106 protein-coding genes, 1 tRNA gene and 1 pseudogene (2 of these 108 running past the window's edge) are annotated in these 112,929 nt (G+C 64.5%); 49 read left to right on the forward strand and 59 right to left on the reverse strand.

Annotated features, from left to right (window positions below; all coding sequences use genetic code 11):
* From ACPFMA_RS16015 to ACPFMA_RS16050, 8 genes are all read right to left on the reverse strand, one after another.
* On the reverse strand, window positions 1–904 hold the 5' portion of the coding sequence (locus tag ACPFMA_RS16015) for a methionine ABC transporter ATP-binding protein (RefSeq protein ID WP_425928199.1). 89 nt of this gene lie to the left of the window's left edge; only the first 904 of its 993 coding nucleotides appear in the window; it begins with the start codon at window positions 902–904; its stop codon lies off the left edge, out of view.
* A gap of 140 nt (window positions 905–1,044) precedes the next feature.
* Window positions 1,045–1,821: a MetQ/NlpA family ABC transporter substrate-binding protein gene (locus tag ACPFMA_RS16020; protein ID WP_009400915.1), complete on the reverse strand. Its 777-nt coding sequence runs from the start codon at window positions 1,819–1,821 to the stop codon at window positions 1,045–1,047.
* A gap of 35 nt (window positions 1,822–1,856) precedes the next feature.
* Window positions 1,857–2,522 carry a methionine ABC transporter permease gene (locus tag ACPFMA_RS16025; protein WP_064304203.1) on the reverse strand — a complete coding sequence of 222 codons (666 nt, stop codon included), beginning with the start codon at window positions 2,520–2,522 and terminating at the stop codon, window positions 1,857–1,859.
* The gene (locus ACPFMA_RS16030) at window positions 2,519–3,892 is read right to left on the reverse strand and encodes an LLM class flavin-dependent oxidoreductase (RefSeq protein WP_425928200.1); all 1,374 of its coding nucleotides are present in this window, start codon (window positions 3,890–3,892) and stop codon (window positions 2,519–2,521) included. Before ACPFMA_RS16030 ends, ACPFMA_RS16025 begins: the two co-directional genes overlap by 4 nt.
* Window positions 3,893–3,901: 9 nt before the next feature.
* Complete coding sequence (locus ACPFMA_RS16035; protein WP_425928201.1) at window positions 3,902–5,125, reverse strand: SfnB family sulfur acquisition oxidoreductase; 1,224 nt, start codon at window positions 5,123–5,125, stop codon at window positions 3,902–3,904.
* A 185-nt stretch (window positions 5,126–5,310) separates the two neighbouring features.
* A complete protein-coding gene (locus ACPFMA_RS16040; protein WP_009400910.1) occupies window positions 5,311–5,544 on the reverse strand; it encodes a PLD nuclease N-terminal domain-containing protein in 234 nt (77 codons plus the stop codon).
* Between the two features lie 117 nt (window positions 5,545–5,661).
* Complete coding sequence (locus ACPFMA_RS16045; RefSeq protein ID WP_081263243.1) at window positions 5,662–5,955, reverse strand: hypothetical protein; 294 nt, start codon at window positions 5,953–5,955, stop codon at window positions 5,662–5,664.
* 196 nt (window positions 5,956–6,151) lie between these two features.
* Window positions 6,152–6,322: a hypothetical protein gene (locus ACPFMA_RS16050; protein WP_420058060.1), complete on the reverse strand. Its 171-nt coding sequence runs from the start codon at window positions 6,320–6,322 to the stop codon at window positions 6,152–6,154.
* A gap of 173 nt (window positions 6,323–6,495) precedes the next feature.
* On the opposite strand from ACPFMA_RS16050, the gene ACPFMA_RS16055 reads away from it, so the two are divergent.
* A complete protein-coding gene (locus ACPFMA_RS16055) occupies window positions 6,496–7,110 on the forward strand; it encodes a Yip1 family protein (protein ID WP_425928202.1) in 615 nt (204 codons plus the stop codon).
* A gap of 91 nt (window positions 7,111–7,201) precedes the next feature.
* Here ACPFMA_RS16055 and ACPFMA_RS16060 read toward each other — a convergent pair whose 3' ends face one another.
* From ACPFMA_RS16060 to ACPFMA_RS16080, 5 genes are all read right to left on the reverse strand, one after another.
* Window positions 7,202–8,056 (reverse strand): energy transducer TonB, encoded by an 855-nt coding sequence (locus ACPFMA_RS16060; protein WP_425928203.1) that lies wholly within the window; start codon window positions 8,054–8,056, stop codon window positions 7,202–7,204.
* Between the two features lies 1 nt (window position 8,057).
* On the reverse strand, window positions 8,058–8,501 hold the full coding sequence (locus tag ACPFMA_RS16065; protein WP_064304198.1) for an ExbD/TolR family protein: 444 nt from the start codon (window positions 8,499–8,501) through the stop codon (window positions 8,058–8,060).
* Window positions 8,502–8,515: 14 nt separating this feature from the next.
* Window positions 8,516–9,229 carry a protein TolQ gene (tolQ, locus tag ACPFMA_RS16070; protein ID WP_425928204.1) on the reverse strand — a complete coding sequence of 238 codons (714 nt, stop codon included), beginning with the start codon at window positions 9,227–9,229 and terminating at the stop codon, window positions 8,516–8,518.
* Window positions 9,230–9,308: 79 nt separating this feature from the next.
* Window positions 9,309–11,213 carry a phytase gene (locus tag ACPFMA_RS16075; protein WP_425928205.1) on the reverse strand — a complete coding sequence of 635 codons (1,905 nt, stop codon included), beginning with the start codon at window positions 11,211–11,213 and terminating at the stop codon, window positions 9,309–9,311.
* A gap of 20 nt (window positions 11,214–11,233) precedes the next feature.
* On the reverse strand, window positions 11,234–13,663 hold the full coding sequence (locus ACPFMA_RS16080) for a TonB-dependent receptor (protein WP_425930601.1): 2,430 nt from the start codon (window positions 13,661–13,663) through the stop codon (window positions 11,234–11,236).
* 420 nt (window positions 13,664–14,083) lie between these two features.
* Here ACPFMA_RS16080 and ACPFMA_RS16085 point away from each other — a divergent pair, with 420 nt between their 5' ends.
* The 3 genes from ACPFMA_RS16085 to ACPFMA_RS16095 are packed head-to-tail and all read left to right on the forward strand — an operon-like array spanning window position 14,084 to window position 17,475.
* Window positions 14,084–15,484: a metallophosphoesterase gene (locus ACPFMA_RS16085; protein ID WP_425928206.1), complete on the forward strand. Its 1,401-nt coding sequence runs from the start codon at window positions 14,084–14,086 to the stop codon at window positions 15,482–15,484.
* Between the two features lie 54 nt (window positions 15,485–15,538).
* A complete protein-coding gene (locus ACPFMA_RS16090; RefSeq protein ID WP_420058050.1) occupies window positions 15,539–16,459 on the forward strand; it encodes a GGDEF domain-containing protein in 921 nt (306 codons plus the stop codon).
* A complete protein-coding gene (locus ACPFMA_RS16095; RefSeq protein ID WP_425928207.1) occupies window positions 16,456–17,475 on the forward strand; it encodes an AraC family transcriptional regulator ligand-binding domain-containing protein in 1,020 nt (339 codons plus the stop codon). The genes ACPFMA_RS16090 and ACPFMA_RS16095 overlap by 4 nt, the downstream gene beginning before the upstream one ends.
* A 109-nt stretch (window positions 17,476–17,584) precedes the next feature.
* Here the strand turns inward: ACPFMA_RS16095 and ACPFMA_RS16100 are convergent, their stop codons facing one another.
* The 7 genes from ACPFMA_RS16100 to ACPFMA_RS16130 form a co-directional block, all read right to left on the reverse strand.
* Window positions 17,585–19,813: a TonB-dependent receptor gene (locus ACPFMA_RS16100; protein WP_420058047.1), complete on the reverse strand. Its 2,229-nt coding sequence runs from the start codon at window positions 19,811–19,813 to the stop codon at window positions 17,585–17,587.
* 271 nt (window positions 19,814–20,084) lie between these two features.
* The gene (locus ACPFMA_RS16105; RefSeq protein WP_064304192.1) at window positions 20,085–20,831 is read right to left on the reverse strand and encodes an outer membrane beta-barrel protein; all 747 of its coding nucleotides are present in this window, start codon (window positions 20,829–20,831) and stop codon (window positions 20,085–20,087) included.
* Between the two features lie 240 nt (window positions 20,832–21,071).
* Window positions 21,072–22,805: an acyl-CoA dehydrogenase family protein gene (locus ACPFMA_RS16110; protein WP_425928208.1), complete on the reverse strand. Its 1,734-nt coding sequence runs from the start codon at window positions 22,803–22,805 to the stop codon at window positions 21,072–21,074.
* 12 nt (window positions 22,806–22,817) lie between these two features.
* The gene (locus ACPFMA_RS16115) at window positions 22,818–24,050 is read right to left on the reverse strand and encodes a thiolase family protein (RefSeq protein WP_425928209.1); all 1,233 of its coding nucleotides are present in this window, start codon (window positions 24,048–24,050) and stop codon (window positions 22,818–22,820) included.
* Window positions 24,047–25,930: a feruloyl-CoA synthase gene (locus tag ACPFMA_RS16120; RefSeq protein ID WP_425928210.1), complete on the reverse strand. Its 1,884-nt coding sequence runs from the start codon at window positions 25,928–25,930 to the stop codon at window positions 24,047–24,049. The genes ACPFMA_RS16115 and ACPFMA_RS16120 overlap by 4 nt, the downstream gene beginning before the upstream one ends.
* Window positions 25,931–26,005: 75 nt before the next feature.
* A complete protein-coding gene (locus tag ACPFMA_RS16125; protein WP_420058041.1) occupies window positions 26,006–27,454 on the reverse strand; it encodes an aldehyde dehydrogenase in 1,449 nt (482 codons plus the stop codon).
* A 71-nt stretch (window positions 27,455–27,525) separates the two neighbouring features.
* Window positions 27,526–28,356: a p-hydroxycinnamoyl CoA hydratase/lyase gene (locus ACPFMA_RS16130; RefSeq protein WP_009400868.1), complete on the reverse strand. Its 831-nt coding sequence runs from the start codon at window positions 28,354–28,356 to the stop codon at window positions 27,526–27,528.
* A gap of 198 nt (window positions 28,357–28,554) precedes the next feature.
* Here ACPFMA_RS16130 and ACPFMA_RS16135 point away from each other — a divergent pair, with 198 nt between their 5' ends.
* A complete protein-coding gene (locus ACPFMA_RS16135) occupies window positions 28,555–29,025 on the forward strand; it encodes a MarR family winged helix-turn-helix transcriptional regulator (RefSeq protein WP_064304187.1) in 471 nt (156 codons plus the stop codon).
* 135 nt (window positions 29,026–29,160) lie between these two features.
* Here ACPFMA_RS16135 and ACPFMA_RS16140 read toward each other — a convergent pair whose 3' ends face one another.
* Window positions 29,161–30,438 (reverse strand): OprD family porin, encoded by a 1,278-nt coding sequence (locus ACPFMA_RS16140; RefSeq protein ID WP_425928211.1) that lies wholly within the window; start codon window positions 30,436–30,438, stop codon window positions 29,161–29,163.
* A 315-nt stretch (window positions 30,439–30,753) separates the two neighbouring features.
* On the opposite strand from ACPFMA_RS16140, the gene mhpT reads away from it, so the two are divergent.
* Window positions 30,754–31,977, forward strand: coding sequence for a 3-(3-hydroxy-phenyl)propionate transporter MhpT (gene mhpT, locus ACPFMA_RS16145; protein WP_425928212.1), 1,224 nt, complete (start codon window positions 30,754–30,756; stop codon window positions 31,975–31,977).
* A gap of 37 nt (window positions 31,978–32,014) precedes the next feature.
* On the opposite strand, the gene ACPFMA_RS16150 is transcribed toward mhpT, so the two are convergent.
* Window positions 32,015–32,929 carry a site-specific integrase gene (locus ACPFMA_RS16150; protein WP_064304184.1) on the reverse strand — a complete coding sequence of 305 codons (915 nt, stop codon included), beginning with the start codon at window positions 32,927–32,929 and terminating at the stop codon, window positions 32,015–32,017.
* Window positions 32,930–33,016: 87 nt separating this feature from the next.
* On the reverse strand, window positions 33,017–33,616 hold the full coding sequence (locus ACPFMA_RS16155; RefSeq protein WP_425928213.1) for a LuxR C-terminal-related transcriptional regulator: 600 nt from the start codon (window positions 33,614–33,616) through the stop codon (window positions 33,017–33,019).
* Between the two features lie 161 nt (window positions 33,617–33,777).
* Between ACPFMA_RS16155 and ACPFMA_RS16160 the strand changes: the two genes are divergently transcribed.
* From ACPFMA_RS16160 to ACPFMA_RS16205, 10 genes and pseudogenes are all read left to right on the forward strand, one after another.
* Complete coding sequence (locus tag ACPFMA_RS16160) at window positions 33,778–34,278, forward strand: dimethylamine monooxygenase subunit DmmA family protein (protein ID WP_420058035.1); 501 nt, start codon at window positions 33,778–33,780, stop codon at window positions 34,276–34,278.
* A complete protein-coding gene (locus ACPFMA_RS16165; protein ID WP_425928214.1) occupies window positions 34,275–35,195 on the forward strand; it encodes a PDR/VanB family oxidoreductase in 921 nt (306 codons plus the stop codon). Before ACPFMA_RS16160 ends, ACPFMA_RS16165 begins: the two co-directional genes overlap by 4 nt.
* A 16-nt stretch (window positions 35,196–35,211) precedes the next feature.
* On the forward strand, window positions 35,212–36,228 hold the full coding sequence (locus ACPFMA_RS16170) for a heme-dependent oxidative N-demethylase family protein (RefSeq protein ID WP_064304180.1): 1,017 nt from the start codon (window positions 35,212–35,214) through the stop codon (window positions 36,226–36,228).
* Between the two features lie 32 nt (window positions 36,229–36,260).
* Entirely contained in the window at window positions 36,261–37,391 is a 1,131-nt protein-coding gene (locus ACPFMA_RS16175) for an aminomethyltransferase family protein (protein WP_425928215.1), read from the forward strand.
* A gap of 13 nt (window positions 37,392–37,404) precedes the next feature.
* Complete coding sequence (gene purU, locus ACPFMA_RS16180; RefSeq protein WP_420058030.1) at window positions 37,405–38,259, forward strand: formyltetrahydrofolate deformylase; 855 nt, start codon at window positions 37,405–37,407, stop codon at window positions 38,257–38,259.
* 146 nt (window positions 38,260–38,405) lie between these two features.
* Window positions 38,406–39,776, forward strand: a complete 1,371-nt coding sequence (locus tag ACPFMA_RS16185) for an NAD(P)-binding domain-containing protein (protein WP_425928216.1) — start codon at window positions 38,406–38,408, stop codon at window positions 39,774–39,776.
* A 10-nt stretch (window positions 39,777–39,786) separates the two neighbouring features.
* Window positions 39,787–42,114: a DUF1989 domain-containing protein gene (locus ACPFMA_RS16190; protein ID WP_425928217.1), complete on the forward strand. Its 2,328-nt coding sequence runs from the start codon at window positions 39,787–39,789 to the stop codon at window positions 42,112–42,114.
* A 460-nt stretch (window positions 42,115–42,574) separates the two neighbouring features.
* A pseudogene (locus ACPFMA_RS16195) lies at window positions 42,575–43,150 on the forward strand (methyl-accepting chemotaxis protein); the annotation flags it as partial.
* 210 nt (window positions 43,151–43,360) lie between these two features.
* Window positions 43,361–44,719: an ammonium transporter gene (locus ACPFMA_RS16200; protein ID WP_425928218.1), complete on the forward strand. Its 1,359-nt coding sequence runs from the start codon at window positions 43,361–43,363 to the stop codon at window positions 44,717–44,719.
* Between the two features lie 11 nt (window positions 44,720–44,730).
* Entirely contained in the window at window positions 44,731–44,910 is a 180-nt protein-coding gene (locus ACPFMA_RS16205; RefSeq protein WP_009397873.1) for a hypothetical protein, read from the forward strand.
* 173 nt (window positions 44,911–45,083) lie between these two features.
* Here ACPFMA_RS16205 and ACPFMA_RS16210 read toward each other — a convergent pair whose 3' ends face one another.
* The 3 genes from ACPFMA_RS16210 to ACPFMA_RS16220 all read right to left on the reverse strand — a co-directional run bounded on the left by ACPFMA_RS16210 (window position 45,084) and on the right by ACPFMA_RS16220 (window position 47,264).
* Window positions 45,084–45,425 (reverse strand): DMT family transporter, encoded by a 342-nt coding sequence (locus ACPFMA_RS16210; protein ID WP_009404044.1) that lies wholly within the window; start codon window positions 45,423–45,425, stop codon window positions 45,084–45,086.
* A gap of 67 nt (window positions 45,426–45,492) precedes the next feature.
* Entirely contained in the window at window positions 45,493–46,812 is a 1,320-nt protein-coding gene (locus ACPFMA_RS16215; RefSeq protein ID WP_064304174.1) for an ammonium transporter, read from the reverse strand.
* Between the two features lie 143 nt (window positions 46,813–46,955).
* The gene (locus tag ACPFMA_RS16220) at window positions 46,956–47,264 is read right to left on the reverse strand and encodes a hypothetical protein (RefSeq protein ID WP_425928219.1); all 309 of its coding nucleotides are present in this window, start codon (window positions 47,262–47,264) and stop codon (window positions 46,956–46,958) included.
* On the opposite strand from ACPFMA_RS16220, the gene ACPFMA_RS16225 reads away from it, so the two are divergent.
* Window positions 47,251–49,362: a TonB-dependent siderophore receptor gene (locus ACPFMA_RS16225; protein WP_064304173.1), complete on the forward strand. Its 2,112-nt coding sequence runs from the start codon at window positions 47,251–47,253 to the stop codon at window positions 49,360–49,362. The two genes, ACPFMA_RS16220 and ACPFMA_RS16225, sit on opposite strands and share 14 nt — an antisense overlap.
* 151 nt (window positions 49,363–49,513) lie before the next feature.
* On the opposite strand, the gene ACPFMA_RS16230 is transcribed toward ACPFMA_RS16225, so the two are convergent.
* The 10 genes from ACPFMA_RS16230 to ACPFMA_RS16275 form a co-directional block, all read right to left on the reverse strand.
* Complete coding sequence (locus ACPFMA_RS16230; protein ID WP_425928220.1) at window positions 49,514–50,668, reverse strand: iron-containing alcohol dehydrogenase; 1,155 nt, start codon at window positions 50,666–50,668, stop codon at window positions 49,514–49,516.
* A gap of 12 nt (window positions 50,669–50,680) precedes the next feature.
* Window positions 50,681–51,835 carry an iron-containing alcohol dehydrogenase gene (locus tag ACPFMA_RS16235; protein WP_425928221.1) on the reverse strand — a complete coding sequence of 385 codons (1,155 nt, stop codon included), beginning with the start codon at window positions 51,833–51,835 and terminating at the stop codon, window positions 50,681–50,683.
* A 6-nt stretch (window positions 51,836–51,841) separates the two neighbouring features.
* Window positions 51,842–52,489, reverse strand: coding sequence for an ABC transporter ATP-binding protein (locus ACPFMA_RS16240; RefSeq protein WP_009407037.1), 648 nt, complete (start codon window positions 52,487–52,489; stop codon window positions 51,842–51,844).
* Window positions 52,486–53,256, reverse strand: a complete 771-nt coding sequence (locus tag ACPFMA_RS16245) for an ABC transporter ATP-binding protein (RefSeq protein ID WP_420058022.1) — start codon at window positions 53,254–53,256, stop codon at window positions 52,486–52,488. Before ACPFMA_RS16245 ends, ACPFMA_RS16240 begins: the two co-directional genes overlap by 4 nt.
* Window positions 53,253–54,212: a branched-chain amino acid ABC transporter permease gene (locus ACPFMA_RS16250; protein WP_425928222.1), complete on the reverse strand. Its 960-nt coding sequence runs from the start codon at window positions 54,210–54,212 to the stop codon at window positions 53,253–53,255. Before ACPFMA_RS16250 ends, ACPFMA_RS16245 begins: the two co-directional genes overlap by 4 nt.
* Window positions 54,212–55,108 carry a branched-chain amino acid ABC transporter permease gene (locus tag ACPFMA_RS16255; protein ID WP_425928223.1) on the reverse strand — a complete coding sequence of 299 codons (897 nt, stop codon included), beginning with the start codon at window positions 55,106–55,108 and terminating at the stop codon, window positions 54,212–54,214. The genes ACPFMA_RS16250 and ACPFMA_RS16255 overlap by 1 nt, the downstream gene beginning before the upstream one ends.
* Window positions 55,109–55,179: 71 nt before the next feature.
* Complete coding sequence (locus tag ACPFMA_RS16260) at window positions 55,180–56,502, reverse strand: ABC transporter substrate-binding protein (protein ID WP_064304168.1); 1,323 nt, start codon at window positions 56,500–56,502, stop codon at window positions 55,180–55,182.
* Between the two features lie 38 nt (window positions 56,503–56,540).
* The gene (locus ACPFMA_RS16265) at window positions 56,541–57,863 is read right to left on the reverse strand and encodes an ABC transporter substrate-binding protein (protein ID WP_425928224.1); all 1,323 of its coding nucleotides are present in this window, start codon (window positions 57,861–57,863) and stop codon (window positions 56,541–56,543) included.
* Window positions 57,864–58,092: 229 nt separating this feature from the next.
* Window positions 58,093–59,436, reverse strand: a complete 1,344-nt coding sequence (locus ACPFMA_RS16270; RefSeq protein WP_425928225.1) for a sigma-54-dependent transcriptional regulator — start codon at window positions 59,434–59,436, stop codon at window positions 58,093–58,095.
* Window positions 59,437–59,443: 7 nt separating this feature from the next.
* Window positions 59,444–61,171, reverse strand: a complete 1,728-nt coding sequence (locus ACPFMA_RS16275) for a sensor histidine kinase (RefSeq protein WP_425928226.1) — start codon at window positions 61,169–61,171, stop codon at window positions 59,444–59,446.
* 338 nt (window positions 61,172–61,509) lie between these two features.
* Here ACPFMA_RS16275 and ACPFMA_RS16280 point away from each other — a divergent pair, with 338 nt between their 5' ends.
* Entirely contained in the window at window positions 61,510–63,081 is a 1,572-nt protein-coding gene (locus tag ACPFMA_RS16280) for an ABC transporter substrate-binding protein (protein WP_425928227.1), read from the forward strand.
* A gap of 67 nt (window positions 63,082–63,148) precedes the next feature.
* Here the strand turns inward: ACPFMA_RS16280 and ACPFMA_RS16285 are convergent, their stop codons facing one another.
* The 3 genes from ACPFMA_RS16285 to ACPFMA_RS16295 form a co-directional block, all read right to left on the reverse strand.
* Window positions 63,149–64,834: an MFS transporter gene (locus tag ACPFMA_RS16285; RefSeq protein WP_420059557.1), complete on the reverse strand. Its 1,686-nt coding sequence runs from the start codon at window positions 64,832–64,834 to the stop codon at window positions 63,149–63,151.
* A 205-nt stretch (window positions 64,835–65,039) separates the two neighbouring features.
* Window positions 65,040–65,348: an AzlD family protein gene (locus tag ACPFMA_RS16290; RefSeq protein WP_420059556.1), complete on the reverse strand. Its 309-nt coding sequence runs from the start codon at window positions 65,346–65,348 to the stop codon at window positions 65,040–65,042.
* Complete coding sequence (locus tag ACPFMA_RS16295) at window positions 65,345–66,055, reverse strand: AzlC family ABC transporter permease (RefSeq protein WP_064304161.1); 711 nt, start codon at window positions 66,053–66,055, stop codon at window positions 65,345–65,347. Before ACPFMA_RS16295 ends, ACPFMA_RS16290 begins: the two co-directional genes overlap by 4 nt.
* 122 nt (window positions 66,056–66,177) lie before the next feature.
* Here ACPFMA_RS16295 and ACPFMA_RS16300 point away from each other — a divergent pair, with 122 nt between their 5' ends.
* Window positions 66,178–67,044 (forward strand): LysR family transcriptional regulator, encoded by an 867-nt coding sequence (locus ACPFMA_RS16300; protein ID WP_279900212.1) that lies wholly within the window; start codon window positions 66,178–66,180, stop codon window positions 67,042–67,044.
* A gap of 132 nt (window positions 67,045–67,176) precedes the next feature.
* Here ACPFMA_RS16300 and ACPFMA_RS16305 read toward each other — a convergent pair whose 3' ends face one another.
* Genes ACPFMA_RS16305 through ACPFMA_RS16315 form a run of 3 tightly spaced genes read right to left on the reverse strand, consistent with a single transcriptional unit; the run spans window position 67,177 to window position 70,932 of the window.
* Window positions 67,177–68,589, reverse strand: a complete 1,413-nt coding sequence (locus tag ACPFMA_RS16305) for an aspartate ammonia-lyase (protein WP_425928228.1) — start codon at window positions 68,587–68,589, stop codon at window positions 67,177–67,179.
* On the reverse strand, window positions 68,576–69,565 hold the full coding sequence (locus tag ACPFMA_RS16310) for a LysR family transcriptional regulator (RefSeq protein WP_425928229.1): 990 nt from the start codon (window positions 69,563–69,565) through the stop codon (window positions 68,576–68,578). Before ACPFMA_RS16310 ends, ACPFMA_RS16305 begins: the two co-directional genes overlap by 14 nt.
* Window positions 69,566–69,582: 17 nt before the next feature.
* The gene (locus ACPFMA_RS16315) at window positions 69,583–70,932 is read right to left on the reverse strand and encodes an MFS transporter (protein WP_420059552.1); all 1,350 of its coding nucleotides are present in this window, start codon (window positions 70,930–70,932) and stop codon (window positions 69,583–69,585) included.
* 304 nt (window positions 70,933–71,236) lie between these two features.
* Here ACPFMA_RS16315 and ACPFMA_RS16320 point away from each other — a divergent pair, with 304 nt between their 5' ends.
* Window positions 71,237–71,983: a sulfite exporter TauE/SafE family protein gene (locus tag ACPFMA_RS16320; protein WP_425928230.1), complete on the forward strand. Its 747-nt coding sequence runs from the start codon at window positions 71,237–71,239 to the stop codon at window positions 71,981–71,983.
* 190 nt (window positions 71,984–72,173) lie between these two features.
* Here the strand turns inward: ACPFMA_RS16320 and ACPFMA_RS16325 are convergent, their stop codons facing one another.
* From ACPFMA_RS16325 to ACPFMA_RS16340, 4 genes are all read right to left on the reverse strand, one after another.
* Window positions 72,174–72,875: a helix-turn-helix transcriptional regulator gene (locus tag ACPFMA_RS16325; RefSeq protein WP_425928231.1), complete on the reverse strand. Its 702-nt coding sequence runs from the start codon at window positions 72,873–72,875 to the stop codon at window positions 72,174–72,176.
* Between the two features lie 151 nt (window positions 72,876–73,026).
* Window positions 73,027–73,863 (reverse strand): TIGR03915 family putative DNA repair protein, encoded by an 837-nt coding sequence (locus tag ACPFMA_RS16330; protein ID WP_420059548.1) that lies wholly within the window; start codon window positions 73,861–73,863, stop codon window positions 73,027–73,029.
* Complete coding sequence (locus ACPFMA_RS16335) at window positions 73,860–75,080, reverse strand: putative DNA modification/repair radical SAM protein (protein WP_009407089.1); 1,221 nt, start codon at window positions 75,078–75,080, stop codon at window positions 73,860–73,862. The genes ACPFMA_RS16330 and ACPFMA_RS16335 overlap by 4 nt, the downstream gene beginning before the upstream one ends.
* Window positions 75,081–75,216: 136 nt before the next feature.
* Window positions 75,217–75,660: a CopD family copper resistance protein gene (locus tag ACPFMA_RS16340; RefSeq protein WP_425928232.1), complete on the reverse strand. Its 444-nt coding sequence runs from the start codon at window positions 75,658–75,660 to the stop codon at window positions 75,217–75,219.
* 136 nt (window positions 75,661–75,796) lie between these two features.
* Here ACPFMA_RS16340 and ACPFMA_RS16345 point away from each other — a divergent pair, with 136 nt between their 5' ends.
* The 5 genes from ACPFMA_RS16345 to ACPFMA_RS16365 all read left to right on the forward strand — a co-directional run bounded on the left by ACPFMA_RS16345 (window position 75,797) and on the right by ACPFMA_RS16365 (window position 80,486).
* On the forward strand, window positions 75,797–76,414 hold the full coding sequence (locus tag ACPFMA_RS16345) for an NAD(P)H-binding protein (protein WP_420059546.1): 618 nt from the start codon (window positions 75,797–75,799) through the stop codon (window positions 76,412–76,414).
* Window positions 76,414–76,776 (forward strand): hypothetical protein, encoded by a 363-nt coding sequence (locus ACPFMA_RS16350; RefSeq protein ID WP_009407097.1) that lies wholly within the window; start codon window positions 76,414–76,416, stop codon window positions 76,774–76,776. The genes ACPFMA_RS16345 and ACPFMA_RS16350 overlap by 1 nt, the downstream gene beginning before the upstream one ends.
* Window positions 76,777–76,865: 89 nt before the next feature.
* Complete coding sequence (locus tag ACPFMA_RS16355) at window positions 76,866–77,867, forward strand: hypothetical protein (protein ID WP_420059542.1); 1,002 nt, start codon at window positions 76,866–76,868, stop codon at window positions 77,865–77,867.
* A gap of 259 nt (window positions 77,868–78,126) precedes the next feature.
* Window positions 78,127–79,224: a carboxynorspermidine decarboxylase gene (locus ACPFMA_RS16360; RefSeq protein ID WP_420059541.1), complete on the forward strand. Its 1,098-nt coding sequence runs from the start codon at window positions 78,127–78,129 to the stop codon at window positions 79,222–79,224.
* A 26-nt stretch (window positions 79,225–79,250) separates the two neighbouring features.
* Window positions 79,251–80,486, forward strand: coding sequence for a saccharopine dehydrogenase family protein (locus tag ACPFMA_RS16365; RefSeq protein ID WP_420059540.1), 1,236 nt, complete (start codon window positions 79,251–79,253; stop codon window positions 80,484–80,486).
* A 159-nt stretch (window positions 80,487–80,645) separates the two neighbouring features.
* On the opposite strand, the gene ACPFMA_RS16370 is transcribed toward ACPFMA_RS16365, so the two are convergent.
* Window positions 80,646–81,596, reverse strand: a complete 951-nt coding sequence (locus tag ACPFMA_RS16370; protein ID WP_420058881.1) for a GlxA family transcriptional regulator — start codon at window positions 81,594–81,596, stop codon at window positions 80,646–80,648.
* 207 nt (window positions 81,597–81,803) lie between these two features.
* Here ACPFMA_RS16370 and ACPFMA_RS16375 point away from each other — a divergent pair, with 207 nt between their 5' ends.
* Window positions 81,804–82,526 (forward strand): pirin family protein, encoded by a 723-nt coding sequence (locus ACPFMA_RS16375; RefSeq protein ID WP_064304147.1) that lies wholly within the window; start codon window positions 81,804–81,806, stop codon window positions 82,524–82,526.
* 26 nt (window positions 82,527–82,552) lie between these two features.
* Here ACPFMA_RS16375 and ACPFMA_RS16380 read toward each other — a convergent pair whose 3' ends face one another.
* Window positions 82,553–82,846, reverse strand: a complete 294-nt coding sequence (locus tag ACPFMA_RS16380) for a DUF1330 domain-containing protein (protein ID WP_064304146.1) — start codon at window positions 82,844–82,846, stop codon at window positions 82,553–82,555.
* Window positions 82,847–82,925: 79 nt separating this feature from the next.
* Between ACPFMA_RS16380 and ribBA the strand changes: the two genes are divergently transcribed.
* The 5 genes from ribBA to ACPFMA_RS16405 all read left to right on the forward strand — a co-directional run bounded on the left by ribBA (window position 82,926) and on the right by ACPFMA_RS16405 (window position 88,233).
* Complete coding sequence (ribBA, locus tag ACPFMA_RS16385; RefSeq protein ID WP_425928233.1) at window positions 82,926–84,047, forward strand: bifunctional 3,4-dihydroxy-2-butanone-4-phosphate synthase/GTP cyclohydrolase II; 1,122 nt, start codon at window positions 82,926–82,928, stop codon at window positions 84,045–84,047.
* A gap of 264 nt (window positions 84,048–84,311) precedes the next feature.
* A complete protein-coding gene (locus ACPFMA_RS16390; protein WP_425928234.1) occupies window positions 84,312–85,337 on the forward strand; it encodes a polyamine ABC transporter substrate-binding protein in 1,026 nt (341 codons plus the stop codon).
* Window positions 85,334–86,251 (forward strand): ABC transporter permease, encoded by a 918-nt coding sequence (locus tag ACPFMA_RS16395; protein WP_420058879.1) that lies wholly within the window; start codon window positions 85,334–85,336, stop codon window positions 86,249–86,251. The genes ACPFMA_RS16390 and ACPFMA_RS16395 overlap by 4 nt, the downstream gene beginning before the upstream one ends.
* A gap of 6 nt (window positions 86,252–86,257) precedes the next feature.
* A complete protein-coding gene (locus ACPFMA_RS16400) occupies window positions 86,258–87,067 on the forward strand; it encodes an ABC transporter permease (protein WP_279900193.1) in 810 nt (269 codons plus the stop codon).
* Window positions 87,068–87,084: 17 nt separating this feature from the next.
* Complete coding sequence (locus ACPFMA_RS16405) at window positions 87,085–88,233, forward strand: ABC transporter ATP-binding protein (protein ID WP_064304142.1); 1,149 nt, start codon at window positions 87,085–87,087, stop codon at window positions 88,231–88,233.
* Window positions 88,234–88,359: 126 nt separating this feature from the next.
* Here ACPFMA_RS16405 and ahpF read toward each other — a convergent pair whose 3' ends face one another.
* From ahpF to gorA, 3 genes are all read right to left on the reverse strand, one after another.
* On the reverse strand, window positions 88,360–89,922 hold the full coding sequence (ahpF, locus tag ACPFMA_RS16410) for an alkyl hydroperoxide reductase subunit F (protein ID WP_425928235.1): 1,563 nt from the start codon (window positions 89,920–89,922) through the stop codon (window positions 88,360–88,362).
* A 124-nt stretch (window positions 89,923–90,046) separates the two neighbouring features.
* Complete coding sequence (gene ahpC / locus ACPFMA_RS16415) at window positions 90,047–90,610, reverse strand: alkyl hydroperoxide reductase subunit C (RefSeq protein ID WP_009407126.1); 564 nt, start codon at window positions 90,608–90,610, stop codon at window positions 90,047–90,049.
* A 245-nt stretch (window positions 90,611–90,855) separates the two neighbouring features.
* Complete coding sequence (gene gorA / locus ACPFMA_RS16420; protein WP_425928236.1) at window positions 90,856–92,211, reverse strand: glutathione-disulfide reductase; 1,356 nt, start codon at window positions 92,209–92,211, stop codon at window positions 90,856–90,858.
* Between the two features lie 165 nt (window positions 92,212–92,376).
* On the opposite strand from gorA, the gene ACPFMA_RS16425 reads away from it, so the two are divergent.
* Window positions 92,377–92,544, forward strand: coding sequence for a hypothetical protein (locus ACPFMA_RS16425; RefSeq protein ID WP_425928237.1), 168 nt, complete (start codon window positions 92,377–92,379; stop codon window positions 92,542–92,544).
* Between the two features lie 58 nt (window positions 92,545–92,602).
* Here ACPFMA_RS16425 and galU read toward each other — a convergent pair whose 3' ends face one another.
* The 4 genes from galU to ACPFMA_RS16445 all read right to left on the reverse strand — a co-directional run bounded on the left by galU (window position 92,603) and on the right by ACPFMA_RS16445 (window position 95,928).
* Window positions 92,603–93,442 (reverse strand): UTP--glucose-1-phosphate uridylyltransferase GalU, encoded by an 840-nt coding sequence (gene galU / locus ACPFMA_RS16430; protein WP_009407129.1) that lies wholly within the window; start codon window positions 93,440–93,442, stop codon window positions 92,603–92,605.
* A 231-nt stretch (window positions 93,443–93,673) separates the two neighbouring features.
* A complete protein-coding gene (locus tag ACPFMA_RS16435) occupies window positions 93,674–94,588 on the reverse strand; it encodes a c-type cytochrome (RefSeq protein ID WP_425928238.1) in 915 nt (304 codons plus the stop codon).
* On the reverse strand, window positions 94,585–95,229 hold the full coding sequence (locus tag ACPFMA_RS16440; RefSeq protein WP_425928239.1) for a c-type cytochrome: 645 nt from the start codon (window positions 95,227–95,229) through the stop codon (window positions 94,585–94,587). The genes ACPFMA_RS16435 and ACPFMA_RS16440 overlap by 4 nt, the downstream gene beginning before the upstream one ends.
* A gap of 345 nt (window positions 95,230–95,574) precedes the next feature.
* Window positions 95,575–95,928: a hypothetical protein gene (locus ACPFMA_RS16445; RefSeq protein WP_064304137.1), complete on the reverse strand. Its 354-nt coding sequence runs from the start codon at window positions 95,926–95,928 to the stop codon at window positions 95,575–95,577.
* Window positions 95,929–96,089: 161 nt separating this feature from the next.
* On the opposite strand from ACPFMA_RS16445, the gene ACPFMA_RS16450 reads away from it, so the two are divergent.
* The 7 genes from ACPFMA_RS16450 to csrA all read left to right on the forward strand — a co-directional run bounded on the left by ACPFMA_RS16450 (window position 96,090) and on the right by csrA (window position 100,850).
* Window positions 96,090–96,392 (forward strand): DUF1883 domain-containing protein, encoded by a 303-nt coding sequence (locus tag ACPFMA_RS16450; protein WP_009402597.1) that lies wholly within the window; start codon window positions 96,090–96,092, stop codon window positions 96,390–96,392.
* 7 nt (window positions 96,393–96,399) lie between these two features.
* On the forward strand, window positions 96,400–96,570 hold the full coding sequence (locus ACPFMA_RS16455; RefSeq protein WP_425928240.1) for a hypothetical protein: 171 nt from the start codon (window positions 96,400–96,402) through the stop codon (window positions 96,568–96,570).
* 33 nt (window positions 96,571–96,603) lie between these two features.
* On the forward strand, window positions 96,604–97,677 hold the full coding sequence (locus ACPFMA_RS16460; RefSeq protein ID WP_425928241.1) for an NAD(P)H-dependent flavin oxidoreductase: 1,074 nt from the start codon (window positions 96,604–96,606) through the stop codon (window positions 97,675–97,677).
* 82 nt (window positions 97,678–97,759) lie between these two features.
* Complete coding sequence (gene modA, locus ACPFMA_RS16465) at window positions 97,760–98,518, forward strand: molybdate ABC transporter substrate-binding protein (RefSeq protein ID WP_425928242.1); 759 nt, start codon at window positions 97,760–97,762, stop codon at window positions 98,516–98,518.
* Complete coding sequence (gene modB, locus ACPFMA_RS16470) at window positions 98,518–99,204, forward strand: molybdate ABC transporter permease subunit (protein ID WP_425928243.1); 687 nt, start codon at window positions 98,518–98,520, stop codon at window positions 99,202–99,204. The genes modA and modB overlap by 1 nt, the downstream gene beginning before the upstream one ends.
* Window positions 99,201–100,292: a molybdenum ABC transporter ATP-binding protein gene (gene modC, locus ACPFMA_RS16475; protein WP_420058872.1), complete on the forward strand. Its 1,092-nt coding sequence runs from the start codon at window positions 99,201–99,203 to the stop codon at window positions 100,290–100,292. The genes modB and modC overlap by 4 nt, the downstream gene beginning before the upstream one ends.
* 360 nt (window positions 100,293–100,652) lie before the next feature.
* On the forward strand, window positions 100,653–100,850 hold the full coding sequence (gene csrA / locus ACPFMA_RS16480; protein WP_064304133.1) for a carbon storage regulator CsrA: 198 nt from the start codon (window positions 100,653–100,655) through the stop codon (window positions 100,848–100,850).
* 67 nt (window positions 100,851–100,917) lie between these two features.
* On the opposite strand, the gene ACPFMA_RS16485 is transcribed toward csrA, so the two are convergent.
* Genes ACPFMA_RS16485 through ACPFMA_RS16495 form a run of 3 tightly spaced genes read right to left on the reverse strand, consistent with a single transcriptional unit; the run spans window position 100,918 to window position 103,934 of the window.
* Window positions 100,918–101,322: a response regulator gene (locus ACPFMA_RS16485; protein ID WP_009402610.1), complete on the reverse strand. Its 405-nt coding sequence runs from the start codon at window positions 101,320–101,322 to the stop codon at window positions 100,918–100,920.
* Between the two features lie 18 nt (window positions 101,323–101,340).
* Window positions 101,341–102,783, reverse strand: a complete 1,443-nt coding sequence (locus ACPFMA_RS16490; protein WP_064304132.1) for an ATPase domain-containing protein — start codon at window positions 102,781–102,783, stop codon at window positions 101,341–101,343.
* Window positions 102,762–103,934 (reverse strand): two-component system sensor histidine kinase NtrB, encoded by a 1,173-nt coding sequence (locus ACPFMA_RS16495; protein ID WP_420058870.1) that lies wholly within the window; start codon window positions 103,932–103,934, stop codon window positions 102,762–102,764. Before ACPFMA_RS16495 ends, ACPFMA_RS16490 begins: the two co-directional genes overlap by 22 nt.
* Before the next feature lie 254 nt (window positions 103,935–104,188).
* Between ACPFMA_RS16495 and ACPFMA_RS16500 the strand changes: the two genes are divergently transcribed.
* The 10 genes from ACPFMA_RS16500 (at window position 104,189) to ACPFMA_RS16545 (ending at window position 111,613) form a co-directional block, all read left to right on the forward strand.
* Window positions 104,189–104,404: a hypothetical protein gene (locus ACPFMA_RS16500; protein WP_205884614.1), complete on the forward strand. Its 216-nt coding sequence runs from the start codon at window positions 104,189–104,191 to the stop codon at window positions 104,402–104,404.
* 9 nt (window positions 104,405–104,413) lie between these two features.
* The gene (locus tag ACPFMA_RS16505; protein ID WP_425928244.1) at window positions 104,414–105,118 is read left to right on the forward strand and encodes a YoaK family protein; all 705 of its coding nucleotides are present in this window, start codon (window positions 104,414–104,416) and stop codon (window positions 105,116–105,118) included.
* A gap of 83 nt (window positions 105,119–105,201) precedes the next feature.
* Window positions 105,202–105,286, forward strand: a tRNA-Leu gene (locus ACPFMA_RS16510).
* A 136-nt stretch (window positions 105,287–105,422) separates the two neighbouring features.
* The gene (locus ACPFMA_RS16515) at window positions 105,423–105,626 is read left to right on the forward strand and encodes a hypothetical protein (protein ID WP_100228124.1); all 204 of its coding nucleotides are present in this window, start codon (window positions 105,423–105,425) and stop codon (window positions 105,624–105,626) included.
* Between the two features lie 44 nt (window positions 105,627–105,670).
* Entirely contained in the window at window positions 105,671–106,078 is a 408-nt protein-coding gene (locus ACPFMA_RS16520) for a glycine zipper domain-containing protein (RefSeq protein WP_009402621.1), read from the forward strand.
* Window positions 106,079–106,225: 147 nt separating this feature from the next.
* Window positions 106,226–107,281 (forward strand): tetratricopeptide repeat protein, encoded by a 1,056-nt coding sequence (locus tag ACPFMA_RS16525; RefSeq protein WP_425928245.1) that lies wholly within the window; start codon window positions 106,226–106,228, stop codon window positions 107,279–107,281.
* Window positions 107,282–107,398: 117 nt separating this feature from the next.
* Window positions 107,399–108,661, forward strand: coding sequence for an ATP-binding protein (locus tag ACPFMA_RS16530; RefSeq protein WP_425928246.1), 1,263 nt, complete (start codon window positions 107,399–107,401; stop codon window positions 108,659–108,661).
* Window positions 108,658–109,440 carry an endonuclease/exonuclease/phosphatase family protein gene (locus ACPFMA_RS16535; protein WP_064304127.1) on the forward strand — a complete coding sequence of 261 codons (783 nt, stop codon included), beginning with the start codon at window positions 108,658–108,660 and terminating at the stop codon, window positions 109,438–109,440. The genes ACPFMA_RS16530 and ACPFMA_RS16535 overlap by 4 nt, the downstream gene beginning before the upstream one ends.
* A complete protein-coding gene (clsB, locus tag ACPFMA_RS16540; RefSeq protein WP_420058865.1) occupies window positions 109,437–110,651 on the forward strand; it encodes a cardiolipin synthase ClsB in 1,215 nt (404 codons plus the stop codon). The genes ACPFMA_RS16535 and clsB overlap by 4 nt, the downstream gene beginning before the upstream one ends.
* On the forward strand, window positions 110,648–111,613 hold the full coding sequence (locus ACPFMA_RS16545; RefSeq protein ID WP_425928247.1) for a lysylphosphatidylglycerol synthase domain-containing protein: 966 nt from the start codon (window positions 110,648–110,650) through the stop codon (window positions 111,611–111,613). The genes clsB and ACPFMA_RS16545 overlap by 4 nt, the downstream gene beginning before the upstream one ends.
* Here ACPFMA_RS16545 and ACPFMA_RS16550 read toward each other — a convergent pair.
* Window positions 111,565–112,929 carry the 3' portion of a response regulator gene (locus ACPFMA_RS16550; RefSeq protein WP_425928248.1) on the reverse strand. Its footprint extends 714 nt past the window's final position, so only the last 1,365 of its 2,079 coding nucleotides appear in the window; its start codon lies off the right edge, out of view; the stop codon is at window positions 111,565–111,567. The two genes, ACPFMA_RS16545 and ACPFMA_RS16550, sit on opposite strands and share 49 nt — an antisense overlap.

The following is a 112,929-nucleotide window of genomic DNA, read 5'->3' on the forward strand; positions in this document are numbered from 1 at the left end:
TGCCCTGGATCCGCTCCACACCCCCGTGCAACAAGCGCAGCCCTGGCAGTGCCTCGCTTAACGCCGCCAGGTCCGGCTCCAGGCCGTGTTCGCCGGTGTAATGCAGCTCCAGCACCCGCTCCCCGGCAACCTCGACCTGCTCCTGATGTGCCGATGGCGCCAGCAACAGGCGGCTGACTTCGTGCCGGGGATCGCCGAACACCCGCCAGACCTCGCCCTGCTCTACCACCCGCCCGCGCTCGAGCACCGCTACACGGTGGCAGAGGTCGCGGATCACCTCCATTTCATGGGTGATCAGGACGATGGTCAGGCCCAGGCGGCGATTGATATCGCGCAGCAACTGCAGAATCGCCTGGGTACTTTCCGGGTCCAGGGCCGAGGTGGCTTCGTCGCAGAGCAGGATCTGCGGTTCCAGCACCAGCGCCCGGGCGATGCCGACGCGTTGTTTCTGCCCGCCGGACAGTTGCGCGGGCCAGGCATCGCGGCGTTCCTGGAGGCCGACCAGGGTCAGCAGTTCATCCACTCGCCGCGCCCGCTGCGCAGCGGACACGCCGGCCATCTGCAACGGCAGCTCGATGTTCCCGGCCACGGTCCGGGTGGACAGCAGGTTGAAGTGCTGGAAGATCATCGCGACCTGGCGGCGCAGCGGACGCAGTTCGGCGCTGCCCAGCCGGGAGATATCCTGGCCGTTGATCAGGACCTGGCCGGCACTGGGGGTTTCCAGGCGGTTGATCAGGCGCAGCAACGAGGATTTGCCGGCGCCGCTGCGGCCAATGATGCCGAAGATCTCGCCACGCTGGATATGCAGGTCGATCTCGGCCAGGGCGGTAAGGTTGCCGTAGCGCTTGCCGATGCCCTGGAGGTGCAGATGGGTGGTGAGGGTTTCCGGTGGGAAGCTGGTCATGAATAGCACCTGAAATATCGGCTGATCACCGCCCCTGTGGGAGCGGGTTCACCCGCGATTACGGCGGTGAAGCCACTAGCGTAATCGCGGGTGAACCCGCTCCCACACGGGCCAACGCGCTCTAGAAAAATAGGACTGGCTCAGAACCCCGGCGCGATCTGCCCCTTGTAGCGGGTCAGGATGAACTGCCTGACCTCGGGCGTATTCAACGCCTTGGCCAGCTTCTGGATGCCCGGGTCCTGGATATTGTCCGGCCGCGCGACCAGGTACTCGACGTACAGGTCCTTGCCCTTCTCGACGATCAGCGCACTGCTGGTGTCGATTCCGGCCTCCAGCGCGTAGTTGGCGAACACGAAGGCCAGGTCCACCTGGTTCACCGCTCGCGCCAGCAGCGCGCCTTCCAGTTCACGGATCTTCAGTTTCTTCGGGTTCTCGACAATATCGCGCTGGGTGGCCAGGGTGTTGCTCGGGTCCTTGAGCTTGATCAACCCGGCCTCGTGCAGCAGCACCAGGGCCCGACCGGTATTCACCGGGTCGTTGGGAATGGCGACGCTGGCGCCGTCGGGCAGGTCCTTGAGATCCTTGATTCTGGTCGAGTAGGCACCGAAGGGCTCGATATGCACGCCCACCACCGGCACCAGGTCGGTGTGGCGGGTCTTGTTGAAATCATCGAGGAACGGCCGGTACTGGTAGTAGTTGGCGTCGAGGTTCTTCTGCGCCAGTTGCAGGTTGGGCTGGATAAAGTCGGTGAACACCTTGATATCCAGGTCAACGCCTTCCTTGGCCAGCACCGGCTTGACGAATTCGAGAATCTCCGCATGCGGCACCGGGGTGGCGCCGACGGTGAGCCTTTCATTGGCATGCGCCGAGAAACTGATGAGTGCGGCGGCCAGGACCGCCAGGGACTGCTTGAACATGGTTCTGACTCCAATGGACTGTAAATAAACGGGTTTCAACGTCGGGTAAAGTGCCGCACCAGGCGGTCGCCGCTCATCTGCAGGGCCTGCACCAGCAGGATCAGCAGCAGCACGGTGACCACCATCACATCGGTCTGGAACCGCTGGTAGCCGAAGCGGATCGCCAGGTCGCCCAGCCCGCCGCCACCGATCACCCCGGCCATGGCGGTGTAATCGACCAGGACAATGGCCGTCACCGTGACCGCCGCGATCAGTCCGGTGCGTGACTCCGGCAACAGGGTGTAGCGGATGATTTGCCAGGTGCTGCCGCCCATGGCCTGGCTGGCTTCCACCAGGCCGCGATCGACCTCGCGCAGGGCGGTTTCCACCAGCCGCGCGAAAAACGGCGTGCAGCCCACCACCAGCGGCGGAATGGTGCCGCGCACGCCCAGCGAGGTGCCGGTCAACAAGGTGGTGACCGGGATCAGCACGATCAGCAGGATGATGAAGGGCAGCGAGCGCAGCACATTGACCACCAGCGACATCACCCGGTACAGGCCGGGGCTGGCGAGCAACTGGCGCTGCCCGGTGAGGTACAGCAGCACACCCAGGGGCAGGCCCAGCAGCACGGTAAAACCCAGGGCAGCGGCCAGCATGCTCAGGGTTTCCAGGCTGGCCTGGCCGACTTCGCCCCAGTTCAGGTTGACCAGCAGCTCGTTCATTGCCCGCGCTCCCGGCGCAACGCCGCTACGGGATGCGGCGCGCGCAGGCGGTCACCCTGGCCGAACAGCTTGTGGCGCAGGGTGCCCTCGCTGTACTCACGCTTGAACAGGCCACGGGCCTGCAGCTCCGGCACCAGCAGATCGACCACGGCGACGAAGGTTTCCGGGGCGACCACGCTGGCCAGGTTGAAGCCGTCCACGCCGGTTTCCTCGACCCATTCCTGCAACTGGTCGGCCACCGTCCGGGCCGAACCGACCAGCACCGGACCGTCGCCACCGATGGCGCAGTAGTCGGCGATCTCGGCGGTGGTCCAGGTGCGCGTCGGGTCGGCCCGGGTAAAGGCTTCGACCGCCGACTGGATGGCGTCGCTGGGGACTTCCTTGAGAATCTGCTCCGGTGCGTATCGGGAGAAATCGATCCCGGTCCAGCCCGACATCAGGGTCAGCGCCCCGGTCGCGCTGGCGTACTCGCGGTACTCGCACAAGCGCGCCAGGGCCGCCTCATCGGTCTCGGCGACGATCACCGTCAGTTGTTCAAGAATGACGATATCCTCGGCCGCGCGTCCGGCAGCCACGGCTGCGGAACGGAAGTCGGCCACCTGCTTCTTCAGCACCGCCTTGCTCGGTGCTGCAACGAACACGCATTCGGCGTTGGCTGCGGCGAAGGCCCGGCCCCGACTTGAGGCGCCGGCCTGGTAGAGCACCGGGGTACGCTGCGGCGACGGCTCGCTGAGGTGGAAACCGGGCACCTTGAAGTACTCGCCCTCATGTTCGATGCCGTGCACTTTCGCCGGATCGGCATACACCCCGCTGTCGCGGTCGGCGCGGACCGCGTCTTCCTCCCAACTGTTTTCCCACAGCTTGTAGCACACCTGCAGGTACTCCTCGGCCAGGGCATAGCGCTGGTCATGGGACAGTTGTTCGCGCTGGCCAAGGTTGCGTGCACCGCTGCTCAGGTAGGAGGTGACAATGTTCCAGCCTGCGCGGCCCTTGGTCAGGTGATCGAGGGTGGACATGCGCCGGGCAAAGGGAAACGGATGCTCGAAGGACACCGAGGCGGTCACTCCGAAGCCCAGGTGCTCGGTAGCCGCCGCCATGGCCGGCACCAGTTGCAGCGGATCGTTGACCGGGACCTGGGCGCCGCTGCTCAGGGCCGCGTCGGCATTGCCGCCGTAAACGTCATAGACCCCCAGTACATCGGCGATGAACAGGCCATCGATGCATCCACGCTCCAGGGTCCTGGCCAGTTCCACCCAATAATGAATGTCGGTGTAGCGCCGCGACTGGTCGCGGGGATGGCGCCACAGGCCCGGGGACAGATGGCCGACGGTATTCATGGCGAAGGCATTGAGACGGATCTGCTTGCTCATGGCCGGCCCCTAGTTCCAGTCATGCCGCGCCGGCTTGATGCCGTTCAGCGCCCAGTTGCCGACCAGGTGATATTTCCAGCGCACCGGGTCGTGCAGGGTGTGCACCCGGGCATTGCGCCAGTGCCGGTCGAAGTTGTGCCGGGCCAGGGAGGATCGGGTGCCGCCCAGTTCGAACAGGCGGTTGGTCGCCTCGATGGCGGCTTCGGTGGTCAACACCTTGGCCTTGGCCACGGCCACCGAGGCGGCGGCCACGTTGTCTTCGTCCGGAGCCGGCTTGGCCGCGTCGAGCACCCAGCCGGCGCGCTCGAGCAGGGCCTCGGCGGCTTCCTGGCGGATTTCCAGCGAGCCGACCTGGATGATGGTCAGCGGATCATCGCCGGCCTTTTCGACCCCGGCGTCCACCCAGGGCCGCGCATGCTCGCGAACGAAGGCGATGGTGTCGTCCAGTGCGGCGCGGCCGATACCTGCGTCGATGGCGGCGGTGGTCAGTTGGGCGAAAGGTCCGGCCAGGGTCGGCACTTCATAGGAGCGGTAGCTGGGAAACAGATTGAAGGCCGGCACGCGCAGGCCATCGGCGATGACGGTGCCGCTGGAGGTGGTGCGCTGGCCGATGCTGTCCCAGTCATCGACCACCACCAGGCCCGGCGTGCCGCGCTCGACGAAGGCCAGTTGCGCGCGGTCCTGTTCGTCCAGGGCCAGGACGCCGATCCAATGGGCGTAGAGCGAGCCGGTGCAGTAACCCTTGCGCCCGTCGATGCGATAGCCCTCGCCCTCCGCGACCAGGCGGGTGCGGATGTCGGTCACGGTCTTGCCGCCGGTCTCCGACAAGGCGTTGGCAAAGCGATGCCCCTTGAGCACCAGGTCGAAGAAGAAGCGCTTCTGCTCCTCGGTGCCTTGCAGGCGGATGTCCTCCAGCAGGCAGTAGTGGTTCTGCGGGATCTGCCCCAGGGACGGGTCGGCGGCGGAAACGATGGCGATCACCCGGGCCAGCGTGGCGAAGGACACCTCGGCGCCCCCGTAGGCACGGGGCACGGTGATGCCCCACAGGCCGCTATTGGAAAAGGCATCGACCACATCGGCCGGCACCCGGCGCTGGCGGTCGCGCTCGGCGGCACCTTCGCGCAGCAACGCGGCGATACGGTGGGCAACAACGATCGCTTCGGCATCGTCGCGGATGATATGGGCGTCCGGTTGACGGATGTCGTAGTGGGCGGAAACGGCAGGTGTGGACATGGGAGGTTGAATCCTGGAATGCGATGACCAAGGGGCTATCGCACATCCCATGCCAACAGATAAAAACCTTTATTTTCAATGGCTTGAATTAGAAGCCCAACACTTCTACCGGCTGGTCGGCCAGCAAAATGTTGGGCTGCTGTTGCTGGGTGGACAGTTGGATGCAGATCAGTCGCTCACCCCGTTCAACCCTTGCTGTGCTCCGGCGAACTTGGCCCGGTACCGGCCTTGATCCCGCGTGGCCCCCAGATGCCCCAGACAATCAACCCGAGCACCGGGAACAACACGATACCGACGAACCAGGCCACCTTGACCCCGTCCGGCTTGTCGCTTCGGAAGATACTGACGATGGCCCAGAGGTCCACCAGGATGATGATGACCGCAACAGCGATCCAGAAATAGCTGACCGGATCCGACATGATGATTCTCCTGAAACAGGGCTGTTTCAAAGTTGGGTCATCACCGGCGGATCCGGGTTCAAATTTTATTGCGCAGCAGTAAGTCAATTAACTGTTGCGCTAACTAATGACGCCCCTTCAAACAGCCGCGGCCATCCCCATGCCGACCGAAACACCGGCCAGGTGCCGCGCGCGTGCCGCGCCCCAATTCATCGCCCGGGTCATGGTTTCACCCGGGCGGGAATCGTAGATTTCCTCGACCAGCAGTGCGCCGGCCGCAGAATAGACGCCTATGAACAGCTGGGTTGCGCCTACCCGGGACAGGCGCACCTGCACATCGACGGTCTCGCCGCCTTCCAGCACTTCTTCATGGGATCGGCTCATCAAAGGTGCTTCGGCCCAGGCCCAATAATGCTTTCCGCGATATTTCATGACCACACTCCTGTGCCCGTTTTTAATTTAAGTACCCTGCTGAGCCTAACGCCCAGGATTGTTTCCGCCAACAAGCCCGGTCATTATTCGTGAATAACTGACGACCGGTTAACAGTTACTGCCACAGCGAACAATTCAGCAACTCCTTTGAACTTTCGTGGCATATCGAAATAACCATTTCAATCAATAAAACCTTTTAACCCGAGGATTTTCCAGGGGCACCGCTGTGGCTTTTCGCATGTTCCTGCGCGGTGGAATCGCGCTTGCCATGTCCGGGTTCGTCTGGCCGGCGGGCGTCGTTATCCCGTTCCACTTCGCCGGGCATCTGCTGGTCGGGTGCAGCGCCGGTGTGCTTGCTGTTGGCCATGGTTGTTCTCCATCGATGAGCGATGCAGGAACCGACCGCTGCGCTTGGCGAAAAGATCCCCGGACACGACCACCGGCACGCTGACGACCATTCGGCGCCCGAAGCGGACAAAAAAGGAACACGGCAAACCTGCGTCGTTTCCAGATGTTCATCGCGTACAGGAGATCGCTCCGATGAAAGCTCACCTGGTCAAACTCCTCACCCACCCGGACTATGCCTGGGTCGACATCCGCAGCGAAGAAGAACGGCAACCGCGTCAGTACCTCCCGCACCTGCTGCTCTGGGCCCTGCTTCCGGCGATCTGCCTGTTCATCGGGGTCACCTGGACCGGCTGGAGCCTGGCCGAAGGCGACCGGGTACGGGTGAGTGTCGCCAGCGGACTGCAACTCGGGGTGCTGCTGTACCTCACCATGCTCGTCGGCACCCTGATCATGGGCGGCTTCATCCGCTGGATGTCGCGAACCTTCGAAGCGCGGCCAACCCTGAACCAATGCATCGGCTTCGTCGCGTACACCACCACGCCCTACTTCCTGGCCGGTATTACCGGGCTCTATCCCAGCCGCTGGCTGGCGGTGGCCGCGCTGATCGTGGCCGGAGCCTATGCCACCTACCTGCTGTTCGTGGGCCTGCCGAAGTTCATGCGATTGAACCAGGACAAGGGGTTCCTCTATGCGGCTTCAGTGTGGGGGGTCGGCTTGCTGGTGCTGGTGACCATCCTGGTGAGCATGATCCTGTTCTGGTTCAACACCTTGCAGCCTGAGTACCTGCGACCTGCGACGTTGCCTTGAGGCCCTCATCGCTGGCAAGCCAGCTCCCACACTGTGGGAGCTGCGGTTCGGCGCCCCGACTTGCCAGCGATGAGGCCATCAGCAACACCCTCTACCGTGAGCCTTGTTCGATGCTGTAGTGGAAGGTGTTCTTGATCCCGGGCACTTCCACCGCCTTGCCATCCACGATCCTCGGCTGGTACCGAAAGCTGCGCGCCGCCTGCAACGACGGCTGGGCAAACCACGGATGACAACCCTCCACTACCTGCGGATCGCGCACCCGCCCTTGGGTATCGACGGTGTAGCTCACCGTGCAATCCCCCTGGATGCCCTTGTCCAGCGCCCGTTGCGGATAGTCCGGAGCCTTCTTGGTGATCGGCAGGTACTGCTGGCTCGCCGCCGCTGCGGCACGGGCACGCTCATCCGCCGCCCGGCGCTCGGCAGCCAGGCGCTGCTCAGCCAGCCGCGCCTCGGCTGTATCCCGCGCCAATTGTTCCTGTCGCTGCTGCTCCTGCCGTTGGCGACTCTCTTCCCGTTGACGACTCTCTTCCCGTTGACGGCTCTCCTCACGTTGACGACTCTCTTCACGCTGGCGCTTCTGCTCCGCCGCCCGCTCCTGCTTCTCGCGCTGCTGCTCGCGCTTGAACGCCAGCTCCGCCTCGCTCGGCACCACCGGCGCCGCGGCTTTCAGCATTTCCGGCGGTGCAGGCTCGACCGCCGCCGGCGCAGGCGGCTCTGGTGCAACCATAGGCTCGACCGGCTCAGGCACCGGCGCGCTGACCAACTGCGTGGTGATCACCGGTACCACCGGAGCCGGCAAGCGCGGGGTGTAGCCATGCCCGAGCAAAGCCACCGCCAACGCCACATGCAGAGCCACCGCCATCCCGGCGGCCCCGGCATTGACGCGCCATTGCGGCAGCGTGACGAAAGGCCCCGCAGCGGGCAGCGGCAGACTCATCGCATTCATCTCAAGGCTCCTCGGTAATCAGGCCCAGGTTGCTCACCCCGCCGCGCTGCAACTCGGCGATCCCGGCAACCACCCGCCCGTAGTCGGCGCCCTGGTCGGCACGCACATAGACCTGGGTGTCACCGCGCTCGGCAATGATCCGCCCGACCTTGTCGCGCATCTCTTCGAGGCTGACCGCGCTGTCGCTCTGCCCGTCGAGCTTGAGGTCCGGCCCGACATTCCAGTAGAAGCCGCCATCGACCTTCACCGACAGGGTCAGCACCTGCCGCTCGCTGTCGGCGGGCATGGCCCGTGCGGCAACCTTGGGCAGTTCGAGCTTGACGCCCTGCACCAGCATCGGCGCGGTGACCATGAAGATCACCAGCAGCACCAGCATCACGTCGATATAGGGCACCACGTTCATTTCCGCCTTCACGGCGTGCTTGCGCTGGGGTTTGAGCAACATCGGAAAACTCCTTCTCAGGCCACCGCGGCCATGCTCGGGGTGCAGTGCAGACGCTTGTGCAGGCGTGCCAGCAGTTCATTGGCGAAAGCGTACTGGCGGGCACTGAGCATCTGCCCGCGGGCGCTGAAGCGGTTGTAGGCCATGACCGCCGGGATCGCCGCGAAAAGGCCGATGGCGGTGGCGATCAGCGCTTCGGCGATGCCCGGGGCCACGGTGTTGAGGGTCGCCTGCTGGACCTGGGACAGGCCCAAAAAGGCATTCATGATGCCCCACACGGTGCCGAACAGGCCGATATAAGGGCTGACCGAGCCCACGGTGGCGAGAAAGGCCAGGCCCTTGTCGAGGCGCTCGTCCTGCTCGGCGAGGGATACCTGGAGGCTGCGCTCGACGCCTTCGAGCACGGCGCCGTGTTCGATCTGCGGCTGGCGCTGCAACTGGGCGAAGGCCTGGTAACCGTCGACGAACAGGCGTTGCAGCGGCGTCTGGTCATCGCCTTCGGCAGTGTGCGCCTGGCTCTCGCGGTACAACTGGGCCAGGTCGCCGCTGACGCGGAATCGCTGGAGGAAACCGTCCGAGGCCTTTTCGCTGCGGCCCAGGCTCCAGCCACGCTGGACGATCAGGTACCAGCTCAGCAGCGAGGCCAATACCAGACAGGCCATTACTGCCTGCACCACCAGGCTGGCGTCGCTGACCAGGCCCCAGATGCTCATGGGTTCGCTTGCGTGCATGTTCTTGCTCCTTGGCCCCGCGCCAGGCGGGGCGTCGTGTAATTGGATGACACCGGTATTGCCGGCTGATGACAGCGGCTCAATCGAGCTGCAGCGCTTCCACTACCTGGCTCCAGGCAATCGCCTTGAAGTTCTGCCGCCCTTCGGGCATGCGCTTGCGGCCGTCCTGCACCACCAGCAGGCCCTGGCTCCACGGCCCACCGAGGTTGGCCGAGGTCACTTCCAGGCCGTCGGTCTGCGAAGCACCGTCGATACCGCGCTCGGCATTCAGGCCGATGGCGAAGGCACCACGCAGGCGATACGGCGGCGCAGCCTCGACCACCACGTAGCGGTCGTTGCCCTGGCTGGAGATCACCAGGTAGTCGCGCTTCTGGCCCTGGTAGAAGGCCAGGCCTTCGATATCCGCCTTGATCGCGCCGCCCACGGTGATGACGTTTTCAAGCGTGGTGGGGGCGTCGGCGCGGGCATCCAGGGTCCAGACCGCCTTGTCTTCCTCGCCGATGAACAGGCGCTGGCCACGGTCGTCGGCCACGCAGCCTTCCGGCTGGGTCGCCGTGGCGAAGCGGCGCACCAGCTCGCCCTGGACCTGGCCTTGCGCCGCACCGAGGCGGTATTGCAGAAAGCTGCCGTCCTTGTCGTTGACGATGGCGTGGATCGCTCCGCCGGCGTCCTTGAACAGGCACAGGCCGTAGATGTCCTTGAGCGGGGTGGCGACCTCGCCCAGGGGGCTGACTTCGCCGGTCCGCGGCTCGATGGCGAACAGCTGCAGGCTGTTGTGATCGCGGTTGCTGGCCACCGCCAGGTCCACCGTGCGCTCGCCGAGCCTGAAGCCGTTGCGCACATCGACGTTGTTGAGCCGGCCGGCGCGCAGGTCCTGCAACTGCTTGCCGGCAAGGTCGTAGACCAGCAGCCCGCCCTTCTTGTCGGTGCCGAGGATCCGGCTCTGCTGCGGGTGGGCGGCATTGACCCAGATCGCCGGATCGTCCGCCGCATCGCCGAAGCTCGGCACCGGCTCGGTCTGCATGCGGGCCGGCAATACCGCGACCGGCGCGGCGACCTTGGCCAGCGGCAGGTCCCAATCGAGCCGGGCGCGACGCTGGCCTTGGTCATCGACGATCAGCAGGTCCAGGCCCTTGGCGTCGCGGCGCACGCTGAGTTGCTCGGGCTCCTTGAGACCGGCCAGCGGCAGGCTCGCCTCGGCTTTCCAACCGGCGCCGGTCTGGCGGTACAGGTGCAGGTTCCCGGCCAGCGGGTCGAGGGCCAGCAGGCCGCCGGGCACCACGGCCATGCCGGCGGCACGTTTGGCGATGGCACCGAACGGCGCGCGCAGGTCCACCGGGCGCCGTTGCAGCGGCGCCTCGGCCGCCGCGCCATAGCGCCACCAACCCACGTTCTGTTCATTGACGAACAGGCTGTCGCCGCTATCGTCGCCCTGGCAGTGCTCGCTCAGCGGCGGCAGGCTCAGGCCACGAACGCGGCGGGCTTCGCTCAACGGCTGATCCGCGGTTGCCACCAGCCACTGCTCGCCCACGCCCTCGGCGCCCATCAGGAAGACGAAGCTGTTGCGCGCGCTGTCGCGATACAGGCACAGGCCCTCGACGGGAAAATCGCGCTTGGGCAGGTACAGCGGCGTGCTCCAGCCGGTGTCCTTGTGCAGTTGCACCAGCAGGGCCTGCTGGCGCCTGGTATCGAGGCTGGCGACCAGCAACGCGTGCTGGTCGCTGCGCAGGTCGAGGCCCTTGTAGCGGCCATCCAGCTGGCTCAGCACCTGGCCATCGGCCTTGAGCAGTTGCAGGCCATGCTTGCCGGCGACCACACGGTCGGCACCGGGCCAGAAGCCGTCGCTACCCAACAGTCGGGCATTCTCGACACTGCCGGGCAGGCGCTCGCCGAGGGTCAGGAGCGGCGCGGCAGCCACGGCCTGGGACAGCGTCAGGGCCAGCAGCAGGCCGCCAGCGAAGGTGAAAGGTCTTGCATTGAACATGTTCGGGTCTCGGCTGGCGGTCAGAAGTGGGTCAGGGTCAGGCCGACCTTGTAGGTCGGGCCGTATTCCTCGTACTGCGAGTTGAAGCGCGAGCGCCCGGTGTAGGTGTAGTAGGACTCGTCGGTGATGTTCTGCGCCTCGAAGGTGAGCTGCAGATCCGGAGTGAGGAAGTAGCCGGCCTTGAAATCGACGAACAGCTGGTCGTCCGAGTACAGGTCGTGGGCCTTGTCGTCCACCGCGGCGACTTCCGCCAGGTATTTCGACTTGTAATTGGCCGCCAGGCGCAGGCTGAGCTTGTCGTCTTCCCAGCCCAGGGTCAGGTTGCCGACGGTGTCGGACTGGTTGGGCAAGTCGATGCGCCGGGTCAGGCCCTGGCCTTCGATGTCCGCGCGGGACTTGCTCAGGGTCAGGTTGCCGCCCAGCAGCAAGCCGTTCCAGGGCGCCGGCAGCCAGTCGAGTTTCTGCGAGTAGGCCAGTTCCACGCCGTACAGCTTGGCGCTGCTGCCGTTGGCATAGGTCTTGGCCTCGTCGAAGTTGACCCACTCGCCGGTACCGGCCAGGTCGGTGTTGTAGACGAAATTGTCGATGTCCTTGTAGAACAGGAAGGCCGAAACGGTGCCGGCACGTCCCATGTAGTGCTCGATGCCGAGGTCGAGGTTCATCGATTCCAGTGGCTTGAGGTTCGGGTTGCCGAAGCTGGCCTCGCCTTCGCTGTCGTCGATCATGAAGCCCGGCGCCAGCTGGCCGAAGGTCGGGCGCACCACGGTGTTGGTCCAGGCCGCACGCAGTTGGGTCTGCGGGGTGAACTGGTAGCGTGCATGCAAGCCCGGGAGCCAGTGGTCGTAGCGCTTGCGGCTTTCGGTGGGGCTGTAGACGCCATCGCGCAGGCCGGTGCCCTTGGCCTCGAATTCGGTGCCCTCGTAGCGCACCCCGCCGATCAGGCGCCAGGCGTCGATATCGACGGTGTTCATCAGGTAGGCGGCGTTGATGTCTTCGCGCATGCTGAAGTCGTTGATCCGCGACTCTTCCTCGTCGTAGAAGGCATCGCGGTCCATGCCGCCGATCAGGCCCTTGATCGCCCCGGCGCTGATGCCGTTGCCGAAGTTCCCGAGGGCGTAATCGACCTTGCCGCTCTGGTAGCCCGCCAGGGTCACGTCGTCGAAATCGTCATAGACCCAGACGTCGGTGTCGGCACGTTTGTCGCGGCGGCTGGCCTTGGCGCCGAACTTCACCTGGGCGGCATTGCCGGCCAGGTCGTAGTCACGGGCCAGATCCAGGCGCACGTTCTTTTCCTCGTCGGTGGAGTTGGCCTTTTCCCATTCCACCTTGTCCAGGGTGAAGGCGTCCGCGTCGTAGAAGTCAGCGCCTGTGCCCAGGCGTGGTTTGCGCGTGCCATCGAAGCCGATGCCGCTGAAGTCGCCTTCGAACCTGGCATTGGCGATACCGCCCGGGTCGTTCTCGCTGGACCGGCTGAAGCCGGCCTGGCCGCTGAGGGTCCAGGCATCGATCAGGCGTTCACCGCCGAATACATAGGACTGGATTTCCTGGGTGTCCTCGCGGGACTTCAGGGCGCGCCAGCCCTCGCCGTCACCGCGCTCGCCGGAGGCTTGCGGATCTCCGAACTCGACCCCGGCGGCGTTGCGGGTCTCGGTGTCCTTGAAGCGGCTGTAGAGGGTACGCAGGTAGTAGCTGGAGAAATCGTCCGGACGATAGTCGAAGTTCAGCCCGGCGCCGGTGCGTTCGCGGCGGATGCGGTAATCACGCTGCTCGGCCTCTTCCAGGCGCGCCTGGTCGCCTTCGAAGTCCCAAGCGCCGCCGGTCTCGACGTTGTCGGAACCGAAATCGCGCTGCTGCCAACTGAACGCTGCGGCCACCCCGAAGTTATCGATACCGTCGCCGAGGCTGAATGTGTTGCTGAAGGCACCGGAGAATTTCGGGCTGGTCTGGCTGGTGTTCTCGTCATGGCTGGCTTCGCCGCTGACGGTATAGAACAGGCCCTGATGATCGAAAGCCGACAGGCTTTCCACCTCGATCGTACCGCCGAGGGAGTTGGCGTCCATGTCCGGGGTCAGCGACTTGACCACCGACAGCGACTGCACCAGTTCGGTGGGCAGAACGTCCAGGGCCACGGCGCGACGGTCGGCTTCCGGCGCCGGCAGCAGGGTGCCGTTGATGGTCACGCTGTTCAGGTCCGGGCCGATGCCACGCACGCTGACGAAACGCCCTTCGCCCTGGTCGCGCTCGACCGACAGGCCGGGAATTCGCTGCAGGGCTTCGGCGGCGTTATCGTCGGGCAACTGGCCGACAGCGTCGGCGTGGACCACGCTGCGGATGCTGTCCGAGGCCTTCTGCTCCTTCAGCGCCTGGTCCAGGCTCGCGGCCTGGCCGACAACGTTGACGTGCTCCACCTTGTCTTCGGCAAAGGCCGGCAGGCTGGCGGCGATGGCCATGCCGAGCAGGCTGATCTTGAATCTGACGATTGCCACGTTATTGCTCCCCTGAAGTCGATCCGCCACACCGGGGCGGAAACTGAGGGGCACGCTAGGGCGGGTGTGTGGCAGATCTGTGACAGGAATGTCCAGGGCGGCCGGATCGGGGCATTTTCGGGTGGTTTTCGTGGGGAATTGGCCTGATATGACCCCCTTTCAAGAACATTGAGGGCCCTGTGGGAGCGGGTTCACCCGCGATTGCAATAGTGAAGCTACCACGGTAATCGCGGGTGAACCCGCTCCCACAGGGTTCGCGGTGGCCTTTAGATCCACCATTTTTTTCACATCTCCCAGCGTCCAAATAGACCCCCCACCCTGTAACCCAAGCGTCATTTGCCTTTGTTTCCTTGGCCGCCAGAACCCACCGATCAAGGATCCTCCATGTACCGCCCGAGCCTGCTGGCCCTCGCCCTCGCCGCCTGCATCGGCAACGCCACCGCCGCCGACCCCCTGCCCCATTCCCCCGGCGCGCCCTATGCCGCCACGGGCCTGGCCGACCGCATTGTCCTGACTCCCGGAGCCAATCCCGCCCGGGAAATGGCCGTGACCTTCCGTACCGACAGTCGCCAGACCAGCAGCCAGCTGCAACTGGCGCCGGCGCTGGACGGCCCGCAACTGGAAAAACGCGCCACCCTGGTCGAAGGCAGCAGCCAACCGCTGGACACGGAAAACGGTGCGGCCCGGTATCACCAGGTACGTCTCACCGGCCTGCAACCGGACACCCCCTATGTGTACCGGGTCAAGGGCGCCGAAGGCTGGAGCGAATGGCTGCAGCTGCGTACCGCCGCCCAGGGCTTCAAGCCCTTCCGCTTCATCTACCTGGGCGACACCCAGAACGACATTCTCTCCATTGCCTCGCGCAGCGTGCGCCAGGCCCTGCACGCCACCGCCAGCCCGGCGCTGGTGGTCCATGCTGGCGATCTCACCTCGCAGCGCGACGACCTGGTGCACGACGACGAATGGGGCGAATGGAACCAGGCCGGCGGCTTCCACTACGCCGCAGTGCCGCAAGTGGTCGCCGCCGGCAACCACGAATACCTGGACAGCCTCAACCCCGATGGCAGCGAAGGCCGTGTGCTCGGCCCGCATTGGGCGAAACAGTTCGCCCTGCCGGGTAACGGCGTGAAGGGACTGGAAAGCACCACCTATTTCCTCGATTACCAGGGCGTGCGCTTCATCGTCCTCGACGGCACGGCCGCCCTCGACCTGAACACCCTCGACCGGCAGAGCCAGTGGCTTGAACAGCGCCTGAAGGAAAGCCAGGCACGCTGGAAGATCGTGGTCACCCACCAGCCACTGTTCACCTGCGCTCGCCCGGAAGACACCGGGCCGCTGAAGGCAGCGTGGAAACCGCTGTTCGAGCGCTACAAGGTGGACCTGGTGTTGCAGGGACACGATCACTGCTACAGCCGCCTTAGCAATGAAAACGGGCGTGCCGCAGCGAAGAAGGCGCGCGCCGCCGGCAAGGTCCAGGGCCCGGTGTACCTGGTTTCGGTGGCCGGTTCGAAGATGTACGGCCTCAACGACCGCGCCCGCCGGCAGCCGGACCGCCGCGCCGAGGACACCCAGCTGTACCAGACCGTCGAGGTGCTGCCGTCGCGTCTTGAAGTGCGCAGCTTCACCGCCAGCGGCACGCTCTACGACGCCTTCGACCTGAACCGCGACAAGCAGGGCCGCAATCGCCTGAGCGAGCCGGCCGGGAAACTGCCCGTCGAACGCTTCTGCAGCGGTGAAACAGGCCCGGACCAGTTGCCCTGCACATCACGCAGCAAATCCTTGTAACACTCCTGTGACCCAGATCGGGCACGCTGGACGGACCCGGTGCGGAGACCTTCGATGAAATCACTGCTCAAGCTGCACACCCTGACCTTTGTCGGCCTGGCCGTCGCCGCCAACCTGGGCTTGCAGGTCTACCTTGCCTTCGGCGAAGTCAAGCCGTGGGCGCAGATCAACTGGATGGACGTGGTCGGCGAAGGCGGCTCGGGGCTGATATGGCTGGTCTGGCTGGTAATGCTGATGCGCAGCCGCCCCGCTGGCCGGGTCAGCCGCCTGCTCGCGGTGGGCATGGCCTGCGTGTGTTTTTCCTGGTGGATGGATGTGCTCGACGAGTTTATCCGCCTGGCCCCGGACGCGGTCTGGGACAACTGGCTGGAAACCGCGCCGATGCCGGTGGGTCTGCTCCTGGTGACCGTCGGCATCTACCACCTGCACAAGGAGCAGCAGGCGATCAACGCGCAGATGAGCAAGCGCGAGGGGTGGTTCCGCGAACACCTGCTGTTCGACAAGCTGACCCCGCTGGGCGGCGCCCAGTACCTGCGCCAGCACGTGCAACTGGCCCTGGAGCAGGCCGAACGCGCGCAACAGCCATTGTCGCTGGTGGTGCTGGACATCGATGATTTCAGCGCGGTGAACCTGGTGCATGGCGAGGCCGAGGGCGATCACCTGTTGCAGATGCTGGCCCAGTTGCTGGTGCTCAACCTGCGCCAGCAGGACGTGCTCTGCCGCCTGGCCGGCGACCGCTTCGTCGTGGTCATGCCCAACACCGGCGAAACCCAGGCCCGCTGGCTGGCGCAGGAGCTGCAACAGGCGGTCGCCGGCTTCGCCTACAAGACCTTGCGCCACGGCGAGCGCCTGCAACTGCGCGCCAGCGTGGCTGCGGCCATGGCCTACGACGACGATGTGGAAAGCCTGCTCAGGCGGGTCAATCTCGGCATCGCCAAGGCCAGGCGGCAAGCACCGCAGCGGGGCGCGGCATGAGCGGCTACGAGCGCGACCAGCGATTTATCGTCGGTCACTACCAGCCTGCGACCCTGATCGACCTGGCACTGTCCAGGGGCATCGACAGCCATCGTCTGCTGCGCGGCTGCGAGGTGTTCTACGAGGACCTGAGCCGGGGCACCACGCGTTTCAGCCAGCAGCAGTTCCTGACCCTGATCGACAACGCCCGGCGCCTGCTGGATGCCGATGACAGCGCCTTCCTGTTCGGCCAGCGCCTGCTGCCCGGGCACTATGGCGAGGCCAGCCAGACCCTGCTGCATGCCCGGGACCTGTACCAGGCGCTGGAACACCTGTGCGAATTCCATGCGCTGCTCAGCCCGTTGCTGACACCACGCTTGATGCTCGAAGAGCATTACCTGCACCTGTACTGGCAGGACGCTTGTGGCGCTGGCAACCAGGCGCAGTTTCTAGGCGAGGCCTGTCTCAGCGCGGTATTGGCGATGAGCCGGCGGCTGGTGGGCGAGCATCTGCCGTGGCGTATCCAGTGTGCCTGGAGCCAGCCGCGGCATATCGAGCAGTACTGGGTGTACCTCGGTGAGGAGGTGCGCTTCGATGCGCAGATCACCCTGCTCTCCTTGCCACGGCAGCATATCCACCGACCGCTGCCCAATGCGGCGACCACCCCGGGGCTGGTGGCGCGACAGGCGTGCCTGGAACAGCTGGCCGCGCTGGGCGGTGGGTCGAGCTTCCTCGACCTGTTGTTCGATCACCTGCACGCGCATATCCACGAGCCGATCAACCTCGACCGCGTAGCGGCCGCCTTCGGCATCAGTCCCACCACCTTCAAGCGCAAGCTGAGCAAGCATGGCACCCACTTCCAGCAGCAACTCGACCTGGTACGGAGGCACGTGGCGTTGTACCTCTACCAGATGAAGGGGTACACCAATGAAGAGGTATGCAACTACCTGCGGTTCAGTGATACGACCAATTTCCGCAGGTCGTTCAAGAGGTGGACCGGGTTGACGCCGAGCGGGTTGGCCCGGTGGTTTGGGTGATGGTGTCTGTACTGGCCTCATCGCCGGCAACGCCGGCTCCCACAAGGTCATGAGCGGTGTAACCGTGGGAGCCGGCGTTGCCGGCGATGAGGCCAGCAGCCACACCCCATCAGAAGTGGGTGGTCACCGACACGCCATAAGTCCTGCGGTCACCCCGCGCATCCCAGGCAATGTCGAACGGCAGCGGCACGCTGTCGGTCTTGTAGCGCTTGTCGGTGAGGTTGTTCACATAAGCGCTCAGGTCCAGGTCCTGCTTGCCGGCGAAGTGATAGGTCAGGCTGGCATTGCCCAGCGTGTACCCGCCCTGCGACACGCTATGGTCCTCCTGGGCGGTCGGCAGGAAGTAGATGCGGCTCTGGTAGCGCCAGCTGTTGTCCAGGGTCACGGCATCACCGCCTTCCAGCGGGATCCGGTAGCTCGCCCCCACCGACAGGGTCCGCTCCGGCGAGCGGGCAATGCGGTTGCCCGAGTAGTCCGGACCGCCCGGCGAGGAGAAGTCCTTCAGTTCGGTATGCAGCAGGCCCAGCGAGCCGCGCAGTTGCAGGTTCTGCAACGGCAGTGCCTGCAGTTCGAATTCGGCCCCGCGAATCACCCCGGCACCGCTGTTGGTCAGCAGCGACACCACCTGCCCGTTGCTCACCGAGACGGTGTTCACCTGGATATCGGCATAGTCGTAATAGAAGACGTTGGCGTTGGCGATCAGGCGCTCGTCGAACCATTCGCTCTTGATCCCCAGTTCGTAGGCATCGACGTTCTCCGGCGCCACCACCGAGGTTTCCGCCTGCACCGTAGCGCCGCCATTGAAGCCGCCGGAGCGGAAGCCCTTGGCATAACGGAAATACACCCGGGCGTTGTCATTGAGCTGGTACTCGGGGGTGAAGTCGTAGGTCAGCTTGTTCCAGGTGCGTTTCTCGTCCTGGGTGGCGACGGTGGCCAGGGTACCGGTGTAGGTCTTCCACCAACGGTTGCTGCTGGCGAAGGACACGTCCGCGGCATCCGGCGAAGCGACGCGATTTAGGTCGATGTCCTTGGTCTCGCGGGTCCAGCGCAAGCCCAGGGTGAAACTCAGATCATCGCTGGCCTGCCAGGTGCTGCTGCCGAACAGCGCGTAGCTGGTGGTGCTTTGGTCAAGGTCGGTGCGGCCATAGCTGGCGACGCCGAAGGGCGCGTTGTAGGCGGTGGGCAGGATCGCGCTGCTGCTGGTGCTGTCGAGGCTTTCGTGGAACAGGTGGGTGCCGACGATCCAGCTCACAGGCTGGTTCCTGGGCGAGGAAAGGCGCAGTTCCTGGGACACCTGGCGCCAGTGATCGTCACCCCAGGAGCGGCCGAACTCGTAGATGCCCATGTTGGGACCCTGGGCCTTTTCCTGGATGTCGTCGAAGGCGGTGATCGAGTCCAGGGCCAGCTCGCCGAGGTCCCAGTGCAGGTTGAGCTGCACGCCGTTGTGTTCGATGCGGTCCTCGCCCTTGCCTGTGAAGGCGGCTTCATCGTCCTTGAGCGCCGGTGCCGGGCCGAACAGCGTGGTGCCGCCAGGGCCGGCGCCCCAGGCACGGGTGGCGATGCCCTGGCCCTTGTAGTCGCGGGAGCGGATCTGCAGGGTGGCATCGAGGTCGTCGCTCAGGCGGGCGAGGATCTGCGCGCGCACCGCCTGGTCATGCACGTCGCCGACGGTGTGGCCATCGACGATGTTCTTCAACTGGCCGTCCTTGCTCTGGTCGACGAAGGCCACCCGGGCGGCCAGGCGATCATCGACGAGCGTGCCGCCATAGGCCCCCTCGTACAGGCGCGAGTCGTAATTCCCGGCGTCGAGCTTGAAGTAGCCGTTGCCCTCTTCGAACTGCGGCTTGCGCGAAACGAAGTTGATCGCCCCGCCGGTGGTGTTCTTGCCCCACAGGGTGCCCTGGGGCCCGCGCAGGATTTCCACCCGCTCCAGGTCGTAGAGCGGACCGCCGGTGGCGATATGCGGGCTGATATAGGTGTCATCGACATAGATGCCCACCGGGTAAACGGTGGTCGAGGCCATATCGCCGGAGCCCATGCCGCGGATGTACCAGCGTGGCCGCTGGTTGCCGGCGAACTCGGGAGCGATGGCGTTGGGCACATCCTGCAGGGCCTTGCCGGCGGTAAAGCCGCCACCGGTCTGTTCGATGCTCTTGCCGGACACCGCGGAAACCGCAGCGGCGACGTCCTGCAACGATTCCTCGCGCTTCTGCGCGGTGACGGTCACGGTGGGTAGGGCATCGGGCTTGTCGGTGTCATCGGCCAGGGCGGCGTGGATGGGCAGCAAGGTCGTGGCGATCAACAGCGCCAGGGGCTGGCGGCGCAAAGGCAGGGTCATGGGCAGTTCTCTGATTACGGACTGGCTGCACCATGGCAATGCCCGTGCCAGAGGCTGGGAGCCTTGTGAATCAAGGGCTGTGGCGGGGATGGGGATTTGACTGCTTTGTCAGGAACAGTGGCTCAGCAGTGGATTGCTGCTTCTCGAACAAACACCTCGGACCCTGTGGGAGCGGGTTTACCCGCGATTACGGTAGTGGATTCACCATCGCTATCGCGGGTAAACCCGCTCCCACAGGTTCATTGCAAGTCAGTGCGTTCTGCGCTCCTTATCAGAACGCCAGACCCACCTTCACGCCGAACTCGTCACGCTTGAGCTTGGTGTTGTCGGCCACTGCCGAGTCCTCGTCCAGCTTGTATTCGGTACGGGTGTAGTAGGCGCCGAGCTGGATCGGCATGCCGCCCTGCTGGTTCATCAGCAGGCTGACTTCGGCGTAGGGGTTGGTGCGGTCCTTCAGGTCGACGCTGTCGCTGCCGAAATCCTCGACCTTCAGGCGCGCACGGCCATCGATGGTGTGGCGGGCACCGACTTCGACGCGCAGGGTCGAGGCATCGAACTGGTGGTTGTAGCCCAGTGCAGCCTTGGCGAATGGCGATTTGACGGTGAGCTTGGTGTCGATGTCGTTGATGTCCGGCTCGAAGCGCGACCAGCCGTAGCCGCCACCCACACTGACATCGACGAAGTTGCGCGCATCCAGCGCGGCACGCCAGCCCAGGTCCAGGTCAGCCTGGGCTTCCTTGAGCTTGTTGTCGTTCTTCTTGCCGTATTTGGCCTCGGCTCCGATCTGGTAGATGAAGCCGGATTCGGCGGTGAGCTTGTTGCCGAAAGTGGCGAACACACCGCCCTGGCCCATATGGCTGTCGTCGGATTCGCTGCCGCCTTCGAACTTGAACTTGTCGTAGCTGCCCGTCAGACCGAGGGTAAACAGCGGGTCGGTGCTCGGCGCGGCGACGGCAGCCAGGGGAGCCCCCAGAAGGGCCAGGATGCAGGTCGGGACGAGCAGGTTACGGGTACGCATTGGTGAAGCCTCCATGACGGTAAACGTATTAACGAATGCAGGGCTTCGAGGGAATGGTCTGTAGGAAAGTTCGAAATAAAGTGAAAGTTTTGTGAAATCTCTCGCACAAGCCGAGGCTCTGGTACGGGCCTCGCCCAGGTTTTTCGGGTGTTTGGACCGGCCTCATCGCGGGTGAACCCGCTCCCACAGGGGATTGCATAACCTGTGGGAGCGGGTTCACCCGCGATGAGGCCGGTACAGTCACCCAATAAATGCCAGCGGCGCCCGCGCCGCCCGCACAGCCGCCATCTGCCGATCGAACTCCGGCAACAGATAATCGAAGCAGAACCCGGCACTCTCCAGCTTCTCCCGCCGCAGCGGCTGCGCCAGCCCCTCGGCACAGCGGGCACTCCGGGCCCAGGCAAAGGCCAGCAGACTGATGGAGCACAACTGCAGGAAGTCCCCCGCCGCCCGATAAGGATACTCGCCATCCCCGGCACTGAACGCCTGCAGCTCCGGCAGCAATCCCTCCAGACCGTCGCACACCTCGCCCAGCGCATCGGCGTACACCGAGCCGCTCGCCTGCGCTTCCGCGCGCAGCTCGGCGAGCAGCAGGCCGAAGCCCTCGCCGCCATCGCCGAGCACCTTGCGCAGCAGCAGGTCGTTGGCCTGAATCTCGTTGCTGCCTTCGTAGATCATGGCGATGCGGCTGTCGCGCAGGGTCTGCTCGATGGGGAACTCCGCCGTGTAGCCGTACCCGCCGAACACCTGCAACGCCTTGCTCGCCAGCTCGAATCCCTGGCTGGTGAAGCTGGCCTTGACGACAGGCGTGAGCAACGCTGCGAGGGTCTCGGCCTTGGCACGCTGCGCCGGGTCAGCCGCTTCGGCGGCGATATCCAGCCAATGCGCGGCCCAGTAGCCGATGGCGCGCATGCCTTCGGTACGCACCCGCAGTTCCAGTAGAATCCGGCGCATGGCCGGGTGCAGGTGGATCGGGTCGGCCAATGCCGGCGCGACGCCCTCGGGATGCCTGGGGGCGCGCATCTGTCGCCGCTCCAGGGCGTAGTCACGGGCCACTTGCCAGGCCGCTTCGGCATGTCCCAGCCCCTGCAAGCCAACATGCAGGCGCGCCGAGTTCATCATCACGAACATCGCCGCCAGCCCGCCGTGTGGCCGGCCCACCAGCCAGCCGCGAGCGCCTTCGAAACGCAAGGCACAGGTGGCGCTGCCGCGAATGCCGAGCTTGTGTTCCAGGCCATCGCAATGCACGCCGTTGCGCTCACCGCCGTCCAGCCATTTCGGTACCAGCAGCAACGACACGCCCCTGCTGCCGGCAGGTGCATCCGGCAAGCGGGCGAGGACGAGATGAAGGATGTCGTGGCTCAGGTCATGCTCGCCACCGGAGATGAACAGCTTGTTGCCACTGACCGCATAGCTGCCGTCGTCCAGCGGCTCGGCGCGACAGCGCAGCAGACCGACATCGCTGCCGGCCTGGGGTTCGGTCAGGCACATGGTCGGCAAGGTCTCGCCGCTGACGATGCCGGGCAGATAACGCGCCTGCAATTCGGGCGAAGCATGGGTTTTCAGGCACAGATAGGCGCCATGGGCGATCCCGGTGTACATGGCCCAGGCATGGTTGCTGGCGTAGAGCATTTCCAGCAGCGCCGCATCCAGTACCTGGGGCAGGCCCTGGCCGCCCTGCTCCAGCGCGCAGGCCAGCGCCGGCCAGCCGCCTTCGACATAGGCGCGGTAGGCCGCCGGAAACCCCTCCGGGGTGATGACTTCGCCATCCACCAGCCGGCAGCCCTGGCGATCACCCGGGGTGTTCAGCGGAGCGAGGACCTGGCTGGCGAAGCGCGCCGCCTCTTCCAGCACCTGCCCGGCAAGGTCGAGATCGACCTCGGCGAACGCCGGCATTTCCCGCCAGTCGCGGTCGGCGCGCAGCCAGTGTTGCAGCACGAATTGCATATCGCCCAAAGGCGCCCGGTAGGCCATGGGTTACCTCGTTCAAGCAGCGAATTGGGGGTTTTCGATCAACAGCGCCATGCCCTGGCCGCCACCAATGCAGGCCGCGGCGATGCCATAGCGCAGGTTGCCTTCGCGCAACTGGCGAGCGAGGGTCTGCACCAGGCGCAGGCCGGTGGCCGCCAGCGGATGGCCGAGGGCGATGGAACCGCCATGGACGTTCAGGCGCTCGGGGTCCAGCTCCAGCGCACGGGTCACCGCCAGCACCTGTGCCGCCTGTGCCTCGTTGATCTCGAAGCGGTCGATCTGCTCCAGGCGCAAGCCGCTGCGCTCCAGCAGCAGGCGGATCGCCGGGGCCGGGCCGATGCCCATGGTCCGGGGCGGCACGCCGACGGCCGTGGCCATCAACAGCCGGGCCAAGGGTGGCCGCTCGCAGGCCGAGTAACGGCAGACCAGCGCCGCCGCTGCACCATCGACCACCGCGCAACTGTTGCCGGCGGTCTGTACGCCGCCCCCGTGGATGGCCCGCAGCCGGGCCAGCGCGGTGGCATCGGTAGTACGGGGATGGCTGTCACGAACGACTTCGCTGACGCCCCGGGGCAGTTCGATCCCCCGTGGCAGGCAGTCGTCCGCTTCGAAGACTGCACCGTGTACGGCGGCGATTTCCTCGTCGAACCACCCGGCCGCCTGGGCGGACAGGGCCCGCTGATGGCTGCGCAAGGCCCAGGCATCCACCGCTTCCCGGTCCAGCCCGTACTCACGGGCCAGGTTCTCGGCGGTACCGATCATGTCCACGCCAGCCGCCGGGTCGTACAGTGCCTCCCAAAGAAAATCCTTGAACCCGACCGGCGCCCCCAGGCGGAAGCCGCCGCGGTGCTCGTACGCCGCAATCGGGTTGCGCGACATCGACTCCGCGCCCACGCACAGCACCCGCTGCACGCCGTCGCGCAACTGCTCGCCGGCCTGGCGCAGCAATTCCAGCCCCGTGCCGCAGATCCGCTGTACCGCCAGCGCCGGCACCGCCTGCGGCACGCCGCTGTACAGGCCGATATGCCGGGGCAGCATGTACGCATCGAAACTGGCCTGGGCCATGCTGCCGGCCAGCACGCTGTCGACGCTGCCCGGGGCGAGCGCCGCCCGTTCCAGCACCGCCCTGCCCGCATGGATGCCCAGGTCGATGGGCGATACCCCGGCCAGCGCACCACCGAGGTCGACCCACGGCGTACGCGCCATCTCGACGATCGCCACATCGTCGAAACGGCTGCACAGGCTCATGGTTTCCCTCCGGCGCGCACTATGCCCGGTGCCTCGCCGCGATACAGCGCCTCGACCTGGGCAGCCCGCCGTTGCAGCACGGCACGCTGGTTGATCGAGCCCTTGTCGGTGATCTCGCCCTGGTCGATCGAAGGCGCTTCCTCCTGCAGGGCCAGCCATTCCAGGCGGCTGGCATTGCCCTGGGCGTCGCGGTTCAGGCGCTCCAGCCAGTCGGCGAACCAGGCGCGCACCGCGGCGCTGGCCAGCACTTCGGCGTCACTGGCCTGCCCGTCCAGCCCCGCCAGTTGCCGGCATTCGGGCAAGCGCGGGAAGACCAGGATGCCCAGGCATTCCCGATCCGGCGCCGCCACCACGATGTCCTGCACATAGGGCGAGCCCTCCAGCACCGCGCGGTTGCGCAGCGGCCCGACGCTGACGAAGACCCCGGACGAAAGCTTGAAGTCCTCGGCGATGCGGCCATCGAACATCAGGCCGAGCTGGCTCTGCTGCGGATCGGCAAGCTTGATTGCGTCGCCCGAGCAATAGAACCCTTCGTCGTCGAACACTTCGGCAGTCTGCCGCGCCGCGCGCCAGTAGCCGGGCATGATGTGCGGGCCGCGGAAACGGCCTTCGAGCTTGTCGCCCACCGGCACCAGCTTGACCTCGCACCCCGGCGCCGGCAGGCCGATATAGCCGGCCATGGACAGCGGTCCGGTGGTGAAGGTGCAGGACGGCGCGGCCTCGGTCATGCCCAGCCCGGCCATCATGCGGATGCGTTCGCCGCAGTGTTGCTCGGCGATGCGGTCGAGCCGGTCCCAGATACTTTGCGACAGCCCCGCCGCGGCGAAGAAGAACAGCTTGATGCGGGCAAAGAACACTTCGCGCAGCCCGGCGTCCTGCTCCAGCGCCTTGACCAGCTCTTCCCAGCCCTTGGGCACGGTGAGGTAGGCCGTGGGCGAAATCTCGCGCAGGTTGCGCAGGGTCTCGGCGAAGCCCTGGGGCGTCGGCTTGCCGGCATCGAGGTAGAAGCTGCCGCCGTTGTACAGGACGATGCCGAGGTTATGGCTGCCGCCAAAGGTGTGGTTCCACGGCAGCCAATCCACCAGCACCGGCGGCTCCTCGGCGAACACCGGGAAGGTCTGCAGCAGCATCTGCTGGTTGGCACAGAGCATGCGCTGGGTGGTAATCACCGCCTTGGGCAGCTTGGTCGAGCCGGAGGTAAACAGGAATTTGGCGATGGTGTCGGGGCCGGTGGCGGCAAAGGCAGCATCGGCTCTGTCCAGGTCGGTGGGCTCCAGCAGCGAAGCGAAATCGATCGTCTGGCGCCCCTCGACGACGCCACGCACGCTGATCACCGCCACCGAAGGGTCCAGCACCGCGTCGATGGCACGCTGGAACGGCTGGCTATCGCTGACGAAGACCACGCCCGGGGTGAGCACCTCGCAGACATGCCGCAGCTTGGCGAAATCCTGCGACAGCAAGGCGTAGGCCGGCGACACCGGGCAATAGGGAATGCCCGCGTACATGGCGCCGAGGGCGATCTGCAGGTGCTCGATGTCATTGCCGGACAACAGCGCCAGCGGACGCTCGGCGCTCAGGCCCAGGTCGAGCAGGTGAGCGGCGATGGTCCGCACCTGCCGGAGCATCGCGGCGTAGCTGATCTCGCGCCAGGCACCGCCGTTTTCGCGGGCGGCGATAAAGGTCTGCCCGGGGCGTACTTCGGCCCAGTATTCCAGGCGTTCGAGCAGGCGCGCAGGCAGCGGCGCCAAAGGCTCCAGCGCACGCATGCGCAGGATGCCCCCGACATCACTGACTTCAACCTCGGGATGACCGATGGACACCTGCCGATAGCGCGGAGGTTGGGCACGGTCGATCGGCCGTGGACTGGCTTCGGAATTCACGCAGGTTGCTCCTTGTTCTTGTTGTCTGTCGTGCCGCCGCCCGGATGCGCCAGGCGGCGGGTAGTGCCGGGCGGATCAGATGGGGTAGTGACGGGCACCGTGCTGCAGGGTGATCCAGCGCAACTGGGTGAACTGGTCGATCGCCGTGCGGCTGCCGAAACTGCCGTAGCCACTGGACTTGACCCCGCCGAACGGCATCTGCGCCTCGTCGTGCACGGTCGGTCCGTTGATATGGCAGATGCCCGACTCGACCCGCTGGGCCAGGGCCAGGGCGCGGCTGGTGTCGCGGCTGAAGATGGCCGAGGACAAGCCGAACTCGGAGTCGTTGGCCAGGGCCAGCAGCGCCTCGTCGTCCGTACCACGCAGAACCACCGCCACCGGACCGAAGGACTCCTCGCGATACAGGCGCATGCTGGCGTCCACCCGGTCCAGCAGGGTCGGCTGCAGGATGCTGCCGTCCAGCTGGCCGCCGCAGACCAGGCGTGCACCCTTTTCCACGGCATCGTCGATCAGCGCCTTGATGCGCTCGCCGGCGCCGCTGTCGACCAGCGAACCGAGCACGGAGGCCGGGTCCTGCGGATCGCCGGCGCGCAGGGTGGCGATCTTGGCGGCGAGCTTGTCGACGAAGGTGTCGGCGATCTTCTCGTCCACCACCAGGCGTTCGGTGGACATGCAGATCTGGCCCTGGTTGAAGTAGGCACCGAAGGCCGCCGCTTCGACGGCGGCGTCGAGGTCGGCATCGTCCAGCACCAGGAACGGCGCCTTGCCGCCCAGTTCCAGCAGCGCCGGCTTCAAGTGCCGCGCCGCCAGCTCGCCAACGATGCGCCCGACATGGGTCGAGCCGGTGAAATTGACCCGGCGCACCGCCGGGTTGGCGATCAGGCGCTCGACGATCTTCGGCGCGTCGGCCGGATCGTTGCTGATCACGTTGACCACACCATCGCCCAGGCCGGCGTCCTGCAGCACCTGGCCGATCAGCCGATGCACCGCCGGGCTCAGCTCGGAGGCCTTGAGCACCACGGTATTGCCGCAGGCCAAAGGCATGGCGATAGCGCGGGTGGCGAGGATCACCGGGGCGTTCCATGGCGCAATGCCCAGGACCACGCCGCAGGGCGCACGTACGGCCATGGCCAGGCTGCCTGGCACGTCGGAGGGGATGATTTCGCCGGTGATCTGGGTGGTCATGGAGGCTGCTTCACGCAGCATGCCGGCGGCCAGCTTGACGTTGAATCCGTACCAGTTGGCCATGGCCCCGGTCTCGCCAGCGGCGGCGATGAACTCGGAAGTACGCGCCTGCAAGGCATCGGCGGCGGCCAGCAGGCGGCTGCGGCGTTCGTTGGGGGCCAGGCGCGACCAGGCCGGAAAAGCGGCGCTGGCCGCGGCAACCGCAGCGTCGGCGTCGTCCAGGGTGGCGGCGGCCACCCGCGACACCACTGCCCCGGTCACCGGGTTGCGCCGTTCGAAGGTTCGTCCGTCACTGGCGGGACGCGACTCGCCGCCAATCAGCAAAGGCACCTGCAACATGCTCGTTCCTCGTTAGTTGTCTTTATCGGGAAGCACGCGATGGCGACGTCGCTGGACGTCGCCGTGGGCATTCAGCGTTTATACGCCTGCAGGCCCGGCTTGATGCTCTTGTCGTCGAGGAATTGCTTCATGCCCTGCTCGCGACCGCCTTCGGTGTCCAGCAGGCGCGACTGGTCGAGCTTGGCGTACAGGTAGTCTTCGTTCTGCTCCCAGGTCAGCTCGCGGCAACGCTTGAAGCCGTTCTTGGCGGCGCGCAGGACCACCGGGTTCTTTTCCAACAGGTTCAGCGCCAGCTCGCGCGTGGTCTGGCGCAGTTGCGCCAATGGCACGCTTTCGTTGACCAGGCCCATCTCGGCGGCTTTCGGCCCGCCGAAGGTCTTGCCGGTCATGATGTAGTACAGCGACTGGCGATGGCCCACGGTGTCGGCCATGGCCTTGCTCACCAGGTTGCCCGGCGGGATACCCCAGTTGATTTCCGAGAGGCCGAAGGTGGCTTCGTCGGCGCAGATTGCCAGGTCGCAGGCCACCAGCGGGCTGAAACCGCCGCCGAAGCACCAGCCGTTGACCATGGCGATGGTCGGCTTGGCGTACATGCGCAGCAGCTTCCATTGCCATTGCGAGGCTTCGCGACGGATCTTTTCCTGGAGGATCTCGGGGCCGGCGTCCACTTCGCGGAAGTATTCCTTGAGGTCCATGCCGGCGGTCCAGGACTCGCCCGCACCCGTCAGCACCAGCACGCCGGCCTGCGGGTCCTGCTCCAGGGTTTCCAGGACATCGACCATCTCGCGGTTGAGGGTCGGGCTCATGGCGTTGCGTTTGTCCGGACGGTTCAGGGTGACCCAGGCGATGCCCGATTCCAGTTCGACCTTGACGGTGGTCCAGCGGCCTTCGTAGTTGCTCATGTGATGCACTCTTGTTGTTCGAGGTGATGGTTAGCAAGCTAATCGAGCAAATTAGTTATGTCAATTAACTATTATGAAAATTATCCTTTCCCCAGAATCAGTTGAATGGCTTTCTTTGCTGAGCGCGCTAGCCATATCCCCTTCGGGCGGGCAAACTGGGTAACTTTCTTACTCATGATCCAAGGAGTTCCGCTTCCGATGGCAAGGTCCGCCCGCAACACCGACACCGCCCCCGAGCCGGCCCCGGCGCTGGATGCCTCCCTCGAAGACCTGATCGGTTACGCGTTGCGCCGTGCCCAGTTGAAGCTGTTCCAGAACCTCATCGCCCGGCTCGCGGTGCACGACCTGCGCCCCGCGCAGTTCTCCGCGCTGGCGATCATCGACCAAAGCCCCGGGCTGATGCAGGCCGACCTGGCCCGCGCCCTGGCCATCGAGCCGCCGCAGGTGGTGCCGTTGCTGAACAAGCTGGAAGAGCGGGCGCTGGCGGTGCGCATTCGCTGCAAGCCGGACAAGCGTTCCTACGGGATCTTCCTGAGCAAGACCGGGGAAGCGCTGCTCAAGGAACTTCGGCAGATCGCCAGCGACAGCGACCGCGATGCCACGGCGGCGCTGGACGACAGCGAGCGCGCGGAGTTGCTGCGCTTGTTGAAGAAGGTGTATCAGGAATAGACAGCACGCCGCGTACCCTGTGGGAGCCGGCGTTGCCGGCGATGAGGCCCGCCCGGACAACATCATTGTCTTTTCAGGCCTCATCGCCGGCAACGCCGGCTCCCACAGGGTTGTGTGTCAACCGTGAGATGCGGGTTACCAGATCGGCAAGGTGTAGGTCACGATGAACCGGGTCTGGTTTTCGTCCCTGAACGCCGCGCCCGTCGGGAAGTCATTGCGGTAGATCGACTTCCTCGCCAGGAACCCGACGTTCTTCATCGGCCCGCTCTGGATCACATAGCCCAGCTCCATCTGGAACTCACGCTCCTTGCGGTCGTCGGCATTGAGCGAGGCCAGCTCGATATTGTCCCCGCGCACGTAGCGCAGCCGGCTCTTGAGCCCCGGCACGCCGAGGGCGACGAAGTCGTAGTCGTAGATCGCCTGCCAGGTGTGCTCCTTGGCATTGAGGAAGTCCGAACTCATGGTCAGCTCGCTCATGCCCATCAACTCGGTACCCGACACATAGGGCGTGGCCGAATCGCCGCTGGAGTGCATATAGCCGACGCCCAGCCTGTGCCCGCCCAGGCGGTAGCTGAACATCGCCGAGGCGTTGACGTTGTCCACCCTGCCCGCTCGTGCCTGGCCGTCCTCGCGGCTGAAGAAGCTGCGCAGGTCGGCGCTGAAGGTACCGTCACCGATGCCCTGCTCGTAGAGTGCGGCCAGGGTGTCCTGCTGGTAGAGGTCCTTGAGCTCGGCATGATAGGCACGAAACCCGAGGGACTTGTTCAACTGGTAGTCAGCGCCGGCATAGAGCATGTGCGGCGAGGTTTCCGCGCCACGGAAGCGGCCATTGGGCGAGGCGATCGCCATGCGCTCGTAGCTGGTGGAATCGCGCTTGTTGATACGGTCCAGGTAGCCGGCATTGACGGTCAGGCCGTCGATTTCCTTCGAGCTCAGGGTGGTGCCGCGGAATGTCTGCGGCAGCAGGCGCGACGGACTGGCGAAGGCGAACGGCAGGAAGATCAGGTTGTCGCCGCTCTTCACCGTGGTCTGGCTGATCTTCATCTTGGCGGTCATTGCCAGCCGCGAGTAATCATCGGCCGCGACCTTGTCGCTTTTCGACACCGGCAGCAGTTCGGTGCCGCTGCGATGAGGCGCCGAATCCAGCTTCAACCCCAGCAAGCCCCGGGCATCCAGGCCGAAGCCCACCGGCCCGTCGGTAAAGCCGGACTCGACGAACAGGTTGAAACCCTGTGCCCACTCCCGCGCGGCGCTCTTGGCGCCGCCGTCCTTGTAGTCGCGATCCAGGTAGTAGTTTTTCAGCGCAAGGTTGGCGTGGCTGTCTTCGAAGAAGCCGCCAGCCAGGCTCGGGGTGCTGGCCAGTGCCACCGCCAGCGCCAGGAAAGCGCGGGTATCACGAACGCAGTGCTGCATAAGGGGAGTCCACTCTTGTTGTTTTTGTTTTCTGGCAGTCGGGCGACGTATCGGGCGTCGCCTCGCAGCGGAGAATGGAAAGGCAGCCAGGCTCCGTCAACGGCAAATGACCGATAATCGAACATTAATTTTATTAACTATTCGATCACGACCGGGGGATTTTCCGTCGCGCCGGCGTCTAGCGCAAGCCTCTTCAAAAGCCTCGTCGATCAGAAAAAACCAGCTGCAAAAATAGTTATTCTTGTTATCTTGTTTTCACGCCGGCGTCCGAGACCGGTGCAAGCAGAACTACAACAACAAGAACGAGGCCATGCCATGGACACTTCACTGCGTCGTCCGACGCTGACAATCGCTTTGTGTTTCATCGTCGCGCTGATCGAGGGTTTCGACCTGCAATCGGCCGGCACCGCGGCTGCCGGGTTGCGCCAGAGTTTCGAGCTGGACCCGAAGATGCTCGGCTGGGTATTCAGTGCCAGCATCATCGGCCTGTTGCCGGGAGCGTTCTTCGGCGGCTGGCTGGCCGACCGGATCGGGCGCAAGAAAGTCCTGGTGGCGGCGGTCATCCTGTTCGGCGTGTTCTCCCTGTGGACCGCCTATGTCGCCACCTATAACCAGTTGCTGCTGGCCCGGCTGATGACCGGCCTGGGCCTGGGCGCCGCCCTGCCCAACCTGATCGCCCTGTGCGCCGAAGCGGTGGGCGAGCAACGGCGCAGCACCGCCATCAGCATCATGTATTCCGGGGTACCGCTCGGTGGTGCGCTGGCAGCGGTGGTGGCGATGTTCTCCCATGATCACTGGCAGATGACCTTTATCATCGGTGGCCTCGCGCCCCTGCTCGCGGTCCCGCTGATGCTGGTCATGCTTCCGGAATCCCGCGCCTACCAGCAGGCCGGTACGGTGCTGCAACGGCCTTCCACGTCCAGCGCGCTGTTCGGCGAAGGCAGGGCCAGTGCCACGCTGATGCTGTGGCTCGCCTACTTCTTCACCCTGACCGTGATGTACATGCTGCTCAACTGGCTGCCGTCGCTGCTGATCGGCCAGGGCTTCAGCAAGCCGGATGCCGGGCTGGTGCAGATGCTGTTCAACGTCGGCGGCGCGCTGGGTTCGCTGCTGGGCGGCATGCTGCTGGACCGTGGCAGCCCGCAGCGGGTCACCCTGTGCATCTATGCCGGCCTGCTTGTATCGCTGGCCGGGCTGGGGTTGTCGGTGGGCGTGACGGCCATGGCCATTGCCGGGTTTGCCGCGGGGCTGTTCGTGATCGCCGCGCAACTGGTGCTCTACGCGCTGGCCCCGCCGCTGTATCCGACCGCCGTACGCGCTACCGGTGTCGGGGCGGCAGTGGCCATCGGGCGCCTGGGTTCGGTGAGCGGACCGCTGGCGGCCGGGCAGATCCTTGCGGCCGGTGCCGGGACGGCCGGCGTGCTGCTGGCCGCTTCGCCGGGGCTGGTGGTAGCGGCGCTGGCGGCGATCCATGTGATGCGGCGTTCCGGGCAGGCTACGGAGAGCGTTTCCGCACCGTTGCAGAAAGCCGGGTCCTGATGTCTATTTCACCCAAGGCATCCGCGTCTTCCAGGCTTCAATAGTCATACCGGTCCACCGCCCTGCGCCGCTCGTTGTCATCGCGCATATCGTAGTTGGCGGTGGTCTGGATATTGCTGTGGTGCGCCAGTTTCTGCGCGATGGACAGGTCATGCTCCTCGATCACCCGGGTAATGAACGACCGGCGGAAATCGTGGGGCATGATCTTCACCCCCACCTGTTGTCCGCGCTGGCGGGCGATGTAGTAGATCGCGTGCTTGGTGATGCGCTCGCGGGTGATATGGCTGCCGCGGCGAATGCGGTTGAACAGGAAGCCATCGTCCTGGACGCCCGGCGGTAACTGCTGGCGACGGAACGTCAGCCAGGCATCGAGCTTTTCGAAGGCCCAGGCCGGGGCGTACTTGATCAACTGCTTGTTGCCCTTGCCCAGCACCTGCAGGCTGCGCTCGGCAAAGTCCACCTGGGCCAGGTCGATGTTCACCGACTCCGATTTGCGCATGCCGGTCCCGTACAGCAAAGCGATCAGCGCCGCATCGCGCAGGCCCTGGGGCCGCGGATCGGCGGCGCAGACCTCCATCAGTTCGCGGATCAGGCTGCGCTTGAGGTTGCGCCCCACCGGCAGGCGGGTGCCCTGCACGCCCTTGACTTCGCGAATGCGCAACAGGCGCTCCTGGTCGATCAGGCCCAGGCGCCAGGCTTCGTTCATCACGCCACGAACGGCATTGACGTAGAGCGACGTGCTGTTAGGCGCGTAGCCATCGCTGCGCAGGGCGGCAACCAGATCGGTGATATGCGCGGGTTCGAGCTGATGCCAGGGCACGTCGCTGATATCGCACTCGTCGAAACCGAGACGGTCGGCAGCGTCCTGCAGCACGTAGTTCATGGTCAACTGGCTGGAGGGGGCCAATCGGGCGAGGTATTGCAACAACGGGTTGGGCAGTGACTCGGGCAAACCTTGGGGTTCCTCGGCGGGTAGCGATGCGGGGCAGGATGACCGAGCCCCCGTACGCGAGCAAGTGCTTTCCGGCGTACGCGAACCTCACACCAGCCGCTCGAAGATCGCCCCTTCGACGCCCAGCACCTCGCCGTCGCCGGAATAGATGCCAACCCCCGTCTCCCACACGTCCTTGATCTGCCCACCGGCGCTGCGGATCCGGTAGCTCAGTTGATAGGGCTCGTGCTTGAGCAGCGCGCATTGCACGCAGTACCAGATGTACTCCGCATACTCGTCGAGGATCAGCGAGCCGTAGCTGCGCTCCGGGCTGGAGGTCAGGTATTCCGGTGGATAGCCGGTCAATGGCAGGCACCCTGCGCTGACGTACTCCATGTACCAGGTGCGGTCGTTGCGCCCGCGGTAGATCAGCCCCGGCAGTTCATCCAGCAGGCCGGAAGCGAACGGAATCGGTGCAGCAGGCATCACCGGTGCACCGCGATGCACCCTCGTGGCCAGGGCCAGGCGCGAGCCGAGGCGGAACTTGCGCAGCAGATTGCGCACGTAGATCTTCACGGTGCCGTCGCTGATTCCCAGTTCCCGGGCGATCTGCTTGTTGCTCAGGCCCGCGCCGATCAGCGCCAGGGTCTGGCCCTCGCGCTCGGTGAGGTCGTCCCGCGCGACGGGCGACTGCAAGGCGTTGTCCATCCCTCTCCTCCTGCAACCCTGGGGAATTGATTCCCAAGGCAGCAACTTTCGTGCCCTGCCGCGCCCATTACTCCTTTTGGCATACCCCCTCTAGCGGATTGAGCGAAATTTCCTGAGGAGAAATTATTTCCCTCACGAAGAAACAGTCGCAGAGAAAAGCCATGACCGATCACCCTTTCAGCGTCCCCCGCTACGAGCCCCAGGCCGGGCCGGCGGATCTGCTGGTCACGCAGTACCGCGACGCCGGATATCCCGCCGCGCAGCAGCTGGTGCAGGGCGATTACGCCAGCAACGCCGCCTTGCAGCAGGCCCTCGCCGCCCGCCTTGAACTGGCCCGCTGCGGCCTGCGCCTGGAATTGCGCGGCGACGAAGCCTTCATCTGGCCGCTGCAAGCCGTGGCCCAGGCCGCCGGCCTGCAGGGCGATGAAATCCTCCTCAGCCGCTTGCCGGGCAGTCGCCGGGTGTTCTGCGTGCACTGCGCCCAGTGCCAGCCGGCCAGCGCCGCCGAATCCCTGACCTGCGCCCACTGCGGCGTGCAGCTGGAGGTGCGGCGCCACTTCTCGCAACGCCTGGGCGCCTACCTCGGTGTGTGCGCCGATGCCGACCAACCCTACGCCGACTTGCCGAATGCCGACTTGCCGAATGGAGAGCCCCGCCCATGATCGATGTCCGCGTCGCCGCCATCCATGAACTGACCCCGGTGATCCGCGAGTACCGCCTGCAAGCCATCGACGGCGCCCTGCCCGGTTTTTCCGCCGGCAGCCACGTCCAGGTGCACCTGCCCGATGGACGACGCAATGCCTATTCGCTGCTCGGCGACCCGGCGGACAGCAGCGAATACCGCATCGCCGTGCGCCATCAGGACAACTCCCGGGGCGGCTCGCGCTACCTGCACCAGGTGCTGTGCAGTGGCGATCACTTGCGCATCGGCGCCCCGGCCAACCTCTTCCCGCTCTACAGCAAGGCCCGGCAGCACCTGCTGGTGGCCGCAGGGATCGGCATCACGCCCTTCATGGCCCATAGCCGCGAACTGCTGCGCCGCGGTGACGACTTCGAGCTGCACTACGCCTACCGCAGCGGCAGCAGCGATGCCTACCTGGGCGAACTGCGCCAGTCGCTCGGCCCGCGCTTGCACGAGTACCCCGCCGGCATCCGTCGCCTGGATGCCCGGGCCCTGCTCAAGGACCGCCCACTGGGCGCCCACGTTTACAGCTGCGGCCCGCAATCCTTGCTGCTGGCGATAGCCGAACAGGCCGCGGCCCAGGGCTGGAGTCCGCGCCGCGTTCACAGCGAAGCCTTTGCTGCGGCCGAGCCGGGCCTGCCCTTCAGCGTCGAGCTGCAGCGCAGCGGCCGCCAATTGCAGGTCGGTGCCGAGCAAAGCCTGCTCGAAGCCCTCGAAGCCGCCGGCGTCGAGATCCCCAACCTGTGCCGTGGCGGCGTGTGCGGCCAGTGCCAGACGCCTTACCTGAAAGGCGACGTCGAGCACCGCGACCACTTCCTCGCCGCCAACGAGCGTGCCACCAGCCTGATGCCCTGCGTATCCCGTGGCTGCGGCAGCCCGATCCTGCTGGATATCTGACCCCGGAGCCTTCGCCATGACCCTGACCTTCAAGCCGCTGGAAACCTACCGGGACGACTTCAGCTTCGCCAACAGCGCCGAAGCCATCGCCCGCTTTCCCTTCCCGTTCCCGGAAGACCAGTACATGTATTCGGTGAACCTGGAGCCGGCCACCTCCCGCGATCCCGGCTCGGTGTTCGAGCACCTGTTCGATATCGACGAGCATTACGTCTCGGAAATGGCCGAGCGTGCCCGCGTGCTCGAACTGGACCCGCAGCGCTGCCTGGTGATGCCGCATATGGCCCAGGCCGCCTGGGACAGCCTGGCCCTGCTGATGCAAAGCCTGGCCACGGACTACCCGCAACACTTCCGCCTGGCCCGCGACGGCGATGCCTGGCATTGGCAGAACCTGGCCCTGGGCATCGACCAGCGCTTCACCTTCGGCGACCCGGCCACCCTGCCCTGCGAGCCGCTTGAGTACATCACCCGGCAGATGCAGGGCGACTTCGCCCTGCTCGACCAGCGCGACAACGACCTGTTCATGGACGCCGGCATGGTCACCTGCCCGGCCGACTGGTCGCTGCGCTTCGACGCTGGCATGAGCTTCCAGCAATGGCACGCGCCGGTGCCCATGGCCCATCGCGCCGGCGTGTTCGAGCGGGCCTTGAAATACCTGCTGAACATCCAGGTCGGCCAGCCGGTGCGCCGCCTGAACTGGACCCTGACCATCAACCCGCGCCTGGACACCTCGCCCGAAACGTATCACCAGTGGGGCAGCGACCGCGGCAAGGTCACCGCCGACAACGCCGGGGCCCTGGTGCACCTGCGGGTCGAGCTGCAACTGATGGTGCGCCTGCCGCGTTCCAACGCGCTGATGTTCAGCATCCGCACCTACCTCATCAGCCTGGACGAACTGGTCACCAACCCGGCCTGGGCGCAACGCCTGTACCGGGTGATGCGCGACCTGCCGGAGCCGATCGCCGACTACAAGGGCATCAGCCGCTACCGCCAGCCACTGCTGGACTGGCTGCGACCGTTCGATCCCCAAGCCTGAACCCGACTCATCACGACAAAAGGACATTTACCATGGCCAACTCCTGGCGCATCAGCGCGCTCCGCGAACGCCACCTGGCGCTCGGTTCGAAACTCGAAGACTGGAACGGGATGGGCACCGCCTGGACCTACGCCAGCGATCTTGCCGACCACCACGAAGCCATCCGTACCCGTGCCGGCCTGATGGACGTTTCCGGGCTGAAGAAGGTCCACTACGTCGGTCCCCATGCCGAAAGCCTGCTGCAGGACGCCACCACCCGGGATATCTCCAAGCTCTATCCGGGCAAGTCGGTGTACGCCTGCATGCTCAATGAAGACGGCACCTTCGCCGACGACTGCATCGTCTACCGCACCGGCCCCAATGCCTTCATGGTGGTCCACGGCGCCGGCAGCGGCCACGAGATGCTGGTGCGCTCGGCCCAGGGCCGGCAGGTGGCGGTGCTGTTCGACGACGACCTGCACGACCTGTCGCTGCAAGGGCCGAAGGCCGTGGACTTCCTCGCCGAGCACGTTCCCGGCATCCGCGAGCTGCCGTACTTCCATCACCTGCAGACCAAACTGTTCGAACGCCCGGTGATGATCTCCCGCACCGGCTACACCGGCGAACGTGGCTATGAAATCTTCTGCAAGGCCGCCGACGCGCCGCTGATCTGGGACAGCATCCTCGAGCAAGGCGCCGGCCACGGCATCATTCCCTGTGCCTTCACGGCCCTGGACTGGCTGCGGGTCGAGAGCTACCTGCTGTTCTACCCCTACGACAACTCGCAGATGTACCCCTTCGCCGACCAGAAGGCCGGCGACACCCTGTGGGAACTGGGCCTGGACTTCACCGTGTCCCCCGGCAAGCAGGACTTCCGTGGCGCCGGCGAGCACCTGCGCCTGCAGGGCAAGGAGCGCTTCAGAATCTACGGCGTGCTGCTCGACGGCCACAGTGCCGCGCAGAACGGCGACACCCTGTGGCACGACGGCCGCCAGGTCGGGGTGATCACCTGCGCCATGTACTCGCGCCTGACCGAACGCTCCATGGCCATCGCCCGGGTCGAACCGCAGATCGCCATCCAGGGCCTGCCCCTTGAAGTGCGCGGCAGCCTCGTCGCCAAGGCCATCGCCCACAGCCTGCCGTTCGACGATCCGGAAAAGAAAAAGCGCACCGCCAAGGGCTGACGAGACCACGACCATGACCCACTACATCCTCAAGATCAGCTGCCCGGCCACCTCCGGCATCGTGGCGGCGGTGACCACCTACCTGGCCGGGCGCCAGTGCTATATCAGCGAACTGGCGCAGTTCGACGACGAACTGGCCGGGCGCTTCTTCATGCGCGCGGTGTTCCGCTTCAACGACGGGGTCAAGCCCGGGCTGGATGCCCTGCGTGAAGGCTTCACCGATATCGCCATGCCCTTCGCCATGGACTGGGAACTGTTCGAAGGCAACCGGCCCATGCCGGTGCTGCTGATGGTCAGCAAGTACGACCATTGCCTGACCGACCTGCTCTATCGCCACCAGAAAGGCGAGCTGGACATGCGCATCACCGCCATCGTGTCCAACCACCTCGACCTGCGGGCCATGGCCGAGCGCGAGGGCATCCGCTTCGTCTACCTGCCGGTGACCAAGGACACCAAGGCCCAGCAGGAGGCCGCGCTGCTGCAACTGGTGGAAGAAACCGGCACCGAACTGGTGGTCCTCGCCCGCTACATGCAGATCCTCTCCGATGACCTGTGCCGCCAGCTTTCGGGACGGGCGATCAATATCCATCACTCGTTCCTGCCCGGCTTCAAGGGCGCCAAGCCCTATCACCAGGCCTATGCCCGGGGCGTGAAGCTGATCGGTGCCACCGCCCACTACGTCACCTCGGACCTCGACGAAGGACCGATCATCGAGCAGGAAGTGCAGCGCGTCGATCACGCCTGGCTGCCCGACGACCTGGTGCGCATCGGCCGCGACACCGAGACCGTGGCCCTGTCGCGGGCGGTGAAATACCACCTGGAGCACCGGGTGTTCCTCAACGGCGAGCGCACGGTGATTTTCCGCTAGCCCTCAAGCACACCGCGAACCCTGTGGGAGCGGGTTCACCCGCGATTGCGATGGTGGGCCCACTGACGTCATCGCGGGTAAACCCGCTCCCACAGGGTCCGCGGCGCCCTCTGGATTACTACAGTTCCGAATGCGGAGTAGATGCCATGAACCAACGCGTTGCCATCATCGGCGCCGGCCCCTGCGGCCTGGCCCAGTTGCGAGCCTTCCAGTCCGCCCGGGCCAAGGGCGCGGACATCCCCGAGCTGGTGTGCTTCGAGAAGCAGGCCGACTGGGGCGGGATGTGGAACTACACCTGGCGCACCGGCCTCGACCAGCACGGCGAGCCGGTCCACGGCAGCATGTATCGCTACCTCTGGTCCAACGGGCCAAAGGAATGCCTGGAGTTCGCCGACTACAGCTTCGACGAGCATTTCGGCCGGCCCATGGGCTCATACCCGCCAAGAGAGGTGCTCTGGGACTACATCAAGGGCCGGGTCGAGAAAGCCGGGGTGCGCGAGCTGATCCGCTTCAATACCGCCGTGCGCGATGTGCGCTTCGACGCCGACAGCCAGACCTTCGTGGTCACCGCCCACAGCTATGCCGACGACCTGACCTACAGCGAAACCTTCGACTACGTGGTGGTCGCCAGCGGGCATTTCTCCACCCCCAACGTCCCGAGCTTTCCCGGCTTCGAAAGCTTCGCCGGGCGCATCCTGCACGCCCACGACTTCCGCGACGCCCTGGAATTCAAAGGCAAGGACGTGCTGATCGTCGGCGGCAGCTACTCCGCCGAGGACATCGGTTCGCAATGCTTCAAATACGGCGCGCGCAGCATCACCAGTTGCTACCGCAGCGCGCCCATGGGCTACCAGTGGCCGCAGAACTGGGAGGAAAAACCGCTGCTGACCCACGTCACGGGCAGCACTGCGTTCTTCGTCGATGGCAGCAGCAAGCAGATCGACGCGATCATCCTTTGCACGGGATACAAGCACCACTTCCCCTTCCTTCCGGAAGACCTGCGCCTGAAGACCGACAACCGCCTGTGGCCGCTGAACCTGTACAAGGGCGTGTTCTGGGAGCAGAACCCGCGGCTGGCCTACCTCGGCATGCAGGACCAGTGGTACAGCTTCAACATGTTCGACGCCCAGGCCTGGTATGCCCGCGACGTGATCCTAGGGCGCATCGCCCTGCCCGACCAGGCCGCCATGCACGCCGAAGACCTGGCCTGGCGCGAAGAGGAACTGAAGCTGGAGAACGCCCAGCAGATGTTCGAATTCCAGGGTGAATACATTCGCCAGTTGATCGCGGCCACCGACTATCCCAGCTTCGATATCGCCGAGGTCAACCGCACCTTCCTGCAATGGAAGCACGACAAGTACGAAAACATCATGGGCTACCGCGACAAATGCCATCGTTCGCTGATCACCGGGACCCTCGCTACGCCCCATCACACCCCCTGGCTGCAAGCGCTGGACGACTCGCTGGAGGCCTACCTGGCCGAACAGCCAGGCCCTGGCAAGCGGACGGCACCTTGAGGAGCAGCCCATGCAAGCACCCGTGATTTCACGGCCGCAGGAGCCGGCGCTGTTTGCCCGCAATCCGCTGGTGGAACGCCACCGCGTGGCGCCGGGCGGGCTGACGGTAGTGGAGCTGGAGCCCGGTGATCGCCTGGAAGTGATCGACGTCGAAGGCGACCAGCGCGCCGAACTGCTGGCCTTCGCCGGCAACCGCCAGGCGCTCGGCGCCCTGGGCTTGCGCCCCAGCCCCGGTGCGGCGTTTATCGGCCATCTGCTGCATGACGGCAGCCGCGAGGCAGCCCATGTGACGGCGGGACTGGCCCGCCGTGGCATCGACTGCCGACAGTTGCCGGACGCCGCACGGCTCTGGTCCGAGGCAACCCCGGCGGGACACAGCCGGGTATTCCACAGCGGTGAAAACCTGCTGGTACTGGTGGCCGCCCCCGGCGGCGCCACGCCGGTGGACAGCCAGGCGCGGGCCAGCGAACTGCGCCTGCTGGTACGCCGGGCCAATCCGAGGACGGCCTTCGTACCGCCGTTGCCCGCACCGCTGGGCGAGGTGCTGGACGAGTTCACCATCACCCCCGGCACCGCCCGCGACTACCAGGTCGGCGCCGGGCAGTACATCCAGGTGCTGGATGTGGCCGGTCGGCAGTGTTCGGACTTCGTCGCCTTCGACCGGCGTGGCCTGGACAGCGGCGCCCAGATCGACCTGGACCCGACCGTGACGCGCACGCTCAACGGCAATGCCTATCCCGGCCCGGGCCTGTTCAGCCGCTTCTACGACCGCAACCTGCAACCCATGCTGGAAGTGGTGCGCGATACCGTTGGCCGCCACGACACTTTCGCCCTGGCCTGCACCGCACGCTACTACGAGGCCCAGGGTTATTTCGGCCATGACAACTGCAGCGACAACATCAGCCGCGTGCTGGCCCGCCATGGCGTGACGCCGCGGGCGGGCTGGCCGGCGATCAACTTTTTCTTCAACACCGCTGTGGATGCCCACCAGCAACTGACCGTCGATGAACCCTGGTCGCGGCCCGGCGACTACGTCCTGCTGCGCGCCATGACCGACCTGGTCTGCGCCAGCAGCTCGTGCCCGGACGATATCGACCCGGCCAACGGCTGGCAGCCCACCGACATCCATATCCGCGTCTATTGCGCCAAGGAGCGCTTCAGTCTCGCCATGGCCACTCGCAAAGCCCCCGACGCTCCAGCGCAACTGACCCGCGAAAGCGGCTTCCACCCCGGCACCAGCGCCCTTACCCGGCAATTCACCGAATACCGCGGCTTCTGGACCCCGCGCCAGTTCGACGGCTACGGCACCCTCGCCGAATACCATGGCTGCCGCGAACGGGTGGCGGTGATGGACCTTTCGGCGCTGCGCAAATTCGAAGTGCTCGGCCCGGACGCCGAGGCCCTGCTCGACTACTGCCTGACCCGCGACGTGCGCAAGCTGGCGGTGGGCCAGGTGGTGTACAGCGCCCTGTGCTACGAGCACGGCGGCATGCTCGATGACGGCACGCTCCTGCGCCTTGGCGCCGATGCGTTCCGCTGGATCGGCGGCGAGGAGCATGCCGGCGACTGGTTGCGCGAGCAGGCGGCGCGGCTGGGCATGAAGGTGTGGGTCAAGAGCGCTTCCGAGCAGATCCACAATATAGCGGTGCAGGGCCCCCTGGCCCGTGCCCTGCTCAAGGGCATGATCTGGACGCCGGGCACCCAGCCGGCACTGGAAGACCTGGGCTGGTTCCGCTTCCTCACCGGGCGCCTCGACGACTACAACGGCCCGCCACTGATGGTTTCGCGTACCGGCTACACCGGTGAGCTGGGCTACGAGATCTGGTGTCACCCGCGGGACGCCATGGCGATCTGGACCCGGTTATGGCAGCTGGGCGATCCGCTGGGGCTGGATGCCCTGGACATGCTGCGCATCGAGGCCGGGCTGATCTTCTCCGGCTATGACTTCTGCGACCAGACCGACCCGTTCGAGGCCGGCATCGGCTTCTGCGTACCGCTGAACAGCAAGCAGGCCGACTTCATCGGCCGCACCGCCCTGTTGCGGCGCAGTGCCGAGCCGCAGCGGCGCCTTGTCGGGTTGCTGCTGGAGGGCAATGAAACCGCGGCCCACGGCGATTGCGTGCGAGTCGGCCGGGCCCAGGTCGGGGTCATCACCAGCGCCACCCGCTCGCCCGTGCTGGGGCGCAACATCGCCCTGTGCCGCCTGGACGTAGCCCATTGCGCGCCGGGCACGCAGGTCGAGGTAGGCAAGCTCGATGGCCAGCAGAAACGCCTTTCCGCGACCGTAACGGCCAGCACCGTAGCCTACGATCCGGAAAAACGTCGGGTGCGTGGGTGAAACTGGATGGGAAATTGCAGGTAATCGGGACAGGGATTGTCCCTTTTGCATGGAGAACCTGACGATGTGGTTCAGCAAAGCGTCCAGCGACCTGGCCAACGAGCTCAGCCAATGGCTCGAACAACTTTCCCGCAATGGCTCTGTTACGGGCCATTCACCCCTGTTGCAGCGCCAGCCGCGGCTGCTCGGCACGCTTGAACATCTGCAAAGGGACTGGGGCGAACTGCAACGGATTCGCCAGCAGGCCGAGGGTTATGTAGCACCGCCGTGCACCGCGGATGAGCTGGATGCGCTGCAACAGCGCCTGGCCGAGGCCGATGCGCGGGTGCAGCAGCTGACCACGGAGCGCGATGCCGTTGCCCAGCAACTGCAGGTGCTGAGTGCCGAGCGCGAGCGCTGGAGCGAAGACCGCCAGGTCTGGGAATTGACCCAGCGCACCCTTACCGAAGGCTGCTGGGCAATGAACGTGGTCAACGGTGATCCGGACCATCCGCACAACGTGATTCGCTGGTCGGAGCAGTTCCGCGCCCTGATCGGCTACAGCCGCGAGGAGTTTCCCGATGGCTGGGACAGCTACTTCGGCGTGGTCAATGCCGACGACCTGAAGAACGTGATGAAAGCCTTCAATGCCTCGATGGTCGACAGTGGTGGCGACGGTGTCTACGCGGTGGAATACCGCATGCGCCACAAGACCCGTGGCGAGGTTTGGTTCCGCGAGCGCGGGCGCTGCCTGCGCGATGCCAAGGGGCGGCTGACCTGGGTGACCGGTGCGGTACGCGAGATCAGCGACGAGAAGACCGCCGCCAGCCTGCATGACCGCGAGCAGGCCAGCATCCAGGCCACCTACGGGCATATCGCCCAGGTCGCCGGGGTGATCCGCGGGATTGCCGAACAGACCAACCTGCTGGCGTTGAATGCAGCCATCGAGGCAGCCCGCGCCGGGGAAGGCGGCCGGGGGTTCGCGGTGGTGGCGGACGAGGTGCGCAACCTGGCCCGCAGGACCCAGGAGTCCGTGCAGCAGATCCAGAACATGTTGCAGTCCTGAAGACAACGCGGCCCCTGTGGGAGCGGGTTCACCCGCGATTACGATAGTGGATTCACCAACGCGATCGCGGGTGAACCCGCTCCCACAGGGGCCGCGGAACCTTCCCGAAATCACACAACAATAAAAGCCTTGAAAGGCAAGCAGTCCACTTCCCTCTGCCCACCACAACATTCCTAAAGCATTTGCATCGAGGATCGAGTGATGGAAGAACAGAAAGCCCCGACCCTGGAGGAATTGAAGGGTCTGATCGAAATGACCAACACCCTGAACATGGAGATCTTCTACTGGTGGTGCATCGCCTTGATGATCCTGATCCATGCCGGGTTCCTCTCCTACGAAATCGGCGCATCGCGCCTGAAGAACGCCCTCGCTGCCGGCGTCAAGAACATCCTTGCCTTCGGTTTCATCGTCCCCACCTTCTTCCTGTTCGGCTGGGCCATCTACAACGCCTTCCCCGATGGCCTGGTGCCGCGCATAGATGCCCTGGCCGCCGCGATGCCGTGGAGCCAGGCGATGGGCCCGAACATCAAGGACAATGCCACCGGCATCTTCTGGGGTGCCTTCGCCCTGTTCGCCGCCACCACCGGTTCGATCCTGTCCGGGGCGATCATCGAGCGGGCGCGGATGAGCGCCTTCATCATCATGACCATCCTCCTCGGCTCGGTGCTCTGGCTGTTCGGCGCGGCCTGGGGCTGGCACCCGGAGGGCTGGCTCACGGTCAAATGGGGCTACCACGACGTCGGCGCGGCCGGGGTGGTGCACATGATCGCCGGCTTCTTCGCCCTGGCCGTGGTCATCAACCTCGGCGCACGCATCGGCCGCTTCAACCCGGACGGCAGCGCCAACGCCATCGTCGGCCATAGCATGCCGATGAGCGTGGTCGGGCTGATGCTGATCATCGTCGGCTTCTTCGGCTTCCTCGGCGGCTGCATCATCTACAGTTCGGGCGCGCAGTGGATCAACATCTACGGCCAGCCGACCACCCTCTCCGCCTTCGCCTTCAATACCCTGATGGGCTTCGCCGGGGGCCTGATCGGCGCCTACCTGACCAGCCGCGAGCCGTACTGGATGATGTCCGGCGGCCTGGTGGGGATCATCTCCGTGGCCCCCGGCCTGGACCTCTACCACCCCGGCCTGGCGTACCTGATCGGCATGGGCGTGGCCGCCGTGGCGCCGCTGGTCAACAACCTCCTGCTGAAATTCCGCCTCGACGACGCGGTCGGCGCATTCGCCGTGCATGGCTTCGGCGGCTTCGCCGGGCTGGTGATCAGTGGCGTGTTCCTGTCCGGCTACCCGAACATGAACGGCATGGCCGAGATCAGCTTCATGGGGCAACTGGGCGGTGCCGTGGTCATGGCGTCGCTCGGGTTCATTCCCGGCTACCTGGTGTCCTGGGCACTGAAGAAAGCGGGCGTGCTGCGGGTGCCGGCGCATGCCGAAGAGCGTGGCCTGGACCTCACCGAAGTACCGGCCCAGGCCTATCCGGAATGGAGCGGGATCTATGGCGAGCCGGTGAAAGCCAAGCCGGTGATGATCGCTGAAAGCAAAGCCACTGTCTGAGGGGAAACGCCATGAGCATCAGTACCTATGAAGGCGCCAGCGCCGTATTTACCTTTGCCGACAAACCTGCCGTACTGGCGGTGATCACCCTGGTGGTGATCGCCGCCACGCTGTATGCGCTGGTGACTACATTCGTGCATGAGAAGCACAGTTATGCGATGCCGGACGAAGATCTACCGAAGCTGAAGTAAAGCCACAAAGCGACGCGGACCCTGTGGGAGCGGGTTCACCCGCGATTGCGGTAGTGAGTTCACAATAGCAATCGCGGGTAAACCCGCTCCCACAAGGTCCCTGCAAATCAAAGAGTTATGTTTTGTTCTATCAGAGCTGGCTTGCCAGCGATGAGGCACTCAAACACACCACCTTAAGCAACCTGCCCATCCCCCACCAGCTTCAACCCGACAATCCCGCCGACGATCATCAACAGGCACACGCCCTTCAGCACACCCAGCGATTCCCCGAGAAATACACTCCCGTAGATCACCGTCCCCAGCGTGCCGATCCCCACCCACACCGCATAGGCCAGGCCCAGCGGCAGTTCCCTGACCGACAGGCTCAGCAGGTAGATGCTCAGGGCCAGGAACACCCCGCAATACAGGCTCGGCCACAAGCGGGTAAAACCATCGGTACGCGGAATGATCGAGGCATACAGCACTTCGCAGGCCCCGGCCGCCAGCAGATACGTCCATCCATTCAACCAGCCCACTGCCCTTCTCCTTTCATCACACAAGCAAACGCCGGCACAAAGCGCCGGCGCTGTTTTCACTCAGGGATCAGTTGGAATACTTGTATCCCACCTCGCCGTGCGCGGAGAGGTCCAGGCCGTCCACCTCGGACTCTTCATCCACCCGCAGCCCGCCACAGAACGCCGCGGCGATCTTGAAGGCGACCCAACTGCTGACGGCCGAGAAGACGATGCTGAACAGGATCGCCCCGCCATTGACCACCAGTTGCTCCATCAGCCCGCGACCTTCGGCAAAGCCCTGGCCACCGATGGCGGTGAGGGCGAACACCGGGGTCAGCAGGCCGCCGAGAATCCCTGCCACGCCATGCACGCCGAACACGTCGAAGGCGTCGTCCAGGCCGATCATCGGCTTGAGCTTGTCCACCGACCAGACGCACACGGGCCCTGCGATGAAGCCCAGCAGGATGGCGCCCATAGGGCCGACGAAACCGCAGGCGGGAGTGATTGCCACCAGGCCGGCGATGGCCCCGGAAATCGCGCCGAACAGGCTGGGACGACCGCGGTATTGCCATTCGACGATCAGCCAGCCAAGGGCACCGGCACAGCTGGCAAGCATGGTGTTGACCATCACCAGCATGGCGAAGCCGCTGGCGGCCAGGGCGCAGCCACCACAGAAGCCGAGCCAGCCGACCCAGAGCATGCAGCCACCGGTGTAGGTCATGGTCATGTTGTGCGGGGCCAGGGCCTGGGTGCCGAAACCGCGCCGGCGCCCGAGCATCCAGGCGCCGACCAGGGCGGCGATGCCGACGTTCAGGTGCACCACGTTGCCGCCGGCGAAATCCTGCACGCCAAGGTTGAACACCCAGCCGCCACCCCAGCCCATATGGGCCATGGGCAGGTAGTTGAGGGTCAGCCAGAAGGCCATGAACACCATCACCGCCGAGAACTTCATGCGCTCGGCAAACGCACCGACGATGATCGCCGGGGTGATCGCGGCGAACAGCAGCATGAACAGGAAGTACAGGTATTCAGGGATGGTGCCGGTGATCGAATCCTTGCCTACCCCGTGCAGGAACAACTTGTCCAGGCCACCGATGAACGACTGCAGCGAGCCGCCATCGGTGAAGGTCAGGCTGTAGCCATAAAGCGCGAATAGCACCGCGGCCAGGGACGCGGTACAGAACACCTGCATCAGGATCGACAGCACATTCTTGCTACGCGCCATGCCGCCATAGAACAGGGCAAGGCCGGGCAACATCATCAACAGCACCACCAGCGAACACAGGGCCACGAAGGCGGTGTCGCCGCTGTCGATGGCCGCCGGCGCGTCCTCGGCCAATGCCGACGTCGCGCCCAACATCAAGGAAAGGCCCAAGGTACCGCGGACCACAGGTGAATACCGGATCATTGCCCACTGCCTCCAATCGATGGCATGCCGGTGACCGCAGCGTCAAACGGGCCGGCATTCGTTATCGCTGCGGCGCACCGCAATGTTTGATAGCCAGGGGGACAACGCAAGCGCCTTGCCAAGTTGGGCAAAACGCCACGAATTCATGGCAATCGATTGAAAACAAAGGTGTTTGTCGGAGCGGACGCGGCATGGCATGCGGGCACGAAACGATTCCCCATAGGAAATTTAGTTTCTTTTAGTGCAATCAACGCTGACCCTTCACCAGTTTGGTGCTCCGGCTGCAAGCCCTCTGCCGTGGGGCTTTTCCTGTCCGGATCATCAGGATTTACGGCATACCGTCCACCAATAAAGTGATTGCAAACAAGAAACACTCGCAGATAATATCCGCGCGCATTTTCTTCTTGTCCTACAAATTTCGTCAGGATTCCAACCCCGATGCGCCGTACCATCGTCTCGCTCTGCCTGCTCCACGCCGTCCCTGCCCTGGCCCTCGCCGCCGAACCCAGCCTCCAGCTCGAAGCCGTGAACATCAACGACAGCGCCGACTACGAGCGCGCCGATGGGCCGGTGCAGGGCTACAAGGCCACCCGGTCGGCCAGTGCGACACGCACCGACACCGCCCTGCACGAAACGCCGCAGTCGGTCAGCGTGGTGCCTCGCGCAGTGCTGGAAGACACCGGCGCAACCCGCCTGCAGGACGCCCTCGACTACGCCGGAGGCGTTGGCCGGGCCAACAATTTCGGGGCCCAGGGCCTGACCACCGTCACCGTGCGCGGCTTCACCACCGGTGAGTACTACCGCAATGGCTTCCCGATGAACCGCGGCTATCCTGGCGCGCCGGACTCGGCCATCGTCGAGCGCCTGGAGGTGATCCGCGGCCCGGCCACCAGCCTGTATGGACGTGGCGACCCCGGCGGCACCTTCAACGTGGTCACCAAGCAGCCATTGCCCGAATCGAAGGTCACCGTCGGCAGCCAGCTCGATGACCAGGGCATGCACCGCGCCACCCTCGATGCCACTGGCCCGCTCAACCAGGACGGCAGCCTGGCCTATCGCCTCAACGTGCTCGGCGAAGGTGGCGAGAGCTTCCGCGATGACGTGGAAAGCGAGCGCTACGAAGTGGCGCCGGTGCTCAGCTGGCAGGTCAACGACGCCACGAAGATCGTTTTCGAAGGCGACTTCATGCGCAACAACCATCCGCTGGACCGCGGCCTGACCCGCTATGCCACGCAACAGGGCAGCGCCTCGCGGGACACCTATCTGTGGGAGAAAGGCAGCGACAACCTGCTGCATAACGATAACGACATGGCCCAGGTACGCTTCGAGCATCTGCTCAACGACGACTGGACCCTGGCCGGTGGCGTGCAATGGCTGGACGGGTCGCTGCAAGGCAACGCCGTGGAAGCCAACGCACTCCAGGCCGATGGCCGCACCCTTGGGCGCAACTTCAACTGGCGCAAGCTGGAATGGTCCGACCGCGATTACCAGTTGAACCTGACCGGTCACTTCGACACCGGGGCGTTCAGCCACACCCTGCTCACCGGCATCGAATACGAGGACTACGACTACCAGTCGATCATCCTGCGTTCGGCAGCCGGCGCCAGCGCCTACCCGATCGATATCTACCATCCGGTGCTCGGCCAGCCGCGCCCGGCCCTGACCCGCACCACCACCCACGACAAGGAAAACCTCAAGACCTGGGCGTTCTTCATCCAGGACCAGGTGGCCCTGACCGAGCGCCTCAAGGCCCTGGCCGGCGCCCGCTTCGAACGTTTCGAGCACGACTACGACAACCGGCTCAACAGCACCGGCGACTTCACCAAGGCCGAGAACGGCGTGACCCCGCGCCTGGGCCTGCTCTACGACCTGACCGACACTGTCGCGGTCTACGCCAACACCGCACGCTCGTTCAAGCCCAACAGCGGCGCGGCCCGTGAAGGCGGTGGTTTCGATCCGGAAAAAGGCCGGTCGTGGGAGCTGGGGGTGAAATGGGAAGCCCTGGAACGCCAGCTCGCGGTGGACGCGGCGATCTACCACATCGTCAAGGAAAACGTGCTGACCCGCGACCCGATCGACCCGACCTACAGCATCGCTGCCGGCGAGGTTCGCAGCCGTGGCCTGGACATCAACGTCGCCGGCAACATCACCCCCGAATGGCGGGTGATCGGTGGCTACGCCTATGTCGATGCCGAAGTGACCAAGGACAACCGCCTGCCCACCGGCACGCGCCTGGCGAACATCCCGCGCAACAGCTTCAGCCTGCTCAACACCTATGAATTCCAGGACGGCCTGGCCAAGGGCCTGGGCCTGGGTGTCGGGGTGAAATACGTCGATGATCGCAACGGCCAGACCGAAGCGGTGACCTACACCATGGAGCGCTATAGCGTTGTCGACCTGTTGAGCTTCTACAAGGTCAACGAGCATGTGCGCCTGAACCTGGACGTGAAGAACCTGTTCAACAAGGGCTATGACGAAGGTGCGTTCAATACCTATGCCTATCCGGGAGCACCGCGCACGGTGCAGGCCGGGGTGGCGTACACCTTCTAGATTCCAAGGCTGACAGCAAATCCTGTGGGACCGAAATCGCGGGTGAACCCGCTCCCACAGGGTTCTCGGCAGGCCCTCAATATCGAGGCTTGCCGCAGCCAGTGTGGGAGCGGGTTCACCCGCGATAGCGTCAGGTCAGGTAACACAGATATCAGTAGATAACGCGATAGATCGCCTCAACCTCCCCCACATCCATATCCCGCGGATTGCTGTCGATCAGCCGCTGCAACCCGCCGACCACATCCGCGGCCATGCCCGGGATCGCCGCTTCATCCACGCCAAGCTTCGACAAGCGCAGTTCCAGCCCGCTGTCGCGCACCAGCCCTTCGATAGCCTGGACAAAGGCTTCGGCCGCAGCCCCTTCGTCAGTGAACACCGCTCCCGGCAACAGATGCCCCGCCAGTTCCGCATACAGCCCCCGTGCCGCTTCGAGGTTGAAGCGGATCATCGGTGCCATGACCAGCGCATTGGCATGTCCATGGGGAATGTGGAAGCGCGCCCCCAACGGATAGGCCAACCCGTGGATGGCGGCCACCGAGGCATTGACGAAGGCCATCCCGGCCATCAGCGAGCCTTGCAGCATCGCTTCCCGCGCCGCCACGTCGCGACCGTCCGCCAGCACCTTGCGCAGGTTGCCGCCGAGCAGCCTTAGCGCCGTGGTCGCCAGGCCATCGGAGATGGGGTTCTTGCGCGTGCGGCTGGTGTACGCCTCGATGGCATGCACCATGGCATCCAACCCGGTGGCGGCCGTGACCTGCGCCGGCAGGCCGAGGGTCAGTTCGGGGTCGAGCAGTGCCACGTCCGGCATCAGTTGCGCCGAGTACACCGCCTGCTTGCGCTGCTGCTCGTCGGTAATCACCGAGACCCAGGTCACTTCAGAGCCGGTGCCCGCCGTGGTCGGCACCAGCACCAGCGGTACGCGCCGCCCTTGGGCCTTGTCGGTGCCGTACAGGTCCTCCAGAGGCTGATCGCTGTTGACCAGCAAGGCCACCAGCTTGGCGGCATCCAGCGAGCTGCCGCCGCCCAGGCCCAGCACGCCATCGGCGGCGAATGCCCGTCCCCGCTCAACCGCCTGCCTGACCACGGTAACCGGCGGATCCGCCACTACCTGGTCGAACACCGCCACCTGGCAACCTGCCGCTTCCAGCGCCGCTACGGCCGTGGCGGCAAAGCCCAGCCTGACGATGCCCGGATCACAGACCAGCAGCACCCGCCCCGCCCCCAGCCCGGCAAACACCTCGCCGATGCTGCCCAGGCTCCCCGCCGCGCAGACGATGCGCGGCACGCTTCTGAATTCATGGTTCATCGCGAGCGGCCCTCACAACACCGAGGCATAGATGGCCCGCGCATCGTCACGGGTGACCGGACGCGGATTGTTGACCAGCAGGCGCTGGACCTTCATCGCGTCGTCGCTGAGGCGGTCGAGGTCCTCCTCGGTGACCCCGACTTCGGCCAGGCGCTGGGCAAACGGCATCCGCTCGACCAGCGCCGTGATGAAGCCGATAAAGGCTTCGCAGGCCGCCGCCGGGCTGTCGAAACGCTGCCCCGGCAACACGCTTGGCGCCAGCTCGGCATACAGGTCCTGCGCGGCGCTGCGATTGAAGTTCAGCACCGGCACCAGTACCAGCGCATTGCTCAGGCCATGGGGCACATGGAAATGCCCGCCCAGCGGGTAGGCCAGCGCATGCACTGCCGCCACCGGGGCGTTGGCGAAGGCCATGCCGGCCAGCATCGAGCCCAGCAGCATCTCGGAGCGGGCCTTGAGGTCGCCCGGCTCGGCGAGCACACGGTCCAGGTTGCCGGCCAGCAGGCGCAGTGCCTGCACGGCCAGGCCATCGGAAAGCACGTTCTTCCTGTGCAGGCTGGTATAGGCCTCGATGGCATGGACCATGGCATCCACGCCGGTCATGGCACTGACCGCCGCCGGCAGGCCGACGGTCAGGCGCGCATCGAGCAGGGCAATGTCCGGGTACAGCAGCGGGCTGACCACGCCTTTTTTCTCGTGGCTCGGGGTGGTGACGATGGCCACTGCGGTGACTTCCGAACCGGTCCCGGCCGTGGTCGGCACCTGGATCAGCGGCAGGCGCGGACCCTGGGCCAGGTTGATGCCGTAAATGTCCTCCAGCTTCTGCTCGCGACCACAGAGCAGCGCCACCAGCTTGGCGGTGTCCAGCGAGCTGCCGCCACCCAGGCCGATCACCGCCTGGGCGCCACAGGCGCGCCCGGCTGCCACGGCATCAAGTACCGAGGCCTCTGGCGGATCGGCCTGTACGTCGCTGTACAGCGTCACGTCAACACCCGCTTCGCGCAGCGCTTGCATCGGCGCGTCCAGCAGGCCGGCTTTGTGCAGCCCGGGATCGCTGACCAGCAGCACCCGCCGGGCCCCCAGTTCGCGGCACAGCGTACCCAGGCGCAAGGCGCCATCCACTTCGCAGATCACCCGTGGCGTGGTTTCAAAGGTAAAGTTCGACATGGCTTCTTATCCTGCTTGTACGCTGCCGCGCTCGATGCGGTAGACGGCATCGACCAGGTCAGCGGAATGGGTGTCATCGGATTCGGAGATCAGCACGCACAGGCCTTCGTCGCCGAGCCTGGCGATCACTTCGCTCAGGCGCCGGGACAGCACCGGGGCCACGCCTTCGAAGGGTTCATCGAGGATCAGCAGGCGCTGGCCGGGCATCAACGCCCGGGCCAGGGCCACCAGCTTCTGCTGTCCGCCGGACAGTTGCATGGCGCGACGCTCGCGGAACTGGGCAATTTCCGGAATCAGGCTGTAGACCCACTCCAGGCGCTCGGCACTGCCGGGCAGCTTGTTGGCCCAGACCGGCAGGAGGATGTTCTCCTCCACGGTCAGCGCCGGGATCAGCCGGCGGTCTTCCGGCAGGTAGCTAATCCCCGCCGCCGCGCGCTGGTGGCCGGGCTGGGCGCGCAGGTCGCTGTCGTTGAAGCGGATCGAGCCGGAATCGGCCTCGAGCAGGCCCATCAGGGTGCGGATCAGGGTGGTCTTGCCAGCGCCGTTATGGCCGATCAGGCCGACCATCTGCCCGGCGCCGACGTTAAGCGAGACGTTGTGCAGGATCGGCACCGACTCGATGGAGACATTGAGGTTGCGGATTTCCAGGCTCATGCGTGTGCTCCCTTGTGCGCCTTGTGGCCACCGGTGACCAGTTCCTGGACCCGGGCATTGGCCAGGACCTCCTCGGGCGGGCCGTCGGCCAGCACCTCACCGCTGTAGAAGGCGAGGATGCGCGACACGTAGCGGCGCACCACGTCCATATCGTGTTCGACGAACAGCACCGTGACCTGGTGGCGCGACACCACCTGCATCACCGTGTCCATCAGTTGGGTCTTCTCCTCGGCGCTGACGCCGCTGGTGGGTTCGTCCAGCAGGAGCATCTGCGGATCGCCGATCAGGGCCATGGCGATGTCGATCAGCTTGCGCACGCCCTGGGGCACGGCGGTGACCTTGCTGTCGCGCCAGTCGAGGATGCTGAACTCGCCAAGGATCGCCTCGGCGCGGGCAATCCGCGCGGCGCTGCGCAGCGGCCGCAACAGCGACGGGAACGGCGATTCGGCAGCCGCCAGGGCGATCAGCAGGTTGTCCAGCACCGTCAGTTCCGGGAACAGCTGGGCCACCTGGAACGAACGGGCCATGCCGGCGCGGGTGATCGCCCGCGGCGTGCGGCCGATGATCGATTGCTGGTTGAAGAGGATTTCGCCACGGCTCGGCTTGAGGTAGCCGGTGACCATGTTGATGAAGGTGGTCTTGCCGGCACCGTTGGAGCCGATCACCCCCACCACCTCGCCCTTGGCGATGCGCACGTTGACGTCCTTCGCCGCGGTGACCGCGCCGAACTCCTTGTACAGACCACGGGTTTCCAGAATGCAGCTCATGCCTTGGCCTCCACGGCTTTGGCCCGGCGGGCCTGGCCACTGAACAGGCTCCACAGCCCCTTGGGCAGGAACACGATGATTGCCAGCAGGGTGATGCCGAGGATCATCTGCCAGCTATGGGGCACCAGTTCGATGGCATAGGTACGCACCACGGCGAACAGGATCGCGGCGATGATCGGCGCCGCCACATGGGCCGTGCCGCCGAGCAGGGCGATGAAGACGAACTCGCCGGAGGTGATCCAGTAGGCCATTTCCGGGTCGATGTGCCCGGCGGCCAGGGCCATGAAACCACCGCCCAGCGCCGATACCCCGGCAGCGGCGACGTAGTTCATGTACAGCACCCAGCGCGGTGACTGGCCGAGGTATTCGACCCGCACTTCGTTCTCGCGAATCGCCTCGCACATCGCCCCGGCGCTGCTGCGCCCGTAGCGGTGCAGAAGTACAGCGAGCACGGCGCTGGCCGCGACGATGATGACGAACAGCGCCAGGGGCGCCTGCCCCGCGGCCGGGCTCCAGCCGAACAGGGTCCAGGCCTTGACGTTGAAGCCGTCGGTGCTGCCCAGGGCCGGGCTTTTCACCAGCATGCCGTAGAGGATCATGGAAAACGCCAGCGACAGCATGGCGAAGAAGATCTCGCGGTAGCGGGTCATCAACAGGCCCAGCAGCATCGCCAGCGCCACCGCTGCGGCCACGCCGATCAGCAGCAGGGTCGGCAGGTCGCTGATCGCCAGGAAATGCCCGCTCATACCCACGGCATAGCCGCCCATGCAGAAGTACAGGCCCTGGCCGAAGGTCACCAGGCCTGCGCGCATCTGCATCACCACGCCCTGCACCACCATGGACTTGGCCAGGGCCATGGTCAGCAGGAACACCAGCCACTGCGGGGCGATCAGGCCGCCGAGGGCGAGCAGTACGGCCACGCCCAGCAGAATCGTTTCGGTTCGATCGAGACGCATCAGATTTTCCTCGCCAGCACGCGGCCGAACAGGCCCTGCGGACGCACCGCCAGGACCAGCGCCATCACGCCGTAGATAACGAACAGTTCGAATTGCGGCGCGTAATGCACCGCCGCCGCACGGCTCAGGCCCACCAGCAAGGCGCCCAGGGCGGCGCCCTCGATGCTGCCCATGCCGCCGATCACCACCACGGCGAAGGCCAGCACGATGATCTCCACGCCGATGCCCGGTGCCACCGAGATCGCCGGAGCGGTCAGAGCGCCAGCCAGGGTGCCGAGCACGGTGCCGAGGATGAACACCAGGGTGAAAACCCGGCGCACGTTGACGCCCATGGCCTGGGCCACTTCGCAGTCATGGATCACCGCGCGCAGGACCTTGCCCTGGTGGGTGCGCTCCAGCCACAGCCATAGCGACAGGCCCAGCACCAGGGAAACGCCGACCAGCATCAGGTCATAGTTGGACACCTTGAGCCCGGCCAGCACGCTGCGGCCCATTTCCGCGTAGGGCTGGTAGGCGAAGTACGGGTTGACGCCCCAGATCATCTTCATGGCGTCTTCGAGGATCAGCAGCAGTGCGTAGGTGATGATCACCATCAGCACTTCGTCGCGGCCATACATGAAGCGCAGCAGCCCGCGCTCGATCAGCAGGCCGACGACCAGGCCTGCGGCAAGCGCACAACCGAGCATCATCAGGTAGCCGACCCAGACCGGGCCGATCCCGTTGTTGAAATACCAGCCCACCAGCGAGGCGGCGGCATAGGCACCGATGGCGTAGAAGCTGCCATGGGCCATGTTGAGAATGCGCATGACACCGTAGATAACGGTGAGCCCCGCCGCGACCAGAAACAGCCACGAGGCATAGATGGCGCCGTCGATCAGCACCGCATAAAGACTCATCATTTCGATCCTGCCTTTGGCAAGCGTGGCGGCCGGGAAGTGGCCGCCACGGGTAGGTCAAGAAGTGCCGATCAATTGCACTGGGCGCCCGGGAAACCGGCCTTGATCCAGTCGTGGGCGGTGGTGCCGTCCGGCGGGGTCACGCATTCGCCAGAGAAGGCGATGACGTTCTGCACACTGCCCTTCTTGCTGGCGGCGTCGTAGTGGTACTCGCCGTAGGCGATGCCTTGCATGGCCTGGTGGCCGCCGGCACGGGCCATCTGCACGGTGCCCGAGACCGATTCGAAGGTGGCGCCCTTCATGGCCTTGGCCATTTCCAGCGGGGCCGGGACCGTGCCGGCTTGGGCACCGGCGTTCTCGGCGGCGAACTTCAGGCCGAGGATGGCCTGGGCCATCTTGCTTGCCGGGTAGGTCGGCGAGGATTTGTAGGCAGCCTGGTACTGGCGGGTGAACCAGTTGTTCAGGGCGTTATCCGGCGCGAAGGCTCCGAACGGGCCGCGGCCGCCGATGATCATGCCGTTGGGGGCCTGATCCTTGTAGCGCTCCAGGGCCGACTCGCCGCAGGTCAGCACGGCGGTGGCATCTTCCAGCAGGCCGCGGGAGTTGGCCTGAAGCACCAGGGCCTCCATGTCGCCGCCCCAGAAGCTGGAGTGGATGATGTCCGGGCGCTTCACCGACAGCGCCGAGATTTCCGCGCCGTACTGGCCCTGGAAGACCTTGGGCATCTGCGACTCGACCACCTGGCTCTTGGGCATGACCTGGGCCATGGACAGGGTGAAGTCGTTCCAGCTGTCCTGGCCCCAGGCGTAGTTCTGCTGGATGCCGCCGATACGCACGGCATCCGGACGGGTCTTGGCCAGGTAGCGGGCGGCACCGATGTTGTCCACGGCAGCGTCGAGGCTGGTGCGGAATACGTATTGCGGGGTCTTGTCCTCGGTGAACAGCTGGGAGGTGCCGCAGTCGTAGAACACGGTCATGGCGCCCAGCTCCTCGGCCACTGGCGCGATCGCCAGGCAGTCGCCGGACGAGATGTAGCCGACCACGGCATCGACCTTCTGGCGCTGTACGAGGTTGCGGAATTCCTCGACCTGCTTGGCCGCACCACCGGCCTCGTCGATGATCACCATCTCGATTTCGGCGCCGTTGATGCCGAGCTTGTCGTAGGGTGCGGGCAGCTTGCCCTGGTTCAGGCCCTCCACCAGCACCTTGGCAGCGTTGGCCGACGGTTCGCCGAACGGACCGGCCGCCGGGCCGGAGAGGAAGGTCACCACGCCGATGCGGAACTTGCCGTTCTCGGCGGCAACGGCCGCGCCGTTGAAGCCGGCGGCAGCGATGGCCAGGGCCAGTGGCAGGGTCTTGCAGTGTTGCTGGAGGCGTTTCTTGTAGTTATTCATGGCGTTTCCATTGCGGGCTTTACGGGTTAAGGAACGGGCTAAGGGGCGTGCCCCTCGGGGTTACGGATCTGTTGGGCCAAACGCCGGGCACGCGTGGCCGGATCGGGTTGCAGTTCCTCGGCGGAATACAGCTGCCAATTGCCAAGCATCAGCCGGGCCGGCGGGTAGTCGTGGTTGGGCACCGGCGTACCGACCGCCTGGGTCTGCTGGATCTGGTGGGTCAGCGGGTCGATGCGCGAGGCAAAGCCGGGCGGATCTTCCGGCAAGGCGATTTCCAGCCCTTCGAGGGCGCGGATCAAGGATTCGGTATCGGTGGCACCACCGGCTTTCTGGCTGGCCCTGGCCAGGACCATGACCCCGGTGTAGGCGCCTTGCGCGGCGTAGGTCGGGAAGCGTCCGGTCAGGGTGTGGAAGCGCTCGACGAAGGCACGGTTGCGCGCAGTGTCAGGGAAGTTGTTGTGGTGCCGGGCGGACAGGATCAGGCCCGGTGGTGCCTTGTCGCCAAGGGAGACAAGGAAGTCGTAGTTGCCACCGGTATCGAAGTTGGCCAGGCGCGAGGTCTCGAACAGGCGTGTGCCGGCCGCCTGCTTGACGAAGGCATGGAAATCGCCGCCCCACAGGGCCGAGACGATGATGTCGGGTTTGGCCTGTTCAAGCGCGGCGATATAGGCGGAATAGTCCGGCTCGTAGAGGCGCGGCCACAGCTCGGTGACGTCGTCGAACTTCACCCCCTGCTGGCGCAGCGCTTCATGCAGGTCGTCGCGCGAGACGTGGCCGTATTCGTAGTCGGGGCCGATGAAGGCCAGGCGTGTCCAGCCGGTCCTGGCCTGCAGGTCCTTCAGGTAGCGGGCGCCGGCGGCCATGGAGGTCCAGGTGTCGTTGGTCACCCGGAAGTAATAGCGGTGGCCGTTTTCCAGGCTCATGCGCGACGAGGCGTGATCGGTGCCGATCATCAGCACCTTCTGTTCCCGGGCCAACTGGCTCACGGCGATCGCTACCCCCGAGGAGACCATGCCGCACAGCACCTGCACGCCGTCCTTGCGAATGAAGGCGCGGGCCAGGCCGGTGCCGTAGGAGGCCTTGGACTGGTCGTCGTCGATGATCACGCGCATCCGCGGCACCTGCTCGCCGGCTTCGCGCAGGCCTTGCAACTCGCTCAGGGCGACCTGGATGCCGGCAATGCTGTCCTGGCCATAGATCGCCGCGCGCTCGGTCATCGGGTACAGGCAGCCAAGGGTCAGGTCCGCCTGGGTGGCGGCCGCGCCCAGCTCGACCCGACCGGCGTCGGCGGTGCAGGCGAAGCCCAGCAGCAGGCTGCTCAGGGCGATAACGGATGGCAGTCGGGAAAACGACGATTGCATGTCAGTACCTTGGGGCGTTCGTGGACGCCTCTTGTGGTTAGCGAAAGGGTTATCGCAAAGGCTGTGCCAGCCTCTGTGCGATGCACCATAAGAAACCGTGCAAGCGCTCTGGAACAAGGCTTTGCACGGCGATTCACGGCGATTTCGGAACACCGTGGCGCGGTAAGGCACGGTGTTGGGCGGGAGACGTTGAGCGGTAACCGCTCAGCGCGGGCGAGCGCTTGAGCGGTTACCGCTCATCGAAGCGCTCGATGCCCAGGCGTTGCAGGCGACGCTTGAGGGCGTGGCGGGAGATACCGAGGATCTCGGCAGCCATGCCCTTGTGCCCGGCGCTGCGGCTGAGGGCATCGAACACCAGTTCGCGCTCGGCGCGCTGCAATTGATCCTCGATCGGCAAGCGGCTGGCGTCCACGGGCCCGGCGGCCTGCATCAGCTCCGGCAATTGCGCTGCGGCGATGGCCTGGCCGGGCATCAGGATGGTCAGGCGCTCGATCAGGTTCTTCAATTCACGGACATTGCCCGGCCAGCGATGCCGCAGCAGCGCCGCCTCGGCGTCGGCCTGGAAGGCGATGGCCGCGCCCTGCTCTTCCCGCGCCTGGCGCTCGGCGAAGTGCCGGGCCAGCAGAAGGATGTCGTCGCCACGCTGGCGCAGGGCCGGAATATCGATGGTGATCACGTTCAGGCGGTAGAACAGGTCTTCGCGGAAACGCCCCTGGCGTACGTCATCGGCGAGGTCGCGGTTGGTCGCCGCCACCACCCGCACATCGGCGCTGCTGGCCTGGCTGGCGCCGACCGCACGGTAGCTGCCGTTCTCCAGGAAGTGCAAAAGCTTGGCCTGCAACGCCAGCGGCAGCTCGCCGATCTCGTCGAGGAACAGCGTGCCGTTGCTCGCCTGGGCCACCAGGCCGACACGCTTCTGGTGAGCGCCGGTATAGGAGCCCTTCTCGGAACCGAACAGCTCGGCCTCGATCAACTGCTCCGGCAGCGCCGCGCAGTTGACCTCGATGAACGGCTGGCCGGCGCGGTTGCTGGCGTCGTGCAGGGCCTGGGCGACCAGGGTCTTGCCGGTGCCGGATTCGCCAAGCAGGAGGATCCGCGTCGCCGAACTGCGTGCCACCCGCTGCACCGCCCCGTGCAAGGCACGCATGGCCGGGCTCTGGCCGAGCAGATTGCCCGGGGCCGCATCGGCGTCGCTCGGCGCCGGCACGGCCAGGGTGGCCTGGATAGTGGCCAGCAGGTCGTCCAGTTCGAAGGGTTTGGTCAGATAGTCCGTGGCCCCGCCCTTCACTGCCTGCACGGCGGCGCGGGTGTCGCCATGGGCGGAGATCATGATCACCGGCAGGGTCGGGCGCAGCTTGCGCAGGCCATCGAGGGTGGCAATGCCGTCCAGGCCCGGCAGGCCCAGATCGAGCAGGACGATATCGCAGCGCCTGGCGCTGTCGGCCAGCAGCGCCAGCCCCTCCTCGCCGCTGCCGGCTGCGCCGACGTTGAAACCCTCGGCGCGCAGGGCGTAGCTGAGGGAGCGCACCAGCGCTTCTTCGTCGTCGATGATCAGTACATGGAAGTCGGACATCACAGGCTCACTTCAAATCGGTCGGGCAAGGCGCGGGAAAGTCCAGGGTCACCACGGTGCCCTTGCCGGCGGTACTCGCGATCTCCATTCGCGATGCATTGGCTTGCAGCAGTTGCTGGCAGATGCTCAGCCCAAGGCCGGTGCCCCGGGGCTTCAGGGTAAAGAACGGCTGGCGTACGCGGTTCAGCGCATCGAGGGGGATGCCACAGCCATCGTCGCTGACGCTGACCAGTACACGCTCGCCGTGGCGGTAGCCGGCAAGGCTGACGCGCTTGCCGGCAGCACAGGCCTCCAGTGCGTTCAGGCACAGGTTCAGGAGGATCTGCCGGGCCTGGTCCGGGTCGACGAACAGGCGGATGCCGGCGGCGCAACCGGCTTCGAAGTGGATGGCGCGGGCCTCGGCTTGCGGGGCGATCTGGCGCTTCACCCGTTCGAACAGGCTGTGCAGTTCCACGACTTCCGGGTTGGCCGGATGGGGCCGGCCGTACTCCAGCAGGTCGCTGGTAACGTGGGAGAGCCGGTCGATTTCCTGGCCCAGGTCGCTCAACAGCAGGCGCCGCTCGCTTTCCGGCTCCCGGCGCAGCAGGGCCTGCACGGTGGTCTTCATGGTCGCCAGGGGGTTGCGCACTTCATGGGCCACGCCAGTGGCAAAGGTACCGAGCACGGCGAGGTTTTCCGAGCGCACGGTCTGCTCCATCACGTCCGCCAGGCGCCCGGCCATGACGTTGAAGGCGCGGGTCACCCGGCCGATCTCGTCATTGCTCGACTGTTCCGGCAGGCGGTAGCCGAGGTCGCCCATGGACAGCTGGTGGGCACCCTCGACCAGCGTGCCCACCCGTGCCCGCAACTGCCGTGACAGGGTGAAGAACACCACCAGGATGAACGCGATGAAACCGACGGCGGCCAGGTACAACCACCAGCGGGCATCGTCCAGCGGCTTGAGGATGGCTTCGGGCTGCACGCTGAACACCACCTGCCAGCCGGGCAGGATCAGCGGGCCTTCGCGCAGGTCGTCGGGGGCTGCGACCTGGCGCCCGGTGGCATCGATAAAGGCGCCGCCGGGCACGCGCAGCAAGGGCGTCACCACCCCGCTCAGGCCGGCGCTGGTGAGCAGTTCGGTCAACGAGGCCAGACGCAGGTGCAGACCGATGCTGACCCGGTGATCGGTGCGGCCGTTGCGGATGGTCTTGCGGATCAGCAGCCAGCCGGAGCGCCCGGCCTGGGGCAAGGCCGGGCCGATCACCTCGATATCGCCGACCTTCTGCCTGGGCAATCCGGCCAGGGACCAGTCCTCGTTGCTCCAGTACGGCGCCCCCGAGGCCGCCGGGCCGGGCAAAACCTTGAGCAGGCGTTCGTCGTCGCTGAAGAACAGCACGCCGTAGAGAAACGGCAGCTCGCTTTCCAGCTTCAGCAGCGCGTCGATATCGCCGACGGAATGGCTTTGGTCGGCGATGAAATCGGGCATGTTGGGGTGATTGGACAGGGCCGAGAGCTGGTAGAAGCGCTCATCGAGGAAGGACGACACGCGGTTGGCCGTGGACAGCGCCTGGGCATCGAGGCGCTCACCGGTCAGGCGGTTGAGCAGGTCCTTGGCCAGTTGTTCATAGAGCACGGCCAGGGCGATCAGCGCCACGCTCATCACCAGCGTGGACAACAGGGTATAGCGTGCGACCAGGCTGCGCCGCGGCCGGGCAAACCGGCGCCACAGCGCAGCAGCGGGGAATTCGACATCCATGGGCTTTGTAATTGTTGTTCATGTAGTGGCGGGGAGGATAAGGAGCGGGGGATGGGGTTGTCCATTGGCGCAATGTCGGGGATGGGGATTGTTGTCGCTCTTTCGGGCCTCATCGCGGGTGAACCCGCTCCCACAAAACCCTGTGGGAGCGGGTTCACCCGCGATGAGGCCAGTGAAAACAATGCAGACCGACCTGCTGAACCCCTGCTGCCCCAGCAGCACCCCACTGCTCCCGAACCACCACCCACCTGTCCCAACCCCAGCAAACCCGGGCCCTCCAGCCATCTGGCGCGAAACCTGCTCTGCCCTGCCCCACACAGCAATCACAGGTCCGCGCCATGACGTCCCACCCTCCTTTCACCCGCCGCCGCTTCCTCGGCAACAGCCTCGCCCTCGGCGGCCTGGCCCTGGGCGGCAGCCTGCTGGCCGGTTGCGGCGACGACAGCCAGCCCGGCAACCACGCGGCCGACCAGGGTCCGCGCTATGGCGGACGCCTGCGCCTGGGCATCCTCGACGGCAACCAGGCCGGCAACCTCGATGCCCACAAGCCGGTCGGCAGCGGGATCATTCGCGGCTTCGCCCTGTACAGCAAACTGTGGGAATGGGACGAGAACATGCTGCCGCGCCTGGCCCTGGCCGAAGAGGCCGAGGTCAGCCCGGACGGCAAGGTCTGGACCCTGCGCCTGCACAAGGACCTGGAGTTCCACCACGGCAAGACCATCGATTCCGAAGACCTGCTGTTCTCCATCCGCCGCCTCACCGACCCGCAACTGGCCTCGCCCTACGCCGCGCTGCTGCACTGGATCGACCGCGACAACCTGCAGAAGCTCGATGAGCGAACCCTGCGCGTGCGCTTCAAGGACGGCGCCGGCTTCGTTCCGCTTCCGGAAACCTGGGTGAATTTCGGCGGCATCGTGCCGGTGGACTATCACCCGGTGACCAACCCGGTGGGCGCCGGGCCGTACAAGTTCAAGAGTTTCTCCGCCGGCCAGCGCTCGCTGTTCACCCGCTTCGAGAACTACTTCAAGTCCGGCCGGCCCTACGCCGACGAGCTGGAGATCATCGGCTTCAAGGACCAGACCTCGCGCCTGGCCGCGCTCAAGGCCGGCCAGCTGGACATGGCCAACGCCCTGGCCGCCGAGCACCTGCGCCTGATCGAACAGGATCCACGGTTGCAGGTGCTGACGTCGGTCACCGGCAACTGGCTGGGCTTCGACATGAATACCCGAAAAGCGCCGTTCGACGACCCCCGGGTACGCCAGGCGTTCCGCCTGCTGGCGAACCGCGAGGAGTTGGTGGCGCGGGTGCTCAATGGCCAGGGGCGGCCGGCCAACGACCTGTATGCACCCAACGACCCGACCTTCGACCACAGCATTCCCCCACGTCGCCAGGAGCTGGACAAGGCCCGGACCCTGCTGCGCGAAGCCGGGCAGGAAAACCTGGAGCTGGACCTGGTCACCGTCCAGGACGGCGTGGCGCTGTCGTCGGCGCTGGTGTATGCCGAACAGGCGCGCAAGGCCGGGGTGCGGATCAATGTGCGCCAGGTGGATGCCGCCACCTTCAACGGGCCGCAGCACACCGAATGGACCTTCAGCACCGGCGGCAGCATCGGCGCGCCCTTCCTCACCTGCGCCCTGCATGCAGATGCCCCGGTATCGGTGGCAAACAAGACCCACTTCGACGATCCAAGGTTTTCCGAGCTGTTCCTGCAAGCTCTGGCCGAACCGGACGTGGAGAAGCGCAAGCCACTGGTGCATGAAGCGCAGCGCATCCAGTACGAACGTGGCGGGATGCTGGTGTGGGGCTATGCGAACCTGGTGGACGGGTTCGCGCAGCGGGTGGGTGGGGCGGCGGCGGAGAGGACGCTGTTTCCGACGTGGCGGTTTGATCAGTTGTGGCTCAAGGCATGACGCGTACCCTGTGGGAGCGGGTTCGGCGTTCCGATGAACCCGCTCCCACAGGGTCCGAGTACAGGCTTCAGGTATGACTGATATCCCGATCCTTGGTCTCGGGCATGAAGAAGATCCCCAGCACCGCCGTCATCACCGCGATGACGATCGGATACCAGAGCCCGTAGTAAATGTCACCGGTCGCCGCGACCATGGCGAAGGCCACCGTCGGCAGGAAACCGCCGAACCAGCCGTTGCCGATGTGGTACGGCAACGACATCGAGGTGTAGCGGATCCGCGCCGGGAACAGCTCCACCAGCCAGGCGGCGATCGGGCCGTAGACCATGGTCACGTAGATCACCAGGATGGTCAGGAGCAGCAGCACCATCGGATAGTTGGTCTTGGCCGGGTCGGCTTTTTCCGGGTAACCGGCTTCCTTCAGCGCAGCGCCCAGGGATGCGGTGAAGCCGTCGTTGGCGGCCTTGAATTCTGCCCCCGGCAGGCTGCTGCCTTCGAAGCTCGGCATCATCTTGCTGCCGATGCGGATCTGCGCCACCGCACCCGGCTCGCCTACCTCGTTCTGATAGGGGATCGCCCGTTTCGCCAGCAGGCTCTTGGCCACGTCACAGGAACTGGTGAAGCGCGCCTTGCCCACCGGGTCGAACTGGAACGAGCACTGCGCAGGATCCGCGATCACCGTCACCGGATTCTGCTGCTGTGCCGTGTAGATATCCGGGTTGCCGAACTCGGTCAGGCCCTTGAAGATCGGGAAGTAGGTCAGCGCGGCCAGGATGCACCCGGCCATGATGATTTTCTTGCGCCCGATACGGTCGGACAGGCTGCCGAAGATCACGAAGAACGGTGTACCGATCAGCAAGGAACCTGCAATCAGCAGGTTGGCCGTCTGCGGGTCGATTTTCAGGGTCTGCAGCAGGAAGAACAGCGCATAGAACTGCCCGGTGTACCAGACCACCGCCTGGCCGGCGGTGCCGCCGAGCAGCGACATGATCACCACCTTGAGGTTGTCCCAGCGGGCGAAGGATTCGGTCAGCGGCGCCTTGGACGCCTTGCCTTCGGCCTTCATCCGGTTGAACACTGGCGACTCATGCAGTTGCAGGCGGATGTACACCGATACCGCCAGCAACAGGATCGACAGCAGGAACGGAATCCGCCAGCCCCACGCCTCGAAGGCTTCGGTGCCCAGGGCAGTGCGGCAGGCGAGGATCACCAGCAACGAGAGGAACAGGCCGAGGGTCGCGGTGGTCTGGATCCACGAGGTGAAGAAGCCGCGCTTGCCGGGTGGTGCATGTTCCGCCACGTAGGTCGCCGCGCCGCCGTATTCGCCGCCCAGGGCCAGGCCTTGCAGCAGGCGCAGGGTGATAAGGATGATCGGCGCAGCCACCCCGATGGCGGCGTAGCTGGGCAGCAGGCCGACGATGGCGGTGGACACGCCCATGATGATGATGGTGATGAGGAAGGTATGCTTGCGCCCGATCATGTCGCCCAGGCGGCCGAACACGATGGCACCGAACGGGCGCACCGCAAAGCCGGCGGCGAAGGCCAGCAAAGCGAAGATGAACGCCGTGGTTTCATTGACCCCGGCAAAGAAGTGCTTGGCGATGATCGCCGCCAGGGAGCCGTACAGGTAGAAGTCGTACCATTCGAAGACCGTACCCAGCGACGAGGCGAAGATCACCTTGCGCTCGTCCTGGGTGATGCCTTTGCCGGACGTACTGCCCGGCGTGGGCGTTGAAGTGCCGTAAGTGACCGCCATAACGTTCTCCGTATTGTTCTTGTAGGCCGGAGCATCCCGCTGATAAATCCATACGCACTCTGGCCATTCAAAAGGCTGATGACATCGGATCACGGACTGCGCCGGGCCTGGGGGAACAGGCGGACGGCCTCGCGTTGCACGCAGGTTTAAGCGTAATAGGCCGCTGGCGGAAATCCAGCGCCTTCGCATAAGGGCGCCGGACGGTTCAAAGGTGGCGGAATACGGCGGCAGCGGCAATTCCCGCAGCAATCGCCGGCAGTGGCTTCTTCACCAGCAGCATGACCACGGCGGTGCTCGCCAAGGCTAGCCGGGCACCGTTGTCGCCGCTCACCGCCAGGGGTGTCAGCACCGCCACCAGCACCGAGCCGGACATGGCGCCGATGAATTGCTGCACGCGGTAGTTGATCGGTACGAAGGACATCACGAAGACCCCGCCCCAGCGGGTGGCCAGGGTCACGACGGCCATGATCAGGACCAGGATCAGCGGGCCATGGCCCGTGGTTTCGATAGTCACTTGTGCTTCTCCATCCAGATCGCACCGACGATACCGCCGGCCAGGGCGCCGACCACTACGTGGCTGTTTTCCGGCAGGTAGCGGTAGGCGAGCAGTGCCGAGCCGGCGGCCACGCCCCAGATCAGCAACATGCGCAGGTCCTTCTTGCCGCCCACCACCATGGACAGCAGGAAGCAGCCCATGACCATGTCCAGCCCCCAGCTCACCGGGTCGGCGACTAGGTTGCCGAAGTACAGGCCGAGCCAGGTGCCGAGGATCCAGGTCGACCACAACGCCAGGCCGCCGCCAAAGAGGATGCCGAGCCCCGGCTTGCCGGCGGACAGCGCCTGCATCGACATGGCCCAGTTGGCGTCGGAAACCACCAGCATGATCCCGTAGCGACGCGCGACCGGCAGCTCGCGCAGCCAGGGGTACAGGGTCGCGCCCATCAGCAGGTGGCGGGCGTTGATGGCGAACACGGTGACGACCAACGGCACCAGCGGCACCTGGGCGCCCCACAGGTCAAGGGCGGCGAACTGCGAGGCGCCGGCGAAGACCAGGGTGCTCATCCACAGGATGGTGCCTTGGTCGAGGCCGACCTGGGCAGCGGCGAGGCCGAATGCCAGGCCGAACACCACCACGAACAGGGAGATCGGCAACAACAGCCGGAAGCCGTCGCGGATCTCGTTGTACCCCAGCTGCGTGGAGCCTTTGGCTACCGATAACACAAACACTCTCCTGTTTTTCAATGGTGCATGTACGGACGCCGGCCACTATCCGGCAGACACGTCATTGCGAAAAGCGCATATTACGCGAGCAAACCATTCGCTTATCGAATGCAACGGAGTACATGCCCATGCAGGACCTGCAAATCGACTGGCTGAAATGCTTCGTAGCGGTGGTCGATACCGGCTCGCTGTCCAATGCCGCGCCGGAAGTCCATCGTTCGCAATCGGCGGTGAGCATGCAGTTGAAGAAGCTCGAAGCTGCCGTGGGCCGGCAGTTGCTGGTGCGCGATGCACGGCAGCAGCAGCTCACCCCGGACGGCCAGGTGCTGCTGGGTTACGCCCGGCGCATCCTCGACCTGCACAGCGATGCACAGCAGGCATTCCACGGCGCCGAACTGACCGGGCGGGTGCGTCTCGGCGTACCGGACGACTACGCCGCGCGCTACCTGACCCCGGTGCTCAAGCGTTTCGCCCTGCGTTATGGCGCGGTACAGATCGAGCTGGACTGCGAGCAATCGACCTTGCTGATCCCGCGGATCGAACAGGGCGACCTGGACCTGGCGCTGATATCCCGCGACCATCCTCGGCGCGGGACCTTGCTGTTCCACGAGCCGATGGTTTGGGTTGGCTCGCCGCAGTTCGACATCTGGCGTCGCGACCCGCTACCCATCGCCACCTACGAAAGCACCAGCCTGGCGCGGCGTTGTGCGATCAACTCGCTGGCCTTGCAGGGTCGGGATTACCGGGTGGTGTACAACAGTTCGAGCCTGGCCGGGCAGATCGCCGCGGTGGAAAGTGGCCTGGCGGTGGCGGTGCTGACCCGTTGCAGTGTGCCGGAGCACCTGGAGATCCTGGGCGCCGAGCATGGGCTGGGGCCGCTGGAGCCGATGGAAGTGGCGGTGTATCGCAGCCGCGCATCGCAGGGCTCGCAGCCGGTGGACCGGTTGCAGGGATTGCTGGTCAAGACCCTGAGGATGGCGGCGACCTGAAGGGCCTCATCGCTGGCAAGCCAGCTCCCACAGGGTCCGCATGCACCGTCGCCAGCGATGAGGCCCGAAAGATCAACCAGGAACCTCCCTGGCAGCGCCCGGGAGAACACCTTCCAAGCAGAACCTCCGCGTTCAGCTTTCAAATACCGGCCGCGACGCCGTCTCGATCGCCGCCATGGCCTCGGCTTCGCTCATCACTCCGCTCTCGGCCATGATCGCCAGCAACGAGCGTCCCTCATTGACCGACTGCCGCGCCAGCTTGCTGACCTTGGCATAGCCCAGGCGCGGTACCAGCGCGGTGGCGACGGCCATGGAGTCGGTGAGATGGGCCAGGTTGCGCGCCTCATCGGCCTGGATACCGGCGATGCATTTTTCGCGAAAGCGCTGGATCCCCTGGGTAAGCAAGGTGATGCTGTCGAACACCCGCGAGGCCACCACCGGCTCGAAATGGTTGATCTCCAGTTCGCCGGCCTGCACTGCCTGGGCCACGGCGACGTCGTTGCCGATCACCGCGAAGCTGAGCTGGATCATGGCCATCGGCAGTACCGGGTTGACCTTGCCCGGCATGATCGAGGAGCCGGCCTGGGCTTCCGGCAGCTTCAGTTCGCCGATACCGGCGACCGGGCCGGAGGACAGCTTGGTCAGGTCGCTGGCGATCTTCGCCAGGGCCGCCGCGCAGGTGCGCAGCTCGGCGGAAACGCGGGAGAACACGTCCATGTTCTGCATGGCATCGAAGGCGTTTTCCGGGGCCTGGTAAGCCACGCCGGTGACCTCGCCCAGATGGCGATACACCGCAGCGCGATAGGCCGCCGGGGCACCGAAACCGGTACCGATGGCGGTGCCGCCCAATGGCAGGGTATGCAGCTTGGCACGCACCGCGACCAGCTCTTCGGCAAGCCGACGGGTGAGCGAAGCGTAGCCGGAGAACAACTGCCCCAGGCGCATCGGCTGGGCATCCTGCAGGCAGGTGCGGCCGAGGTGGAGAACATCGGCGAACTGCACGGCCTTGGCATCGAACTGCGCGGCAAGCTGACGGACCTCATCGATCAGGCCTTCGAGCATGGCGTGAGTAGCGATCTTCAAGGCCGCCGGATAGACATCGTTGGTCGATTGCGAGGCATTGACCTGGTCGTTGGGATGGACGATGTCATAGCTGCCCGCCGCGTGACCCATGAACAACTGGGCGCGGTTGGCCACCACCTCGTTGAAGTTCATGTTGGTCGAGGTACCGCCGGAGCCCTCCAGCAGGTCGACGATCAGCGAGTCATCGCAGTTGCCGGCAATGATGTCCTGGCAGGCGAGGACGATGGCCTCGCTCTGCTCCGGGGAAATCACCCCGCAGTCCAGGTTGGCCAGGGCGGCGGCCCATTTGCATTGGGCAAAGGCATCGCGAAACGCCGGGTAGTGGGCAATGCTCAGCGGCGAAACGCTGAGATTGTCGAAGCCGCGCACGGTGTTGACGCCGTACAGCTTGCCAGCGGGGATCCGCACTTCGCCGACGTAGTCTTGCTCGATCCGCTCGCCGACGCTTTCAAAAATACTCACGGGAATCTTCCTCATCGATGGTTACCAGTGTTTCGACACCTTTGCCCAAGGCGCTCAGCCGCGGCAGGAAGGTGTCCAGGATTACGTTGCGCGCCGTCTCGCAGGCATCGGCGAAGAAGGCGCTGTATTCGTTGCGACGGGCCACCAGGTACAGCGAGCGCTCCAGGCTCAGTTGCGGCACCAGGTGGGCGTTGACGTTTTCCACCCAAGTGCAGGCCTGGAGGAAACACATGGGGCTGGTCACGGCCCAGCCGATGCCGTCGGCGACCATGGCGGTCAGGGCGTCGGCGTTGTCCAGTTCCAGGCGGTTGGGCATGCGCACGCCGAGCCCGCGCATATGCCGCTCGATCTGCAGGCCGACCTGGGACAGGCGGTTGAAGCGCACCACCGGCAGCACGTTGGCCAGGGCGCGCAGGTCGTCGAGACCCTGCAGCGGTTTGTCCAGTGCCTTCGGGGTGATTACGAAGTAGCGCTCGGTGAACAACCGGTAGCGCACCACGTCGTTGGCGTCCATCAGGGGGTCGCTGGTGATGATCAGGTCGAGGTCACGGCGCAGCAGCGACTCGCCCTGTTGCGGGCTGAGGCCGGTGCGTACCGACAACTGCGTGACCCTTTCCAGCATCTGCCGGGTAAAGGCCGAACCGCAGGTAGCGGCGAAGGAGTCCACCAGGCCGATGCGCAGGTCGGGCTTGACCCCGCGCCCGGCGTCGAGCACCTGGGCCTTGAGGTTGCACAGCTCCTCGCTAAGGATCGCGCCGCGGTTGCGCAAGGCCAGGCCGAACGGCGTCAGGGTCAGCGGCCGGGTGGTGCGATCGACCAGGATCACGCCGAGATCGTCCTCCAGTTGCCGGACCATCTGCGATACCCCCGACTGGGAAATCCCCATGCGGCTTGCCGCCCCCGACATGCTGCCCTCCTCGGTCACGGCGACGAACACCTGCACCGCGTACATATCGATAAGCTTGCCGGCTGGCATGGGCATCTCCTCTCGGGTTACTTGGTGTCGGCGAAGCCCAGCGGCGCGGGCTCGCCCTCGCCTTCCGGGCTCACTGCAGCCAAGGCTTCCTGGCTGGTTTCCGGGGCGAACAGATGGCAGAACACTCCGCCGAACAGCAGCACCGCGACACATACGCCCAGGGCGGCATGAATGCCCAGGTGCTGCACGGCAATCGGCAGCAGGAACGTGGCGAAGGCCGAGCCGAAGCGGCTGGCGGCCACCGCCAGGCCGATGCCCGAGGCGCGCAGGTGGGTCGGGAACAGTTCCGGTGGGTAGACGAATTCGAGGTTCACGGCCGCCGCCAGTACGCAGGCGAAGAAACCGAAGGCCAGGATGGTGCCCAGGGGGCCGAATCCGCCATAGGCCAGCACGGCGAGACCGATGGCGCTGAGGTAGAAGGTGCCGACCAGGAAGGCGCGACGGGAAATCCGGTCGATGATCAGCAGGCCGAGCAGCGCGCCGATCATCAACAACACGTTGTAAACCAGGCCGCCGACGAATTTGTCCTGCACATCCAGCGCTTCAAGCACCCGGGGCGAGAAGGTACCGAGGGCGAAGAACGGGATCACCTGGCAGGTGTAGAACACGCAGCCGACCAGGGTATTGCGGCGCCAGCGCCTGCTCATCAGTTCGCCGAGGCCACCGCGTTTCTTCGCCATGGCAGGCGCTGCGGCCGGCAAGGTCACGTGAGGACCGAACCTGGCATGGATGATCGCCAGCGCTTCGGCGCTACGCCCTTTGGCCATCAGCCAGATCGGCGATTCGGGCACGCCCAGGCGCAGCGGCAGGATCAGCAAGGCCGGCACGCCGCTCAACGCCAGCATCAGGCGCCAGGCATCCGGGCCGATATCGCGGATGGCGAAGCCCACCAGGTAAGCCGCGACGTAACCCGCCGCCCAGGCTGCCGCCAGCACGCTTAGCAAACGCCCGCGATAACGGCGTGGGGCAAACTCGGTGACCAGCGACTTGGACACGACATAGTCGAAGCCGAGCACCAGGCCCAGCAGCAAGCGCAAGGCCAGCAACTGCTCAGGAGAAGTGACGAAGAACTGCGACGCGGAGATTACCGCGAACAGCAGCATGTCCCAGGCGAAGATGGTGCGCCGACCGAACTTGTCGGCCAGCGGACCGGCGAACAGACTGCCGATGAACAAGCCCGCCAGCGACGCCGCGCCGAGCAGCCCCATCCATAGCGCGGTCAATTGCAAAGGCCCCGCCGCCATGCTCACGGCGATGCCGATGATGCCCAACACGAATCCATCGCTGAACTGCCCTCCTGTTCCGCTGAAAACCGTTCGAATATGAAAACGGCTCAACGGAAGGTCTTCGAACGCTACCTGGCTCATTCGTATCTCCACCTGTTGTTCTAGTTGTGGGGACCGGTATGGGTGACCGGATTACGCTCGAGTGTACGGCTGCATATTCAGGGAAACAGCATGTGTAATCGGAGTATCAGGATTGTTGATACTAGCTGCCGTGATTCCTGATGACAGCGGTTTCTTTGCACATCTTCATGTTCGCGGCAGGCACCCAGCCCGGGTGCCTGATCATGAACCGATCACAAGTTAGGATTTTCCCGTAGTGCAGCCGCCCAGCATAATGGGACAAGGAAACGCACCTTGATGGTGCGAATACTCAGGAGAGCAAGGTATGGATTCGATTTATCTGGTAGTGGCCGTGGGTGCCGTGGTGGCGGGGTTCGTGCAGGGGCTTTCCGGATTTGCCTTCGGCCTGGTTGCCATGTCGTTCTGGGCCTGGGTGCTGGACCCCAAGCTGGCGGCCACCCTGGCGGTGTTCGGTGCCTTGCTTGGACAAGTGGTGGCGGCGATCTCGGTGCGCCGTGGTTTCGATATCAAGCAACTGGCGCCCTTCGTGGTCGGCGGCCTGCTCGGCATTCCCCTCGGCGTGGCGCTGCTGCCGCAACTGGACATGGACTGGTTCAAGGCGATCCTCGGCACACTGCTGGTGCTGTGGTGCCCGATCATGCTGATGGCCAAGCGCTTGCCGGTGATTGCCTTCGGTGGCCGGATTGCCAACGGCGGGGTCGGCTTCGCGGGCGGGATCATGGGCGGACTGGGTGGCTTCACTGGCACCCTGCCGACCCTCTGGTGCACCCTGCGCGGCTATGATCGCGATACCCAGCGCTCGATCATCCAGAACTTCAACCTGTCCATGCTGCTGGTGACCATGGCCACCTACCTGGGCTCGGGCATCGTTACCCGGGACATGTGGCCGATGTTCGCCATCGTCGCACCGGCCATGCTCGTTCCGACCTTCCTCGGCACCCGCCTGTACTTCGGCATCAGCGACGTGCGCTTTCGTCAGTTGGTACTCGGTCTGCTGACCGCCTCGGGCATTGCCTTGCTGGTGTCCTCGGTGCCAAACCTGCTGGCCTGAGCCAGGCCAACAGGCCAGCAACGGGTAGCGCCGGCGTGGAAAACCCTACGCGAGGTATTCGCGCAGACCGTCGCGCAGTTGCAGCATTCGCGCGCAGTGCTCGGGCTTGACGGTGAAAATGGCGAGTTCGAGAACATAGGGCATGGGCAGGACACTTCCTTGGGTTTGATGAAGCTCCAGTATCCGCAGGTCATCCTGACAGCGTACTGTCAGTACGCCAGGCCGTGGATTGATGGCGCATGTAGGTGCGCAGGGCGATTTGCGGGCTGTCACGCCAGGGTTCCTCGCTGGTGAGGATCGAGGCGATACGGTCGACGCGGAAATCGCGGTAGGCCGAGCGGGTGTTGCACCAACTGCCAACCGTCCACTTGCCACCCCAGTAGAACAGGCCGATGGGCTGGATCAGGCGTCGCGAGACCGCACCGTCAAGGCTGGTGTAGGTGATCTGCAATACCCGCTTGTGCTCGATGGCCTGGCGCAGGGTGCTGAGGTGACCGCGGGTCATGGCGGTGCTGCTGTTCAGCGCGCGGATCGGGCTCTGTTGCGGATCGCTGGTTTGTTGCGGCGCGCTGGCCGCGACCTTGCTCAGCAAGGTGCGCGCGGCACTGGAGAGCTCGTTGTCGGCGCTGTCGGCGAGCATTTCCATGCCCAGGGTCAGGGCGTCCACCTCGATGCGGCTCAGGCGCAGTGGCGGCATCTCGAACGCGGCGTCGAGGGCGTAGCCGATACCCGTGGTGCCGTAGACCGGTACGCCGCTCAGGGACAGGTCGTCGATATAGCGGTAGATGGAGCGCACGGACACACCGATCCGTTCGGCCAGGCGCTCGGCGGTGATCGGCTGGTGAACGCGGATCAGGTTCACCAGTTGGAACAGGCGGTCGGCCTTGTGCATGTGAGGTACCTCGTGTCCGTGTTGAATCAAGAGCTTTTCTGTTGTCCTTACGGGCCTCATCGCTGGCAAGCCAGCTCCCACGGGGACCTTGTGGGAGCTGGCTTGTCGGACCGCCGCACCGCAGCGATGAGGCCCTCAACAACGAGACCCGCTAACGGGTCACCACCGAAATCCTTTTCCCACCCTGCTCCGCCACTTCCTGGGCCTGCCCGTCGCGCTGCTTGCCCTGCCTGGCCAGCCCGACCAGCCGGGGAATCAACGGTCCTTCCGGCAGATGCCGCCAGAAGCGTCCCGGCATATGCATGCGCAAGGCATCGGGATTGACCCGCGCCGGGTTGAAAGTGTGGCGGTAATAGGTCAGCCACAGGTCCGCATCAGGGTCATCGGCCTGCTCCGCCCACTGCCGCCATTCAGGCGGGCACTGGCGGCGGTAATCAAAGTCCCTGCCGTCGTAACGAATGCCATCGCGCGAGGTGGCGATCAACCAGCGCTGGCGGCCCAGGCGCTCGGCAAAATGCCCGCTGGCGGTTTGGAGAATGTCATGGGCAGGTTCATGGAAGGCCACCAGGTCCAGTTGCAGCTGTTCTGCAACCGCCGCCGGCAACGGCACGAAACGGACGAAGGCATGCAGATGGTGCGCCTCGCGGGTGACCTGCTTGATCCGCCGTTGCAGTTCACTGCCCAGGCGATCGCCCGCGAGCATGGCGGTGCGGTCGCCGTGGGCCACCCGCCAGAGCACTTCGTAGAGCAGGTTCCAGCGCTGCTCGCCGCGATATCGGGCGGCCAGTTGCAACTGCGCCAGCAGTTCCGCCGGCACCTTCGCCCGGAACGGCCCGGGGCCGTCGGGCAAGCCATCGGCCACGGCGAGCAAATCCTGGATCGGGCCCTGCCCCCAGTTCACCTGCGCCGGATCGATGCCATGGCCAAGCAGCACCCGCGCCTGATCGCGCCAGGTGGCGAAGTCATCATCGCAGTCGAGGGCGATCATCCCCACAACCCCATCTGCACCGGCGCCACCGGGTCACGCAGACGGGCACGCAGCAGGCCGCTGCGGGTTTCCGCCAGGGCCGGGCGGTAGTCGCTGGTAACGATGAACGGCCTGGCCTTGTCCAGCACGCAGCGCAACTGGATCAGGTCGTCGTAGCGCACCCGTCGCTCGCGACGCAGCGCCACCAGGCGCTGTACGCTGCGCAGGCCGATACCCGGGATACGCGCCAGCAGGGCCGGCTCGGCCCGGTTGATATCCACCGGAAACACCTCGCGGTTGGACAGCGCCCAGGCCAGCTTGGGGTCGATGTCCAGGGCAAGGTTGCTCGCCTCGCTGAGCAGCTCGCCTGCCTTGTAGCCGTAGCCGCGCATCAGGAAGTCGGCCTGGTACAGGCGGTGCTCGCGCAACAGCGGTGGTGCAGCCAGGGGCACGCTATCGGGGCTGTCGGGGATCGGGCTGAAGGCGGAGTAATACACGCGCTTGAGGCCGTAGCCCTGATAAAGCGATTCGGCATTGCGCAGGATGGTGCGGTCGTCCGAAGTGTCGGCACCGACGATCATCTGCGTGCTCTGCCCGGCCGGCGTGAAACGCGGCGCCCTCGCCTCGCCGGCCACCGCCTGCTGCCCGCGATGGATGGTGCCCATGGCCTGGCGGATGGTGGCCACCTGCTTTTCCGGAGCCAGGCGCTTGAGGCTGGCATCGCTGGGCAGCTCGATATTGACGCTGAGGCGGTCGGCCAGGCGTCCGGCTTCCTCGATCAGCAGCGGGTCGGCGTCGGGGATGGTCTTGAGGTGGATATAGCCGCGGAAGTCATGCTCCTCGCGCAGCAGGCGCGCCACCCGGACCAGTTGTTCCATGGTGTAGTCGGCCGAGCGAATGATGCCTGAGCTGAGGAACAGCCCGCTGATGCAGTTGCGCCGGTAGAAATCCAGGGTCAGGCGCACCACTTCCTCGGGCGTGAAGCGCGCCCGCGGCACGTTGCTGGAACGGCGGTTTACGCAGTACTGGCAGTCGTACAGACAGAAGTTGGTGAGCAGCACCTTGAGCAGCGAGACGCAGCGCCCGTCGGGCGTATAGCTGTGGCAGATGCCCATGCCGTTGGTCGCGCCAAGCCCGTCGCTGCCCTTCGAGCTGCGCTTGGGGGCGCCACTGCTGGCGCATGACGCGTCGTACTTGGCGGCATCGGCGAGGATGCCGAGCTTGGCGATGAGTTGCATGGGGAGCCTTTCCCGAATACTGAATATCCATACAGTATTTCGAGATTGACCGGAGTGCAAGGGCCTGTTGTCGGTCTAGCCACAGCGACCACACCCTCGCCTTCAACAGTAGAGGCACATAGCCCAAGCATTCTCTTTACCAGCTCAAATAGAACATGCCCTTGGCCAGCACCACGATCAGCAACAGATGAGTAAAGACGCTGGCATGGATGAAGCGAACCGCCTGCGCCGTCATGCGCCCGCTGCGCATCAGCCACAGCGCGGTAAGGAAATGCCCGAGCACGCTGACGGCGACAAGGATCTTCACTCCCAGCAAGGTGCCGAAGGGCGACGTCCAGGGCGTTGCCAACTGCGCCATGTAGCGCTCGCGGACCATGCCGGCCCCGGCACCGAACAACACCAGCAACACCCAGGGCATCAGCCGCCGGGCGCGTTGGCCGACAGCGTGTTCGAGCATCATCATCATGCGATCGGGCAACTGGCGACGGATCCCGCCGAGAAACAGCACTTCGAAGAACACGGTGCCGATAAAGACGATGGCAGCGAACAGGTGTAGGGTCAGCAGAACGGGATAGATCATGGCGGGGCCTCATTGTGCCGGCCAGACTAACCGTGCCGCGGCACTCCGGGCTTGACGCCCGTCAAGCCGGTGGAACTCTGCTCCGGCGCGGTATTTCGAATCTCATATCGACAGCCGCTTCGCCAGGAGGCACCCGATGCATAACCTCGAAACCCCGCGCCTGAAGCTGGGCGTGTTCAATCCGCTGGACAGCCTCGGCCAGGCGCTGATCGCCGCCGCGCTGCATCGCCAGCACGAAGTGAGCGCGCTGCTCGACGATCTCAACGGCATCACTGCGCGTCCCGGCTTGCGCTGCAAGCTGGGCAGCCTGGAGTCGGTGGAGACGGTCAAGCAGGCGATTGCCGGGCTGGATGCGGTATTCGCCTGCCTTGGCGGGGAACGCCAGGAAGACCTGCCGGCGCGCTGTGGTTGCCTGATCGACGGTGCGCTCGCCCTCGGTGATGCCGGCGCGCCGGGGTTGTTCCTGGTTGGCCGCTGGGAATGGCTGGTGGACTCCGACGACAGCGGCGACGAAGCCCTGGGTGCGGGGCTGCGGCGCAGCCTGGACGCCAGCGGACTGGACTGGACGCTGGTGGAGATGCCGCCATTGGCAGCCGGGTTGCGGGTCGATGATTTCAGTGGCGAGGCCACGACCATCGGCAGCGAGGCCCGACGGGCGCTGGACTGTGCCGAGGCACTGCTCGACGAGCTGCGCCTTGGGCTGCACCGGCATCAGTGCCTGCGCTTGCGCGGCGCAAACGGAGGGCGTGATTGATGTCCGGCCCCGATGCGCTTCATCAGATCTTCGGCCTGGTGCTGCTGGCCATGGCCTTCAGCGCGTTCATTCTGTTCGTACGAAGTTATCGACCGGCGGGCGTAAGCGGGCGTTGGTACGACCTGGTGCTGGGCTTTATCGCCCTGTGGCTGGCGTTGTGGCCGGAGCTGGGTCATTTCATCGGAGACCCGAGCCTGGCCAGAGGGCTGGGGCTGCTGCTGCAAGGCATCGCTACGGCGGCGGGGTGCATTCTCGGGGCCTTGGTGGCGAAGGCCTTGCGCTTGTTGCTGCTTGAAAGACGACGGCCTGTGCAGAACAGAAACCATGAGCCAGACCAGAAACATGGCAGGACTCCGCGGTAGAAATCAGGCTTTCGCCTACTCGCTTGATCGTTTGGGTTCTGCCATCCTGCAACGATGTCTAATAGCCATCACCGCAGACGATATCCCGAATGACCTACATAACGCGAATTTGTTACAACGAATCCAACTGGCAGCATCCAACCGGGAGCGCAACGGAGGCCAGGACGACTTATTACTCCCGGCATCGTTACGGTCACGAGGAATGGCTGTTCCGCTTCGAGTGGCAGATTGGCGGTTGGCAGTACGGATTTCTTCAGGGTGTGAACAAGGGGCGTAAAACCCGGCTCAAGTCTGGAGAACGTGCTGGAGAAGTGGTTCTTTTCACGATCACTCCCCGCGGACGTCGTTACGTAGCCAGAATCAGGCATATCGAGTTCCTGGACGAAGCGCAAAGCAATGCCGCGCTGGAAATCTATAAAAGGAATGGCTGGTTCAAGCAGATGTTGAAGGAGATCGACAAGGTCGAAGGTGTCAAGGAAAGCCTGGGAAATACCAACTGGGCCCGTTACATGCTGAATGTCCGCTTTCGCCCGGAAGATGTCGAATGGTTTCCCGAGGATACCCTGGCGACATCCAGTGATCCGGTCATGCACTGGAATCGCTACCAATTGATCGCGCCGGATCAGGACTATGTGGTGCCTGAAACGGGTGTTAAACGTCCTGTCAGGATTGGCGTGAGCGTCCCCCCGCAGCAGCGTAACTACTTCAGGAACGGGTCGGAGGGGCGCGAATGCTCGCCCGAACACGACATGATTCGCAGCGCACTGTGTCAGGAGCTCGAACGGGAATATCCAGACGCGAAGATCGTTTGCGAAGAGAACTACGTGGACGTCACGGTCGTCACCGCCAGCGAGCGTATCCTGTTTGAAGTCAAGTCGGACTTGTCGACCCGTCGCGTATTGCGCCTGGCAATCGGTCAGTTGCTGGAGTACGCCTGGTACTGGGAGCCGCACACTGATCGGAACACCCGACTGGTGGCAGTAGGCAGAACGTCGCTCGACGCAGCCGACAGTAGCTATCTCGACTTCCTCTCTAAGACACTCGGGCTCCCCTTGAGCTATCGCCAGGTCAAGCTTCCATCGGAAGCCTGAACGCTTTATGGCAACGCGCTTGCAGGGCTATCCGCAATTGCGAAGGTGGGAATAAGACAGACCCCGGCGAACTTCCCGACGGTCATCCCACCCGCCTCAGACCTCGCGTAACATTTCGCAACCCCTTATTCAGCAAAACGCCATCGCCGTGCGCTTCCCGGCCATCGATACCGGCAAAAGCGCATCCCGCCCTTTCGATATGTATCGAGTACGGGCACAATGCGGCTCTTTTTTTGGCTGGCCTACCCGGAGCCTCGAAGTGATCAAGACCCCGTACTACCTCATCGACAAACAAAAGCTGCTGGGCAACCTGGAGAAGATCGCCTATGTGCGCGAGAACTCCGGGGCCAAGGCCCTGCTTGCGCTGAAGTGCTTCGCCACCTGGTCGGTGTTCGACCTGATGCAGCAGTACATGGACGGCACCACTTCGTCCTCGCTCTACGAGCTCAAGCTCGGTCGCCAGAAGTTCGCCGGCGAGACCCACGCCTACAGCGTGGCCTGGGCCGACGACGAGATCGACGAGATGCTGGTCAACTGCGACAAGATCATCTTCAACTCCATCGGCCAGCTGCAGCGCTTTGCCGAAGCGTCCGAGGGCAAGGTCCGTGGTCTGCGGGTCAACCCGCAGGTGAGCAGCTCCGACTACCTGCTGGCCGACCCGGCGCGCCCGTTCAGCCGCCTCGGCGAATGGGATCCGGTCAAGGTTGAAAGCGTGATCGAGCAGATCTCCGGCTTCATGTTCCACAACAATTGCGAGAACGGCGATTTCGACCTGTTCGACAAGATGCTCGGCACCATCGAGGAACGCTTCGGCCACCTGTTGCACCAGGTCGAGTGGGTCAGCCTGGGCGGCGGCATCCACTTCACCGGCGAAGGCTACGCCCTGGATGCGTTCTGCGCGCGCCTGAAGTCGTTCTCCGAAACCTACGGCGTACAGGTCTACCTGGAGCCGGGCGAAGCGGCGATCACCAACAGCGCCTCGCTGGAAGTGACCGTGCTCGACACCCTGTACAACGGCAAGCACCTGGCCGTGGTCGACAGCTCGATCGAAGCGCACATGCTCGACCTGCTGATCTACCGCCTCAACGCCAAGATGGCCCCCAACGATGGCGAGCACACCTGGATGGTCTGCGGCAAATCGTGCCTGGCCGGCGACATCTTCGGCGAGTACCAATTCGATCGTCCGCTGACCATCGGCGATCGGCTGTCGTTCATCGACGCCGCTGGCTACACCATGGTCAAGAAAAACTGGTTCAACGGCCTGAAAATGCCGTCCATCGTAGTGAAACAACTCGACGGTAGCGTCGAGGTGGTTCGTGAGTTCGGTTTCGAAGACTACCTGTCCAGCCTTTCCTGAGCTGGCAGATAAGGAGAGATAGAGAATTGAAGAAGAACGTTCTTATCATTGGTGCAGGAGGTGTCGCCAAGGTGGTGGCCCACAAGTGCGCGCAGCACAACGACGAACTCGGTCGTATTGCAATTGCGTCGCGGAACATCTCCAAATGCCAGGCCATCATCGACAGCGTCAAGGCCAAGGGTAGCCTCAAGGTACCCGCCGACATCCTGGCCTTTTCGCTCAATGCCCTCGATGTCGAGGCGACCAAGGCGCTGATCCGCGAGACCGAATCGCAGATCGTGATCAACGTCGGCTCCGCCTTCCTCAACATGTCGGTGCTGCGTGCCTGCATCGATACCGGTGTCGCCTACCTGGACACCGCAATCCACGAAGAACCGGGCAAGATCTGCGAAACCCCGCCCTGGTATGGCAACTACGAGTGGAAACACCTCGAGGAATGCCAGCAGAAGAACATTACCGCCATTCTCGGTGTCGGCTTCGACCCGGGTGTGGTCAACGCCTACGCGGCGCTGGCGAAGCAGCAGTATTTCGACCGCATCGACTCGATCGATATTCTCGACGTCAATGCCGGGTCGCACGGCAAGTACTTCGCCACCAACTTCGATCCGGAAATCAACTTCCGTGAATTCACCGGGCAGGTGTGGAGCTGGCAGAACAGCCAGTGGACCAGCAACACCATGTTCGAAGTGAAGCGTACCGACGACCTGCCGGTAGTCGGCTCGCAGAACCTCTACCTCACCGGCCACGATGAAGTGCACTCGCTGTCGAAGAACCTCGACGTGCCCAACGTGCGTTTCTGGATGAGCTTCGGCGAGCATTACATCAATGTGTTCACCGTACTGAAGAACCTCGGCCTGCTCTCCGAACAGCCGGTGAAAACCGCCGAAGGCCTGGAAGTGGTGCCATTGAAAGTGGTCAAGGCCGTGCTGCCGGATCCGGCCTCGCTGGCCCCCGGCTACACCGGCAAGACCTGCATCGGCGACCTGGTCAAGGGCACCAAGGATGGCCAGCCGCGCGAGGTCTTCATCTACAACGTGGCCGACCACGAGGAAGCCTACGCCGAGACCGACAGCCAGGGCATTTCCTACACTGCCGGCGTACCGCCAGTGGCGGCGGCCCTGCTGGTCGCCCGCGGCCAGTGGGACGTGCAGCGCATGGTCAACGTCGAAGAACTGCCGGCCGAACCGTTCCTGCACGCCCTTGACGTGATGGGTCTGCCGACCCGGGTCAAGGACGAGAACGGTGATCGTCCGTGGGCTTGATAGAGTCCGCTGCGTGAAAAAAAGGGGCGCCTGAGAAGGCGCCCCTTTTTCGTTATGAATGTCTCAGGACCGACACTGCCCCTGTGGGAGCTGGCTTGCCAGCGATAGCAGTAGTGCCTTCACCGCCGCTATCGCTGGCTAGCCAGCTCCCACAGGGCCTCAACCGAACTGCTCACGGTACTCGCTGGGCGTCACGCCCAGCCTTTCGCTGAATACCTGGCGCATGTAGCGCACGCTGCCAAAGCCGCTGCGCCAGGCCACGGTCTTCAGTGGCAGGTCCTCGCTTTCCAGCAACGCCCGGGCCCGGTCGATGCGGGCGTTCTGCAGGAAGGCCATCGGCGTCATGTTGACCTCGCGCATGAACACCCGGGAAAAATGCCGCGGGCTCATGGCCGCCAGCGCCGCCATGCGTGCGATGCCGAACGGTTCGTCGAGATGGGCCAGTACATGGTTCTGGACCCGGGTGATCGGTGTCTCTTCCTTGGCCACCTCCCCCGCCAGTGGGCTGAAACGCGCCTGGCCACCCTGGCGCTTCATCACTACCAGCAGCACCTTGGCCACGTCCTGGGCGACCTTCTTGCCGTGATCCTCGGCAACCACCGCCAGCGCCAGGTCGATACCCGCCGTCACGCCACCGGAGGTGATCAACTGGCGATCACGCACGAAGATCTGGTCGGTCTCCACCCGGGTTTTCGGAAACGCCCTGATCAACCGCTCGGTGTAGTGCCAATGAGTGGTCGAGCGGTAACCGTCGAGCAGCCCGGCATGCCCGAGAATGAAGGCTCCCGTGCAGATCGATCCATAGCACCGGGCACGCGTGGCCACATCCTTGAGCCACAGGCTCAGCGGTGGACAGATCTCGTTGTAGGCCCCTGGCCCACCGGGAACCAGCAACAGGTCCCACTGCCCTTGTCGGGGATCGATCAACGCATCCGGCAGCACACTGATGCCGTTCGAAGCACGGATCGCCCCCGGTACGGCCCCGAGGGTGGTGATCCGGTAATGGTCCTCGGGCTTGAGGTAACGGTTGGCAATGGAGAACACCTCCAGCGGCCCCGCCATGTCGAGCAGGAGAAAATCCGGGAATAACACCATGGCCACGCTTTTCATCGAAACAAGTCACCGCAGATCAGGAGAACAGTGCGACGCATTATGACCCTTCCTGCAGACGGATCGAAAAGCAGCGAAAGATTGTCCACCATGAGGAGACAGTCATTCCATCTCCACCTACTTATTGCGTGCCGAGGTAAACAGTAATCTACCTCCATCAAAACGCGGTTGCTCTTTCGCAACCCCGACCTGACAAGGAGATACATCATGCTGACCCTGCGCAAAGCTTCCGACCGCGGCCTGGCCAACCATGGCTGGCTGAAGTCCTTCCACACCTTCTCCTTCGCTCACTACCGTAACCCGGCCGAGCAAGGTTTTTCCGACCTGCTGGTAATCAATGATGACCGGGTCAGCGAAGGCAAGGGGTTCGGCCAGCACCCGCACCGCGACATGGAGATTTTCTCCTACGTGCTCGAAGGCGCGCTGGAGCACAAGGACAGCATGGGGACCGGCTCGGTGATCCGCCCGGGCGACGTTCAGCTGATGAGCGCAGGCCGTGGCGTCACCCACAGCGAGTTCAACCACTCCCATGACGAGCCGGTGCACTTCCTGCAGATCTGGATCGTTCCGGCGGTGGTGGGTGCCGAACCGCGCTACCAGCAAGCGCACTACGGCGCCGAGGAAAAACGCGGTCGGCTGAAGCTGATCATCTCGCCGGACGGCGCCGACGGTTCGCTGCAGATCCGCCAGGACGCGCGGGTCTATGCCGGCCTGTTCGATGGCCAGGAAAGCGCCACCCTGAAACTGCCGGCCGAGCGCAATGCCTACGTCCATGTGGCCCGCGGCAGCGTGGTGCTCAACGGCCTGCAACTGAACGAAGGCGACGGCGTGCGCCTGCGTCAGGAGCAGATCCTCGAACTGCGCGATGGCGAGGATGCCGAAGTGCTGGTGTTCGACCTGCGTCCGCACGAACTGCCCGGAATGGCCTGAGCCGCATCACTACGAGCCCTGGAGAGTCAGGGCTCGTAGCCTTCCACGATGATCACTTCCGCCTTCGCCACCCCCTGTCGGTGGCGGCAGGCGTCCTGGTACTGCGCCGAGCGATAGCACGCCACGGCCTGCTCATACGAGTCGAACTCGATCACCACGCTGCGTTGCGGGGTCGCTCGTCCTTCCATCGCCTCGCTGCGCCCGCCCCGGGCCAGCAACTTGCCACCGAATGCCGCGAAAGCCGCCGGTGCGCGCTGGGTGTACTGCTGGTACTGCTGTGGATCCGTTACATCGACGTGGGCGATCCAGTAGGCCTTCATGGGTCACGCTCCTCTTGGCGGGGTGTATTGGTATTATGGTATACCATAATTCTTTACGAACCACAGTGAGCGCGCGGCAATGGCTTTCAACAGCATCGAAGAAATCCTCGAAGATTACCGTCAGGGCAGGATGGTCCTGCTGGTTGACGATGAGGACCGTGAAAACGAAGGCGACCTGCTGATTGCCGCCGAGCGTTGCGACGCCGCGGCTATCAGCTTCATGGCCCGCGAGGCGCGCGGCCTGATCTGCCTGACCCTGACCGACGAGCACTGCCAGCGCCTGGGGCTGGAGCAGATGGTGCCGGCCAATGGCAGTGCATTCAGCACGGCCTTTACCGTATCGATAGAAGCGGCGCGGGGGGTCACCACCGGCATTTCCGCTGCCGATCGTGCCTGCACGGTAGCGGCTGCGGTCGCCCCGGATGCGACCGCCGACGACCTGGTCCAGCCCGGGCATATCTTTCCCCTGCGTGCTCGCGAAGGCGGCGTGCTGACCCGGGCCGGGCATACCGAGGCGGGTTGCGACCTTGCGCGACTGGCCGGCTTCTCCCCCGCTTCGGTAATCGTCGAGGTATTGAACGATGATGGCAGCATGGCCCGGCGTCCGGACCTGGAGATCTTCGCAGCCAGGCATGGCATCAAGATCGGCACCATTGCCGACCTGATCCATTACCGCTTGAGCACCGAACAGACGGTCAAGCGCATCGGCGAACGGGAACTGCCGACGGTGCATGGCACCTTCCGCCTGGTGACCTACGAAGACCGCATCGAAGGTGGCGTGCACATGGCCATGGTCATGGGTGACATCCGCCGCGAACAGCCGACCCTGGTGCGGGTGCACGTGATCGATCCACTGCGCGACCTGGTCGGAGCCGAGTACGCCGGGCCGGCGAACTGGACCTTATGGGCAGCGTTGCAGAAGGTCGCGGCCGAAGGCGCCGGAGTGGTGGTCATTCTTGCCAACCATGAATCGTCGCAAGCCCTGCTGGAGCGGGTGCCGCACCTGACCCGGCCGCCACGGCCGTACCAGCGCGGCACGAGCAGAACCTACTCCGAAGTCGGCACCGGGGCCCAGATCCTGCAGGACCTGGGCGTGGGCAAGCTGCGCCATCTCGGGCCGCCGCTGAAATATGCCGGCTTGACCGGGTATGACCTGGAGGTGGTGCAGAGCATTCCGTTTGAAGAAGGGATGGTGGGCTGAACTCCAGGTTCTTCATCGCCCTTCAGGGCCTCAACTTCTCCACAAGACCCTCAAAAAACAACCCCAGAGTGATGGCCGGTCGCCCCACCCCTCTTGCGAAAAGTTTGGAATACCATAATATGATATCCCGTAGACCTTAAAGCTGCAGGGCCGGCACCTACAATCACAAACGGCCAACCGACACTTTGGAAAAGCTGCTCCCCGAACTGATTGGCGGGCGACAGAAAGCCCGCCTCGAATAACAAAAGCAACGAGGGCGTAACCATGCTGTTGAACAAACGTGTAACCGCAGTGCTGTCCGCCAGCCTGCTGACCCTGGCATGCCAGGTTGTCCAGGCCGCCGACAGCCTGAACTTCGTCAGTTGGGGCGGTACCACCCAGGACGCGCAGAAAGCCGCCTGGGCCGAGCCCTTCAGCAAGAGCACCAGCATCAAGGTCGTGCAGGACGGCCCTACCGACTACGGCAAGCTCAAGGCCATGGTGGAAAGCGGCAACGTGCAGTGGGACGTGGTCGACGTCGAAGCCGACTTCGCCCTGCGCGCCGCCGCCGAAGGCCTGCTCGAACCCCTGGACTTCAACACCATCCAGCGCGACCGCATCGACCCCCGCTTCGTCTCCGACCACGGCGTAGGCTCGTTCTTCTTCTCCTTCGTGCTCGGTTTCAACGAAGGCAAGCTCGGCGGCAACAAGCCCCAGGACTGGAGCGCGCTGTTCGATACCAAGACCTACCCGGGCAAACGCGCCCTGTACAAGTGGCCAAGCCCTGGCGTGCTCGAACTGGCCCTGCTGGCCGACGGCGTGCCGGCCGACAAGCTCTATCCGCTGGATCTGGATCGCGCCTTCAAGAAACTCGACACCATCAAGAAGGACATCGTCTGGTGGGGCGGCGGCGCCCAGTCCCAGCAACTGCTGGCTTCCGGCGAGGCGAGCCTCGGCCAGTTCTGGAACGGTCGCGTCTACGCCCTGCAACAGGACGGCGCACCGGTGGGCGTGAGCTGGAAACAGAACCTGGTCATGGCCGATTTCCTCGTGGTGCCAAAGGGCGCGAAAAACAAGGATGCGGCCATGAAGTTCCTGGCCAACGCCGCCAGCGCCAAGGGCCAGGCCGAGTTCGCCAACCAGACTGCCTACGCCCCGGTGAACCTGGACTCGGTCAGCCTGCTCAAGCCCGAACTCGCACCGAACCTGCCCACCGCCTACGCTCAGGATCAGGTCACCCTGGATTTCGCCTACTGGGCGCAGAACGGTCCGGCAATCGCTACCCGCTGGAATGAGTGGCTGGTCAAATGAAAGTCGCCATCAACGCCTTGCAATCGGCGACCGGTGCCAGCGGTACCGGCGCCCAGGGAGCGGCCATGAGCCTTTCGCCCACCCTGCGCCAGCGCTGGCGCGGTAGCCGCAACCTGCTGCCGGCCCTGCTGTTCCTCGGCCTGTTCTTCTTCGCGCCACTGGTCGGCCTGCTGCTGCGCGGCGTGCTGGAACCGGTGCCGGGGCTGGGCAACTACGAGCAACTGTTCGCCAACTCGGCCTATGCCCGGGTGCTGTTCAACACCTTCTCGGTGGCCGGCCTGGTCACCCTGATCAGCGTGCTGCTCGGCTTTCCCCTGGCCTGGGCGATCACCCTGGTGCCCCGCGGCTGGGGCCGCTGGCTGCTGAACATCGTGCTGCTGTCGATGTGGACCAGCCTGCTGGCGCGGACCTACTCCTGGCTGGTGCTGCTGCAGGCGTCGGGTGTGATCAACAAGGCGTTGATGGCCCTGGGCATCATCGATGCCCCGCTGGAGATGGTGCATAACCTGACGGGCGTGGTGATCGGCATGAGCTACATCATGATTCCGTTCATCGTCCTGCCGCTGCAGGCGACCATGCAGGCCATCGACCCGATGGTGCTGCAGGCCGGTTCGATCTGCGGCGCCAGCCCGTGGACCAACTTCTTCAAGGTGTTCCTGCCGCTGTGCCGTTCGGGCCTGTTCTCCGGAGCCTTGATGGTCTTCGTAATGTCCCTGGGCTACTACGTGACCCCGGCCCTGCTCGGCGGCGCCCAGAACATGATGCTGCCGGAGTTCATCGTCCAGCAGGTGCAGTCGTTCCTTAACTGGGGCCTGGCCAGCGCCGCCGCGGCGTTGCTGATCGTCATCACCCTGGTGCTGTTCTACTTCTATCTGAAGCTGCAACCGGAATCCCCGGTTGGCAACGCGAGGTAAGCGACCATGCTCCTGACTCCCAATGCCATGGGCCGGCGCCTGCGCTTCGGGCTCTATGCCACGACCGGGCTGATCGCACTGTTCCTGCTGCTGCCGATCGTGTTCATCGTGCTGTTGTCGTTCGGCTCTTCGCAGTGGCTGGTATTCCCGCCACCGGGCTGGACGCTCAAGTGGTACGGCCAATTCTTCTCCAATGCCGAGTGGATGGACGCGGCCCTGGCCAGCCTCAAGGTCGCCGTGCTGACCACCGTCTGCGCCGTGGCCCTGGGCTTGCCCACGGCCTTCGCCCTGGTGCGCGGGCGCTTCCCTGGCCGCGAGATGCTTTACGGCCTGTTCACCCTGCCGATGATCGTACCGCTGGTGATCATCGCCGTGGCGGTGTACGCACTGTTCCTCAAGCTGGGCTGGACCGGAACCCTGTTTTCCTTCGTGGTCAGCCACGTGATCGTCGCCCTGCCCTTCACCATCATCTCGATCATCAACTCGCTGAAGCTGTTCGACCAGTCGATCGAGGACGCCGCGGTGATCTGCGGCGCCTCGCGCCTGCAAGCGGTGTTCAAGGTGACCTTCCCCGCCATTCGTCCCGGCATGATCGCCGGCGCGCTGTTCGCCTTCCTCGTATCGTGGGACGAGGTGGTGCTGAGCGTGATGATGGCCAGCCCCAACCTGCAGACCCTTCCCGTGAAAATGTGGACCACCCTGCGCCAGGACCTGACGCCCGTGATCGCCGTCGCCTCGACGCTGCTGATCGGCCTATCGGTGCTGGTCATGGTGATCGCCGCCGCCCTGCGCCGGCGCAACGAAGTCAGCGCCTGAGCGCCTGGAGAACAACGATGAGTGCAGTGATCAAAGATACCGCCCAGGCCCGTACCCTCGTCAGCCTGCGCAACCTGAACAAGCATTACGGCGATTTCGCCGCGGTCGACAACATCAGCCTGGACATCCAGGACGGCGAGTTCCTGACCTTCCTCGGCTCCAGCGGCTCGGGCAAAAGTACCACCCTGTCGATGCTGGCCGGTTTCGAGACGCCGAGCAGTGGCGAAATCCTGGTCGGCGGGCAATCGCTGGTCAACGTGCCGCCGCACAAGCGTGACATCGGCATGGTGTTCCAGCGTTATTCGCTGTTCCCGCATCTTTCGGTGCGCGACAACATCGCCTTCCCCCTGGCCATTCGCAAGCGCAGCGCTGCCGAACGCGACAAGCAGGTGGACGCAATGCTCAAGCTGGTGCAACTGGAGAAGTTCGCCCATCGGCGCCCGGCGCAACTCTCCGGAGGCCAGCAACAGCGCGTGGCGATCGCCCGGGCGCTGGTGTACGAGCCACGCATACTGCTGATGGACGAGCCGCTGGGGGCGCTGGACAAGAAGCTGCGTGAAGACCTGCAGGATGAACTGCGCCAGTTGCACCGGCGCCTGGGCATCACCATCGTCTACGTGACCCACGACCAGGAAGAAGCCATGCGTCTTTCACAGCGCATCGCGATCTTCAGCCACGGCAGGATCGTCGGCCTGGGGACCGGGTATGACCTGTACCAGAATCCGCCGAATGCCTTCGTGGCGTCGTTCCTCGGCAACTCCAATTTCCTGCGGGTGAAGGCCCATGGGAATGGGGCGGCGAGCTTCGAAGGGCAACCGGTGGCGATGCGTCTGACCTCCGGTGTGAGTGACGGCCAGGAAGTGTTGCTGATGGTTCGGCCGGAGAAGGCGCTGGCCTTGAGTCGTGAGCAGGCTGCCCAGGAAGCACTGCCAGCGGGCTGGAACGAAGTGACGGCGAAGGTCGGCGAGGTACTGTTCCTCGGCGAGAGCCAGACTTGCTCCGTGGTAACGGCTGGCGGCACGCAGATGACGGTGAAGGCGCTGTCTGCGGCCGGCATGTCGATGAAGCCGGGCGACGAAGTGAAAGTGCGCTGGGCCGTGGCGGATGCCTGTGTGTATACCGAGTGGCAGGAGAGTGATCTGAACAAGGCTGCCGGGGCACATTAAAAGCTGCGGCGAATGAAAAATCCCGGCCAATGGCCGGGATTTTTATTGTCTAGGAGATCATCGCTGGCAAGCCAGCTCCCACAGGTTCAGCGGGGCACGCGGATCCTGTGGGAGCTGTGAGGCCAGTCAGGCTGGCGCGGAGGTGCGGATCAGGTGATCGAAGGCCGCCAACGACGCCTTGGCCCCCTCGCCCACCGCAATCACGATCTGCTTGTACGGCACGGTCGTCACGTCACCCGCGGCGAACACACCCGGGATGTTGGTCTGGCCCTTGGCATCGACGATGATCTCGCCACGCGGGGTCAGCTCGACAGTGCCTTTCAGCCAGTCGGTATTCGGCAGCAGGCCGATCTGCACGAAGATCCCTTCCAGCGCCAGCTCATGCTCGGCATCGCTGGTGCGGTCCTTGTAGCGCAGGCCGTTGACCTTCTGCCCGTCACCCAGCACCTCGGTGGTCAGGGCGCTGGTGATGACCTTGACGTTGGGCAGGCTGTGCAGCTTGCGTTGCAGCACGGCATCGGCCCGCAGTTGGCTGTCGAACTCGATCAGGGTCACCTGGGCGACGATACCGGCCAGGTCGATGGCCGCTTCCACGCCGGAGTTGCCCCCGCCGATCACCGCCACGCGCTTGCCCTTGAACAGCGGGCCGTCGCAGTGCGGGCAGTAAGCCACACCGCGGCTGCGGTATTCCTTCTCGCCCGGTACGTTCATTTCGCGCCAGCGGGCACCGGTGGCGAGGATCACGGTTTTCGCCTTGAGGGTCGCGCCGCTGTTCATCCGCACCTGGTGCAGGCCGCCGTCGGTGGCGGGCACCAGGGCGTCGGCACGCTGCAGGTTCATGATATCGACGTCATACTGCTTGACGTGTTCCTCCAGCGCCGTGGCCAGTTTCGGGCCTTCGGTTTCCTGCACCGAGATGAAGTTCTCGATGGCCATGGTGTCCAGCACCTGGCCGCCGAAACGCTCGGCCGCGACACCGGTGCGGATGCCCTTGCGCGCAGCATAGATCGCCGCCGCCGCACCTGCGGGACCACCACCGATCACCAGCACGTCGAAGGCGTCCTTGGCGTTCAGTTTGTCCGCCTGGCGGGCGCTGGAGCCGGTGTCCAGCTTGGCGACGATTTCTTCCAGGCCCATGCGGCCCTGGCCGAAGACTTCACCGTTGAGGTACACGCTCGGCACCGCCATCACCTGGCGCGATTCCACTTCGGCCTGGAACAGCGCACCGTCGATGGCGACGTGGCGCACGTTGGGGTTGAGCACCGCCATCAGGTTCAGCGCCTGGACCACGTCCGGGCAGTTCTGGCACGACAGCGAGAAGTAGGTTTCGAAGTTGAACTCCCCTTCCAGCCCGGCGATCTGTTCGATCAGCTCGGCGCTGGCCTTGGACGGGTGCCCGCCAACCTGCAGCAGGGCGAGGACCAGGGAGGTGAATTCGTGGCCCATGGGAATGCCGGCGAAGCGCAGGCTGATTTCACCATTGGGGCGATTGAGCGAGAACGACGGGACGCGGGCGTCAGTGCCGTCCTCGCGCAGGGTAATGAGGCTCGACAGGCTGGCGATTTCGCGCAGCAGGTCGTGGAGTTCGCGGGACTTCGCGCCGTCATCGAGGGAAGCGACGATCTCGATCGGCTGGGTGACCCGCTCCAGGTAGGCTTTCAACTGAGTTTTAAGCGTGGCGTCCAACATACGGGCGATTCCTTTTTTCAATCGGTGTAAATGCAAACGCCCGGGCGAAAGCGCCCGGGCGTTTGTGCGGGGCGGGTACTGCAATCAGGTGCGGATGACCGCCCTCGACTTCGTCATGACCGGCTTAGATCTTGCCGACCAGGTCCAGCGACGGGGCCAGGGTGGCTTCGCCTTCTTTCCACTTGGCCGGGCAGACTTCGCCTGGGTGGGCAGCAACGTACTGGGCAGCCTTGACCTTGCGCAGCAGCTCGCTGGCGTCGCGGCCGACACCGCCGTCGTTCAGTTCGACGATCTTGATCTGGCCTTCCGGGTTGATCACGAAGGTACCGCGGTCCGCAAGGCCGGCTTCTTCGATCAGCACGTCGAAGTTGCGCGAGATGAGGTGGGTCGGGTCGCCGATCAGCGGGTACTGGATCTTGCCGATGGTTTCGGAAGTGTCATGCCAGGCTTTGTGGGTGAAGTGGGTGTCGGTGGACACACCGTAGATTTCCACGCCCAGCTTCTGGAACTCGGCGTAGTTGTCGGCCAGGTCGCCCAGCTCGGTCGGGCACACGAAGGTGAAGTCGGCTGGGTAGAAGAACACTACGGACCACTTGCCTTTCAGATCGGCGTCGGAAACCTGAACGAAGTTGCCGTTGTGGTAAGCGGTTGCGGTGAACGGTTTGACCTGGCTGTTGATGATTGGCATCGGTATCGCTCCTTCAGGGTTGGAAAAACTTGATGGAGAAATCCTAGCCAATAGAGCCGATCAATGCTCATTGGCAAAAATGATGTTGGTGATTGGTTTTGGCTATAACCGGTGAGTATTGATAGAAGAGATAGAAAGCGACGCGGACCCTGTGGGAGCGGGTTCACCCGCGATTACTTTAGTGAATTCACCATCGTAATCGCGGGTGAACCCGCTCCCACAGGGTCCGCGTCGTTGCAAAAGGGTCAGCGGGTCACGGTGCGCATGGTGACGAACTCTTCCGCCGCCGTCGGATGCACGCCGATGGTGTCGTCGAACTGCTGCTTGGTCGCGCCCGCCTTCAGTGCGATGCCCAGGCCCTGGATGATTTCGCCCGCCTCCGGGCCGACCATATGGCAGCCGAGCACGCGGTCGCTGTCGGCGTCGACCACCAGCTTCATCAGGGTCTTTTCCTGGACATCGGTAAGGGTCAGCTTCATCGGGCGGAAACGGCTTTCGAAGATCTTCAGCGAGTGCCCCGCCTGCAATGCCTGCTCCTCAGTCAGGCCGACCGTCCCGATCGATGGCTGACTGAACACCGCTGTGGGGATATTGGCGTAGTCCACCGGGCGGTATTCCTCCGGTTTGAACAGCCGCCGCGCCACCGCCATGCCTTCGGCCAGGGCCACCGGGGTCAGTTGCACACGACCGATCACATCGCCGATGGCGAGGATGGAGGATTCGTCTGTCTGGAACTTGTCGTCGACCCGGACGAAACTGCGCTCGTCCAGTTGTACCTCGGTGTTCTCCAGGCCCAGGTTGTCCAGCATGGGCCGGCGCCCGGTGGCATAGAACACGCAGTCGACGACCCGTTCGCGACCGTCCACCAGGGTCGCCTTGAGGCTGCCGTCGTCCTGCCGGTCGATGCGTGCGATGGCGGCGTTGAACTGAAGATCCAGACCGCGCTTCTCCAGCTCTTCCTTCAGATGGGTCCGTACCGAGCCGTCGAAACCTCGCAGGAACAGGTCGCCGCGGTAGAGCAAGGTGGTATCGGCGCCCAGCCCGTGGAAGATGCCGGCGAATTCGACCGCAATATAGCCGCCGCCGACGACCAGCACACGCCTGGGGAGATCCTTGAGGTAGAAGGCTTCGTTGGAGCTGATGGCCAGCTCGCGTCCGGGAATGTCAGGAATCTGCGGCCAGCCGCCGGTGGCGATCAGGATGTGCCTGGTCGAGTAGCGCTTGCCCTCGACTTCCACTTCATGGGGCGCGGTAATCCGTGCATGGCCTTCCAGCAAGGTCACGCCACTGTTGACCAGAAGGTTGCGATAGATACCGTTGAGGCGCTGGATCTCGCGGTTCTTGTTGGCGATCAGTTGTGCCCAGTCGAACTGCGCATCTTCCAGCGACCAGCCGAAACCGGAGGCCTGCTCGAACTCATCGGAGTAGTGCGCGCCGTATACCAGTAACTTCTTCGGCACACAGCCGACGTTGACACAGGTGCCACCCAGGTAGCGACTCTCCGCCACCGCCACCCGGGCGCCGAAGCCTGCGGCGAATCGCGAGGCACGCACACCGCCGGAACCGGCACCAATCACAAACAGATCAAAATCGTAGGCCATAACTCTCTCCTCGGCAGTGCGCCAGCATAGCGCCTGTTATCGCCATAAACAAAAGGGCCTGGAACACTGACGAATGAAAAGCTGTCGTCCAAGTCAAAAAAATGAATCCGTGCGGAGTCGGCTCAGTCAACCCTTGTGAACGCAGTAATCTGACGAGGTATAGCGATGACCATCGAAGCAGAGACACTCGTACAACTGACCGAAGCCCTGAAAAAACGCGGCATGCGCCTGCTGGCCGACATCAACTTCATTCGCGCGCCTTATCGTCGCAATCACCGCTGGGTCTGCTGCATCGCGCAGGCAGCCCGCAAGCCGCGCATCCTGCGTGCGTGAGCCAGAAAACAAAACGCCCGATACGAAGATCGGGCGTTTTGTCGGTAGCGGTCGGAACTCAGTAGGCCTTGCCGGTCTTGTAGAAGTTCTCGAAGCAGAAGTTGGTTGCCTCGATGTAGCCTTCGGCGCCACCGCAGTCGAAACGCTTGCCCTTGAACTTGTAGGCCATGACGCAGCCGTTCTGGGCCTGCTTCATCAGGGCGTCGGTGATCTGGATTTCACCACCCTTGCCCGGCTCGGTCTGCTCGATCAGGTCGAAGATATCCGGGGTCAGGATGTAGCGACCGATGATGGCGAGGTTCGACGGCGCATCTTCCGGCTTCGGTTTCTCGACCATGCTGTGGACGCGGTAGATATCGTCACGGATCATTTCGCCGGCGATGACGCCGTACTTGTTGGTTTCCTGCGGGTCGACTTCCTGGATGGCGACGATCGAGCAGCGGAACTGCTTGTACAGCTTGACCATCTGGGTCAGCACGCCGTCGTCGTCGAGGTTGACGCACAGGTCGTCGGCCAGGACCACGGCGAATGGCTCGTCACCGATCAGCGGACGGCCGGTGAGGATGGCGTGACCCAGGCCCTTCATCTCGGTCTGACGGGTGTAGGAGAAAGAGCACTCGTCCAGCAGGCGACGGATGCCGACCAGGTATTTTTCCTTGTCGGTACCCTTGATCTGGGTTTCCAGCTCGTAGCTGATGTCGAAGTGGTCTTCCAGGGCACGCTTGCCGCGACCGGTGACAATGGAGATTTCGGTCAGGCCGGCCTCGAGGGCTTCTTCGACGCCGTACTGGATCAGTGGCTTGTTGACCACCGGCAGCATTTCCTTGGGCATGGCTTTGGTTGCGGGCAGGAAGCGAGTGCCGTAGCCGGCTGCCGGGAACAAGCATTTCTTGATCATAAAAGTCCTTAACGAAGGGCTGTGCGTACGAAATTCGGCGCAGTCTAATCAGGCGGCATCAAGCTTACAATGCCCCGCCCGACCGCGCCCGCTGCCATCATAGAGAAATCCATGGGGAGATAGTTCCCACGGCTTGAAATTATTGGCCATGCGCCAGTATTCCAGCGACAAAAAGGCGCCATTTCCTGCGTGGGAAACGGCGCCATGACCATCGAATTTCAGGCTGATCGACTACTTGCCCGTGCCCTGTCCGACAAGCACACCCTCCACGGTCTGACCGTACAGGTTGACTCCGTCGTTGGCGTGGTACTTCAGTCGGGTTTTCTCCACCGAGCCCTCCACCAGCCTGGGATCCTGCGGCCGCTCGTGCTTGTTGATATAGGCTGCGACGTCCCACGCCTGCTGGTCGCTGAGGCTGCCGGGCTTGCCCAGGGGCATGTTGTACTTGATGAAGGACGCCGCCGTGTTGATCCGGTGCATGCCCGCGCCCCAGTTGTAGGAGTCCTTGCCCCATAGCGGTGGCATGACGTAATCATCGGCGACCTTTTGTCCCTCGCCATCAGCACCATGGCAAAGCGCGCATTGCTGCTGGTAGACCTGCTTGCCACGGGCGATGTCGTAGCCACCCGCAGGCTGGGCGACATCGGGATAGCCGCGACCCGGCGGCTCGACGCCGACCTGGGCCTTGCTGGCCAGCCAGTAGGAATACACCGACAAGGCGGTAATCTCATGGCTGTCAGCAGCAGGTGCCTTGCCGTTCATGCTGAACTGAAAACAGCCCTGGATGCGCTCGGCGTAGGTGTTGACCTTGTCGTTCTTCTTGCGGTAGGCCGGATACATCGGATAAGCGCCCCACAGCGGCGCGGAATGCGCCATGCGGCCCTGGTCGAGGTGGCAATTGCTGCACTTCATGCCGTTGCCGACATAGGCTGGCGCCAGGCGTTGGGTATCGACAAACAGCGCATAGCCATCCCTGACCATCTTCCCGAACGCGTTGTCAGGCAGTTCGCTTTGCGCCGGTGGCACGAAGACCGGAGCCTGGCTGGCCGGCGGCACCTTCAGTTGCGATTGGTCTTCCATGGCCACCTGTGCGGCATGAGCCAAACCCAGCGCGCAGGCCAATGCGGTACAAACGATTGCTTTCATGGCCTGGCCTCCTGCCCAGCGGCGAAGTACTCGGCGATCGCCTTGACCTCGTCATCGGTCATGGCCTTGGCCACGCCCACCATCAATTGATTCGGATCGTTGTGACGGCTGCCGTCACGCCAGGCGTTGAGCTGCGCGACCAGGTAGGTGGCCGGCTGCCGGGCCAGTGGCGGGAAGTGCTCGCCGACGCCAACGCCACCCGGGCCATGGCATTGCACGCAACCGGGGATCTGCCGGCTCCAGTCGCCGTACAGGGCCAGTTGTTCGGTCGGGTCGCTGGCCATCTGCTGGCGCCGGCTGCCGGGCGCCACGGGGGCTGGCATGGCCGCCAGGGTCTGGCTCACGGCGGCGATTTCATCGTCGTCCAAGGCCTTGGCCAGCGGCTCCATGATCGGATTCCTGCGGGTACCGTCGCGGAAATCGCGCAACTGCTTGCTGAGGTAGCCCGCCGGGAGGCCGGCAAGTCGCGGAAAACCGGCGGCGGCCAGGCCCAGGCCATCCGGGCCATGGCAACCCTGGCAGGCCATGGCGGCGGGATTGGCGCCTCCCTGGGCAAGGATCTTCTGGCCCGGGTCGGCATGAGCGGCCGGCAGAGAAAACAACAACAGGCTACTGATCAGGATTCGATCCACTGTGATCATCACGGCATTCCCTTTTTCTTCTGGTTATATGCTTAGACTCAAAAAATATAAGCCTATGGATAGTAGGGCTATTGTTCAGCCACTACAACGCCGGAAAGCACCAGAAAGGGGCATTTGGATCGGTGAATCGATTAACGAGAGGAGATTTCAAGGACTGCACAAAAACCCAGTCTGGGTTCACCCGCGCTCAAAGAACAAAACATAACCGTTGGAGTTGCAGGGATCGTGTGGGAGCGGGTTTACCCGCGATGACGTTAGTGAACCCACCATCGTAATCGCGGCGGTTCGGCGCTCCGATAAACCCGCTCCCACAGGGTTTTTGCGATGTTCTCTAGAACGCTGGTATCAGCCCGAAATGCACCGGGTGGCGGCGTTGTTGACGTCGGAAAGCCGCAGCGGGAAGTTGTTCAGGCGTTCGTGCAGCTTGATGGCGCTGCCATTGGAGCGTTCATTGATGTTCATCACCGCAGCAGGGGCGTCGGACAGCTTTTGCGGGACGATTACCCGGATCGAATTCTTCTCGCCTCGAGTCACCTGCAAGGGGTCACGGCTGTCCTTCAAGTGTTCCTGCACGCAGGTCAGGTACTGCTCGGGCGATTTGCCGGAAATCACGTCGAGGGTTTCAGGGCTCTGTTCCAGCTCGGCCACACTGGCACAACCGGTCAGCGTCAGTGCCAAGGCAGATACAAACCATTTCATCGAGAACCGCTCCTGCATATAAAAAAACTCAGACCGCTATTAGGCCAATTTGCTCCCTTGAATGTCAGATTTATCGTAAGGAATGTGACGAGTCCTACATTCCCCTCCCGTGCTTCTGTTATCGTGCCGCTTTGCCGAAATATCCCTTGCGGAGCCGCTACATGAAATTCGTACACCAGCGCGAGCATCTGAACGAAGACGATATCGTCGTTATCGAGTGCTCCCAGCGCTGCAATATCCGCCTGATGAACGACGCCAATTTCCGCAGTTTCAAGAATGGCGGGCGCCATACCTACCATGGCGGCGCATTCGACCGCTTCCCGGCCAAAATCACCGTGCCAAGCACCGGTTTCTGGAACATCACCATCGATACCGTGACCCAACGGCCGATCTCGGTGACCCGCAAGCCGGCCTTCACCCACAAGATCAAGATCATCCGTCGTTCATCGTCGCAGTTGAGATAAAAGCCCCATGAGCACCAACATCAAATACGTCATCAAGTACAAGCTCGACGGCGAGCGCCGCTGGGATTTCGCCGTCCTGGCGGACAATTCGCTGGCGCAGGCGCAGCAAGCATTGCGCAAGATCCACGGCGACGACGCCGACAAAATCACCGATATCCAGGTCAGCAAGGCACTCTGAGGTCGCTGGCCGTCGTAGAGGAGTTCACGGGTAATGAGCCGCTGGCCGGATTCACGCATCCTCGATCTGTTGGCAATTGATCTGCCGATTCTTCAGGCACCGATGGCCGGTGCCACCGGCTCGGCCATGGCGATCGCCGTGAGCGAGGCCGGCGGCCTGGGCGCCCTGCCCTGCGCCATGCTCGGCCCCGAGCAGATCCGCCAGGAACTGCACGCCTTCCGCCAGGCCAGCCGTGGCCCGCTCAACCTGAACTTCTTCTGCCACACCCCACCGCCCGACGATCCGGCGCGCATAGCGCGCTGGAAAGCAGCGCTCAGACCCTACTACGAGGAAGTCGGTGCCGACTTCGAGGCGCCGACACCGGTGTCCAGCCGCGCGCCGTTCGACGATAGTGCCTGCGCGCTGGTGGAGGAATACAAGCCCGAGGTGGTCAGTTTCCATTTCGGCCTGCCGCAGCCGCGCCTGCTGGCCCGGGTCAAGGCGACCGGGGCCCGGGTGCTGTCCAGCGCCACCACGGTCAGCGAAGCCTTGTGGCTGGAGCAGCAAGGCTGCGACGCGATCATCGCCATGGGCTACGAAGCCGGCGGCCATCGCGGGATGTTTCTCAGCGAAGACCTGAACAGCCAGGTCGGTACCCTGGCGCTGGTCCCGCAGATCGCCGACGCGGTGCGCGTGCCGGTGATTGCCGCCGGCGGCATCGGCGACGCCCGGGGCATCGCCGCAGCCTTCGTACTCGGTGCGGCAGCGGTGCAACTGGGCACCGCCTATCTGTTCTGTCCGGAGGCCAAGGTTTCCGCCATGCACCGCAGGGCCCTGCATACCGCACGGGAAAGCGACACGGCGCTGACCAACCTGTTTACCGGACGCCCGGCCCGGGGTATCTGCAACCGCATCATGCGTGAACTGGGCCCGATGAGTGAGCTGGCCCCGGCCTTCCCCCTGGCCGGTGGCGCCTTGATGCCGATCCGGGCGCTAAGCGAGCCAGCGGGCAACAGCGATTTCAGCAACCTGTGGTCCGGCCAGGCATTGCGCCTCGGCATCGAACGACCTGCTGCAGAACTCACCCGCACGCTCGCCGAACAAGCACTCACCATTCTTGGCCGTTGAAACAGGTCTTCCCGTTGGCAAGGACATCGCTATATATTTAGGTATATAGCGATTGGCCTTTACTCAACCCCGGAGTCGTTTCATGCGCAGCCACACCCCTCGCCTGGCCCTGGCCGGCCTGTTCACCCTGCTCGCCTTCAACCATGCGTGGGCCGATGAGGTCCAGGTCGCCGTCGCGGCCAACTTCACCGCACCGATCCAGGCCATCGCCAAGGACTTCGAAAAGGATACCGGTCACACGCTGGTCGCCGCCTTCGGCGCCACCGGCCAGTTCTATGCGCAGATCAAGAACGGCGCACCGTTCGAAGTGTTCCTCGCCGCCGACGACACCACTCCGGCCAGGCTCGAAAGCGAAGGCGCCACCGTCAAGGGCTCGCGCTTCACCTACGCCGTGGGCACCCTGGCCCTGTGGTCGGCCACGCCCGGCTATGTCGACGACAAGGGCGAGGTACTCAAGGCCAACCGGTTCCAGCACCTGTCCATCGCCAATCCGAAGGCCGCTCCCTACGGCCTCGCCGCCACCCAGGTGCTGGACAAGCTCAAGCTGACCGAAGCCACCCGGGGCAAGATCGTCGAAGGCCAGAACATTACCCAGGCTTTCCAGTTCGTCTCCACCGGCAATGCCGAGCTGGGCTTCGTCGCCCTGTCGCAGGTCTACCAAGACGGCAAGCTCGGCAGCGGCTCCGCGTGGATCGTGCCGGCCGAGCTTCACGACCCGATCCGCCAGGACGCGGTGATCCTCGAAAAAGGCAAGGCCAACCCAGCCGCCAGGGCGCTGGTGGATTACCTGAAAGGTCCGAAGGCTGCCGCCGTGATCAAGTCCTACGGTTACCAACTCTGATGCCGCTCGATGCCAGCGACTTCGGCGCAATCTGGCTGACCCTCAAGCTGGCGTCGCTGACCACCCTGCTCCTGCTGCTCCTTGGCACCCCCATCGCCTGGTGGCTGGCCCGCACCCGCTCGTGGTGGCGCGGGCCGGTCGGTGCGCTGGTGGCCCTGCCCCTGGTGCTGCCACCCACGGTGATCGGCTTCTACCTGCTGCTCGCTCTCGGCCCCCGCGGTTTCATTGGCAAGACCACCGAGGCCCTGGGGCTTGGCACCGTGGTGTTCAGCTTCAGCGGCCTGGTGATCGGCTCGGTGATCTACTCCATGCCTTTCGTGGTGCAACCATTGCAGAACGCCTTTGCCGCCATCGGCGATCGTCCGCTGGAAGTGGCCGCGACGCTGCGCGCCAGCCCGCGGGATACCTTTTTCAGTGTGGTGTTGCCGCTAGCCCGGCCCGGTTTCGTCACCGCCAGCATCCTCGGTTTCGCCCATACGGTTGGCGAGTTTGGTGTGGTGCTGATGATCGGCGGCAATATCCCCGACAAGACCCGGGTCGTCTCGGTGCAGATCTTCGACCACGTCGAGGCCATGGAATACGCCCAGGCGCACTGGCTGGCCGGGGCGATGCTGGTGTTCTCGTTCCTGGTGCTGCTGGCCCTGTATGGCAGTCGCCGCGGCAAATCGGCCTGGGGTGCAACATGAACGCGCAGATCCACGCCCGCCTCAAGGTAGCCCGCGGTGATTTCACCCTGGATGTCGACCTCGACCTGCCCGGCCAGGGCGTCACTGCGCTGTTCGGCGCCTCCGGCTCGGGCAAGACCACCTGCCTGCGCTGCCTGGCGGGCCTGGAACGGGCCGCGGATGCGCGCATCGAGGTCGCCGGCACGGTCTGGCAGGACTCGGCCCGGGGCATCTTCGTTCCGCCCCACCAACGTCCGATCGGCTATGTGTTCCAGGAAGCCAGCCTGTTCAGTCACCTCACGGTGCGCGACAACCTGGCGTTTGGCTACAAGCGCATCGATCCAGCACTGCGCCGGATCCACCTCGAACAGGCCTGCGAACTGCTGGGCATCGGTCACCTTCTGCAACGCAAGCCCACCACCCTGTCCGGCGGCGAACGCCAGCGCGTCGGTATCGCCCGGGCACTGCTGACCAGCCCGAGCCTGTTGCTGATGGACGAGCCCCTGGCGGCCCTGGATGGGCCGCGCAAGCGCGAGATCCTGCCGTATCTTGAGCGTCTGCGCGACGAGCTGCGGATCCCGCTGATATACGTCAGCCATGCCCAGGAGGAAGTCGCGCGCCTGGCCGATCACCTGGTGCTGCTGGAACAGGGCACGGTCCTGTCCAGCGGCCCGCTCAACCAGACCCTCGCCCGCCTTGACCTGCCCCTGGCCCGCGATGAAGACGCCGGGGTGGTGCTCGAAGGCCGGACCGGCGCCTACGACGAGGTCTACCAGCTCCTGGACGTCCATCTGCCGGACAGCACGTTGAAACTGCGCATTCCCCACGCGCCCCTGGCGCACGGCTCGGCCCTGCGTATCAGGATCCAGGCCCGGGACATCAGCCTCAGTCTGGCGGAGGACCCACGTTCGAGCATCATCAACCGCCTGCCGGTGACCCTGCGCGCCCTCTCCGACCAGGGCAGCCCGGCGCAGATGCTGGTCAGCCTCGACGCAGACGGGCATCCGCTGCTGGCCCGGGTCACGCGCTATTCCTGCGACCAGCTCGGCCTGCAACCTGGCCAGAAACTCTGGGCACAGATCAAGGGCGTGGCGCTGCTCGGCCAATAGCGCCAGGTGAATCCGCCAGGTCACAGTCCGGAGCTACAGCCCGGAATGAAACTCATTTATTAACCAAACTAAAACCTCACAAAAAAAGCGTTAATTATCGAAAGTTTCTCTTTTCACAAGAGAAATTTCCCATATTCGTTCAAGCCCCCTATGCTTGCGGGGTGCGAATCTCGCCAGGCGAAGTTCCCACCTGTCCGTCGACTCCCAATCCAGAAAAAGGCACCAGCAAATATTTTGCTCGGGGAATTAATTTTCAACGAATGCGTCTTTAATGAAGGGAAAGAGGGAAGCGCTTCCGGCGCCCCCATCCTCGGTGGGGTACTCGCCCGCGAGGCATTTCAAGTTACCAAGGAGAAATACATGCTGATACTCACCCGCAAAGTCGGCGAAAGCATCGTCATCGACGATGACATCAAAGTCACAATTCTGGGCGTCAAAGGGATGCAAGTGAGGATTGGCATCGATGCACCGAAAGATGTCCAGGTGCACCGCGAAGAGATCTACAAACGCATTCAGGCCGGCAGCCCTGCGCCGGAGAAAGGAGAAGGCAATCACTAAGGCTTCGGCCTGATTGCAGTCGCACGGATGCGCCTGTCCCTTGCCGGACACAAGCAGATTGCCGGGTCTAGCTCTCGGCCGGTGGTAATACCTGCCGGACCATGGCAACCAGTTGTTCGGGATCGAAAGGCTTGTCCAGCACAGCATCGAACAGCCCGGGATTTTCCCGGCCGACGCTGGCTTGCGCGCCACTCATGAGAATGATCGGCAGCGTATTGAACTGGGGGTCGACGCGAAGCTTCCTGGCGAGCTCCTCGCCATTCATCAACGGCATCATATAGTCGGTGATCAGCAGTTCGACCCGAATTTTCTCCTGTGGCTCCTCTGCGTTCTCGTGTTGGTCCGGCTTCAGGATCTTCAGCGCGCCCAGCCCGTTGCTGGCTTTCTTCACCTGATACCCCGCCTCCTCAAGGATAAACTCGAGGATATCGCAGATCACGTATTCGTCATCGACCACCAGGACTGTGCTCATATCGTCACACTGCGGCCCTCAGGACCGCTCCAGTGGCTGGGCAGTACCCGACAACACCGCGGCAGCCTCGTTGAATGCCTTGTGCAATTGCATCCCGTCTTCGCCGAAGCGGACCTCCAGCAACGCCGGGTCGTAAAGACTGTCACGCACCTTGAGGATCGACAGCACACGCTTGAGCTGCGAATTCAGCTCGACGAAGCGCATCAGCAGCAAATTGTCGACGACGCTCGACAGCTCCGGTGCCGGGGCGATGATTTCCGAACCGAACAGGTCGCGCATCTCCCAGGTCGCCAGCACCGTCACGTCGCGGGCACGCAGTTCACCCATCAGCGCACGAAAGAATCCATTGAGGCGTTCCGGACGGGTGGCCAGCCGGGTGAACCCGCCAAGGTTGTCGATGAGCACGCGCTTGCTTCCATGGGTTGCCACCTGCCGCAGCAAGCGCGCGCCGACATCGTCGAGCAACCCTTCGGTGGTGGGTTGCCAGGCAATCTGCAGTGCGCCTTCGCGCTCCATTGCCGCGAAGTCGAGCCCCAGGCTGGCAGCCTTCATGCGCAGGCGAGTGGCCGGCTCATAGAAACCGAAATGCAGCCCGGGCGCGTCGGGTGTGGCTGCGCCCAGGAAACTCAGGCCCAGGGAGGTCTTGCCACTGCCCGAAGGCCCCATCACCAGGGTCACGGAACCCTGCGCCAGCCCACCCTTGAGCAGATCGTCGAGGGAAGGTGCGCCGGTGCCGACACGGACGAAGGTCTCGCTGCCCGCCCCCGAGGGGTGCCCGTACAGGGCCTCGAGACGCGGGTAGACCTGCAGGCCATCGTCGGTTATTTCGCATTCGTGCAGGCCGGACAGCGCCGCGCTGCCGCGGGTCTTGCGCAACTGGATACGCCGTACCGCCCGGGCGCCGTGCAGGTCCTCGCCCAGTTCGATCACACCGTCGACCATGGTGTGTTCGGGGCAGTCCTCCTCGAAATGGACACTGGTCAGCAGCAACAAGGTACAGCCGGCGAAGGCGGCATGGGCCTGCAGTTCGGAAATGAATTTCTTGGCGTCGAGCGCGGTCTGCGCCCGCGAGCGGGCGTTGAGCAGACCGTCGATGATCAACAGCGAGGCACCGTGGCGGGCGATCTCCCCGCGCAACAGGCGCACCACCGCTTCCAGGCCGTCCTGCTCTAGGGTATCGAAGGCACTGAGATACTGGATCTGTTCGCCGATCTTCGCCGGGTCGAAAAACGACAGGGTCGACAGGTACTGGAACAGTCGCTCATGGGATTCGCTGAGCAGGGTCGCCACTAGCACCCGGCCGCCGCGCTGCACATGATTGAACGCCAATTGATTGGCCAGCACCGTCTTGCCCGAGCCGGGACGGCCCTGGACGATGTAGGCGGCGCCAACGACAAGACCGCCCTTGAGCAGGTCGTCGAGCCCCTGGATCCCGGTCACTAGACGCTTGAGCTGTTCCACCTTGGTTGTTCCTCCCCGTTGGCCGGCAGCGGGATGCACAGGGTCATGCAGGTGCCTTTGCCCGGCTCGCTGTCGACCCAGATCCCGCCATTGCTTTGCCTTGCAAAACCGTATACCTGGCTCAGGCCCAGGCCAGTGCCCTTGCCGAAACCCTTGGTGGTGAAGAACGGCTCGAAAATCCGCGGCAGCACCTCGGCGTCGATACCGGTGCCGGTATCGATGACGCTGATCGCAGCGAAATCACCTACCAGGCCATCACGCTCGCCCTGCAACCGGCGATTGCCGGCAACGATGCGGATCTCCCCGCCCGCCTCCATCGCGTCGCGGGCGTTGAGCACCAGATTGAGCAACACCATCTGCAACTGCCCGGCGTCCACTTCGACCGGGGCCAGGTCCTCGTCGCACAGCACATGCAGTTCGATATTCTTCGGCAAGGCCTGGTGCAGCAGTGCGTGGATGGACTCGATCACCTCGGCAAGATCGACCCGTACCACGTTGAGCTCCTTGCGCCGGGCAAAGCTGAGCAATTGCTGGGTCATCTGGCTGCCGCGCTGGCCGGCATCGAGAATATGCTCGAGCATGCGCCGGGTACGTTGCGGATCGGAGCTGTTGAGCGCCAGCCTGGCCGAGTTGAGGATGATGGTCAGCAGGTTGTTGAAGTCGTGGGCCATGCCCCCGGTCAACTGGCCAAGGGCCTCGAGCTTTTGCGACTGGAACAGTTGGGCGCGCATGGCATCCAGTTGCAGCGCGGCCTCGCGCCGGTCAGTGATGTCGCGGGTGATCTTCGCCAGACCAATTATCTCGCCCTCCCGCGAGCGCACCACATCCAGCACCACCAGGGCCCAGAAACGCGTGCCATCCTTGCGCACGCGCCAACCCTCGTCCTGGGCGCGGCCCTTGCTCAGGGCCTGGCTGACGAGAGAAGCGGGACGCCCGTCGGAACAATCCTGCTCGCTGAAGAACAGCGAGAAATGCCGTCCGATCACTTCCTCGGCCCGGTACCCCTTGATGCGCTCGGCACCGGCGTTCCAGGAAATGATGCAACCATTGAGGTCCAGCATATAGATGGCGTAGTCGACCACCGTCTGTACAAGTTGCTCGTACAGGCCGGCATTCATGCTATGCAGGTCGACGCGTTCGGATGGATCCATTTCGGGGTCCGCTGGCTAGGGTTGGACGATAACTACAGCATACGCTGAGGACGACCTGAAAAGACGCCTGCTCCAGCAGCGGAGTTCCCCTTTTTGCAGTAATAGGCCGCCGCAACCCATAAATATGCCCCGCAACCATTGCGCTGGATCAAGGTATAGCGCGATTGTAGGCACTGCGCCTGCCGACGTGACGGCAAATTGCTATAGTTCGCGCCCCCGGGTATCGACAAGACGAGCGGTTGAGGAAAGGGATCTTGGTCATCAACATACGCATGCAACGCATTCACGACGATCTGGAAACCACCGCCGACGGCATGGAACAACTGGCTCGCGGCCTGGCCGGGCACGCCGTCTATCTGCAGCATTCGGTGCATGCAGGCGATGCTGTCGAAGTCAGGGCACGGGTCAGCGGCCTGACCGACTCGATCAACGAGCTGCGCGCCGTGGCCAACAGCATCGAATTGCGCTAGGCCGCCCGGATGCTTCCCGAACATCCCGCGGCACTGCGCAGCCTCAAGGCACGGCGCCTATATCGGCGGCATGGCCAGGTCGGTCTGTTCTTCGTTGGCGGTCTCTCGGTGCTGGCCGGCATGACCGATGCCATCGGTTTTCTGGCCAGCGGCGACTTCGTTTCCTTCATGAGCGGCAACACGACGCGCCTGGCGGTGGCTGTCAGCGAAGGCCATTTCGGGCTGGTGCTGCGCCTGGGCCTGCTGGTAATCACTTTCGTCCTTGGCAATGCCCTGGGCGTAATGATCGCCCGCTCCAGCCGCAAGCGCGCCTGGCCGTTGCTGGTCCTGACCTCTCTGCTATTGCTGAGCGCAGCCTTTTGTGGCGACTACCTGGAACTCCTGGCGCTGCTGGCGGCGATCCTTGCCATGGGCATGCTCAATGCCGCCGTGGAGGAAGTGAACGGCCTGCCCATCGGCCTGACCTATGTCACCGGCGCCCTTTCCCGTTTCGGCCGGGGCCTTGGCCGCTGGCTGATGGGCGATCGTCGCGCCGGCTGGCGCATGCAGCTGGTGCCATGGGGCGGCATGCTGTTCGGCGCGGTCCTTGGCGGCTGGCTGGAACATCGGCTGGGATTCGCCGCGCTGCTGTTCAGCAGTGCGCTGGCGGCCCTGATCGGCTTGGCTTCGCTGTTCATTCCACGACGTTGGGTGCAGCGCTATATGGCGCGTTGAAGCGGCTTGCCCGTTGACTGGAATATAACGATGAGTTATAAAGCGCGCTTGCTTCGAGCAGCTTCTTGAAGCTCGGACAACCTGCGAGTGTGGTGGAATTGGTATACACAGCAGACTTAAAATCTGTCGGCGCAAGCCTTGCGGGTTCGAGTCCCGCCACTCGCACCACCTTCCGGAAAGCGCCCTCCATGGGGCGCTTTTTTCATATCTGCCAGTCGCTTACCGGTGATCGAGGAAACCAAACCCGAAACATGCGGTCATAACCTTGCCATCGACCCTATCGCGTCGATTCGAGGACATCACCGTGTTAACCCGCCTGACCCAGTTTTCCCTGCTTGCCGCGATCCTGCTTTCCGCCGGCTGTGCCCATCACCATCATCATGACCGCGACGACGGCTGGCGCGGCGGTGACCGCGATCAGCGGCGCTGGCACGACGACGACCGCCGCCGCTATGACGACCGTTACGACTACCGTCGTGACGACCGCCGCTACCGCGATGACGACTGATATCCCTGACACACGATCGCTTCAACGACCCTGAGGTTTCTGCCATGCGTCTCACACTGCCTACTCTTGCTCTAGGTTTCCTGATCTCCCAGGCCGCGCTGGCCGGTGACGGCACCACCGCCATTGGCGGCGGCCTCGGCGGCGCGCTGGGCAACGTGGTTGGACAACAGATCGGCGGCAGCACCGGCGCGGCCATCGGTGCCGGCCTGGGTGGCGCTGCCGGTAGCGCCGTCGGTGCGAAGAAAGGCAATCGTACCGAAGCCGCGATCGGCGGTGGCCTTGGCTCGGCCGGTGGCTCGGTGCTGGGCGGCAAGGTCGGCGGCTCCACCGGCTCGACCATCGGTGCAGGCCTCGGCGGGGCTGCGGGCGGCGCGCTGGGCAATCACCTGGCCGATGACGATCGCCACGACTCCGGCAAGCACAAGCATAAGCGTCATCATCGCGGTCATTGATAGCGCGGCGCTTTGCGCTGTGTTCTCGACGTGCAGTGCTCTCGACAATGGGAGCATTGCACAGCCCAAGGCATATCCCACGCATTGACTCAAGCATTCGTCTGACCCAAGCTTGGCGCTTTTCCGTAATCCCCGTCCGGATCACGCATGCCCCGACCGCGTATCTACCTGTTCGCCGGCCTCGCCCTGCTATTGCTGGCGGGCCTGGGCAGCCTGGCGCTGCAAAAGGACCCTCCGGCACCCAATCCGGCACTCCAGCACTCCTACGTCAAGGCCCTGGCCCAGGCGCATAATGGCCTGCCCGGAGCTGCCCGGGTGCTGTACCAGCAACTCGGGCGCGACGACCTGTCGGCCATCCGCCGCGCCAGCCTCTACGCAGAACTGCCCAACTATCCGTCTCCCCAGGCCCTGAAACTGGCCAGCCAGGACCTGCGTAACGACGAGCCCCTGGTACGTCGCGCCGCCCTCGAGGCCATCGCCGCCATGGTCCCGGCCAACCAGCGCAGCCTGCTCCTCGGCCCATTGCTCGACGATGAGGACGACAGCGTACGCTTCGCTGCGGTGGACGCCCTGGCAGGCTTGAGCCCCGATGACATCGGCCTGTACTTCGCACCGTTGCAGAACGTGCTCGACCAGTACCAACTGGCCCTGCAGACGCGCAGCGACGATGTACAGGACCAGGTGCACCTGGCCCGCCTCTATCTGCAGGAGCGCGACTTCCCCGCCGCCGCCAGCGCACTGGACCAGGCGCTGAAGCTGGAGCCGGAGAACCTCGAGGCCATAGCCACCCGGGTACGCCTGCTCGACAGCCAGGGCCAGGGCGAAGGCTCGCGTGCGGTATTGGCCGAAGCCTTGCAGCGCTATCCTGATTCCGCCTTGCTGCAATATGAACTGGGCCAATGGCTGCTGCGTCATCAGCAGGACGAATACGCCCTGCTGGCGTTTTCCAGGGCGGTGGAGCTGGAGCCGGACAACAGCGACTATCGCTATACCCTGGCGGTCAGCCTGCACAGCCTCGACCAGCTCCAGGTGGCGCAAAAGCAGCTGGAAACCCTGCTCGCCCGGCAGCCGGCCAATCGCAAGGCGCGGGTACTGCTGATCGAGTACTGGAAGGAAAGCGGCCAGTTGCAGAACGTGCAGATCCTCCTGGCCCAACTGGAGCAGCAGAACCCCGACGATCCCCTGGTCCAGCAAGGCCTCTGACGCTACCGGCGTCCTTCGCGCAATCGGTTTGAACCCGCGCTTTCACGGCGCGGTCCAGAGAGAGTGCATCCGCTGCAGATGAAACGCTGCCCGGGGCGCTTTCCAAGGAGATCGACCGTGAATCATTCGTCAGCCAACAGCGAGCGTGCGCTGATCCTGGCGCCACCGCCGATCAGCGACCACACCCGGAACCTGCTGGAACAGGCCGGGCTCATTGCCCTGGCCATGGGCAATGTCGAGGAGCTGGCCGACGCGCTTGACCAGGGTGCAGGCCTTGCGATCATTGCCCGGACATGCCTGGAAGATGCCGAATCCTCGCGGCTCGAATGCCACCTGCGCAGCCAGCCATTATGGTCGGACCTGCCGGTAGTGCTGATCGGCGACGGCGATCAAACCATGGCTTGCAATGCGCATCTGCGCCTGGCCCTGGGCAATCTGTTCATCCTGCCCTGCCCCTTTGCCGACCAGGCCCTGCTGGACCTCGCCCACACCTCCCTGCGTGCCCGGCGTCGCCAGTACTACAGCTGCCAGCAAGGACTGGAACTGGCCAGCCTGCAGCGTCGGACCGAAGAGCGGGTTCGCCATTTGCGCGAAGAAGAGCAACGCCTGCACCAGAACCAGAAAATGGAGGCCATCGGCCAACTGGCCGGCGGCGTGGCCCATGACTTCAACAACCTGCTCACCGGCATCGGCGGCAGCCTGGAATTGATCCGCCAGCGCATCAGCCAGCAACGCCCGGAGGACGTTCCCAGGCTGGTGGACATGGGCCTCACCGCGGTGCAACAGGCCGCCAGCACCACCCATCGCCTGCTGGCCTTTTCCCGGCGCCAGTCGCTGGACGACCGCCCGGTGCAACTGGCCGCTCTGCTGGAGCACAAGCGCCTGAGCGACCTGGTCGGCCCGGGCGTACGCCTGAAGCTACGCATCGATAAGGAACTGTGGCCGGCCAGGGCCGATGCCCGGCAATTGCAGGAAGCGCTGGACAACCTGCTGGTCAATGCCCGCGACGCCTTGCCCGATGGAGGCGAGGTGCGCATCGAGGTCAGCAATCTCCATCTGCTGCGTCCCTTGCCCGAAGCCCATCCTTTCGATGGCAACGATTTCGTCCGCATCAGCGTCACCGACAACGGTTGCGGCATGTCGCAAAGCACCCTGGAACGCGCATTCGATCCTTTCTTCTCGACCAAGGGCAGCGGCCAGGGCTCCGGCCTCGGCCTGTCCATGGTCTACGGTTTCAGTCGCCAGTCCCACGGTCATGTCAGCCTGCACAGCCGCATGGGCCAGGGCACCGAGGTGGAGCTGCTGCTGCCGCGCCATCATCCGGAAAACGCCCCAGCTTGCGCTGCTGCAGCATGCCCGGCCGACGGAGGGCAGCCATGACCCAGGCACAACGCCCTGTTGAACTGAGCCAGGTCGAACCGGTCAGTGCCCTGCGCGTGCTCACGGTCAATGTGCACAAGGGCTTCAGCCCGCTGAATCGTCGCTATGTGCTGCCGGAGCTGCGCGAGGCGGTGCGTGCGCATCACGCCGACGTGGTATTTCTCCAGGAAGTGCTCGGCAGCCACAGCCGTCATGCCCAGCGCCATCCGGGCTGGTCGCCGTTGCCGCAATACGAGTTCCTGGCCGACAGCCTGTGGCCGATGTTCGCCTACGGTCGCAATGCGGTGTATCCCGAGGGCGAGCACGGTAACGCCCTACTGTCGAAGTTTCCCATCCTCGAACACCACAACTTCGATGTCAGTGTCGATGGCAGCGAGCAACGCGGCCTGCTTCATTCGGTGCTGGCCCTGCCCGGCGAACGCCGGTTGCACACCATCTGCGTGCACCTGGGGCTCGACGAGCGCCAGCGCACCCAGCAACTGCATTTGCTGTGCGGCCTGCTCGACACCCTGCCCGAGCACGCACCGGTGGTGATCGCTGGCGACTTCAACGACTGGCGCCAGCGTGCCGACGCCCTGCTCGCCAGTCGCGGCCTGTTCGAGGTGTTCACCCGCGCCTACGGCGCACCAGCGCGCAGCTTCCCGGCGCGCTGGCCACTGCTGCGTCTTGACCGAATCTACCTGCGCAATGCCCGGGCCCATGAGCCTCGGGTGATGTCGCGTAAACCCTGGTCGCATCTGTCCGACCACCTGCCACTCTGTGTCGAGGTCCTGTTATGAGCACCGAATGGCGTGCGGAAAACGAAGTGCAGCTACTGATCAACGGCGAGGAATATTACCCGTCGGCGTTCGAGGCCATCCGCCAGGCCCGCGAAGAAGTGCTGCTGGAAACCTTCATCATCTACGAGGACAAGGTCGGCCTGGAACTCCAGCAGGTACTGATCGAGGCCGCCCAGCGTGGGGTGCGGGTGCAGGTATTGGTGGACGGCTACGGTACCGCCGAGCTGAGCCGCGAGTACCTCCAGGCGCTGTTCGATGCCGGTGTGGACCTGCAGGCCTTCGACCCGAGTCCGATGCGCCTGGGGGTGCGAACCAACCTGTTCCGCCGCCTGCACCGCAAGATCCTGGTGATCGACGGTTCGCTCGGCTTTATCGGCGGCATCAATTACTGCGCCGACCATCTCGGCGATTTCGGCCCCCTGGCCAAGCAGGACTACGCGGTCCAGGTACGCGGCCCGATCGTCGATGACCTGCGCAAGGCAACCCTCAAGCTGCTCGACAGCCACGCCCGCATCGGCCAGCGCAACCGCGCCTGGTGGCGCCGGGCGCCGGTATTGGAGCCAGACAGCGAACAGGCGCAGATGCGCCTGATCATCCGCGACAACAACGAGCACCCCACCGACATCGAGCAGCAATACCTGCGCGCCATTGTCAGCGCCCACGAGCGCATCATCATTGCCAACGCCTACTTCTTCCCCGGCTACCGCCTGCTGCGTGCCTTGCGCAATGCCGCGCGGCGCGGGGTGGACGTGACCCTGATCCTGCAAGGGATGCCGGACATGCCCTGGGTACGCCTGTGCTCGCGGCTGCTGTACAACTACCTGCTGCGCGACGGGGTGAAGATCCATGAATATTGCGAACGACCGCTGCACGGCAAGGTGGCCCTGGTGGACCGGCACTGGAGCACCGTCGGCTCCAGCAATCTCGATCCACTGAGCCTGTCGCTGAACCTTGAAGCCAACCTGGTGATCCGTGACGAAGCCTTCAACCAGCGCCTGTTCGAACACCTGGACGAACTGCGCAACAAGCGCTGCAAGACGGTAAGCCTGCAACGGGTGCTGCGCGGTTACTGGTGGCGCGCGCCGCTGATTTTCCTGACGTTCCACTTCACCCGTTACTTCCCGGCGCTGGTCGCCGGCTTGCCGGCGCACAAGCCGCGGGTAAAGCCGCTGTACCAGGATGCTGAAACCGTGCAGGAGCGCCTCTCTTGAAAAAGACCTTGTGGAAACGCGCGCGCCAGGCGCTGACGGTGCTGTTCTTCATCCTGGTCCCGGTGTTGCTGTTCATGCTCTTGCGCAACCAGGATTGGGGCGAAGTCTGGCATGCGTTGACGTCCTACCGGCCAACCGTGCTACTCATCGCCCTGGGTTTCGTAGTGTGCAGCTTCGTCCTGTTCAGCAGCTACGACCTGCTCGGTCGCCGCTATACCGGTCACCGCTTGCCGGCGCGCCAGGTGTTGCCCCTGGCGTTCGTCTGCTATGCCTTCAACCTCAACCTGAGCGCCTGGGTAGGCGGGGTTGCCCTGCGCTTTCGCCTGTACTCGCGTCTGGGACTGGACACCCCGACCATCACCCGCATCCTGGGTTTCGGCCTGGTCACCAACTGGCTGGGCTATTTGCTGGTCGCCGGTTGCCTGTTCACCCTCGGCTTTCCCAAGCTTCCCGCCGGCCTGGAGATCGGCAGCAGCGGCTTGCGCGTGATCGGCATTGCCATGCTGATCGTGGCCATCGGCTATCTGCTGGCGTGCCGCTTCGCCAAACGGCGGGAGTGGAACATACGCGGTCAGCAGATCACCCTGCCCTCCTGGCGCCTGGCCGCGCTGCAAGCGCTGATGGGTGCCGGCAACTGGTGCCTGATGGGCCTGGTGATCCATACCCTGTTGCCGGAAAAGGCTGGTTATCCGACCTTGCTGGCGACCCTGATGGTCAGCAGCATCGCCGGGGTGATCACCCATATTCCGGCGGGGCTAGGCGTGCTGGAAAGTGTGTTCATCACCCTGCTGCAAGGTCAATACAGCCAGGGCACGCTGCTGGCGGCACTGATCGGCTACCGCGCCGTGTATTTCCTGCTGCCGCTGCTGGTCGCCTGCGTCACCTACCTGGTATTGGAGCGGGTAGCCGCCCGTCAACGCGGCCGTGCTGGCACGTCGGCGACCGAGGGCGGGACTGGCTGAAGCATGCTGGCGACCTTGCGCAGCAGCGCGTTCAGGTCGAACGGTTTGACGAGCAGGTCCATGCCCTGCTCGTCCAGCCCGCTGGTGTTGAATGATTCACGGGTAAAACCGGTGATGAACAGAATCCGCTGCCGGGGCGCGCGAGCACGCACCGCCTTGGCCAGCTCGATACCGCTGAGCCCGCCGGGCAAGCCTATGTCGGTGATCACCAGGTCGGGGGATCCGGCGCTTTCATACAGGGCCAGGCCACTGCTGGCATCCCCTGCCTCCAGCACTTCTAGCCCCTGGTCCTGCAAGGATTCACGAATGACCATGCGCAATACCGGCTCGTCGTCGATCAGCAGGACCCGCAGCCGACCGGCCGGCATGCTCAGGGGCGCCTGCGGTTGCGTGGGCTCTGGCTGCGGTTGTGGCAGGGGCAGGTCGGAGCCGATGAAACGCGGCAGGAGCAGCTCTATGCAGGTGCCCTTGCCCTCTTCGGAAACGATGCGAACGCTGCCACCGGACTGGCGCACGAAGCCATACACCATGGACAGGCCAAGACCACTGCGCTCGCTCGCAGGCCGGGTACTGAAAAAGGGATCGAAGGCCCTGGCGGCCACCTCCCGCGACATGCCGCAGCCGTTGTCCTCCACCCTCAGGCAGCAATAATCGCCCGGTGGCAGGTCGACGCCGGGCAGCGCACTGTAATGCCGTTCGTTGCAGGTGCTGATCTTCACCCAGCCCCGGGGGCGCATGGCATCGCGCGCATTGGCACACAGATTGATCAGGGCGTTTTCCATCTGGCTGACATCCACCTCGATCAACCAGGGACGCGGGTCCACCTGCCAGCGCAGCTCGATATCCGGACCGATTGCCTGGTGAATCATCGGTTCGATATTCGTCAGCAGGTCGTTGAGATCCGCCGGGCGCGGTGACAATGGCTGGCGACGGGAGAATGCCAGCATGCGCCGGGTCAGCTCGGCGGCGCGATCGGCGGCCTGGCGGGCGGCGTCCACGTATTTGTCGATAGTGTCCACGCGCCCCTGGGCCACGCGGCGCTCGAGCAATTCGAGGCTGGTGCTGATACCGGTCAGCAGATTGTTGAAGTCGTGGGCCACGCCAGCGGTCAACTGACCCACCGCTTCCATTTTCTGACCGTGACGCAACAGCTCCTCGGCCTGGAGCAAGGCGTCCTCTCGTTCGCGGGCCTGGGTGATATCGTGGCCCAGCAAGGTGGTAAAGTCCGAGCCGGGCATGGCGCCCAGGCTGAATCGACGGTAATGCCCGTCGACATGCCGCAAGCGCCCCTCGCCGCTCGGCTGGGCGCCCTGGAG

Origin of the sequence: Pseudomonas sp. NyZ201 (assembly GCF_049860765.1) — a bacterium.
Lineage (GTDB): Bacteria > Pseudomonadota > Gammaproteobacteria > Pseudomonadales > Pseudomonadaceae > Aquipseudomonas > Aquipseudomonas bharatica.

Coding starts and splice junctions, on each gene's coding strand:
- ACPFMA_RS16460 (WP_425928241.1), top strand. CDS start 96,604: ATGAGCCGCTGGCCGGATTCACGCATCCTCGATCTGTTGGCAATTGAT.
- ACPFMA_RS16345 (WP_420059546.1), top strand. CDS start 75,797: ATGCATAACCTCGAAACCCCGCGCCTGAAGCTGGGCGTGTTCAATCCG.
- ACPFMA_RS16340 (WP_425928232.1), bottom strand. CDS start 75,660: ATGATCTATCCCGTTCTGCTGACCCTACACCTGTTCGCTGCCATCGTC.
- ACPFMA_RS16455 (WP_425928240.1), top strand. CDS start 96,400: ATGAGCACCAACATCAAATACGTCATCAAGTACAAGCTCGACGGCGAG.
- ACPFMA_RS16440 (WP_425928239.1), bottom strand. CDS start 95,229: ATGATCACAGTGGATCGAATCCTGATCAGTAGCCTGTTGTTGTTTTCT.
- ACPFMA_RS16375 (WP_064304147.1), top strand. CDS start 81,804: ATGCTGACCCTGCGCAAAGCTTCCGACCGCGGCCTGGCCAACCATGGC.
- ACPFMA_RS16505 (WP_425928244.1), top strand. CDS start 104,414: ATGCTTCCCGAACATCCCGCGGCACTGCGCAGCCTCAAGGCACGGCGC.
- ACPFMA_RS16190 (WP_425928217.1), top strand. CDS start 39,787: ATGCAAGCACCCGTGATTTCACGGCCGCAGGAGCCGGCGCTGTTTGCC.
- ribBA (WP_425928233.1), top strand. CDS start 82,926: ATGGCTTTCAACAGCATCGAAGAAATCCTCGAAGATTACCGTCAGGGC.
- ACPFMA_RS16435 (WP_425928238.1), bottom strand. CDS start 94,588: ATGAAAGCAATCGTTTGTACCGCATTGGCCTGCGCGCTGGGTTTGGCT.
- tolQ (WP_425928204.1), bottom strand. CDS start 9,229: ATGCACGCAAGCGAACCCATGAGCATCTGGGGCCTGGTCAGCGACGCC.
- ACPFMA_RS16185 (WP_425928216.1), top strand. CDS start 38,406: ATGAACCAACGCGTTGCCATCATCGGCGCCGGCCCCTGCGGCCTGGCC.
- ACPFMA_RS16310 (WP_425928229.1), bottom strand. CDS start 69,565: ATGCCAGCCGGCAAGCTTATCGATATGTACGCGGTGCAGGTGTTCGTC.
- ACPFMA_RS16270 (WP_425928225.1), bottom strand. CDS start 59,436: ATGTCCGACTTCCATGTACTGATCATCGACGACGAAGAAGCGCTGGTG.
- ACPFMA_RS16105 (WP_064304192.1), bottom strand. CDS start 20,831: ATGCGTACCCGTAACCTGCTCGTCCCGACCTGCATCCTGGCCCTTCTG.
- ACPFMA_RS16525 (WP_425928245.1), top strand. CDS start 106,226: ATGCCCCGACCGCGTATCTACCTGTTCGCCGGCCTCGCCCTGCTATTG.
- ACPFMA_RS16535 (WP_064304127.1), top strand. CDS start 108,658: ATGACCCAGGCACAACGCCCTGTTGAACTGAGCCAGGTCGAACCGGTC.
- ACPFMA_RS16055 (WP_425928202.1), top strand. CDS start 6,496: ATGAAAGCTCACCTGGTCAAACTCCTCACCCACCCGGACTATGCCTGG.
- ACPFMA_RS16205 (WP_009397873.1), top strand. CDS start 44,731: ATGAGCATCAGTACCTATGAAGGCGCCAGCGCCGTATTTACCTTTGCC.
- ACPFMA_RS16090 (WP_420058050.1), top strand. CDS start 15,539: ATGAAATCACTGCTCAAGCTGCACACCCTGACCTTTGTCGGCCTGGCC.
- ACPFMA_RS16380 (WP_064304146.1), bottom strand. CDS start 82,846: ATGAAGGCCTACTGGATCGCCCACGTCGATGTAACGGATCCACAGCAG.
- ACPFMA_RS16300 (WP_279900212.1), top strand. CDS start 66,178: ATGCCCATGCAGGACCTGCAAATCGACTGGCTGAAATGCTTCGTAGCG.
- ACPFMA_RS16370 (WP_420058881.1), bottom strand. CDS start 81,596: ATGAAAAGCGTGGCCATGGTGTTATTCCCGGATTTTCTCCTGCTCGAC.
- ahpF (WP_425928235.1), bottom strand. CDS start 89,922: ATGTTGGACGCCACGCTTAAAACTCAGTTGAAAGCCTACCTGGAGCGG.
- ACPFMA_RS16075 (WP_425928205.1), bottom strand. CDS start 11,213: ATGTTCAATGCAAGACCTTTCACCTTCGCTGGCGGCCTGCTGCTGGCC.
- ACPFMA_RS16020 (WP_009400915.1), bottom strand. CDS start 1,821: ATGTTCAAGCAGTCCCTGGCGGTCCTGGCCGCCGCACTCATCAGTTTC.
- ACPFMA_RS16315 (WP_420059552.1), bottom strand. CDS start 70,932: ATGAGCCAGGTAGCGTTCGAAGACCTTCCGTTGAGCCGTTTTCATATT.
- ACPFMA_RS16115 (WP_425928209.1), bottom strand. CDS start 24,050: ATGAGCCTGTGCAGCCGTTTCGACGATGTGGCGATCGTCGAGATGGCG.
- ACPFMA_RS16060 (WP_425928203.1), bottom strand. CDS start 8,056: ATGAATGCGATGAGTCTGCCGCTGCCCGCTGCGGGGCCTTTCGTCACG.
- ACPFMA_RS16280 (WP_425928227.1), top strand. CDS start 61,510: ATGACGTCCCACCCTCCTTTCACCCGCCGCCGCTTCCTCGGCAACAGC.
- ACPFMA_RS16395 (WP_420058879.1), top strand. CDS start 85,334: ATGAAAGTCGCCATCAACGCCTTGCAATCGGCGACCGGTGCCAGCGGT.
- ACPFMA_RS16080 (WP_425930601.1), bottom strand. CDS start 13,663: ATGGCCATCGCCGCCAGCCTGCCGGCCTTTGCCGAAGACAAGGTGGAG.
- ACPFMA_RS16100 (WP_420058047.1), bottom strand. CDS start 19,813: ATGACCCTGCCTTTGCGCCGCCAGCCCCTGGCGCTGTTGATCGCCACG.
- ACPFMA_RS16485 (WP_009402610.1), bottom strand. CDS start 101,322: ATGAGCACAGTCCTGGTGGTCGATGACGAATACGTGATCTGCGATATC.
- ACPFMA_RS16165 (WP_425928214.1), top strand. CDS start 34,275: ATGATCGATGTCCGCGTCGCCGCCATCCATGAACTGACCCCGGTGATC.
- ACPFMA_RS16405 (WP_064304142.1), top strand. CDS start 87,085: ATGAGTGCAGTGATCAAAGATACCGCCCAGGCCCGTACCCTCGTCAGC.
- mhpT (WP_425928212.1), top strand. CDS start 30,754: ATGGACACTTCACTGCGTCGTCCGACGCTGACAATCGCTTTGTGTTTC.
- gorA (WP_425928236.1), bottom strand. CDS start 92,211: ATGGCCTACGATTTTGATCTGTTTGTGATTGGTGCCGGTTCCGGCGGT.
- ACPFMA_RS16045 (WP_081263243.1), bottom strand. CDS start 5,955: ATGAAATATCGCGGAAAGCATTATTGGGCCTGGGCCGAAGCACCTTTG.
- csrA (WP_064304133.1), top strand. CDS start 100,653: ATGCTGATACTCACCCGCAAAGTCGGCGAAAGCATCGTCATCGACGAT.
- ACPFMA_RS16095 (WP_425928207.1), top strand. CDS start 16,456: ATGAGCGGCTACGAGCGCGACCAGCGATTTATCGTCGGTCACTACCAG.
- ACPFMA_RS16285 (WP_420059557.1), bottom strand. CDS start 64,834: ATGGCGGTCACTTACGGCACTTCAACGCCCACGCCGGGCAGTACGTCC.
- ACPFMA_RS16275 (WP_425928226.1), bottom strand. CDS start 61,171: ATGGATGTCGAATTCCCCGCTGCTGCGCTGTGGCGCCGGTTTGCCCGG.
- ACPFMA_RS16125 (WP_420058041.1), bottom strand. CDS start 27,454: ATGTTGCAGGTGCCTTTGCTGATTGGCGGCGAGTCGCGTCCCGCCAGT.
- ACPFMA_RS16250 (WP_425928222.1), bottom strand. CDS start 54,212: ATGCGTCTCGATCGAACCGAAACGATTCTGCTGGGCGTGGCCGTACTG.
- ACPFMA_RS16355 (WP_420059542.1), top strand. CDS start 76,866: ATGACCTACATAACGCGAATTTGTTACAACGAATCCAACTGGCAGCAT.
- ACPFMA_RS16520 (WP_009402621.1), top strand. CDS start 105,671: ATGCGTCTCACACTGCCTACTCTTGCTCTAGGTTTCCTGATCTCCCAG.
- ACPFMA_RS16035 (WP_425928201.1), bottom strand. CDS start 5,125: ATGTCCACACCTGCCGTTTCCGCCCACTACGACATCCGTCAACCGGAC.
- ACPFMA_RS16130 (WP_009400868.1), bottom strand. CDS start 28,356: ATGAGCAACTACGAAGGCCGCTGGACCACCGTCAAGGTCGAACTGGAA.
- ACPFMA_RS16110 (WP_425928208.1), bottom strand. CDS start 22,805: ATGGCCTACCGGGCGCCTTTGGGCGATATGCAATTCGTGCTGCAACAC.
- ACPFMA_RS16425 (WP_425928237.1), top strand. CDS start 92,377: ATGACCATCGAAGCAGAGACACTCGTACAACTGACCGAAGCCCTGAAA.
- modB (WP_425928243.1), top strand. CDS start 98,518: ATGCCGCTCGATGCCAGCGACTTCGGCGCAATCTGGCTGACCCTCAAG.
- ACPFMA_RS16400 (WP_279900193.1), top strand. CDS start 86,258: ATGCTCCTGACTCCCAATGCCATGGGCCGGCGCCTGCGCTTCGGGCTC.
- ACPFMA_RS16065 (WP_064304198.1), bottom strand. CDS start 8,501: ATGTTGCTCAAACCCCAGCGCAAGCACGCCGTGAAGGCGGAAATGAAC.
- ACPFMA_RS16235 (WP_425928221.1), bottom strand. CDS start 51,835: ATGTCGAACTTTACCTTTGAAACCACGCCACGGGTGATCTGCGAAGTG.
- ACPFMA_RS16215 (WP_064304174.1), bottom strand. CDS start 46,812: ATGATCCGGTATTCACCTGTGGTCCGCGGTACCTTGGGCCTTTCCTTG.
- galU (WP_009407129.1), bottom strand. CDS start 93,442: ATGATCAAGAAATGCTTGTTCCCGGCAGCCGGCTACGGCACTCGCTTC.
- ACPFMA_RS16200 (WP_425928218.1), top strand. CDS start 43,361: ATGGAAGAACAGAAAGCCCCGACCCTGGAGGAATTGAAGGGTCTGATC.
- ACPFMA_RS16140 (WP_425928211.1), bottom strand. CDS start 30,438: ATGCAGCACTGCGTTCGTGATACCCGCGCTTTCCTGGCGCTGGCGGTG.
- ACPFMA_RS16220 (WP_425928219.1), bottom strand. CDS start 47,264: ATGGTACGGCGCATCGGGGTTGGAATCCTGACGAAATTTGTAGGACAA.
- ACPFMA_RS16170 (WP_064304180.1), top strand. CDS start 35,212: ATGACCCTGACCTTCAAGCCGCTGGAAACCTACCGGGACGACTTCAGC.
- ACPFMA_RS16330 (WP_420059548.1), bottom strand. CDS start 73,863: ATGATCGCCCTCGACTGCGATGATGACTTCGCCACCTGGCGCGATCAG.
- ACPFMA_RS16085 (WP_425928206.1), top strand. CDS start 14,084: ATGTACCGCCCGAGCCTGCTGGCCCTCGCCCTCGCCGCCTGCATCGGC.
- ACPFMA_RS16155 (WP_425928213.1), bottom strand. CDS start 33,616: ATGGACAACGCCTTGCAGTCGCCCGTCGCGCGGGACGACCTCACCGAG.
- ACPFMA_RS16445 (WP_064304137.1), bottom strand. CDS start 95,928: ATGAAATGGTTTGTATCTGCCTTGGCACTGACGCTGACCGGTTGTGCC.
- ACPFMA_RS16335 (WP_009407089.1), bottom strand. CDS start 75,080: ATGCAACTCATCGCCAAGCTCGGCATCCTCGCCGATGCCGCCAAGTAC.
- purU (WP_420058030.1), top strand. CDS start 37,405: ATGACCCACTACATCCTCAAGATCAGCTGCCCGGCCACCTCCGGCATC.
- ACPFMA_RS16240 (WP_009407037.1), bottom strand. CDS start 52,489: ATGAGCCTGGAAATCCGCAACCTCAATGTCTCCATCGAGTCGGTGCCG.
- ACPFMA_RS16050 (WP_420058060.1), bottom strand. CDS start 6,322: ATGGCCAACAGCAAGCACACCGGCGCTGCACCCGACCAGCAGATGCCC.
- ACPFMA_RS16160 (WP_420058035.1), top strand. CDS start 33,778: ATGACCGATCACCCTTTCAGCGTCCCCCGCTACGAGCCCCAGGCCGGG.
- ACPFMA_RS16025 (WP_064304203.1), bottom strand. CDS start 2,522: ATGAACGAGCTGCTGGTCAACCTGAACTGGGGCGAAGTCGGCCAGGCC.
- ACPFMA_RS16030 (WP_425928200.1), bottom strand. CDS start 3,892: ATGAGCAAGCAGATCCGTCTCAATGCCTTCGCCATGAATACCGTCGGC.
- modA (WP_425928242.1), top strand. CDS start 97,760: ATGCGCAGCCACACCCCTCGCCTGGCCCTGGCCGGCCTGTTCACCCTG.
- ACPFMA_RS16495 (WP_420058870.1), bottom strand. CDS start 103,934: ATGGATCCATCCGAACGCGTCGACCTGCATAGCATGAATGCCGGCCTG.
- clsB (WP_420058865.1), top strand. CDS start 109,437: ATGAGCACCGAATGGCGTGCGGAAAACGAAGTGCAGCTACTGATCAAC.
- ACPFMA_RS16040 (WP_009400910.1), bottom strand. CDS start 5,544: ATGTCGGATCCGGTCAGCTATTTCTGGATCGCTGTTGCGGTCATCATC.
- ACPFMA_RS16325 (WP_425928231.1), bottom strand. CDS start 72,875: ATGCACAAGGCCGACCGCCTGTTCCAACTGGTGAACCTGATCCGCGTT.
- modC (WP_420058872.1), top strand. CDS start 99,201: ATGAACGCGCAGATCCACGCCCGCCTCAAGGTAGCCCGCGGTGATTTC.
- ACPFMA_RS16175 (WP_425928215.1), top strand. CDS start 36,261: ATGGCCAACTCCTGGCGCATCAGCGCGCTCCGCGAACGCCACCTGGCG.
- ACPFMA_RS16350 (WP_009407097.1), top strand. CDS start 76,414: ATGTCCGGCCCCGATGCGCTTCATCAGATCTTCGGCCTGGTGCTGCTG.
- ACPFMA_RS16135 (WP_064304187.1), top strand. CDS start 28,555: ATGGCAAGGTCCGCCCGCAACACCGACACCGCCCCCGAGCCGGCCCCG.
- ACPFMA_RS16390 (WP_425928234.1), top strand. CDS start 84,312: ATGCTGTTGAACAAACGTGTAACCGCAGTGCTGTCCGCCAGCCTGCTG.
- ACPFMA_RS16320 (WP_425928230.1), top strand. CDS start 71,237: ATGGATTCGATTTATCTGGTAGTGGCCGTGGGTGCCGTGGTGGCGGGG.
- ACPFMA_RS16260 (WP_064304168.1), bottom strand. CDS start 56,502: ATGAATAACTACAAGAAACGCCTCCAGCAACACTGCAAGACCCTGCCA.
- ACPFMA_RS16245 (WP_420058022.1), bottom strand. CDS start 53,256: ATGAGCTGCATTCTGGAAACCCGTGGTCTGTACAAGGAGTTCGGCGCG.
- ACPFMA_RS16450 (WP_009402597.1), top strand. CDS start 96,090: ATGAAATTCGTACACCAGCGCGAGCATCTGAACGAAGACGATATCGTC.
- ACPFMA_RS16230 (WP_425928220.1), bottom strand. CDS start 50,668: ATGAACCATGAATTCAGAAGCGTGCCGCGCATCGTCTGCGCGGCGGGG.
- ACPFMA_RS16255 (WP_425928223.1), bottom strand. CDS start 55,108: ATGAGTCTTTATGCGGTGCTGATCGACGGCGCCATCTATGCCTCGTGG.
- ACPFMA_RS16265 (WP_425928224.1), bottom strand. CDS start 57,863: ATGCAATCGTCGTTTTCCCGACTGCCATCCGTTATCGCCCTGAGCAGC.
- ahpC (WP_009407126.1), bottom strand. CDS start 90,610: ATGCCAATCATCAACAGCCAGGTCAAACCGTTCACCGCAACCGCTTAC.
- ACPFMA_RS16225 (WP_064304173.1), top strand. CDS start 47,251: ATGCGCCGTACCATCGTCTCGCTCTGCCTGCTCCACGCCGTCCCTGCC.